The 113507-nt window shown below is 73.8% G+C and carries 102 protein-coding genes and 1 riboswitch (2 of these 103 running past the window's edge); of the genes, 61 read left to right on the top strand and 41 right to left on the bottom strand.

Annotation, left to right across the window (positions count from 1 at the left end):
- The 4 genes in view from ACYP53_RS00980 to ACYP53_RS00965 are tightly spaced (at most 54 nt apart) and all read right to left on the bottom strand, a layout consistent with a single transcriptional unit that may run on beyond the window.
- Positions 1-997, bottom strand: partial view of an ABC transporter ATP-binding protein gene (locus ACYP53_RS00980; protein WP_459646382.1) — the 5' portion only. Its footprint begins 89 nt before the window's first position; 997 of the gene's 1086 nt are visible here — the first part of the coding sequence; its start codon is at positions 995-997; the stop codon falls past the left edge of the window.
- A 54-nt stretch (positions 998-1051) separates the two neighbouring features.
- On the bottom strand, positions 1052-1861 hold the full coding sequence (locus ACYP53_RS00975; RefSeq protein WP_373313741.1) for an ABC transporter permease: 810 nt from the start codon (positions 1859-1861) through the stop codon (positions 1052-1054).
- Positions 1861-2841, bottom strand: coding sequence for an ABC transporter permease (locus ACYP53_RS00970; protein WP_459646381.1), 981 nt, complete (start codon positions 2839-2841; stop codon positions 1861-1863). The genes ACYP53_RS00975 and ACYP53_RS00970 overlap by 1 nt, the downstream gene beginning before the upstream one ends.
- Positions 2842-2849: 8 nt before the next feature.
- A complete protein-coding gene (locus tag ACYP53_RS00965) occupies positions 2850-4013 on the bottom strand; it encodes an ABC transporter substrate-binding protein (protein WP_459646380.1) in 1164 nt (387 codons plus the stop codon).
- Positions 4014-4427: 414 nt separating this feature from the next.
- Here ACYP53_RS00965 and ACYP53_RS00960 point away from each other — a divergent pair, with 414 nt between their 5' ends.
- Positions 4428-5216, top strand: coding sequence for a GntR family transcriptional regulator (locus tag ACYP53_RS00960; RefSeq protein WP_459646379.1), 789 nt, complete (start codon positions 4428-4430; stop codon positions 5214-5216).
- Positions 5217-5264: 48 nt separating this feature from the next.
- Here ACYP53_RS00960 and tmpA read toward each other — a convergent pair whose 3' ends face one another.
- Complete coding sequence (gene tmpA / locus ACYP53_RS00955; RefSeq protein WP_459646378.1) at positions 5265-6845, bottom strand: 2-trimethylaminoethylphosphonate dioxygenase; 1581 nt, start codon at positions 6843-6845, stop codon at positions 5265-5267.
- Positions 6846-7026: 181 nt separating this feature from the next.
- Here tmpA and ACYP53_RS00950 point away from each other — a divergent pair, with 181 nt between their 5' ends.
- Both ACYP53_RS00950 and ACYP53_RS00945 read left to right on the top strand, forming a co-directional pair.
- Complete coding sequence (locus ACYP53_RS00950; protein ID WP_459646377.1) at positions 7027-7656, top strand: hypothetical protein; 630 nt, start codon at positions 7027-7029, stop codon at positions 7654-7656.
- A 133-nt stretch (positions 7657-7789) separates the two neighbouring features.
- Entirely contained in the window at positions 7790-9433 is a 1644-nt protein-coding gene (locus ACYP53_RS00945; RefSeq protein WP_189916343.1) for an APC family permease, read from the top strand.
- 76 nt (positions 9434-9509) lie between these two features.
- Here the strand turns inward: ACYP53_RS00945 and ACYP53_RS00940 are convergent, their stop codons facing one another.
- Positions 9510-11591: a transglycosylase domain-containing protein gene (locus ACYP53_RS00940; protein ID WP_229928611.1), complete on the bottom strand. Its 2082-nt coding sequence runs from the start codon at positions 11589-11591 to the stop codon at positions 9510-9512.
- A gap of 251 nt (positions 11592-11842) precedes the next feature.
- Positions 11843-12928: a pyridoxal-phosphate-dependent aminotransferase family protein gene (locus ACYP53_RS00935; protein WP_189916341.1), complete on the bottom strand. Its 1086-nt coding sequence runs from the start codon at positions 12926-12928 to the stop codon at positions 11843-11845.
- 104 nt (positions 12929-13032) lie between these two features.
- Here ACYP53_RS00935 and ACYP53_RS00930 point away from each other — a divergent pair, with 104 nt between their 5' ends.
- The 8 genes from ACYP53_RS00930 to ACYP53_RS00895 all read left to right on the top strand — a co-directional run bounded on the left by ACYP53_RS00930 (position 13033) and on the right by ACYP53_RS00895 (position 20734).
- Positions 13033-14124: an amidohydrolase family protein gene (locus ACYP53_RS00930; RefSeq protein ID WP_189916340.1), complete on the top strand. Its 1092-nt coding sequence runs from the start codon at positions 13033-13035 to the stop codon at positions 14122-14124.
- A gap of 136 nt (positions 14125-14260) precedes the next feature.
- Entirely contained in the window at positions 14261-14938 is a 678-nt protein-coding gene (locus tag ACYP53_RS00925; protein WP_189916339.1) for a uracil-DNA glycosylase, read from the top strand.
- A 147-nt stretch (positions 14939-15085) separates the two neighbouring features.
- Entirely contained in the window at positions 15086-16093 is a 1008-nt protein-coding gene (locus tag ACYP53_RS00920; RefSeq protein WP_459646376.1) for an SCO1860 family LAETG-anchored protein, read from the top strand.
- Between the two features lie 167 nt (positions 16094-16260).
- Positions 16261-17283 carry a glutamine synthetase gene (gene glnII / locus ACYP53_RS00915; RefSeq protein WP_189916337.1) on the top strand — a complete coding sequence of 341 codons (1023 nt, stop codon included), beginning with the start codon at positions 16261-16263 and terminating at the stop codon, positions 17281-17283.
- 301 nt (positions 17284-17584) lie between these two features.
- Complete coding sequence (locus tag ACYP53_RS00910) at positions 17585-18682, top strand: LLM class flavin-dependent oxidoreductase (protein ID WP_189916336.1); 1098 nt, start codon at positions 17585-17587, stop codon at positions 18680-18682.
- Between the two features lie 128 nt (positions 18683-18810).
- Positions 18811-19389 carry a hypothetical protein gene (locus ACYP53_RS00905; protein WP_459646375.1) on the top strand — a complete coding sequence of 193 codons (579 nt, stop codon included), beginning with the start codon at positions 18811-18813 and terminating at the stop codon, positions 19387-19389.
- Entirely contained in the window at positions 19386-19922 is a 537-nt protein-coding gene (locus ACYP53_RS00900) for a hypothetical protein (RefSeq protein WP_459646374.1), read from the top strand. Before ACYP53_RS00905 ends, ACYP53_RS00900 begins: the two co-directional genes overlap by 4 nt.
- Positions 19919-20734 carry an MOSC domain-containing protein gene (locus ACYP53_RS00895; RefSeq protein WP_459646373.1) on the top strand — a complete coding sequence of 272 codons (816 nt, stop codon included), beginning with the start codon at positions 19919-19921 and terminating at the stop codon, positions 20732-20734. The genes ACYP53_RS00900 and ACYP53_RS00895 overlap by 4 nt, the downstream gene beginning before the upstream one ends.
- A gap of 26 nt (positions 20735-20760) precedes the next feature.
- Here ACYP53_RS00895 and cobC read toward each other — a convergent pair whose 3' ends face one another.
- Positions 20761-21831, bottom strand: a complete 1071-nt coding sequence (gene cobC, locus ACYP53_RS00890) for an Rv2231c family pyridoxal phosphate-dependent protein CobC (RefSeq protein WP_459646372.1) — start codon at positions 21829-21831, stop codon at positions 20761-20763.
- Positions 21828-23159, bottom strand: coding sequence for a cobalamin biosynthesis protein (locus ACYP53_RS00885; RefSeq protein WP_459646371.1), 1332 nt, complete (start codon positions 23157-23159; stop codon positions 21828-21830). The genes cobC and ACYP53_RS00885 overlap by 4 nt, the downstream gene beginning before the upstream one ends.
- Before the next feature lie 342 nt (positions 23160-23501).
- Here ACYP53_RS00885 and ACYP53_RS00880 point away from each other — a divergent pair, with 342 nt between their 5' ends.
- The 4 genes from ACYP53_RS00880 to ACYP53_RS00865 all read left to right on the top strand — a co-directional run bounded on the left by ACYP53_RS00880 (position 23502) and on the right by ACYP53_RS00865 (position 27704).
- Complete coding sequence (locus ACYP53_RS00880; RefSeq protein WP_459646370.1) at positions 23502-24470, top strand: alkaline phosphatase family protein; 969 nt, start codon at positions 23502-23504, stop codon at positions 24468-24470.
- A 5-nt stretch (positions 24471-24475) separates the two neighbouring features.
- Complete coding sequence (locus ACYP53_RS00875; protein ID WP_459646369.1) at positions 24476-25783, top strand: MFS transporter; 1308 nt, start codon at positions 24476-24478, stop codon at positions 25781-25783.
- A 20-nt stretch (positions 25784-25803) separates the two neighbouring features.
- Positions 25804-26811 carry a TolB family protein gene (locus tag ACYP53_RS00870; protein WP_373313740.1) on the top strand — a complete coding sequence of 336 codons (1008 nt, stop codon included), beginning with the start codon at positions 25804-25806 and terminating at the stop codon, positions 26809-26811.
- Between the two features lie 92 nt (positions 26812-26903).
- Positions 26904-27704: a hypothetical protein gene (locus ACYP53_RS00865; protein WP_459646368.1), complete on the top strand. Its 801-nt coding sequence runs from the start codon at positions 26904-26906 to the stop codon at positions 27702-27704.
- A 267-nt stretch (positions 27705-27971) separates the two neighbouring features.
- Here the strand turns inward: ACYP53_RS00865 and ACYP53_RS00860 are convergent, their stop codons facing one another.
- A complete protein-coding gene (locus ACYP53_RS00860; protein WP_459646367.1) occupies positions 27972-28907 on the bottom strand; it encodes an EamA family transporter in 936 nt (311 codons plus the stop codon).
- Positions 28908-29073: 166 nt separating this feature from the next.
- On the opposite strand from ACYP53_RS00860, the gene ACYP53_RS00855 reads away from it, so the two are divergent.
- Both ACYP53_RS00855 and ACYP53_RS00850 read left to right on the top strand, forming a co-directional pair.
- A complete protein-coding gene (locus tag ACYP53_RS00855; RefSeq protein WP_189916327.1) occupies positions 29074-29586 on the top strand; it encodes a MarR family winged helix-turn-helix transcriptional regulator in 513 nt (170 codons plus the stop codon).
- Positions 29587-29744: 158 nt separating this feature from the next.
- Positions 29745-30212, top strand: a complete 468-nt coding sequence (locus ACYP53_RS00850) for a hypothetical protein (protein WP_189916326.1) — start codon at positions 29745-29747, stop codon at positions 30210-30212.
- Between the two features lie 16 nt (positions 30213-30228).
- On the opposite strand, the gene ACYP53_RS00845 is transcribed toward ACYP53_RS00850, so the two are convergent.
- Positions 30229-31410 carry an FAD-dependent monooxygenase gene (locus tag ACYP53_RS00845; protein WP_459646366.1) on the bottom strand — a complete coding sequence of 394 codons (1182 nt, stop codon included), beginning with the start codon at positions 31408-31410 and terminating at the stop codon, positions 30229-30231.
- Positions 31411-31539: 129 nt separating this feature from the next.
- Between ACYP53_RS00845 and ACYP53_RS00840 the strand changes: the two genes are divergently transcribed.
- On the top strand, positions 31540-32127 hold the full coding sequence (locus tag ACYP53_RS00840) for a TetR/AcrR family transcriptional regulator (protein ID WP_459646365.1): 588 nt from the start codon (positions 31540-31542) through the stop codon (positions 32125-32127).
- 74 nt (positions 32128-32201) lie between these two features.
- Here ACYP53_RS00840 and ACYP53_RS00835 read toward each other — a convergent pair whose 3' ends face one another.
- From ACYP53_RS00835 to ACYP53_RS00805, 7 genes are all read right to left on the bottom strand, one after another.
- Complete coding sequence (locus tag ACYP53_RS00835; RefSeq protein WP_459646364.1) at positions 32202-32678, bottom strand: OsmC family protein; 477 nt, start codon at positions 32676-32678, stop codon at positions 32202-32204.
- Positions 32679-32754: 76 nt separating this feature from the next.
- A complete protein-coding gene (cpt, locus tag ACYP53_RS00830) occupies positions 32755-33291 on the bottom strand; it encodes a chloramphenicol phosphotransferase CPT (RefSeq protein ID WP_459647934.1) in 537 nt (178 codons plus the stop codon).
- 15 nt (positions 33292-33306) lie between these two features.
- Complete coding sequence (locus tag ACYP53_RS00825) at positions 33307-34722, bottom strand: cobyrinate a,c-diamide synthase (RefSeq protein ID WP_459646363.1); 1416 nt, start codon at positions 34720-34722, stop codon at positions 33307-33309.
- 16 nt (positions 34723-34738) lie between these two features.
- Positions 34739-35344, bottom strand: coding sequence for a cob(I)yrinic acid a,c-diamide adenosyltransferase (gene cobO / locus ACYP53_RS00820; RefSeq protein WP_189916322.1), 606 nt, complete (start codon positions 35342-35344; stop codon positions 34739-34741).
- 3 nt (positions 35345-35347) lie between these two features.
- The gene (locus ACYP53_RS00815; protein WP_459646362.1) at positions 35348-37468 is read right to left on the bottom strand and encodes a putative cobaltochelatase; all 2121 of its coding nucleotides are present in this window, start codon (positions 37466-37468) and stop codon (positions 35348-35350) included.
- A gap of 127 nt (positions 37469-37595) precedes the next feature.
- Complete coding sequence (locus ACYP53_RS00810) at positions 37596-39110, bottom strand: cobyric acid synthase (protein WP_189916320.1); 1515 nt, start codon at positions 39108-39110, stop codon at positions 37596-37598.
- A complete protein-coding gene (locus tag ACYP53_RS00805; RefSeq protein WP_189916319.1) occupies positions 39107-40075 on the bottom strand; it encodes a cobalamin biosynthesis protein in 969 nt (322 codons plus the stop codon). Before ACYP53_RS00805 ends, ACYP53_RS00810 begins: the two co-directional genes overlap by 4 nt.
- Positions 40076-40216: 141 nt before the next feature.
- Positions 40217-40349: riboswitch (cobalamin riboswitch) on the bottom strand.
- Positions 40350-40546: 197 nt separating this feature from the next.
- Between ACYP53_RS00805 and ACYP53_RS00800 the strand changes: the two genes are divergently transcribed.
- The 3 genes from ACYP53_RS00800 to ACYP53_RS00790 all read left to right on the top strand — a co-directional run bounded on the left by ACYP53_RS00800 (position 40547) and on the right by ACYP53_RS00790 (position 44569).
- Positions 40547-41230, top strand: coding sequence for a helix-turn-helix domain-containing protein (locus ACYP53_RS00800; RefSeq protein ID WP_459646361.1), 684 nt, complete (start codon positions 40547-40549; stop codon positions 41228-41230).
- A gap of 278 nt (positions 41231-41508) precedes the next feature.
- On the top strand, positions 41509-42645 hold the full coding sequence (locus ACYP53_RS00795) for an alpha/beta hydrolase family protein (RefSeq protein ID WP_459646360.1): 1137 nt from the start codon (positions 41509-41511) through the stop codon (positions 42643-42645).
- Between the two features lie 598 nt (positions 42646-43243).
- Entirely contained in the window at positions 43244-44569 is a 1326-nt protein-coding gene (locus ACYP53_RS00790) for a hypothetical protein (RefSeq protein ID WP_229928607.1), read from the top strand.
- A 74-nt stretch (positions 44570-44643) separates the two neighbouring features.
- On the opposite strand, the gene ACYP53_RS00785 is transcribed toward ACYP53_RS00790, so the two are convergent.
- From ACYP53_RS00785 to ACYP53_RS00745, 9 genes are all read right to left on the bottom strand, one after another.
- Complete coding sequence (locus ACYP53_RS00785; RefSeq protein ID WP_030242067.1) at positions 44644-45522, bottom strand: CDP-alcohol phosphatidyltransferase family protein; 879 nt, start codon at positions 45520-45522, stop codon at positions 44644-44646.
- Positions 45509-46201 (bottom strand): phosphatidylserine decarboxylase, encoded by a 693-nt coding sequence (locus tag ACYP53_RS00780; protein WP_229928606.1) that lies wholly within the window; start codon positions 46199-46201, stop codon positions 45509-45511. Before ACYP53_RS00780 ends, ACYP53_RS00785 begins: the two co-directional genes overlap by 14 nt.
- Positions 46202-46687: 486 nt before the next feature.
- A complete protein-coding gene (locus tag ACYP53_RS00775) occupies positions 46688-47890 on the bottom strand; it encodes an acyl-CoA dehydrogenase family protein (protein ID WP_189916315.1) in 1203 nt (400 codons plus the stop codon).
- Positions 47891-48035: 145 nt separating this feature from the next.
- A complete protein-coding gene (locus ACYP53_RS00770) occupies positions 48036-48539 on the bottom strand; it encodes a MaoC family dehydratase (protein ID WP_189916314.1) in 504 nt (167 codons plus the stop codon).
- 4 nt (positions 48540-48543) lie between these two features.
- Positions 48544-49506, bottom strand: coding sequence for an HpcH/HpaI aldolase/citrate lyase family protein (locus ACYP53_RS00765; RefSeq protein ID WP_189916313.1), 963 nt, complete (start codon positions 49504-49506; stop codon positions 48544-48546).
- A 43-nt stretch (positions 49507-49549) separates the two neighbouring features.
- The gene (locus ACYP53_RS00760; RefSeq protein WP_189916312.1) at positions 49550-51580 is read right to left on the bottom strand and encodes a protein meaA; all 2031 of its coding nucleotides are present in this window, start codon (positions 51578-51580) and stop codon (positions 49550-49552) included.
- A 10-nt stretch (positions 51581-51590) separates the two neighbouring features.
- Positions 51591-52928 carry a crotonyl-CoA carboxylase/reductase gene (gene ccrA, locus ACYP53_RS00755; protein WP_189916311.1) on the bottom strand — a complete coding sequence of 446 codons (1338 nt, stop codon included), beginning with the start codon at positions 52926-52928 and terminating at the stop codon, positions 51591-51593.
- A 380-nt stretch (positions 52929-53308) separates the two neighbouring features.
- The gene (locus ACYP53_RS00750; RefSeq protein WP_459646359.1) at positions 53309-54229 is read right to left on the bottom strand and encodes a TetR family transcriptional regulator; all 921 of its coding nucleotides are present in this window, start codon (positions 54227-54229) and stop codon (positions 53309-53311) included.
- A 245-nt stretch (positions 54230-54474) separates the two neighbouring features.
- Positions 54475-56250 (bottom strand): 3-hydroxyacyl-CoA dehydrogenase family protein, encoded by a 1776-nt coding sequence (locus tag ACYP53_RS00745; protein WP_189916309.1) that lies wholly within the window; start codon positions 56248-56250, stop codon positions 54475-54477.
- A 557-nt stretch (positions 56251-56807) separates the two neighbouring features.
- Between ACYP53_RS00745 and ACYP53_RS00740 the strand changes: the two genes are divergently transcribed.
- The 5 genes from ACYP53_RS00740 to ACYP53_RS00720 all read left to right on the top strand — a co-directional run bounded on the left by ACYP53_RS00740 (position 56808) and on the right by ACYP53_RS00720 (position 64462).
- Complete coding sequence (locus ACYP53_RS00740) at positions 56808-59498, top strand: MXAN_6230/SCO0854 family RING domain-containing protein (RefSeq protein ID WP_459646358.1); 2691 nt, start codon at positions 56808-56810, stop codon at positions 59496-59498.
- A 76-nt stretch (positions 59499-59574) separates the two neighbouring features.
- Positions 59575-61035, top strand: coding sequence for a type I glutamate--ammonia ligase (locus ACYP53_RS00735; RefSeq protein WP_459646357.1), 1461 nt, complete (start codon positions 59575-59577; stop codon positions 61033-61035).
- Between the two features lie 3 nt (positions 61036-61038).
- Positions 61039-62157 (top strand): amidohydrolase family protein, encoded by a 1119-nt coding sequence (locus ACYP53_RS00730; protein ID WP_189916306.1) that lies wholly within the window; start codon positions 61039-61041, stop codon positions 62155-62157.
- 322 nt (positions 62158-62479) lie between these two features.
- The gene (locus ACYP53_RS00725) at positions 62480-63922 is read left to right on the top strand and encodes a S8 family peptidase (RefSeq protein ID WP_229928605.1); all 1443 of its coding nucleotides are present in this window, start codon (positions 62480-62482) and stop codon (positions 63920-63922) included.
- 192 nt (positions 63923-64114) lie between these two features.
- The gene (locus tag ACYP53_RS00720; RefSeq protein WP_189916304.1) at positions 64115-64462 is read left to right on the top strand and encodes a hypothetical protein; all 348 of its coding nucleotides are present in this window, start codon (positions 64115-64117) and stop codon (positions 64460-64462) included.
- Positions 64463-64487: 25 nt separating this feature from the next.
- Here the strand turns inward: ACYP53_RS00720 and ACYP53_RS00715 are convergent, their stop codons facing one another.
- On the bottom strand, positions 64488-65396 hold the full coding sequence (locus ACYP53_RS00715) for a HipA family kinase (protein WP_459646356.1): 909 nt from the start codon (positions 65394-65396) through the stop codon (positions 64488-64490).
- 91 nt (positions 65397-65487) lie between these two features.
- Here ACYP53_RS00715 and ACYP53_RS00710 point away from each other — a divergent pair, with 91 nt between their 5' ends.
- From ACYP53_RS00710 to ACYP53_RS00670, 9 genes are all read left to right on the top strand, one after another.
- On the top strand, positions 65488-65928 hold the full coding sequence (locus tag ACYP53_RS00710) for an SRPBCC family protein (RefSeq protein WP_459646355.1): 441 nt from the start codon (positions 65488-65490) through the stop codon (positions 65926-65928).
- 204 nt (positions 65929-66132) lie between these two features.
- On the top strand, positions 66133-67287 hold the full coding sequence (locus tag ACYP53_RS00705) for a glycosyltransferase (RefSeq protein ID WP_189916301.1): 1155 nt from the start codon (positions 66133-66135) through the stop codon (positions 67285-67287).
- 394 nt (positions 67288-67681) lie between these two features.
- Positions 67682-69205, top strand: coding sequence for a sugar transferase (locus ACYP53_RS00700; protein ID WP_189916300.1), 1524 nt, complete (start codon positions 67682-67684; stop codon positions 69203-69205).
- Between the two features lie 5 nt (positions 69206-69210).
- Positions 69211-70653 (top strand): O-antigen ligase family protein, encoded by a 1443-nt coding sequence (locus ACYP53_RS00695; RefSeq protein ID WP_229928604.1) that lies wholly within the window; start codon positions 69211-69213, stop codon positions 70651-70653.
- Positions 70650-72425: a lipid II flippase MurJ gene (locus ACYP53_RS00690; protein WP_459646354.1), complete on the top strand. Its 1776-nt coding sequence runs from the start codon at positions 70650-70652 to the stop codon at positions 72423-72425. The genes ACYP53_RS00695 and ACYP53_RS00690 overlap by 4 nt, the downstream gene beginning before the upstream one ends.
- Positions 72415-73275 carry a polysaccharide deacetylase family protein gene (locus tag ACYP53_RS00685; protein WP_459646353.1) on the top strand — a complete coding sequence of 287 codons (861 nt, stop codon included), beginning with the start codon at positions 72415-72417 and terminating at the stop codon, positions 73273-73275. The genes ACYP53_RS00690 and ACYP53_RS00685 overlap by 11 nt, the downstream gene beginning before the upstream one ends.
- A complete protein-coding gene (locus tag ACYP53_RS00680) occupies positions 73272-74387 on the top strand; it encodes a glycosyltransferase (RefSeq protein ID WP_459646352.1) in 1116 nt (371 codons plus the stop codon). Before ACYP53_RS00685 ends, ACYP53_RS00680 begins: the two co-directional genes overlap by 4 nt.
- 49 nt (positions 74388-74436) lie before the next feature.
- Complete coding sequence (locus ACYP53_RS00675; protein WP_459646351.1) at positions 74437-75339, top strand: Wzz/FepE/Etk N-terminal domain-containing protein; 903 nt, start codon at positions 74437-74439, stop codon at positions 75337-75339.
- Positions 75336-76493: a GNAT family N-acetyltransferase gene (locus ACYP53_RS00670; protein ID WP_189916295.1), complete on the top strand. Its 1158-nt coding sequence runs from the start codon at positions 75336-75338 to the stop codon at positions 76491-76493. Before ACYP53_RS00675 ends, ACYP53_RS00670 begins: the two co-directional genes overlap by 4 nt.
- A gap of 6 nt (positions 76494-76499) precedes the next feature.
- Here ACYP53_RS00670 and ACYP53_RS00665 read toward each other — a convergent pair whose 3' ends face one another.
- Positions 76500-77702 carry a glycoside hydrolase family 26 protein gene (locus ACYP53_RS00665; protein ID WP_459646350.1) on the bottom strand — a complete coding sequence of 401 codons (1203 nt, stop codon included), beginning with the start codon at positions 77700-77702 and terminating at the stop codon, positions 76500-76502.
- 357 nt (positions 77703-78059) lie between these two features.
- Here ACYP53_RS00665 and ACYP53_RS00660 point away from each other — a divergent pair, with 357 nt between their 5' ends.
- From ACYP53_RS00660 to ACYP53_RS00620, 9 genes are all read left to right on the top strand, one after another.
- Positions 78060-79115 carry a PQQ-binding-like beta-propeller repeat protein gene (locus tag ACYP53_RS00660; protein WP_189916293.1) on the top strand — a complete coding sequence of 352 codons (1056 nt, stop codon included), beginning with the start codon at positions 78060-78062 and terminating at the stop codon, positions 79113-79115.
- A gap of 216 nt (positions 79116-79331) precedes the next feature.
- Positions 79332-80930: an ABC-F family ATP-binding cassette domain-containing protein gene (locus ACYP53_RS00655; RefSeq protein ID WP_189916292.1), complete on the top strand. Its 1599-nt coding sequence runs from the start codon at positions 79332-79334 to the stop codon at positions 80928-80930.
- A 327-nt stretch (positions 80931-81257) separates the two neighbouring features.
- On the top strand, positions 81258-81491 hold the full coding sequence (locus tag ACYP53_RS00650; protein WP_030059940.1) for a helix-turn-helix domain-containing protein: 234 nt from the start codon (positions 81258-81260) through the stop codon (positions 81489-81491).
- A gap of 251 nt (positions 81492-81742) precedes the next feature.
- Positions 81743-82549, top strand: coding sequence for an enoyl-CoA hydratase/isomerase family protein (locus ACYP53_RS00645; protein WP_459646349.1), 807 nt, complete (start codon positions 81743-81745; stop codon positions 82547-82549).
- A 192-nt stretch (positions 82550-82741) separates the two neighbouring features.
- Positions 82742-83254 carry an Asp23/Gls24 family envelope stress response protein gene (locus tag ACYP53_RS00640; protein WP_189916290.1) on the top strand — a complete coding sequence of 171 codons (513 nt, stop codon included), beginning with the start codon at positions 82742-82744 and terminating at the stop codon, positions 83252-83254.
- A 57-nt stretch (positions 83255-83311) separates the two neighbouring features.
- Positions 83312-83503, top strand: a complete 192-nt coding sequence (locus ACYP53_RS00635; RefSeq protein ID WP_189916289.1) for a hypothetical protein — start codon at positions 83312-83314, stop codon at positions 83501-83503.
- Positions 83503-83868 carry a hypothetical protein gene (locus ACYP53_RS00630; protein WP_459646348.1) on the top strand — a complete coding sequence of 122 codons (366 nt, stop codon included), beginning with the start codon at positions 83503-83505 and terminating at the stop codon, positions 83866-83868. The genes ACYP53_RS00635 and ACYP53_RS00630 overlap by 1 nt, the downstream gene beginning before the upstream one ends.
- Positions 83865-84530, top strand: a complete 666-nt coding sequence (locus ACYP53_RS00625; protein ID WP_459646347.1) for a DUF6286 domain-containing protein — start codon at positions 83865-83867, stop codon at positions 84528-84530. The genes ACYP53_RS00630 and ACYP53_RS00625 overlap by 4 nt, the downstream gene beginning before the upstream one ends.
- A 5-nt stretch (positions 84531-84535) precedes the next feature.
- Positions 84536-85174 carry an Asp23/Gls24 family envelope stress response protein gene (locus ACYP53_RS00620; protein ID WP_459646346.1) on the top strand — a complete coding sequence of 213 codons (639 nt, stop codon included), beginning with the start codon at positions 84536-84538 and terminating at the stop codon, positions 85172-85174.
- A 7-nt stretch (positions 85175-85181) separates the two neighbouring features.
- On the opposite strand, the gene ACYP53_RS00615 is transcribed toward ACYP53_RS00620, so the two are convergent.
- Positions 85182-85952, bottom strand: coding sequence for an SDR family oxidoreductase (locus ACYP53_RS00615; protein WP_189916285.1), 771 nt, complete (start codon positions 85950-85952; stop codon positions 85182-85184).
- Between the two features lie 134 nt (positions 85953-86086).
- On the opposite strand from ACYP53_RS00615, the gene ACYP53_RS00610 reads away from it, so the two are divergent.
- Both ACYP53_RS00610 and trxA read left to right on the top strand, forming a co-directional pair.
- On the top strand, positions 86087-86494 hold the full coding sequence (locus ACYP53_RS00610) for a MerR family transcriptional regulator (protein WP_189916284.1): 408 nt from the start codon (positions 86087-86089) through the stop codon (positions 86492-86494).
- A 3-nt stretch (positions 86495-86497) separates the two neighbouring features.
- Positions 86498-86830, top strand: a complete 333-nt coding sequence (gene trxA / locus ACYP53_RS00605) for a thioredoxin (protein ID WP_308437569.1) — start codon at positions 86498-86500, stop codon at positions 86828-86830.
- Between the two features lie 19 nt (positions 86831-86849).
- Here the strand turns inward: trxA and ACYP53_RS00600 are convergent, their stop codons facing one another.
- Positions 86850-87647, bottom strand: a complete 798-nt coding sequence (locus tag ACYP53_RS00600; protein ID WP_189916283.1) for an SURF1 family cytochrome oxidase biogenesis protein — start codon at positions 87645-87647, stop codon at positions 86850-86852.
- Positions 87648-87678: 31 nt separating this feature from the next.
- Entirely contained in the window at positions 87679-88662 is a 984-nt protein-coding gene (locus ACYP53_RS00595) for a DEDDh family exonuclease (protein WP_189916282.1), read from the bottom strand.
- 126 nt (positions 88663-88788) lie between these two features.
- Here ACYP53_RS00595 and ACYP53_RS00590 point away from each other — a divergent pair, with 126 nt between their 5' ends.
- The 4 genes from ACYP53_RS00590 (at position 88789) to moaA (ending at position 93153) form a co-directional block, all read left to right on the top strand.
- Entirely contained in the window at positions 88789-89832 is a 1044-nt protein-coding gene (locus tag ACYP53_RS00590; protein WP_459646345.1) for a zinc-dependent alcohol dehydrogenase family protein, read from the top strand.
- A gap of 259 nt (positions 89833-90091) precedes the next feature.
- On the top strand, positions 90092-90448 hold the full coding sequence (locus ACYP53_RS00585) for a DUF485 domain-containing protein (protein WP_189916280.1): 357 nt from the start codon (positions 90092-90094) through the stop codon (positions 90446-90448).
- Entirely contained in the window at positions 90445-92088 is a 1644-nt protein-coding gene (locus ACYP53_RS00580; protein ID WP_459646344.1) for a solute symporter family protein, read from the top strand. The genes ACYP53_RS00585 and ACYP53_RS00580 overlap by 4 nt, the downstream gene beginning before the upstream one ends.
- A 75-nt stretch (positions 92089-92163) precedes the next feature.
- Positions 92164-93153: a GTP 3',8-cyclase MoaA gene (gene moaA, locus ACYP53_RS00575; RefSeq protein WP_189916278.1), complete on the top strand. Its 990-nt coding sequence runs from the start codon at positions 92164-92166 to the stop codon at positions 93151-93153.
- Between the two features lie 33 nt (positions 93154-93186).
- On the opposite strand, the gene ACYP53_RS00570 is transcribed toward moaA, so the two are convergent.
- The 6 genes from ACYP53_RS00570 to ACYP53_RS00545 form a co-directional block, all read right to left on the bottom strand.
- Complete coding sequence (locus ACYP53_RS00570; RefSeq protein WP_189916277.1) at positions 93187-93417, bottom strand: hypothetical protein; 231 nt, start codon at positions 93415-93417, stop codon at positions 93187-93189.
- A gap of 263 nt (positions 93418-93680) precedes the next feature.
- Positions 93681-94064: a DUF3099 domain-containing protein gene (locus ACYP53_RS00565; protein WP_189916276.1), complete on the bottom strand. Its 384-nt coding sequence runs from the start codon at positions 94062-94064 to the stop codon at positions 93681-93683.
- A 162-nt stretch (positions 94065-94226) separates the two neighbouring features.
- The gene (locus ACYP53_RS00560; RefSeq protein WP_189916275.1) at positions 94227-94778 is read right to left on the bottom strand and encodes an RNA 2'-phosphotransferase; all 552 of its coding nucleotides are present in this window, start codon (positions 94776-94778) and stop codon (positions 94227-94229) included.
- A 29-nt stretch (positions 94779-94807) separates the two neighbouring features.
- Positions 94808-96214 (bottom strand): metallopeptidase TldD-related protein, encoded by a 1407-nt coding sequence (locus tag ACYP53_RS00555; RefSeq protein ID WP_459646343.1) that lies wholly within the window; start codon positions 96212-96214, stop codon positions 94808-94810.
- Complete coding sequence (locus ACYP53_RS00550; protein WP_459647933.1) at positions 96214-97806, bottom strand: TldD/PmbA family protein; 1593 nt, start codon at positions 97804-97806, stop codon at positions 96214-96216. The genes ACYP53_RS00555 and ACYP53_RS00550 overlap by 1 nt, the downstream gene beginning before the upstream one ends.
- A 175-nt stretch (positions 97807-97981) precedes the next feature.
- On the bottom strand, positions 97982-99127 hold the full coding sequence (locus ACYP53_RS00545) for an MBL fold metallo-hydrolase (protein WP_459646342.1): 1146 nt from the start codon (positions 99125-99127) through the stop codon (positions 97982-97984).
- Positions 99128-99453: 326 nt separating this feature from the next.
- Between ACYP53_RS00545 and fabG the strand changes: the two genes are divergently transcribed.
- Positions 99454-100173, top strand: coding sequence for a 3-oxoacyl-[acyl-carrier-protein] reductase (gene fabG / locus ACYP53_RS00540; protein ID WP_189916271.1), 720 nt, complete (start codon positions 99454-99456; stop codon positions 100171-100173).
- Between the two features lie 2 nt (positions 100174-100175).
- Entirely contained in the window at positions 100176-100943 is a 768-nt protein-coding gene (gene fabI, locus ACYP53_RS00535; protein WP_189916270.1) for an enoyl-ACP reductase FabI, read from the top strand.
- A 111-nt stretch (positions 100944-101054) separates the two neighbouring features.
- Here the strand turns inward: fabI and ACYP53_RS00530 are convergent, their stop codons facing one another.
- Positions 101055-101729 (bottom strand): FadR/GntR family transcriptional regulator, encoded by a 675-nt coding sequence (locus ACYP53_RS00530; protein WP_189916269.1) that lies wholly within the window; start codon positions 101727-101729, stop codon positions 101055-101057.
- Positions 101730-101854: 125 nt separating this feature from the next.
- On the opposite strand from ACYP53_RS00530, the gene ACYP53_RS00525 reads away from it, so the two are divergent.
- The 3 genes from ACYP53_RS00525 (at position 101855) to ACYP53_RS00515 (ending at position 104064) form a co-directional block, all read left to right on the top strand.
- Positions 101855-103165 (top strand): CynX/NimT family MFS transporter, encoded by a 1311-nt coding sequence (locus tag ACYP53_RS00525; protein ID WP_459646341.1) that lies wholly within the window; start codon positions 101855-101857, stop codon positions 103163-103165.
- A 151-nt stretch (positions 103166-103316) separates the two neighbouring features.
- Positions 103317-103439 carry an SGM_5486 family transporter-associated protein gene (locus tag ACYP53_RS00520; protein ID WP_391552796.1) on the top strand — a complete coding sequence of 41 codons (123 nt, stop codon included), beginning with the start codon at positions 103317-103319 and terminating at the stop codon, positions 103437-103439.
- A gap of 97 nt (positions 103440-103536) precedes the next feature.
- A complete protein-coding gene (locus ACYP53_RS00515) occupies positions 103537-104064 on the top strand; it encodes a SixA phosphatase family protein (RefSeq protein ID WP_189916267.1) in 528 nt (175 codons plus the stop codon).
- A gap of 112 nt (positions 104065-104176) precedes the next feature.
- Here the strand turns inward: ACYP53_RS00515 and serB are convergent, their stop codons facing one another.
- Positions 104177-105439: a phosphoserine phosphatase SerB gene (gene serB, locus ACYP53_RS00510; protein ID WP_189916266.1), complete on the bottom strand. Its 1263-nt coding sequence runs from the start codon at positions 105437-105439 to the stop codon at positions 104177-104179.
- Between the two features lie 224 nt (positions 105440-105663).
- Here serB and ACYP53_RS00505 point away from each other — a divergent pair, with 224 nt between their 5' ends.
- The 3 genes from ACYP53_RS00505 (at position 105664) to ACYP53_RS00495 (ending at position 110369) form a co-directional block, all read left to right on the top strand.
- Entirely contained in the window at positions 105664-108222 is a 2559-nt protein-coding gene (locus ACYP53_RS00505) for an FHA domain-containing protein (RefSeq protein ID WP_459646340.1), read from the top strand.
- 388 nt (positions 108223-108610) lie between these two features.
- A complete protein-coding gene (locus ACYP53_RS00500) occupies positions 108611-109708 on the top strand; it encodes a GAF domain-containing sensor histidine kinase (protein ID WP_459647932.1) in 1098 nt (365 codons plus the stop codon).
- Positions 109701-110369: a response regulator gene (locus tag ACYP53_RS00495; protein WP_189916263.1), complete on the top strand. Its 669-nt coding sequence runs from the start codon at positions 109701-109703 to the stop codon at positions 110367-110369. The genes ACYP53_RS00500 and ACYP53_RS00495 overlap by 8 nt, the downstream gene beginning before the upstream one ends.
- Positions 110370-110571: 202 nt before the next feature.
- Here the strand turns inward: ACYP53_RS00495 and ACYP53_RS00490 are convergent, their stop codons facing one another.
- On the bottom strand, positions 110572-111375 hold the full coding sequence (locus ACYP53_RS00490) for a hypothetical protein (RefSeq protein WP_189916262.1): 804 nt from the start codon (positions 111373-111375) through the stop codon (positions 110572-110574).
- A 151-nt stretch (positions 111376-111526) separates the two neighbouring features.
- Between ACYP53_RS00490 and ACYP53_RS00485 the strand changes: the two genes are divergently transcribed.
- From ACYP53_RS00485 to ACYP53_RS00475, 3 genes are all read left to right on the top strand, one after another.
- On the top strand, positions 111527-112318 hold the full coding sequence (locus ACYP53_RS00485) for an ABC transporter ATP-binding protein (protein WP_189916261.1): 792 nt from the start codon (positions 111527-111529) through the stop codon (positions 112316-112318).
- A gap of 185 nt (positions 112319-112503) precedes the next feature.
- A complete protein-coding gene (locus tag ACYP53_RS00480; RefSeq protein WP_229928602.1) occupies positions 112504-112926 on the top strand; it encodes an NfeD family protein in 423 nt (140 codons plus the stop codon).
- Between the two features lie 10 nt (positions 112927-112936).
- On the top strand, positions 112937-113507 hold the 5' portion of the coding sequence (locus ACYP53_RS00475) for an SPFH domain-containing protein (protein ID WP_459646339.1). The gene runs 479 nt beyond the window's last position; 571 of the gene's 1050 nt are visible here — the first part of the coding sequence; it begins with the start codon at positions 112937-112939; the stop codon falls past the right edge of the window.

Here is a 113507-nt window from a genome sequence, read left to right as displayed (position 1 = left end):
TCGGCAGGTCGGCCTTGACCTCGGTGCCGTCGTCGAGGCGGACGGTGAGCCGGGTGACGGCGCCCAGGAAGGACGCGGAGACCACCAGGGCCGGGCCGTTCTCGGCGGGCGTGAGGGAGACGTTCTCCGGGCGGACCAGCACGTGCAGTTCGCCGTCGGCCGGGATGTCGCCGTCCACCGCGTGGCGGCGGCCGAGCACCTCGACGCCGTCCGAGGCGCGGGTGCACGGGATGCGGCTCATGGTGCCGACGAACTCGGCGACGAAGGCGGTGGCCGGCCGGCCGTACAGCTCGGACGGCGTGGCGCACTGCTCCAGCCTGCCCGCGCGCAGCACCGCGACCCGGTCGGCCATGGACAGCGCCTCCTCCTGGTCGTGGGTGACGAACAGGGTGGTGATGCCCAGCTCCTGCTGCAGGCGCCGGATCTCCTCGCGCAGCTGCAGCCGGACCTTGGCGTCCAGCGCGGACAGCGGCTCGTCCAGCAGCAGCACCCGCGGCTGCAGGGCGAGCGCGCGGGCGAGCGCGATGCGCTGCTGCTGGCCGCCGGACATCTGGTGCGGGAAGTGCTCGGCCCGGTGCGGCAGGCCGACCAGCTCCAGCAGCTCCTGGGCGCGCTTGCGGCGGTCGGCCTTGCCGGAGCCGCGCATCCGCAGCCCGAAGGCGACGTTGTCCAGCGCGGTCAGGTGCGGGAAGAGGCTGTACGACTGGAACACCATGCCCGCGTCGCGCTTGTGCGCCGGGATCGCGGTGATGTCCCGGCCGTCGACCAGGACCTCGCCGGAGTCGTGCTGCTCGAAGCCGGCCAGGATGCGCAGCGCGGTGGTCTTGCCGCAGCCGGACGGGCCGAGCAGGGCGAGCAGTTCGCCCGGGTGGACGGTGAGGGCCAGGCCGTCGAGGGCGGTGGTGGCGCCGAACGAGCGGCGCAGCGAGCGGAACTCGACGGTGGCGCTGCCGGGGGCGAGCGCGACTCCGGTGACGGGGGCGGGGGCCGTGGTCATGGCAGGGGACTCCTGGAAAGCGGGGGGTGGTTCAGGACCGTACGGGCGGTGCGCTCAGGAGCGCGCGGCCTTGCGGCCGCGGCCGACGGCGGACATCAGCAACAGGACGAGCCAGACGATCAGCAGGCTGAGCATGGAGACCGCGACCGACATCTGGCCGTCGCTCTTGCCGTTGGAGCTGATCCACACCGAGAAGGGGGCGAAGCCGAGGATGGAGGCGGTGGTGAACTCGCCGAGCACCAGGGCGACGGTGAGCACGGCCGCGTTCAGCAGCGCGCTGCGCAGGTTCGGCAGGACGACGGTGAGCACCGCGCGCAGCCAGCCGGCGCCGCAGTTGCGGGCCGCCTCGACCAGGGTGACGACGTCCACGCCGCGCAGGCCGGCGTCGATCGCCCGGTAGGCGAACGGCAGCGCCATCAGCACGTACGCGATGATCAGGACGATCGGGAAGCCCGGGTCCTGGATCGCCACGATGGTCTGGAAGAACGGTGTGTCCTGGAGGTAGTCCGGGCCCCAGCGCAGCACGCCGATGATGCCGGTGGTCAGCGCGACCACCGGGACGACCAGCGGCAGCGAGCACAGCACCTCGATCACCGGGCGCAGCCGGGGCGCGCCGAGCCGGGCGGCGAGCATCGCGGGGACGAGCAGGAGCAGCAGCACCGCGACGGTGACGCCGGCCAGTTCCAGGCTGAGCACCAGGCTGTCGGTGAAGCCGGGGGCGTTCAGCAGCTCGGTGTAGGCGCGGAAGGTGGTGCCGCCCTTGTTGTCGTCGACGCTGAAGTACAGCGAGGCGGCCAGCGGTACGGCGAAGTAGACGCCGCAGAGCAGCAGGACCAGGCCGCGGCCGAAACGGATGCGATCGATCAGGCGAGCCACTTGGCACTCCGGCGCTGAAGGGGCAGGTACACGGCCATCACCAGGCAGGCGACGACGATCATGTCGAGGCCGAGGGCGAGGGCGAGGTTGCCCTGGCCGACCAGGACGTTGCCGGACAGCGCGTCGCCGATCTGCATCGAGATCAGCGGCACCGAACTGCCCACCATGGCCTCGGCGGTGGCGTACGCGGCGAAGGACGCGCCGAACAGCAGCACGAAGCCGCCGAGCAGCGAGGGCAGCAGGACCGGCAGCGCGACGTGCCGCCAGTACTGCAGCGAGGTGGCGCCGTTGTTGTAGGCGGCCTCGCGCCACTGGACCCGCAGACCCTCCAGGGCCGGGGTGATGGTGATGACCATCAGCGGGACCAGGAAGTAGAGGTAGACCACCGAGAGGCCGGAGAAGGTGTAGAGGCTCCAGCCGTGCGCGGTCAGGCCGAGCTTCTTGGTGACCTCACCGGAGTTGCCGAGGGTGGCGACGAACATGAAGGCGAGCGGCACGCCGCCGAAGTTGGCGAGCACGCCGGAGGCCGACATCACCGCCTCGCGGAACATCCGGAACCGGGAGGTGGCCACCGCCTGGGCCAGCGGCAGGCCGACCACGGTGGCGATCAGCGCGGTCAGCAGCGAGAGCTTCACGCTGCCCCACAGGGCCGTCCAGTAGGCGCCCTGGAGGGAGGCGGTGAGGTTGGCGGTGGTGAACGTGCCGCCGCCGTCGGGCGCGTCCGAGGACGTGGTGAACGCGCCGATGGCGATCGCGACGGCCGGCAGGCCGAAGCCGATCACGAAGAACAGCAGCAGGGGGAGGGCGGCGAGCCAGGCGCGGCCGCGGCCGGCCCGGCGCCTGCCGGGGCGGGGGGCCTTGGCCGTACGGGCCGAGGCCGTGGGGGCGGGGGTTGCGGGGCCGGGGGCGCCCCCGCCGCTCTGGGCGGCGGAGGCGCTGGCCGGCACCGGGGTGGGAGCCGTAGTCATGAGTCAGATCAGCCCGAGATCGCCTTGGCCCAGTTCTCGGTCACGACCTTCTTGGCCGCCGTGGTCTGGTCGTCGGTCGGGAAGGTGGTGAAGGGCTTCTCGACGACCGGCAGCTTGGCGGCGGCGGCCGTGTCCAGGGTGCCGGCGGTCTTCATGGCGTCGAACAGGGCCGGGGTGGCGTAGCCGCCCAGGAAGCCGTTCTGGCCCTCCGTGCTGTAGAGGTACTCCTCCCACAGGCGGGCGGCGGCCGGGTGCGGCGCGTCCTTGTTGATGGCCTGGTTGTAGAAGTTGGCGTAGACGCCGTCGGACGGGATGCTGACCTGCCAGTCGATGCCCTTGTCCTTGAACTTCTCGGCGTAGCCGGCGTTCAGGTACGACCAGTCGATGCTGATCGGGGTCTCGCCCTTCTCGATGGTCGCCGGGGTGACCTCGACCGGGTTGAAGTTGCCGGCCTGCTTCAGCTTGCCGAAGAAGTCGATGCCGGGCTGGATGTTGTCCAGCGAACCGGCGTTGGCCAGGGACGCGGCCATGACCGCGCTGTACGCGGCGTTCGCCTTGGTCGGGTTGCCGTTGAGGGCGACCATGCCCTTGTACTCGGGCTTCAGCAGGTCGGCGAAGGTCTTCGGGCAGGCCGAGACCTTCTTGGCGTCGCAGGCGATCGAGATGTAGCCGCCGTAGTCGTTGTAGCGCAGACCGTCGGCGTCCTTCATGGTGTCCGGGATCTTGGCGAAGTCGGCGACCTTGTACGGGGCGAACAGGCCCTGCTTGGCGCCGGAGGTGGCGAACGCGGCACCCAGGTCGACGACGTCGGGGGCGCGGTCCTGGCCCTTGCGGGAGGTGACCGCGTTGATCTCGTCCTGGCTGGAGCCGTCCGGGTTCTCGTCCTCGATCTCGATCCCGTACTTGGCCTTGAAGCCGTCCATCAGCTTGCCGTAGTTCGCCCAGTCGCGCGGCAGCGTGATGACGTGCAGCTTGCCTTCCTTCTTGGCGGCGGCGACCAGGGCGTCCATGCCGCCGAGGTCGGCGGCCGAGGTGGCGGTCTTGGCGTTCTTGCCGCCCGCGGCGTCACCGGACTTCGCGGAGGAGCCGGCGGAACCGCAGGCGGTGAGGGAGAGCGCGGCGGCGGTCAGGACGGCCGCGAAGGCGGCGGTACGGGCGCGGTGCACGGACACGGGTCAGTCTCCTGAGAAGGGGGAACTGCGAGTGGGCGTCTCGATCGGGGGATCTGGCGAGTGGCGGGTCCGGAGGCGTCCGGGCGTCGGAGCCGTTCGGGGGGCGTCCCGGCGTCGGAGCCGTTCGGAACCGTCCGAGTCGTTCGGAACCGTCCGAGTCGTTACCGTCCGAGTCGTTCGGAACCGTCCGAGTTGACTAGCCAACTTCGCTGACGGGGGTAAGTACGCCGGAGTCCGGTGACGGGAAGGTGAACGGACGGCTCAGAACCGGGGTCGGCTGCGGGAACGGTCGAATCCGGCCATCGGAGCGTGATCCGTTCGATGCGATGCTTCGAATGCGCCGCGGGATAGGGTCGGGCTGTCCGCGCCCGTACCGCTGCGCAGGACACCGCCCCAGGAGGGACATTGACTGACGTGGCAACTGAGCCTCAGCGGCCCGCCGCGACCGAGGAGCGAGGCTCCGGCGCGCTGTACCGGAAGGTGGCCGCCGACCTGCGCGAGGCCATCACCACCGGTGCGTACGGCGAGGCCGGCCGGCTGCCCGCCGAGGGTGCGCTGGCCGAGCAGTACGGCGTCTCCCGCGGCACCGTCCGCCAGGCGCTCGCGCTGCTGCGCTCCGACGGACTGGTCACCTCCCGCCGCGGCACCCGCCGGGTCGTCCTCGGCGGCGCCCGGGTGCAGAGCTTCTCCGAACTGCTCAGCTTCACGCACTGGGCGTACTCGATGGGCGAGGAGCCCGGCGGCATCCTGGACTCGCTGGTGCGCCGCCCGGCCGACGCCGTCGAGCGCGAGCAGCTGCGCCTGGCACCGGGCGCCGACGTGTACGTGACGGTCCGGCTGCGCACGCTCTCCGGCACGCCGGTGATGGTCGAGCGCACCGTCTACCCGCCGCGGGTCGGCGAGATCGTCGCCGAGCTGCCGGCGGACGTGGTCTCGCACACCGAAGTGCTGCGCGAGCACGGCATCCTGTTCACCGACGCCGACCACACCATCGACATCGTCGCCGCCAACGCCGAGGACGCCCGGCTGCTCGGCTGCCGCCGGGGCGGCCCGCTGCTGCGCGAGCGGCGGCGCACCACCGACCCGACCGGCACCCCGGTGGAGTGGTCCCAGGACCGCTACCTGCCGGGCACGGTGGCCTTCAGCGTGCACAACTCCCTCGCCACCTCGGCGCTTTCGCGGCACGCCCGGGAGCTGGACTGAAACACGCGGCGCGCCCCTTCGGCTCGGGGCGGGGGCCTTCGCCGTGGCTCAGCGCATGAGGGAGAGCAGCAGCGGGCGGTAGTGGTCGAAACCGGCGGTGGGGGCGCCGGCCGCCTTCGCCTGCTCGTCCCAGCGTCGGACGGCCAGCGCGTCGACCGCGCCCGGGAGTTCGACGAACTCCCGCGCCTCCCGCTCGCCCATCGGGCCGCCCTGGACGGTCAGCGTGTACTCCGAGGCCGCGGACAGCCGGGCACGGTAGTCGGGCTCGACCGCGCACAGGTAGCGCTTGGCGGCCACGTGCAGCCGGACCGGCTCGGTGACCTCCGGGCCGAACCAGCGGGCCAGCCAGTCGGCGCCGGTGTGGCTGTGCCGGTTGTCCTGACCCTGCATCAGATCCCTTCCGTGCAGCGCACCTTGGAAGTGTCCGACGTCGTGCAGCAGGGCGGCCGCGACCAGGTGGTCCGGTGCCCCGGCGGCCTCGGCGGCGGCCGCGGCCTGCAGCATGTGCTCCGCCATCGTCACCTCCTCGCCCAGGTACTCCCCGGCGCCCTCGCCCGCGAACAGCCCGGCGATCGCGTCCAGCGCGGCCGCGCGGCGGTGCAGCACCGCGAGGGTGGAGGACAGCGAGTCCAGGTCCGCGTAGCAGCCCTGGAGGTGCCGGTGGCCGTCCTGCCGGAACGCCGTACGGGCGTGCAGGAGGCGGGTGTTGTCGAAGACCAGGCAGTCGCCGGGGCCGAGGCGGAAGGTGAGCTGCAGCTCGGGACGCAGGGTGATCGCGGCGAACCGGCGGTAGGCGGCGTAGAACGCGCTCAGCCGGTCGCCGCTGCCGCGCAGGGTGCCGATCGAGCGGTTGTTGAACCGCACCTCGCGGATCCGGCCCAGCGGGTCCACCTCGATCAGCGGACGGTCGGCCCGCAGCTCGGTGCGGCGGTCGCGGAAGACGAAGGGGACGGGCGTGCGGGTGAGCGTCTCGAAGTCCGCCGGCGACTCCGCGCGGAGGACGGCCGCCGCCTTGAACCCGTCCACCAGCCCGGAGTCCCCGCCGGTCGCCGAGTTCTCCAGGCAGTGCAGCAGCTGCAGGGTCGGCACCGGGTCGCGGTACGGGTTGTCGGTGTGCGGGGCGATCGCGACGCTGGTGAAGGCGAGGTTGTTCGGGTCCGGCTCGACCCGGACGTCGAACAGCTCCCCGTAGTTGGTGACCCGCACGTAGCCGAAGCTCTCCGCCACCCGCAGCACCTGCCCCTCCACCGTCGGCACCCCGCGCAGCACCGCGAACCCGCTGCGGCGGACGGCGGCGAGCACGGCGGCCTGCTCGGCCGGGTCGGCGAGGTAGGCCTCCCACTCCGCCTCGGGGATGCCGCGGGCGAAGTCCCCGGCCGTCCAGAGCCGCTTGCCCTCCTCGGTGCGGCCGTCCTCCCCGGCTTCCTCCGCCAGCCAGGAGAGCGGGTAGCGGGAGCGGTGCCCGTCCGACCAGAGCACCTCCAGCCGTCCGTCGGCCTCGGTGCTCGCCGCGACCGCCAGGTCCTGGGGCAGGTCGTCGATCTGGAACAGCTTCTGCCCGTTCCGGGGGTCCCGGCACTCGGCGCACGGGCAGTTGTCGCGCAGCCAGTACGGCGGCAGCTCGGTCATGGGTGGTCTCCTCCTCGGTGGCCTTTCGGGCCAAAGTTGTATAGCCAACTTGCCCTCTCGTTGGAGCCTTCCTGCCCCCGGTGAGTTCCACGTGCCCGTCGGATGAACGCCCGGGGAACTATCCGTCGAGACCGTCGCCAAATCTCTTGCGCCCGCGGCCCTGACCTGCTCGGATATGCGGATGCCCGATCAAGATCAACCCCAGACCGGCGACGTCCTGGTGGACATGACCCCCGTCGTCCCGACCCCGCCCCCACCGCCGGGCTCGCGCCGTCGGCTCTGGCTCACCCTGACCGTGTCCGCGGTCGCCGCCGTCACGGCCCTCGCGACAGCCCTCGCCCACGACACGACCGACGTCGGCGCGTACCGCTACAGCCCGCCGGAGGACTTCCTCGGGCTGCCGAGCGTTCCGGCGGAGCGGATCCCCAGGGCACCGACGCTCCCCAGCGATGTGAAAGTCAGCGGTTACCAGACCTCGGACAAGTCGCGCACCGTCTCCGTCGCAGTCCGCGAGCTGCCCATCGTCTCGCCCTCGGCCGTGTTCGACCGTGTGGTCACCGAGGCGACCTCCGGCGCGCACGTCACGGGACTGAGCACCGCCGACCCGGGCGAACGCGGTGGCGTCATGAAGTGCGGCCACATGACGGCCACGAGGGCGACGGGGAAGACCCAGGACCTCGCTTTCTGTGTCTGGGTCGACGGCAGCATGTGGGGCCTCTATTTCGAACACAAGGAAGACGTCACGCTCGACGCGGACACCCCGGCCGACGACGCTCGCACGTTCCGGCACCTCGCCGAGGTGCGGTACTGAGCGCGTGGCCGGTAGGGGCGCTTCGCCCGTCTGGCTGACGGGGGCGGGGTGCCGGGTGTTTCGGGGTGGGGGAGGGGGCGGGGCTGCGGCACTGTCGGGGTGGATTTTCCCCTGATGTGAGAGGCGGCCGCGCATGGCTCATTCCGATACGAACACGGGTCCGGCGGCCTCGGGGCACACCGAGCTCAAGCGCGAGGTCGGTGTCATCGGGCTGTTGTGGGCCTCGGTCGGGGCGATCATCGGGTCCGGCTGGCTGTTCGGGGCGCAGAAGGCGGCGGTGGCGGCGGGGCCCGCCGCGCTGTTGTCGTGGGGGATCGGCGCGGTGGCGATCATCCTGCTGGCGCTGATCCACGCCGAGCTGGGCGGGCTGTTCCCGGTGGCGGGCGGGACGGCGCGGTACCCGCACTACGCGTTCGGCGGGTTCGCGGGGATGTCGTTCGGGTGGTTCACCTGGCTGCAGGCGGCGACCATCGCGCCGATCGAGGTGCAGGCGATGATCAACTACGCCCAGCACTGGTCCTGGGCGGACGGCCTGCTGAACAAGAACCTGACGCTCACCGGCGCCGGGTTCGTGGTCGCGGCCGTCCTGCTCGGGGTGTTCGTCGCGATCAACTTCCTCGGCGTCCGGCTGCTCGCGCACACCAACAGCGCGGCCACCGTGTGGAAGGTCGCCGTCCCGGTCCTGGCCATCTTCGCCCTCGGGATCACGGAGTTCCACGGCTCCAACTTCAGCGTGCACGGCTTCGCGCCGGACGGCGCCAAGGGCGTGCTCGCCGCGATCAGCACCAGCGGCGTGATCTTCGCCCTGCTCGGCTTCGAACAGGCCATCCAGTGGGCGGGCGAGAGCCGCAACCCGCGCCGGGACATCCCCCGGGCCGTCCTCGGCTCGGTCGTGATCGGCACGGTCGTCTACGTGATGCTCCAGGTGGTGTTCATCGGCGCCCTGCCGCCGGAGACCTTCGCCGACGGCTGGGGCTCGCTGACCTACCCCGGCATCAGCGGGCCGTTCGCGGGCCTCGCCACGCTGATCGGGCTCGGCTGGCTGGCCACCGTCCTGTTCATCGACGCGATCATCTCGCCCGCCGGCACCGGGCTGGTCTACATCACCTCCAGCTCGCGGGTCACCTACGGCCTGAGCCGCAACGGCTACGCCCCGCAGGCCCTGCAGTACACCGACCGCAACTCGGTGCCCTGGCTGGGCCTGGTCATCGCCTGGGTCGCCGGGGTGCTCTGCTTCCTGCCCTTCCCCAGCTGGCAGCGGCTGGTCGGCTTCATCACCTCGGCCGTGGTGCTGATGTACGCGGGCGCGCCGCTGGCCTTCGGCGTGCTGCGCAAGCGGCTGCCCGCGCTGGAGCGGTCGTACCACCTGACCGGCGGCACGATCATCTCGCCGCTGGCCTTCGCGGTGGCGAGCCTGATCATCTACTGGTCCGGCTGGGACACCCTGTGGCGCCTGGGCCTGGCGATCGTGATCGGGTACGTGCTGCTCGGCGGTTACTCCGCGTACGCCGCCTCGAAGGGGGTGCCGAACGCGCCGCGGATGGACTTCAAGGCCGGGCAGTGGCTGCCGGTCTACCTGGTCGGGATGGGGATCATCTCCTGGCAGGGCACCTTCGGCGAGGGCTCGCAGGGGAACCTGCCGCTGTGGTGGGACATCGGTGTGGTGGTGGTGTTCGCGCTGGTCGTCTACTACTGGGCGCTGGCGGTCGCGCTGCCGGCCGAGGAGATCGAGCGGAACATCCGGGGCGTCGAGGTGGTGGAGGCCGGCGGCCACTGAGGCTCGTGTACGCGCGCGAACGGCCCCGGTCGGTCGACCGGGGCCGTTCGATGTTCCGACCGGATCGGCGAAGCGGTCAGCGCTGGCGGCCGGCCGGAGTGGTGGGCGGCGCGCCCGTGCCGGAGCCGGTTCCGGTGGCGTTCTGGTCGGGCCTGGGGGCCGGGTCGGGGATGTCGGCCATCGGCAGGTTCTGCTTGGGCGCACCTCGCAGGGCCTGGTTCATGGCGTCGCGCCAGATCGGCCCGGGGCCGGTGGCGCCGAACACCTCGTCGTAGTGCTCCCCGTTGATGGTGATGTCGCGCATCTCGACCCCGCCGTCGGGCCCCCCGAGCCAGACGGCGGCGGCGAGTTGGGGGGTGTAGCCGCTGAACCAGGCGGCCTTCTTGTGGTCGGAGGTGCCGGTCTTTCCGGCGATCTGCCGGTTGCCGTCCAGCTTGAGCGCGGAGCCGGTGCCGTCCACGGTCACGCCGTTCAGGATGGTGTTGATCGCCTTCGAGGTCTCGTCGGAGATGACCTTCTCGCAGTGGCCGGCCGGGACGGGCACGTTCTTGCCGTCCATCGTGGTGATCCGGTCGATGGCGACGGGGTCGCAGTGGGTGCCCCCGGCGGCGAAGGTCGCGTAGACGTTCGCCATGGTCAGCGGGCTCATCTCCTCGACGCCCAGGGCCATCGCGGGCACCTCCTTGAGGGGCTTGCCGCTGGCCATGGAGGTGATGCCGAACTTGTTGACCATCTGCTTGACCGCGCAGAGGCCGATCTCCTGCTCCATCTGCACGAAGTAGGTGTTGATGGAGCGCGCCATGGCCTCCTTCAGCTGGTACGGGCCCTTCTCGTTCGGGGACTCGTTGGGCACCACCGTCTTGGGCCGGCCGTCGTTGCGCCAGGTGCCCTCGCAGGTCTTCATGGTCGGGTACTCGAGCTTGTTCGGGGACGAGTACTCCTGGGTCGTCGGCAGGCCCGCCTCCAGGGCCGCGGCCGCGACGATCGGCTTGAAGGTGGAGCCGGGCTGGAAGCCGGTGCCGCCGCCCATCGCCAGGTCGACGTTGAGGTTGACGGTGGTCTGGTTCTTCTCCTTCACCAGGCCGTACGGGCGGGTCTGGGCCATGGCGAGGATCTTGCCGGTGCCGGGCTCGATCATGGTGGTGGCGGCGGAGACGCTGTCGGTGACCTTCACGTCGCCGCTCACCGCGCCCTGGGCGGCAGCCTGCTTGTCCGGGTCCAGCGTGGTGTGGATGTTCAGGCCGCCGGTGTTCCAGAGCTTCGTGCGCTCCTCGGCGGTCTTTCCGAAGGCCGGGTCCTGCTTCACCACGTGCTTCACGTAGTCGCAGAAGAAGCCCATGCCGGCCTGGGCGGTGATGCAACCGTTGCGCGGCTCGTGGTAGTCGAGGCCGAGCGGGGAGGCCTTGGCCTCCTGCGCCTGCTCGGCGGTGATGTGCTTGTTCTCCAGCATCTTGTCGATGACGGTGTCCCGGCGCTTCTGCGCGGCCACCGGATGCAGCTTCGGGTCGTACTGGAACGGGTTCTGCACGATCCCGGCGAGGGTGGCGGCCTCGGCGACGGTCAGGTCCTTGTTGCTCTTGCCGAAGTAGCGCTCGGAGGCGGCCTGCACGCCGTAGGCGCCGTTCCCGTAGTAGGTGATGTTGAGGTAGTTGGTGAGGATCTGGTCCTTGGGCAGCTCCTTGTCCAGCTTGATCGCGATCTTGAGTTCCTGGATCTTGCGGCCCAGGGTCTTGCGCTGGGCCTCCAGGACGGCGTCCTTGTCGTCCCCGGCGATCTCGACGTTGACGTTCTTCACGTACTGCTGGGTCAGCGTCGAGGCGCCCTGCGAGGTGGTGCCGCTCTCGGCGTTCTTGCCGATCGCACGCGCGATGCCCTTGAGGTCGACGGCGCCGTGCTCGTAGAAGCGGGCGTCCTCGATGTCGACCTGGGCGTGCCGCATCAGGGGCGACATCTGCTCGGCCGTGAGGATGGTGCGGTCCCGCGCGTAGACCTTCGCGATCTGCCCGCCCTTGGCGTCGAAGATCAGCGTCGCCTGGGTCAGCGGCGGCGTCTTGAAGTCGTCGGGGATGTCGTCGAAGCCCTCGGCCGTGCCCTTGGCGGTCAGCCCCACGCCCCCGACGAGGGGTAGGGAGATGCCCGCCAGCAGTACCCCTGACACGACGCTCGCGCTCAGGAAGGCCATGCCGAAGCGGGCCAGCCGGAGCGGCCCGCTGCGGGACGGGCGGGGGGCGTCGGCAGTGCCGGTGTTCGTTATGGGTGGGTGTTGTGATGCCACATCACTTTGACGCCACGAACGGGAGAAGAGTTGCATGCGGACGGCCCGGCGGGCGGTATCGGGCGGGATGTCCGGTGCGCGGAACGTCGCCCCGGCGAGTGGTGGCTCGCCGGGGCGACGCGGTCGGGACCCGATCAGGCGACGGCGGTGGCGTTCCAGGCGGTGTCGGCGGCGGTGAGGGCGGGCTCGGCGTCGGCGTCCGTCGCCGCGGCGAGGGCGGTGAGGCAGGCGCGGACGGTGGCGAGGGTGGCCGCCGGGCCGTAGTGGTTGACCCGGAGCATCGTGGCGGCCAGCGCGCCGCCGCCCGGCTGGACGGGCAGGGCCGGGTCGAGACGGGCGGCGAGCTCCGCCGCGTTCAGGCCGTCCGGGGTGCGCAGGGTGGTGGCGACCGGCGCCGCGTGGGCGTCCTCGGCGACGAAGGGGGAGAGGGTGCCGAGGGCGCGGACGCCGGCCCGGGTGGCGGCCGCGGCGGCGCGGTGGCGGGCGATGACGGCGGGCAGGCCGTCGGCGGCGATCCGGTCCAGGCAGGCGCCGAGCGCGAGCATCTCCAACTGGGCCGGGGCGTGCGGGAGTACGGTGCGGCCGGCGTCCGTCCAGCGCTCCTTCCAGTCCAGCAGCGACAGGTAGGAGCGGCGCGGCGCGGCCGGGTTGGCGGCGATCCGCTCCCAGGCCCGCTCGGACACCGAGACGGCGGAGACCCCGGCCGGGCCGCCCATCGCCTTCTGCCCGCCGATGACGCACAGGTCGACGCCCCACGCGTCGGTGAGCAGCGGCTCGGCGGCGACGGAGGCGACCGCGTCGAGCATCAGCAGGGCGCCGTGCTCGCGGACCGCGGCGCCGATCCCGGCCACCGGGTTGGTGTTGCCGGTGGCGGCTTCGGCGTGCACGAGGGAGACGAAGTCGATCGTCGGGTCGGCGTCGAGCGCCTCGGCCACCTGGTCGGCGCTCACCGCGGTGTCGAAGGGCACGGCGAGGTCGACGACGGTCGCGCCGCAGGAGCGCAGCCAGTTGCCGAAGGTCTGCCCGTACGGGCCGGTGACGATGTTGAGCGCGGTGGAGCCCGGGTGCGCGGCGCCGCGGATCGCGGCCTCCAGGGGGAGGAGCGCCTCGCCCTGGGTGACGATCACGTCGGCCTCGGTGTGCAGCAGCGCGGCCACCTTGTCCTCGATCGCCGCGAACTCGGCGGCGCTGAGCGGGGGGAGGTCGAGGAAGGGACTCACGGCTGTTGGACCTTTCGCCTGCGGGACCGGGATGGTGGGTGCCGGAACGAGTCTGCCGCATCCGCGCCGCTTCCACGGAACCCGCCCGTCGGTAGAGTGCGGCCATGAGCGATGGCGCGGTGCTGCACGTGCGGGGTCGGGTGCTGGTCGGTCCCGAGGACGTCCGGGACGAACTCTGGGTGGTGGACGGCCGGGTGAGCTTCACCCGCCCGCCGACCGCCGGGGACGTGCGCACGGTGACCGGCTGGGTGCTGCCCGGCCTGGTGGACGCGCACTGCCACGTCGGCCTGGACGCGCACGGCGCGGTGGACGCCGAGACCAGCGAGAAGCAGGCGCTCACCGACCGCGACGCCGGCACCCTGCTGATCCGCGACGCCGGCTCGGCCGCCGACACCCGGTGGATCGACGAGCGCGAGGACCTGCCCCGGATCATCCGGGCCGGCCGGCACATCGCCCGCACCCGCCGCTACATCCGCAACTACGCGCACGAGATCGAGCCCGGCGACCTGGCCGCGTACGTCCGGGCCGAGGCCCGGCGCGGCGACGGCTGGGTGAAACTGGTCGGCGACTGGATCGACCGCGACCGCGGCGACCTCGCGGCCTGCTGGCCCGGCGACGCGCTGGCCGAGGCGATCGCGGCGGCGCACGAGGAGGGCGCGCGGGTCACCGCGCACTGCTTCTCCGCGGAGTCGCTGCCGGACCTGCTGGCGGCCGGCATCGACTGCGTCGAGCACGCCACCGGGCTGACCGAGGAGCTGATCCCGGTCTTCGCCGAGCGCGGGGTGGCGATCGTGCCGACCCTGGTCAACATCGCCACCTTCCCGGACCTCGCGGCCGGCGGCGAGGGCAAGTTCCCGGCCTGGGCGGCGCACATGCGGCGGCTGCACGAGCGCCGGTACGACACCGTGGGCGCGGCCCACGACGCCGGCATCCCGGTGTTCGTCGGCACCGACGCGGGCGGCTCGCTGGCGCACGGGCTGGTCGCGGACGAGGTGGCGGAGCTGGTGAAGGCGGGGCTGAGCCCGGCCGAGGCGCTGTCGGCGGCGAGCTGGGGCGCCCGGGAGTGGCTGGGGCGGCCGGGGCTGGAGGAGGGCGCGCCGGCGGACTTCGTGGTGTACGGGGAGGACCCGCGGGCGGACGTGCGGGTGCTCGCGGACCCGCGTCTGGTGGTGCTGCGGGGGAGGCCGGTCGGCTGACCGGGCTTCCGGTGGCCGGTCGGGCGGGGCTTCGGGTGGGTCGGTCGGGCAGGGCTTCCGGTGGCTGTCGGCCGCCCCTCGGTCACATGATCATCTGTTGAACGCCCTGTCGGCGTAGGCCGATAGGGTGGCGCCCATGGCACCGCGTCCACTGAACGAGATCGTCGAGCCCGGCTGGGCCACCGCCCTGGAACCCGTCGCCGGACGGGTCGCCGCGATGGGCGACTTCCTGCGCGCCGAACTGGCCGCAGGCCGCACCTACCTGCCCTCCGGCCCGAACGTGCTGCGGGCCTTCCAGCAGCCCCTCGCCGACGTGCGGGTGCTGATCGTCGGGCAGGACCCGTACCCGACCCCCGGCCACGCCGTGGGGCTCAGCTTCTCGGTGGGGCCGGAGGTGCGCCCGATCCCGGCGAGCCTGATCAACATCTTCCAGGAGTACGGCACCGACCTCGGCCTGCCGCAGCCGTCCAACGGGGACCTCACCCCGTGGACGCGGCAGGGCGTGCTGCTGCTCAACCGCGCGCTGACCACCGCGCCGCGCAAGCCCGCCGCCCACCGGGGCAAGGGCTGGGAGGAGGTCACCGAGCAGGCGATCCGGGCGCTGGCGGCGCGCGGCGGCCCGCTGGTGGCGATCCTGTGGGGGCGCGACGCCCGTAACCTGCGGCCGTTGCTCGGGGACATCCCGGCGATCGAGTCGGCGCACCCGAGCCCGTACTCGGCGAGCGGGGGCTTCTTCGGCTCGCGGCCGTTCAGCCGGGCGAACGAGCTGCTGGTGCGGCAGGGGGCGCAGCCGGTCGACTGGCGGCTGCCGTAGCCGGGCCTGGGACGCCCTAGCAGAGTCGAGTCAGCTCGGAACGTCAATCTCACTCCAACGGGTGAAATGACGTTCCGTGTTGCTCGTGTGACTGATTGTTCGAGAAGACTGGCGGCTCATCGTTTCATCCTGTGTGGGGGTACCGCCATGTCTTCTCGCCGAATCGTTTCCGCAGCAGCCGTCGTGGTCGTGAGCACGGCGCTCACGGCGCTCGCCGTCGGGCCCGTCCAGGCCGCCCCTTCGGCCGCGCCGGGTGCCGCTTCGGCCGCGCCCGCCCCGGCCGCGGTAGGCAAAGCCCGCGCCGTCACCGCCGAACTCGCGCTGGACGTCAAGCTGTTGAACAACGCGGTGGACGTCCCGGTGAACATCGCGCTGAACAAGGTCGAGTCGCCGGCGCAGCGCGACGGCTCGGTGCTCACCGCGAACGTGGACGGCATCGACCAGCAGGGGCCGGTCACCCTGGTCAAGGCCGACATCGGCAAATCCGTCACCCGCGTCGACGCCAAGGGCGCCACCGCCTCCGTCAAGCTGGTCAACGCCGACGTGCACGCCCCCGGCCTGCCGGCCACCGCGCTGCTCGGCCTGGAGGCGATGAGCGCCGAGGCGACCTGCCCGGTCGACGGGCAGCCGACCGCGGACGTGGTCGCGCCCGCCAAGCTGACCGTGCTCGGCAAGCCCGTCACCGTCGGCCTGTACGGGCCCACCACGGTGGACGTGCCGCTGATCGGCAGCGTCTCGGTCGAGTTCTCCAAGAAGACCACCACCTCGACCACCGCCGCCGCCTCGGCCCTGGAGGTACAGGTGGAGGTGAACCCGCTCAACCTGAACGTCGCCAAGGTCACCGGGAAGGTCACCGTCGCGTCGGTCGGCTGTGAGAAGCCCGCCGCGCCGTCGTCCGGCCCGTCCGCCACCGGCGGCCCGAGCACCCCGCCCCCCGCCCAGCCGGCCGCCGACACCACCACCTCGCGCGCCGCCGTCCCGCCGGCCGGGACGGGGCAGACGGCGCATGCGGAGAAGCAGCCGGAGAAGCTGGCCAGCACCGGCGGCAGCAGTGCCACCGGCCCGCTGGCGGCCGGGGCCGCCGCCCTGGTCGCGGGCGGAGCGGCCGCGCTGTGGGCCACCCGGCGCCGCCGGGCCGCGCACGCCCGTCGGTGACCGCGTCACCCCGCGGGGCGGGAGTGCCACCCCCGGCACTCCCGCATCGTGATCGTGCCAACGCGGACGGTTGGTTCACATGCGCGTTACATGAGAGGAACAACCGGGAAACGGCGACTTGCGACGCTACGCGGGCACCCACCACCCAGCAATGCGAGGGACACGTCGTGGCAATCAAGGCCGAGTACATCTGGATCGACGGCACCAAGCCGACCGCGAAGCTCCGTTCCAAGACTCGCGTCCTGCCGAACGCCGACAAGATCCCCACCTGGGGCTTCGACGGTTCCTCGACCAACCAGGCCGAGGGCCACGCCTCGGACCGCGTGCTGGAGCCGGTGAAGGTCACGCCGGACCCGATCCGCGGCGGCGACAACATCCTCGTCCTCTGCGAGGTCCTGGAGACGGACGGCACCCCGCACGAGTCCAACACCCGCTCCCTGCTGCGTGAGGTCGCCGAGAAGTACGCCTCCCAGGAGTCGATCTTCGGCATCGAGCAGGAGTACACCTTCTTCAAGGGCTCCCGCCCGCTCGGCTTCCCGGAGGGTGGCTTCCCGGCCCCGCAGGGCGGCTACTACTGCGGTGTCGGTGCCGAGGAGGTCTTCGGCCGCGAGATCGTCGAGCTGCACCTCGACCGCTGCCTCGACGCCGGCCTGGCCATCTGCGGCATCAACGCCGAGGTCATGCCCGGCCAGTGGGAGTTCCAGATCGGCCCGGTCGACGCGCTGACCGTCTCGGACGACATGTGGATCGCCCGCTACCTGCTCTACCGCACCGCCGAGGAGTTCGGCATCGACGCCACCCTGGACGCCAAGCCGGCCAGGGGCGACTGGAACGGCGCGGGTGCCCACACCAACTTCTCCACCAAGGCGATGCGCGAGGGCTACGAGGCCATCATCACCGCCTGCGAGTCGCTCGGCGCCTCCCAGGAGAAGGTCCTGGAGCACGTCAGCCAGTACGGTGACGACATCCAGTCCCGCCTCACCGGCAAGCACGAGACCGCCCCGTGGAACGTCTACAGCTACGGCGTCTCCAACCGCGGTGCCTCCGTGCGCATCCCGTGGCAGGTCGAGGTGGAGCAGAAGGGCTACATCGAGGACCGTCGCCCGAACGCCAACGTCGACCCCTACGTCGTCACCCGCCTCCTGATCAACACCTGCTGCGAGGCCCTGGAGAAGGCCGGCCAGGTCTGATCCGACGCCCCTGGTGTGTGCGAAGCCCGCAGGCCCCTCCCCCCGCCGGGGAAGGGGCCTGCGGGCTTTCCCGGCACCGGGCCGGCTGATCGTCCGAGGGGCGGGGGCACCCGTGGGCCGGGCGGGAGGTCTTGATCGCGGTGGAGGAGTCCCGGAGAATCGGTCCATGACCGCTCCGGGCCTCCTCCTCGTGCGTCGACTGCACGTCGACCTGGTGCGGGTGTGCGCGGCCGGGTGTCGCCGTCGGTGGATTCCGTAACACCGACCGCAGGCAGCACCGACCGCAGGAGCGTGTCCGTCCATGGCTCTCACCTTCCACTGGTTCCTCCCCACCAACGGCGACAGCCGGCAGATCGTCGGCGGCGGGCACGGCTCCACGCCCGGCACGGCCGGCACGGACCGGCCGCCGAGCGTCGCGTACCTCGGGCAGATCGCCCGCAGCGCCGAGCAGTTGGGCTTCGAAGGTGTGCTGACGCCGACCGGGGCCTGGTGCGAGGACGCCTGGCTGACCACGGCGATGCTGAGCCAGGTGACCGAGCGGCTGAAGTACCTGGTGGCGTTCCGCCCCGGCCAGATCAGCCCGACGCTGGCGGCCCAGATGGCCGCGACCTACCAACGGCAGTCCGGCGGGCGGCTGTTGCTCAACGTGGTGACCGGCGGGGAGTCCGCCGAACAGCGCGCCTACGGGGACTTCCTGGACAAGGACGCCCGGTACGCGCGGACCGGGGAGTTCCTCGACATCACCCGGCGGCTCTGGGCGGGCGAGACGGTCGACCACCACGGGCCCCATCTGCGGGTCGAGCGGGCGGTGTTGAACCGGCTGCCGGACCCGGTGCCGACGGTGTACTTCGGCGGCTCCTCCCCGGCGGCCGGCGACGTCGCGGCGCGGCACGCGGACGTCTACCTGACCTGGGGCGAACCGCCCGCCCAGGTACGGGAGAAGATCGACTGGATCCGCGGACTCGCGGCCGAGCGGGGCAGGACCGTACGGTTCGGGATCCGGCTGCACGTGATCACCCGGGACACCGCCGCGCAGGCCTGGGCGGAGACCGAGCGGCTGCTCGCCGGGATGGACCCGCGCCGGGTGCGGGAGACCCAACGGGCGCTCGCCGAGAGCGAGTCGGAGGGGCAGCGGCGGATGCTCGCGCTGCACGGCGGCTCGGCGCAGCGGCTGGAGGTGTACCCCGGACTGTGGGCCGGCATCGGCCTGCTGCGCGGCGGCGCCGGGACGGCGCTGGTGGGCAGCCACCGGGAGGTCGCGGACCTGATCTGCGAGTACCACGGGCTGGGCGTCGACGAGTTCGTGCTGAGCGGGATGCCGCACCTGGAGGAGGCGTACTGGTTCGGTGAAGGGGTGCTCCCGCTGCTGGCCGCCCGCAACCTGTGGACGCGGCCGTGAGCGGCGAGGCCGGGTGGGGTCGGGTGGCCGGGCGGGGCCGGGTGGCCGGGCGGGACCGGGCGGCGGACCCCCGATCGTGACCCGCAAATCGCTGGTCAACCTCCCCCGCCGGACCGAGAATTCATGGCATGACCCAGCAGCCCCTGCTCCTCCTCGACGTGGACGGACCACTCAACCCCTTCGCCGCGCCGAAGCGGCGGCCGGACGGCTACACCACCCACCGCCTGCTGCCCACCTGGTGGGTCGCGAAGCAGGAGCGGCAGGCGGCGGCGCAGGCCAGGCTGGCGCCGCGCGCGAAGCACGCGAAGCGCCCGGTCGGCCGGGTGAAGCCGCTGCGGGTGTGGCTGAACCCGGCGCACGGGCCGGAACTGCTGGCGCTGCCGTACGAGTTGGTGTGGGCCACCGGGTGGATGAGCGAGGCGAACACCCACATCGGGCCGAACATCGGCCTGCCCGAACTGCCGTACATCCGCTGGACGGAGATGTTCGCCGAGGACCCGGACGGGCTGCACTGGAAGACCCGCGACGTGGTCGCCTGGGCGGACGGCCGGCCGTTCGTCTGGGTGGACGACGAGCTCGGCCCGCGGGACGCCGAGTGGATCGAGGCGAACCATCCGGGGCCGGCGCTCACCCTGCACGTCAACCCCCGGACAGGCCTGCTGGCCGACGACTTCGCGACCCTGCGGGACTGGGCGGCCGCCGCGTGACCGGGCGGCCGCTGCTCCTGCTGGACGTGGACGGGCCGCTGAACCCCTACGCCGCGTCCGACACCCGCTGCCCCGAGGGCTACCGGACGCACCGGATGCTCCCCGAGTCGTGGGTGGCCCGCCATGCGCCGCGGCCGCGCGAGCAGGTGGAGCCGCTGCGGGTGTGGCTGAACCCGGCACACGGGCCGGAACTGCTGGCGCTGCCGTACGAGTTGGTGTGGGCGACCACCTGGATGGACGAGGCGAATACCTTCATCGCCCCGCCCCTCGGCCTGCCCGAACTCCCGTACATCCGCTGGACGGAGGTCTTCGGCGTGGACCCGGACGGGCTGCACTGGAAGACCCGGGACCTGGTCGCCTGGGCGGACGGCCGGCCGTTCGTCTGGGTGGACGACGAGCTCGGCCCGCAGGACATCGAGTGGATCGAGGCGAACCATCCGGGGCCGGCCGTGGCGCTCTGGGTCGATCCCCGGTTCGGGCTGCGGGAGGTGCACTTCCAGGCCCTGCGGGAGTGGGCGGAGGAGGGGGAGTGAGAGCCGGGGGTGCGGGTACGGGCGTCGGCAGGGTCGAGCGGCTGCGGCGCTACCCGGTGAAGTCCCTGCTGGGGGAGGAGCTGGACGGGGCCGAGGTGACCGGGCGCGGCCTGGCCGGGGACCGGGAGCGGGCGCTGCTCGACCTGGCGACCGGGCGGGTGGCCAGCGCCAAGCACCCCCGGCTCTGGTCCGGCCTGCTGGGGTACACGGCGTCCACCGGGGCGGACGGCGGGGTGGCGATCACCGGCCCGGACGGGCGTGCCGCCGACGAGGCGGAGCTGTCCGAGGCGCTCGGCCGCAAGGTCGCGCTGGTGGCCGAGCGCCCGCCCGGAGCGACGGTCGAGCGGGCCGTGCCGGAGGAGGTGCTGGCACGCGGCATCGCGGCGGAAGTGTCGTTCACGGTCAGTGAGTTGGGCCGCGCGGCGCCCGACGGCGGGTTCTTCGACTTCGCCCCGCTGCACCTGATCACCACGTCCACCCTGGAGGCCACCGGCTCCGCCGCCGAGCGCTACCGGCCGAACCTGGTGATCCGCACCGAGGGCGATGGCTTCGTCGAGAACGCCTGGGTGGGGCGGGAGTTGGCCATCGGGCCGACGCTGCGCCTGCGCGTCCTGGCGCCCACGCCGCGCTGCGCCGTCCCCACCCTGCGGCACGGCCCGCTGCCCCGCCGTACGGAGGCCCTGCGCATCCCGGCCGAGCGGAACCGACTGGTCCCGCTGGACGGCATGCCCGAGCTGCCCTGCGCGGGGGTGTACGCGCGGGTGCTGGCGCCCGGGCCGATCCGGACGGGCGACGGGCTCAGGCTGGACTGAGCGCGCTCCGAAGGGTTGGTACGGCCTCAGGCGCCCGGCGCGGGCTCCGGCGCGTCCGGGCCGAGTACGGCCGCCAGGGCCTTGAGGAAGCGGTCGGTGGTCTCCTCGTCCCGGACGGCGATCCGCAGCCACTCCTCGCCCAGCCCCGGGAAGGTGTCCCCGCGCCGGACGGCGAAGCCGTGCTCGCGCAGCCGGGTCCGGACGGCGGCCGCCTCCGGCAGTCGGATCAGGAGGAAGGAGGCGGCCGGCTCGCCGTACAGCCGGACCGACCGGAAGGCGGCCAGCCCCTGCACCAAGTACCGTCGCCAACGGGTGAGTTCGGCGGCGGCCTGCTCCGCCTCGGCGAGGGCCGCCGGGGTGCTGCAGGCCTCGGCGGCGGCCAGCGCCGGGGTGGAGACCGGCCAGAGCGGCTGGGCGGCGGCGAGTTCGGCGATCAGCGGCGCGGGCCCGAGCACGTAGCCGATGCGCAGCCCGGCCAGCCCCCAGGTCTTGGTGAGGCTGCGCAGGACGACGACCCGGCCGGGCAGGTCCCGTACCGAGGCGAGGGACTCCCGCTCGCCCGGCACGGTGTCCATGAACGCCTCGTCCACCACCAGGGTCCGGCCCGGCCGGGCGAGCGCGGAGACGGCCGCGGCGGGGTGCAGGACGGAGGTCGGGTTGGTCGGGTTGCCGAGGACGACCAGGTCCGCCTCCTCGGGGACGGCGCCGAGCCGGAACCCGTCCTCGGGGGAGAGCAGCACCCGGTGCACCCGGTGCCCGGCGTCCCGGAGCGCCGCCTCCGGTTCGGTGAACTGCGGGTGGACCACGGCGATGTGACGGGCCGTCGCCACGCGGGCCAGCAGGACGAAGGCCTCCGCCGCGCCCGAGGTGAGCAGCACCTCGTCGACCGGGCGGGCGTGCCGGGCGGCCACGGCGGCGCGGGCGGTGGTCTGGTCGGGGTAGGCGGCCAGGTCGGCGAGGGTGGCCGCGAGGCGCTCGCGCAGCCAGGCCGGGGGCGTGCCGGTGCGGACGTTGACGGCGAGGTCGACCAGGCCGAGCCCGTCGGCGCGGACCTCGGCGTCGCCGTGGTGGCGCAGGTCGGGTTCGGGGGCGGTCACGCGGGGTCTCCTGGGTGGTGCGCGGGGGCGGGTGCGGCGGGCTGTCCGGGTGGGGTGCGCGGTCCGGGCGGTCCGAGTGGTCCGGCCGGGGCTGGCACGCGGTGGACCTCGTACGGGCCGGGCGGCACGGCGAGTCCGGCGCCGTCGTCGCCGAGGGTGACCAGCGCGACGCCGTGCCCGTGGGTGGCCAGCCGTACGGCGGCGCCGACCGGGTCGACCGGTGTCCCGGAGCCGTCCGTCGCCGTTGCGGCGGCCGCGTCCACGGCGATCCGCCTGGTGGCCGGCCGGAGCGCTCCGGTCGCCGCCTCGACGGCTTCGACCGCCGCCAGCGCCTCGGGCGTCCCCACCACGGCCGAGGCGCGCCGCAGCTCGGCCAGCGCGCCCTTGGGCAGCCGGTCGGGCCCGTGGATCCCGTTGGGCCCGCCGGTCCGGTCGGTCCCGTCGTCCCCGAGGTCGACCAGCGCGAGCCGCCCGGGGACGGCGGCCCGGGCGACCGCCACCGTCACCGTCGCGGACTTCCGCTTGGCGACCACGAGCCGCCCGCCCGGCGCACTCGCCAGCGCGGCCGCCTCGGCGACGCTCGCGGTGCCGACGGCCGCCCCGACCCGGGCGGACGGGTTCGGCACCGGCAGGTCCGCCAGGTCCTGCGCCGGGTGCTCGTCCACCGGCACCCCGCCGAGGCAGTACGCGGCCCAGCGCACCGCCGGGTGGTCCGCCTTGCCCGCCACCGTGGCCAGCCGGGCCACCGCGTCGAGGGCCAGTCCGGTCTCCGCGAGGGTGGCGGTCAGCAGCCGCATCGCCTCGGTCCGGTCGGCACCGGCGGTGGCGCCGATCCCGACGACGAGGGTGCGGGGGAGCACCAGCAGGTCTCCGTCGCCCGGGTCGTCCTGGTCGGTGATCCGCAGGACCGGGGCGTCCGCGGGCGGCACGGACGGCACCGGCGGCACCGGCGGCACGTTCGACGAGTGCGGCCCGGCCCCGGTGGGCACCGGGGTGACGCCGAGGGCGGCCGCCACCTCCAGGGACAGTTCCTCGGCGGCCTCCCCGCCGGCCACCGGGATCACCCAGCGCCGCCGCGGGTCCACGCAGAGCAGGGCCGTGCCGCGCGGGAGGTCGACCAGGCCGCCGGTCAGCAGGGAGACGAGGTCCGGGAGGGAGGCGAAGGCGACCACGGCCGGGTAGCGGTGGAGCGCGAAGTGCAGGACGTCGGGCGGCTGGGAGCAGTTGCCGCGGGAGGCCCAGTGGACATGGCTGCTCTCCGGCCAGCGGGCGTGCAGGTCGTCGGCGAGCGGACGGCCCGGCCCGTCGATGGCGACCAGTCCGATCACGTACCGCACTCCTTGCCGTTCCCGGCCCCCGGCAGCGGGCCTCCGCGATCCCACCACGGGCGGCCGGAGGGGGTCAATCGCGGTCTCTATGACGTCCGCCGCCGGGACGCCGCCGGGACGCCGCCGGGACGCCGCCGGGACGCCGCCGGGTCGCCGCCGGGGCCGGCCCGGCCGGAACGCCGCATGTCCACGATCCGGAACGGCGCTCGTCCACGAACCGGATGGTCCGCGCGCGGCAGCTGTTCGCCTGTTCTTCACTTGCCTTGTGCGGTACACGACACCGCTCCGCTCCTACTGTTTGCGGCGCTCCTGCCCCGGCAGCCCCGACACCCGGAGGACCCCATGGCCATCACGCGACCGCGTACCCCCGGCGCCCCCGCATCCTCGTCCGTCCCGACCGGCACCGCGGGCCCCGGGCACCGCCCCGCCCGCCGTCGCGTCCGGCGCCCGCTGACCGCCCTCGCCGCCGGCCTCGGCCTGGTCGCCGGCTCGCTCGGCCTGTGGGCCGCGGGCGGCAGCGCCGCCGCCGCCGGCACGGCCGCCGGTCTGCCCTCGCCGGACCATGTGGTGGTCGTCGTGCTGGAGAACCACGCCTACAAGCAGATCATCGGCAGCGGCAGTGCCCCGTACATCAACGGCACCCTGGCGGCCGGCGGCGCGCGGCTGACCCAGTCCTACGGGCTGACCCATCCCAGCCAGCCCAACTACTACATGCTGTTCTCCGGCAGCGCGCAGGGCATCGTCGACGACGGCTGCGTGGACGTCGGCGCCCTCCAGGAGCCCAACCTGGCCTCCGAACTGCTCGCCTCCGGCCAGACCTGGGCCAGCTACAACGAGGGCCTGCCCGCCCAGGGCGCCACCGACTGCCGCGTCGACTCCTACGCGCAGAAGCACAACCCGTGGTTCGGCTTCGGAAACGTGCCCACCGACAGCGCCTTCGGCATGGACGCCTTCCCGGCCGACTTCAGCACCCTGCCCAAGGTCTCCTTCGTCATCCCGGACCTCTGCGACGACATGCACGACTGCTCCGTCGGCACCGGGGACTCCTGGCTGCGGAACAACCTGGACGCGTACGCGCAGTGGGCCAAGAGCAACAACAGCCTGCTCGTCGTCACCTTCGACGAGGACAACCGGCTGGCCGGCAACCGCATCCCGACCCTGGTCTACGGCGCCCACGTCGCCCCGGGCAGCTCCACCGCCACCACCTACAACCACTACGACGTGCTGCACACCCTGGAGGACCTGGCCGGGGTCAACGCCCACGCGGGCAACTCGGCCGGCGCCACCGACATCACCGGCATCTGGAACTGACGCCCGTGTACGTCGCGGACTCCCGGGGCTCGAAGGCGCCCGTCGCATCCTCGGCCGGCCCGCTCCGGCGGGGCGCCGTCCCCGGGACGGTGCTCGCCCTCGGCACCGTCAGCATGGTCACCGACATCTCCTCCGAGATGGTCACCGCCGTCCTCCCCCTCTACCTGCTCACCGGGCTCGGCCTCTCCCCGCTCGGCTTCGGCCTGCTCGACGGCATCCAGAACGGCTTCAGCGCCCTCGTCCGCCTGGCCGGCGGCCACCTCGCCGACCGGCGCGGCCGCGACGGCGCCGCCCGCCACAAGGCCGTCGCGGCCCTCGGGTACGGGCTCTCCGCGCTCTGCCGGCCGCTGCTGCTGCTCGTCCACACCGTGCCGCTGATCGGCGCGGTGATCGCCGTCGACCGCACCGGCAAGGGCCTGCGCACCGCGCCCCGGGACGCGATGATCTCGCTCGCCACCGAACCCGCCAACCGGGGAAGGGCGTTCGGCGTCCACCGGGCGATGGACACGGCCGGCGCCCTGATCGGCCCGCTCACCGCCTTCCTGGTGCTGCGGCTGGCCGGCGGCCCGATGCTCGCCGACGGCGGCGAACGGCACGGCTACGACGCGGTGTTCACGGTCAGCTCGTGCGTCGCCGTGCTGGGCGTGCTGATCCTGCTGCTCTTCGTGCCGAACCGGCAGCAGGCTGACGATCCGTCAACTCCAGCCCCATCGCTGCGTGACAGCCTCACCCTGCTGCGCCTGCCCGGACTGCGCCGGCTGACGTCGTGCGCCGTACTGCTCGGACTCACCACCGTCAGCGACTCCTTCCTCTACCTGCTCGTCCAGCGCCGGCTGGGCCTGTCCGTCAGCCTCTTCCCGCTGCTGCCGCTGGGCACCGCGGCCGCCTTCCTGCTGCTCGCCGTCCCGCTCGGCGCGCTCGCCGACCGGATCGGCCGCCACCGGCTCTTCCTGGCCGGCCACGGGGTGCTGCTGCTCGCCTACGGGGTGCTGCTCTCGCCGCTGCGCGGGGTGCCGGCGGCGGTCTGCGTCCTGGTGCTGCACGGCGCGTTCTACGCGGCCACCGACGGCGTGCTCGCGGCCGCGACCGCCGACGCCGTACCGGCCGAGCAGCGCGGCGCCGGCCTCGCCCTGGTCGGCACCGGGCAGGCGCTGGCCCGGTTCGCCTGCTCGCTGGCGTTCGGGGCGCTGTGGGGCGCGGTCGGCGGCCCGTCGGCGCTCGGCTGGTCGGCGGGGGCGCTGGCGCTGTGCGTGGCCGGGGCGGCGGCGGTGCTGCGCCCGTCCGAACCCGTCGTCGTCGAGGAGAACCCGTGAACCTGCCGAACCGGACCAGGATGATCATCCTGCTGGTCGCCGTCCTCCTGCTCGGCGCCGTCGGCACCGGAGCCGTCCTCTACGCGGCCGACCGCACCTCCCGCCGGGACCAGGCCCAGCCCGGCGGGCCGTCCGTCGCATCCGGCGCCGTCTCGCTCGACGCGCCGAGCGGCGGCCGGCAACTGCTCTTCCGCAACATGGCCTGGGGCCCGCACCGGGACGAGATCACCACCGTCCCCGCCGACCACCCCGACGGCCCGCGCACCGCCTCCGGCGTCCAGTGCCTGCGCTTCCACGCCGCCGCCGGCACCGGCATCTGCCTCCAGGCCCAGCACGGCGCGCTCGAGGACACCTACCGGGCCGTCATCCTCGACGACCACCTCCGCGAGCGGCGCTCCTTCCCCGCCGCCGGCATCCCCACCCGCTCCCGGGTCTCGCCGTCCGGACACCTCGCCGCCTGGACGGTCTTCGTCAGCGGCGACTCGTACGCGGGCAGCAACTTCTCCACCCGCACCTCCGTCGTCGACGTCCGCGACTGGAACCTCCGGGAGAACCTCGAGGACTTCGCGGTCATCCTCGACGGCCACCCCTACCAGGCCCACGACATCAACGTCTGGGGTGTCACCTTCGCCGACGACAACACCTTCTACGCCACCGTCGCCAGCGCCGGACAGACCCACCTCGTCCGCGGCGACCTCACCGCCCGCACCCTCACCGCCCTGCACGACAACGTCGAATGCCCCTCGCTCTCCCCGGACGGCACCCGCGTCGCCTACAAGAAGCGCGTCCCCGGCCTGCCCGCCGACTCGCCCTGGCGGCTGTACGTCCTCGACCTCGCCACCATGACCGAGACCGCCACCGCCGAACAGCGCGAGATCGACGACCAGGCGCTCTGGTCCGGCGACGCCACCCTCGTCTACGCCCTGCCCGGCGACTACGGCGCCGACCTGTGGACCGTCCCCGCCGACGGCTCGGGCAGCCCGCAGGCGCTCACCAAGGCCGCCGTGGCCCCCGCCTACCTGGGCTGAGGAACTCTCGGCTACCGTCCCACGTCGAGCACAGTGCGACGTCCTGATCGAAGGTCCTGATCGACGTCCGGATCGAGGGGGAGCGAGCAACCGTGGACGGCATCCCACCCGAGCGCGTGGTGACCGACTCCTGGCCCGCCCTGCACGGCCGCCCGGTCCTGCGGCGCACCGTCGCCGTCGGACTGGTGCTGTGCGTGTCCGTCGCCGCCGCCCTCGTGGTGCGCGGCGTCAACGCGCTCACCGTCGGCGGCACCGGCCACGAGACCGACCGCGACCGCGCCGAACGCCTGGCCGGACTCCACCCCTCCCAGCACCCCGGCGTCGGCCGGTACTACGTCCCGGTCGGCGCCGTCTACACCCACACCTCCGACGGCGCTCCCGTCGCCTACCTCCACTACCGCCTCGGCGGCGGCAAGGCCCCGGGCGTCGGCGACTTCCTCAGCGCCTACGACCTGCCCTCCCCGGGCCCCGCCGCGCCCCTCCCGCCCGACCTCGTCGCCGCCCTCGGCGGCGACGAGCCGGCCGAGGCCCCGGAACTCCCCGAGGGGCCGCCCGCCACCCCGACGGTCCTCCCCACCGACTCCGCGTCCGTCCCGGAAGCTCCGTCGCCGCCGTCACCGACGCCGTCACCCACGCCCACGCTCACCGAGGACACGCCCGTCCCCGCCGAGGACGCGGACCCCGACGCGGACCCCGACGACGAACCCACACCCACCCCCACCCCCGACGACGACCCCTCCGTCACCACCCCGACTCCCCTCCCCACCCTCACGCCCACCTGGACCCCCACCCCCACGCCCACCCACGCCCCCACCGCCCGCCGCATCTACATCGCCACCATCCCCGGCGGCCTCCCCGGCGCCGCGGACATCTACATCCGCGCCACCGGCTGACGGCCCCGGGGTCCGGCGTCCGTGCCGGTTGTGTGGTGCGGGCCCGGCGGGCATGGCTGTGCCCCGCCGACGGGGTCGGCGGGGCACAGGCCGGGGGATCGCGGGGTGGTCAGTGGGTGGTGGCCGGGGCTCGGGGGCTGCTCGCGGTCGGGGCCCGGTGTCCGTCGCTTCGTCCTGAGCTCGTGGCCGCTGCGCCGTGCCCCCGCGGGCATGGCGGTGCCCCGCCGAGGGGGTCGGCGGGGCACGGGCCGGGGGATCGCGGGGTGGTCAGTGGGTGGCGGCCGGGACGCGGGGCTCGGCGGCGGTGGTGGGGGTGGGGAGCGGAGTGGGGGCGGGGGCCGGGGTGCGGCGGGCGGGGGCCTGGCCGGCGACGAGGGCGCCGAGGGCGAGGAGGAGGCCGAGGACCTGCCAGGGGGTGAGGGTCTGGCCGAGGACGATCAGGCCGCCGAGGGTGGCGATGACCGGGTTGACCAGGCCGAGGAAGGAGGCCGGGCCGGCGCCGAGGTGCTCGATGCCGCGGAACCAGAGGACGTAGCCGAGGGCGGTGCTGAGGAGGCCGAGGTAGGCGAAGCCGGTCAGGTTGGCGGCGCTCAGCGCGGGCGGCGCGCCCTCGACGACGGCTGCGAGCGGGACCAGGAAGACCGAGCCGGCGAGCAGCTGCCAGGCGGTGAGGTCGGCCAGGGTGGCTCCCTCGGGGCGGCCCCAGCGGCGGGTGAGGACGGTGCCCATGGCCATCAGTGCGATGCCGACGACCATCGCGGCGAGCCCGATGCCGTCCAGTCGCGCACCGGACTTGAGGACCAGGAGGGCGACTCCGCCGACTCCGACCAGTCCGGCGACCAGGGTGCGCCGGCCGGGCCGGACGCCGAGCACGCCGATCGAGAACCCGGCGACGAGCAGCGGCTGGATCGCGCCGATGGTGGCCGCGACCCCGCCGGGCAGGCGGTAGGCGCCGACGAACATCAGCGGGAAGAACAGCCCGATGTTGAGCATCCCGAGGACCGCTGATCGGCCCCACCAGCGTCCCTTGGGCAGCTTGCGGCCGATCGCCAGCAGGAGCAGGCCGGCGGGCAGGGCGCGGAGTGCGGCGAGCAGCAGCGGGCGGCCCTCGGGCAGCAGCTGGGTGGTGACCAGGTAGGTCGTCCCCCACATGGCCGGGGCCAGTGCTGCGGTGGCGGCGATTCCTGCGCGCTTGCGGTCCATGACGGCGATCCCCTCAACGTTGATTATCTGAACGTTGAGATAAGTTCTACGCCCCCAAGTAGGTGAGCGTCAAGTATGTGAAGGTTAAGATATTCAGGCGGGGGTCCACCGAGACGGACCCCCGTGGAACGGACCCCGTGAAACGGATCCAGGAAGGCGGCAGACCATGCAGCAGCGCGACACCGTCGACGACATCGTCGAGCAGTGGGCCAACGCCCGTCCCGACCTGAACCCCGAGCCGATGGCCCTGATCGGCCGGCTGCGGCGGCTCAACGTCCGGGTCGACAACGCCCTGCGCGAGTACTTCGGCACCTGCGGCCTGGACTCCTCCGAGTTCGACGTCCTGGCCACCCTGCGCCGCTCCGGCGAGCCCTACGAGCTGAACGCCCGCGCCCTCCTCAAGTCGGCCATGGTCACCTCCGGGGCCATCACCAACCGGGTCGACCGCCTCTCCGCCAAGGGCCTGGTCGAGCGCAACCCCTGCCCGGACGACCGCCGCGCCGTCCTGATCCGCCTCACCCCGGCGGGCAAGGACCTGATCGACGGCGCCCTGGAGGGCCACGTCAGCAACGAGGCGCGCATCCTCTCCGTGCTCGACGAGGACGAGCGCGCCCAGCTCGACGGCCTGCTGCGCAAGCTGCTCATCGCGCAGGGCGACACCGAGTCGCTCCTCGGCTGAGCGGCGGGCCGTCGACCCCGGCGGGCCTCCGGTCGGTCGTATGGGCACCGCGGTGCGGGCCGCCGGGCGGGCGGGCGTGTCCGCCGGCGGCCCGCCCGCGTTGACCCCGGCGGAACCGCATCCGCGGACCTGCGGAACCGCACCGGAGGAGAGGCCCGATGAAGGACAGGACCCCCAGGGACATCGCCGTCGACGACCAGCTGCGGGCGGCCGGCGCGGAGGGCGCCCAGTGGCTCACCGCCGCCGGCTGGGGCCCGCCGGTGACCGTCCCGCTGCACCGGGCCGCCCGCTGGCAGCGGGAGACCCGGGCCAGGATGCTGGCCGCCGAGGCCGACGAGTCCTGGACGTGGTGCGACCACCTGCTCGACGGCGGCCCCCAGCCCGTGGTGGTCCACGCCGAGCACCCCACCGACCTGCTCTGCCGCGCCTGCTCCGTCGCCGCCCGCCCGTACCGCAGGTGCCTGGACTGCGGCGGGCCCGCCGCCTCCGAGTCCCCGGCCGACGGGCGGGAGGACGTCTTCATGGGCCCGGTGGCCATCTACACCCGGGTGCGCTGCGCCACCTGCCACCGCGCCGACCCCCGGCACGGCACCTTCGGCAACGGAACGTTCGGCAACGGCGGGTAGGCCGTCCCTGGCCGCGTCAGGCCGGGCCGGGCAGGGCCGGGGGCTGCCAGTCGTAGGTGTCGGCCGAGAGGCCGAGCAGGGTGCGGGCGGGGAGGAGGCCGGCGAGGGTCAGGGCGGTGGTGCGGAGGAGGGTGGCGGCGGGGGAGCGGAGGGCGATGAGGCTGCCGATGCGGCGGGAGCCGGTGACGACGGCGGTGGTGCGGGGGAGCCGGGCGGCGGTGTAGGCGGGGAGCGGGGCGGCGAGGTCCGCGGTGGGGGTGAGCAGGGAGGCGAGGACGACGGCGTCCTCGATCGCCTGGCAGGCGCCCTGGCCCTGGAAGGGGCACATCGCGTGGGCGGCGTCGCCGAGGAGGGCGACCCGGCCGTGGTGGTGGGCGGGCAGGGGGTCGGCGAGGTCCCAGACGTCGTGGCGCAGGACGCGTTCGGGCTCGGCGAGGGCGAGCAGCTGGGGGAGGGGCGCGCACCAGGTGCCGTACTGGCGCAGGAGTTCGGCCTTCTCGTCGCCGTCGGCGGCCCGGGCGCCGGCGGGGGCGAGGGCGGCGCCGTAGAGGTAGACCCGGCGGTCGGCGAGCGGGATGATCCCGGCGATCCGTCCGGGGCCCCAGATCTCCCCGGCGGCGGCCGGCAGCCGGTCGGGGGTGACGATGGTGCGCCAGGTGGTGAAGCCGCTGTAGCGGGGGCCGGGGTGCCGGGGGAAGAGCAGCTCGCGGGTGGCGGAGCGGATGCCGTCGGCGGCGACGACCAGGTCGGCGGGCTGCTCCCCGGCCGCGGTCCGGACGACGGCGGGCTCGGTGGCGTTCCCCGGGGTGACGAGTGCGGCGGGCGAGTCGGTGCGGACGGTGCCGTCCGGGAGGGCGTCGACCAGGGCGGCGATGACGTCGGCGCGGGCGACGGCGGCGATGGTGTCGCCGAAGTGGGCCTCGAAGGCGGCGGTGTCGGTACGGACGAGCCAGCGGCCGGAGGGGTGGCGCAGGCCGACCGCGGGGTGCGGGGTGGCGAGGGCGCGCAGGCGTCCGCCGATGCCGAGCCGGTCGAGGGCGCGCAGGGCGTTGGGGGCGAGGGCGAGTCCGGCGCCGACGGGTTCGAGTGAGGTGGCGCGCTCGTGGACGGTGACGGGGACGCCCCGCCGGTGGAGGGCGAGGGCTGCGGTGAGTCCGCCGATGCCGCCGCCGATGACGATCGCCTGCTGCCGGTTCATGGGAGCTCCTCTCGTCGCACTACGGCTGTAGTGGCGACTGCCCCAGCACCGTACTACATGTGTAGTGGGGCGTAAACTACGGCTGTAGTGAGCTGGGGCGGTCCCAGCGGAAAGGCGATGATCGGATCCATGACACCCCCGCGCCCGACCCTGATCGCCGACGCCGCCATCGACCTGATCGCCGACACCGGCCTGCGCGGGCTGACCCACCGCGCCGTGGACGAGGCCTCCGGCCTGCCCGCCGGCTCCACCTCCAACCTCGCCCGGACCAGGGCAGCCCTGCTCGAACTCGTGCTCACCCGGATCGTCGAGCGGGAGACCGCCGACCACCCCGTCTTCACCGAGGGGCCCCCGCCCGCCGTCCCGGCCCGCGACCTGCTGGCCGAGGTCGGCGCCGAGGCGCTCTTCCAAGCCCTCACCACCGGCCGCAGGCTCACCCTGGCCCGCCTGGAACTCGCCCTGGAAGCCACCCGCCGGCCCGAACTGCGCGCCGTCTACGACCGCTTGGGCGCGCGCTTCGCCGAACTCGCCGCCGCCCTGCTCGCCCGGGCCGGCTCCACCGACCCGACGGCCGACGCCCGCCGACTGATCCGCTGGTGCGACGGCCTGCTGTTCAACGCGACCGCCGGCAGCGGCCATCGGTACGTCCCGATGCCGGAGGAACTGCGCGCGGAGGTGGCGCGCTACCTGGCCGCGCTGCTGGACGAGAAGTTCTAGGGCCCGTCTTCGAGCCCCCGCCTGCGGGGCGACGCCGGGGGTTCGAAGACGGGCCCGCGGCCTCGCCGCGCCCGTCAGCTCGCGACTCCCACCGTCACCTCGGCCTCGTGGCGCACCGGGAAGTTCACCGAGTTGGCGATGAAGCAGCCCCGGTTCGCCGCCGCGTGCAGGGCGAGCGCCTGCTCCACCATCCCCGGCTCGGCGACCTCGACCCGCGGGTGCAGCACCACCGAGGTGAAGCGCACGCCCTCCGGGGTCACCGGCATGGTGCCGGCCGGGCGGTCGACGTACGAGGTCACCACGACGCCGTTGACGGCGCACTGGTGCAGGTACGACAGCAGGTGGCACTGGGAGAGCGAGACCAGCAGCAGCTGTTCCGGGTTCCAACGGGCCGGGTCGCCGCGGAAGGCGGGGTCGGCGGAGCCGGGGATGCCCGGCAGGCCCTCGGCGGACACCTCGACGTCGCGGGCGTAGGCGCGGTAGTCGCTGGTGCCGGTGCCCCGGTTGCCGGTCCAGACGATCTCGGCGGTGTACTCGTACTGCCTGGCCATGGGCGTGCCTCCGTCGCAAGGGGTCGGAAGGGGATGTCCCCGGACAGTCAACCGCAACCGGCCGCCCGCGCGGGGCTCATCGGGTCGCGGCCAGGCGCGCGAGGACCGCGTCGGCGCAGTCGTCCACCGAGGCCCGCGAGGTGTCGACGACCAGGTCGTACGCGACCCCCTGGTGCACCGCCTCCGCCTGCGCGGCGGCCATCCCGGCGACCCGGTCGCCGCGCGCGGCCTCCCGGGCGGCGGCCACCGCCGGGTCGCAGCGCACGCCGACCCAGAGCACGTCCAGGCCGTCCAGTGCCGCGCGCCAGCGGGCCTGCGAGGCGGTGGTGCCGAGGAAGACCTCGTCCACCACGATCCGGGCTCCGGCCCGGGCCATCGCGGCCACCCCGGCCGTCCAGGCGGCGTCCAGTTCGGCGAAGGCCGGTCCGACCTCGACCGTGCCGTCCCCGTCGGTCAGGCCGCCGATGCCCTCGGCGCCGCCGAGCAGCCACGGTGGCAGCGCGTCGACCATGGTGTCCGCGCCGAGGTGCAGCCACGGCTGCGGCAGCCGTTCCTGCAAGCGCCGGGCGATGCTCGACTTGCCGGAGCTGGAGCCTCCGTTGAGGACGATCACATGCATGCGGGCATCCTACGAAGCGCCGCCGTCGTACGCCGCCGCCGCGGCCGTGAAGGTGGCGGCCAGGCCCGGCGCCCCCGCCCAGTGCAGGTGCAGGTACGAGGCGTGGACGTTGCCCGCGGCGAAGCCCTCGGTGTGCGCGCCGGTCGGCAGGCGCCAGCCCCAGGCCGGGTGTTCGCCGGCGCCCGGTTCGCAGACCGTGCGGTGGAACTCGTGTCCGCGCAGCCGGGTGCCGGCCGGGGCGAGCGGCGAGTCGTGCAGGGCGACGGCCTCCCGGTAGCCGAGGGTGAGGCGTTCGGTCATCCGGGCGTCGGTGTCCAGTACCCCGCACATCGGCAGGCCGTCCAACTCCCGCCCCAGGTACAGCAGTCCGGCGCATTCGGCGGCGACCGGCCCGCCGGTGGCGGCGAACGCGGCGATGGCCGAGCGCAGTTCGGCGTTCCCGCTCAACTCCCGGACGTACAGCTCGGGGAAGCCGCCGCCGATGACCAGCCCGGCCGTTCCCTCCGGCAGCTCCGAGGCGTGCAGCGGGTCGAAGGGGACGACCTCCGCCCCTGCCGCGCCGAGCAGTTCGGCGTTCTCCGCGTACGAGAAGGAGAACGCGGCGCCGCCCGCCACCGCGATCCGCGGCCGTCCGGCGACCGGGGTGACCTCGGCCGACGGGTCCCATGGCTCGGCGTTCAACTCGGGTGCCGTGCGGGCGAGTTCCAGCAGGGCGTCCAGGTCGACGGAGGAGGCGACCAGGTCGCCCATGTCGGCGACCGCCTTCAGCGCCTCCGCCGAGCGCTCCACCGCCGGGATCAGCCCGAGGTGGCGGGACGGCGTGGCGACCGCGGCCGAGCGGCGCAGCGCCCCCAGCACCGGCACGCCGGACCCCTCCTCCAGGGCCTCGCGCAGCAGCTGCTCGTGCCGGTCGGAGGCGACCCGGTTGAGGATCACCCCGGCGAGCCGCACCTCCGGGTCCCAGGAGGCGAAGCCGTGCACCAGCGCGGCCACCGAGCGGGACTGCGAGGAGCCGTCGACCACCAGGACCACCGGCGCCCGCAGCAGCTTGGCGACGTGCGCCGTGGACGCCAGTTCCCCGCGCCCGGAGGCCCCGTCGAACAGGCCCATGACGCCCTCGACCACCGCGACGTCCGCCCCGGCCGCGCCGTGCAGGAACAGCGGGGCGATCCGCTCGGGGCCGCACATGAAGGCGTCCAGGTTGCGGCCCGGGCGCCCGGCGGCGAGCGCGTGGTAGCCCGGGTCGATGTAGTCCGGGCCGACCTTGTGCGGTGACACCGCCAGCCCGCGCGCGGCGAGCGCCGCGATCAGGCCGGTGGCGACGGTGGTCTTGCCGGCGCCGGAGGAGGGCGCGGCGATGACGAGCCGGGGGACGGCGGTGCGGGCGGCCGCGGTGCGCGCCGCGGTGCTGGGGATGGTGCTCAACGGTCTGCCGCTCGCTCTACCACTCGATACCGCGCTGGCCCTTGCGGCCGGCGTCCATGGGGTGCTTGACCTTGGTCATCTCGGTGACCAGGTCGGCGAAGCCGGTCAGCGCCTCGGGCGCGTACCGGCCGGTGATCACGACGTGCTGGCTGCCCGGGCGGTCCTTGAGCACGGCCACCACCTCGTCCGCGTCGATCCACCCCCAGTGCATCGGGTAGGTGAACTCGTCGAGCACGTAGAAGCGGTAGGTCTCGGCGGCGAGGTCGCGCTTGACCTGCTCCCAGCCCTCCTTGGCGGCTTCCTCGCTGGTCATCTCCTGCTCGGCGGTGCGCTGGATCCAGGACCAGCCGGAGCCCATCTTGTGCCAGTCGACGGTGCCGCCCTCGCCGGAGGCGCCGAGCACGCGCAGCGCGTTCTCCTCGCCGACCTTCCACTTGGCGGACTTCACGAACTGGAACACCCCGACCGGCCAGCCCTGGTTCCAGGCCCGCAGCGCCATGCCGAACGCGGCCGTGGACTTGCCCTTGCCGGGGCCGGTGTGCACGGCGGTGATCGGCTGCGTACGGCGCTGCCGGGTGGTCAGGCCGTCGTCGGGAACGCTCTCGGGGACGCCCTTGGGCATGGGTCAGGCCGCCTTTCGGATAGTGGTCGCACGGACGTCGCCGCGGCCGGCCGCGGGACGGTTCTCGCGGACGAGCGAGGCGACGCCCTCGGCGCGCAGCTCGTCCAGGCTGACGGAGGTGCCGCCGAGCAGCCCGGCCAGGGTGTGGGCCAGGCCGAGCCGGACCGGGCCGGACTCGCAGTCCAGCACCACGCTCGCGGTGCCCTGCGCCGCGAACAGCGCGGCCGCGCGCTGGGAGCGGGCGAGCGCGTCCCGGCCGCCGGTGGCCCGGCCGTCGGTCACCACGACCAGCAGCGGGCGCCGGTTCGGGTCGCGCAGCCGCTCGACCCGCAGCACCTCGTGGGCGCGCAGCAGCCCCTCGGCCAGCGGGGTCCGCCCGCCGGTGGGCAGCGACTCCAGCCGGGCCGCGCCGACCTCGACCGAGGAGGTGGGCGGCAGCGCCAGCTCGGCGCCGGCGCCGCGGAAGGTGATCATGCCGATCTTGTCGCGCCGCTGGTAGGCGTCCATCAGCAGGGACAGCACTGCGCCCTTGACGGCGGTCATCCGCTGCCGGGCGGCCATCGAGCCGGAGGCGTCGACCACGAACAGCACCAGGTTGGACTCCCGTCCCTGGCGGACCTGTTCGCGGAAGTCGTCCTTCTGCAGCACCAGCGCCCGGCCGCCGCGCCCGCGCGCCACCTGGTGCGGCGCGGCGGCCTGCAGGGTCGCGGTCAGGTGCAGCCGGCCGAGCGCGCCCTGCGGGCGGCGGGAGCGGATGGTGTGTCCGCCGGTGGTCTCGGCGGGGGAGCGGCGGCCCTGGGCGCCGTGGCCGGTGCCGCGGACGGTGAACAGCCTGGTCCGGTACGGGTCCCCGGCCGCGACCGGCGCCGACTCCCGCGCGGGGGCTGGGTGTTGGGCCGGGACGGGCTGCTGCGGCTGGTCGCCGGTGGCGTCGGTGTCCGCGGTGGTCGCCTCCGGGGCGCCGCCGTCGGACGGCTCGGGAGCGCCGCCGCCGTTCGGGCCGCCGCCGTCGCCGGGGCCGTCGCCGTCCCCGTCCCCGTCGGGTCCCTGGTCGCCGCCGTCGCCGCCTCCGTCACCCTCGGGCTCCGGGTCGGGCTCGGGGTCGTCCTGCTGGGCGTGCTCCTCCAGCGTGCGCTCCAGCTGCTCCTCGTCCAGCCCCGGCGCGTCGAAGGGGTTGCGGCGGCGCCGGTGCGGCAGGGCCAGCCTGGCGGCCTGGCGGACGTCCTCCTCTGCCACCTCGGTGCGGCCGTCCCAGGCGGCGAGCGCGACGGCGGTGCGGGCCATCACGATGTCCGCGCGCAGGCCGTCCACCTCGAACGCGGCGCAGACGGCGGTGATCTGACGCAGCGCCACCTCGGTCAGCTCGACCTTGGGAAGCAACTCCCGTGCGGCCGTGATGCGTTCGGCGAGCGCCCGCTCGTCCTCGGCGAACCGCGCGGCGAAGCCGGCTGGGTCCGCGTCGTACGCGAGCCGCCGCCGCACCACCTCGGCGCGCTCGGCCGGGTCCCGGGTGGCGGCGATCTCGACGGTCAGGCCGAACCGGTCGAGCAGCTGCGGCCGCAGCTCGCCCTCCTCCGGGTTCATCGTGCCGACCAGCAGGAACCGGGCCGCGTGCCGCACCGACACGCCCTCGCGCTCGACGTACGAGCGACCCATCGCGGCGGCGTCCAGCAGCAGGTCCACCACGTGGTCCTGGAGCAGGTTGACCTCGTCGATGTAGAGCACGCCGCGGTGCGCCTTGGCGAGCAGACCGGGCTCGTACGCCTTGACGCCCTCGGCCAGCGCGCGCTCCAGGTCGAGCGAGCCGACGATCCGGTCCTCGGCCACGCCGACCGGCAACTCGACCAGCTGGGAGGGGTGTTCACTGCTCGTGGCGGAGGCGTGCGGCCCGTCCGGGCACTGCGGGTCGGGCGTGGCCGGGTCGCAGGCGAAGCGGCAGCCGTCCACGGTGGCGATGGACGGCAGCAGGCCGGCCAGCGCGCGCACCATGGTGGACTTCGCGGTGCCCTTCTCGCCCCGCACCAGCACGCCGCCCACGGCCGGGGAGACCGCGTTCAGCAGCAGCCCGAGCCGCAGGTCGGCCATGCCGACGATCGCGGTGAACGGATAGCGGACGTCACTCATGCCGTACCCCACTCCTGTCGTGCCCGGTCCTGCGGTCGTCCTGGGCTCGTGCGAACCCGGCTCATGCCTTCTCGGCCCTGCGGTCGTCCCGGGCTCGTGCGAACCCGGCCCTGTGGTCCTACCAGGCTCATGCGTCACTCCCAGGTGCCCCGGGCGGCAGGAACGGCAGCGATCCGGCCGCCGGCACCCCGCCCTCGATCAGCTTCCACAGCGCGTCGGTGTCCGCGTGCTCCTCGATCAGGTCGCCCAGCCGGTCCAGCCGGGCCTCGCGGGCCGCGGCGAAGCAGGTGTCCGGCGCCGGGACGAACGCCCGGCCCGCCAACGCGGCGACCTCGCGCAGGAGTTCGCGGCGGAAGCCGTCGTTCTCCAGCGCGCCGTGCCAGGTCGTGCCCCAGACCGAGCCCACCCGGCAGCCGTCCAGGAAGGGTTCACCCCCCTCCACCGCCACCACCCCGTGGTGGATCTCGTAGCCCTCGACCCGCTGCCCGTACGCCTCGCCGACCGGCCGCGCCAGCACCTTCTCGACGCCGAACCGCACATGCGTCGGCAGCAGGCCGAGCCCGTCGACGGTGCCCGCCTTGGACTCCACCTCGTCGACGATCCCGCGCGCCAGCATCTGGTAGCCGCCGCACACCCCGAGGACCGGCAGCCCGGCCGCCGCCCGCGCCTTCAGCGCCGGCTCCAGGCCGCGCTCGCGCAGCCAGGCGAGGTCGGCGACGGTGGCCCGGGTGCCGGGCAGCACCACCAGGTCGGCGTCGGCCAGCTCCTCCGGCCGGGTCGCCCAGCGCACCAGGACGCCCGGCTCCTGGGCCAGCGCGTCCAGGTCGGTGAAGTTGGACAGCCGGGGGAAGCGCACCACGGCCACCCGCAGCACGTCCGCGCCGAGCGGCCCGCGCCCGTCCACCCGGTCCACCACGGTGGACAGGTCCAGCGAGTCCTCGGCGTCCAGCCACAGCCCCGGCAGCATCGGCAGGGTACCCAGCACCGGACGGCCGGTCAGCTCGTGCAGCATGTCCAGTCCGGGCGCCAGCAGTCGCGCGTCGCCGCGGAACTTGTTGACGAACCAGCCCGCCACGTGCCGCTGGTCCTCCGCCGACAGCAGCGCCAGCGTCCCGTACATCGCCGCGAACACGCCACCCCGGTCGATGTCCCCGACCACCACCACCGGCAGCCCGGCGGCCGTGGCCAGACCCATGTTGGCGATGTCCCGGTCGCGCAGGTTGATCTCGGCGGGTGAGCCCGCGCCCTCGCAGACCACCACCTCGTAGCGGTCGCGCAGATCGGCCAGGCACTCCAGCGCGCGCTCCAGCAGGACGGGCTTGCGCTCGCGGTAGTCCAGCGCGCCCACCTCGGCGACCGGCCGGCCCAGCAGCACCACCTGACTGCGGCCGTCCGCGCCGGGCTTCAGCAGCACCGGGTTCATCGCCGCCTCCGGCTCCACCCGGGCGGCCTGGGCCTGCATCGCCTGGGCGCGGCCGATCTCGGCACCGTCGGCGGTGACGAAGGAGTTCAGCGACATGTTCTGTGCCTTGAACGGCGCGACCCGCACGCCCTGGCGGGCCAGCCAGCGGCAGATGCCGGCCGTCACCACGCTCTTGCCCGCGTCCGAGGTCGTTCCCGCGACCAGCAGAGCGTTCGTCATGCCCTTCCCCTCTTTCCCAGGAGCGCGCGCAGCAGGACGTGCCCCGCGACCGTCGTACCCAGCGCCAGCGCGCCCACCCGCCGGGAGAGCGCGCAAGCCCGCTCGATGTCGTCCACCGTCACCGGCCGCAGCTCCTCGCCCAGCACCGGACGGTGCTCCACCCGTTCCCCGTACCGCAGCGTCCCGCCCAGCCGGACGCCCACCGCGCCGGCGAACGCCGACTCCGCCTGGCCCGCGTTCGGGCTCGGGTGCGCGGAGCCGTCGCGCCGCCAGACCCGCCAGGCCGTCCGGGGGTGCGGGGCGGCGGCCACCGTCAGCAGCGCGGTCAGCCGGGCACCGGGCCAGCCCGCTACGTCGTCCAGCCGGGCCGAGGCCCAGCCGAACCGGGCGTAGCGCGGCGAGCGGTGGCCCACCATGGCGTCCAGGGTGTTCACCGCGCGGAACGCCAGCAGGCCGGGCGTGCCCGCGAGGGCGCCCCAGGCCAGCGCGTTCACCACGGCGTCGGCGGTGTTCTCGGCCACCGACTCGACCACCGCGCGGGCGATCTGCTGCCCGTCCAGCGCGCTCGGGTCCCGCCCGCACAGGTGCGGCAGCCGCTCCCGGGCGGCCGGCAGGTCGCCGTCCGCCAGCGAGCGGCCGATCGTCCGGGCCTCCCGGGTCAGCGAGGTGCCGCCGAGCACCGTCCAGGTCGCGGCCGCCGCCAGGGCCGCCCGGCCCAGCGGACGCCGGCCCACCGTACGGTCCAGGGCGAGCGCGCCCGCCGCGACCGCGCCCACGCACAGCGCCGTGTACCCGGCCCCGGCCGCCCGGTCGTCCCGCCACAGCCGCCGCTCCAGCCGGGTCGCGGCGCTGCCGAAGAGCGCCACCGGATGGCCCCGGCGCGGATCGGCGAACCGGGCGTCGGCGGCGTAGCCCGCGACGGCGCCCAGCGCGAACACGGCGGCGCGGGCCAGCGGAGAGGTCATCGGCCGCACGACGGAGAGCAGAACAAGAACAAGGAGGAACACGGCGGAAGGCCGCTCGGAGTCCGACAGGGCGGGGCAGCCTGCATTGCGTGCGTGTCCTCACTCAGGGTCCGCGCCCTGGATCGACGTAGCGGGGGCGAGAGTCTCCTGGCTTCCGGGTCGGACGCACCCCCGGGGCCTTCCAGCGGCTTCTGACGGCCCGCCGTGGCGATTGTTTCCGAGCGTGCTCCCCGGTGACAGTGGCGGGACCGCGCCGGACTCGCACCGGCTTCCTCTCCATGCCTCCGATTGGCCCCAGGATCCCATCACGCGCCCGAACCGGGAGTCAACCGAGGTCACGGAGGGGTTGGTCACACGGGAGACCGGCCGACGGGCTGTGGGATCGCCCAGCGGCGCACCGCTCCGGTACCGGCCATTCCGTGCGTTCGGTCGGTGGGGCCGCGCCGTGGTCCGCGCCTAGCGTTCGGTGCCATGCGCCGCAGAAAGCCCCCCACCGCCCCGCCCCCGGTGCCGTTCTCGCCCGCGGCCGCCCGCGCCCACCGGGCGGACCTCGGCCTGACCCCCGACCAGGTCGCCGAGGGCATGGCCGCGCACGGCGTCCGGCTGCTGCCCGCCCACGTCCTCGCCTGGGAGAACGGCGAGCTGCGCCCCAGCGAACCGGAGTTCATCGCCCTCGCCCGCACCCTCTGGTGCCCCGCCGCCCAGCTGATGGACGGCCGCCCGGTCCGGCTGCGCGACCACCGGGTCGCCCGCGAACTCGGCCAGGCCGCCGTCGCCGACCGCACCGGCACCACCCTGGCCGCCTACCGGCAGGCCGAACTGACCGACCGGTGGGACGGCGACGAGGACCAGACCCGCGCCCTCGCCGACACCCTCGACCTGACCCTGCCCGAACTCGTCGCGGCCACCGGCCGCCTCGCGGAACTCGACCACCTCCTCCGCCAGTGCGTCGCCGGCCGCTGGCAGCCCCACCTCCGCGCCCTCACCCGGATCGTCCCGGCCCCCGCCGACACCCTCGCCGCCGTCCTCGCCACCCTCCACCAGGAGCACCACGTCCCCACCCACTGGGGCGCCACCACCCGCGCCACCCCGCCTCCCGCCACCGACACCCTCGTCCCCCGCTTCTGGCACCTCCTCACCACCGAGTCCCCCTAGGGCGTGTCTTGTGGATCTTTGCCGGGTCCGCGACGCCAGGGCACGCACCTCGCCGCGTTGTCGTCAGTCGCCGATGGCCCCCAGCCTTCGGCCGGGAGGTGCCCCCACCGCATGGACTCCCTCCTCCGCCTTGCGATGCACGCACCCTGACGCCGCGGCCTGATCCGACAAGATCCACAAGACACGCCCCGGGGCCCCGCCGAGTGACCCGGACGGCCCAGTCCGGTGGCCGGGCGGGCGGGGCGCCGGTGGACTGGTGCACGAACACCGTCCGGTCCGTGAGCAACAGAGCGGGGAACGATATGCGCTGGGGAACCGCTGCCGCCGTGGCGGCCGCCGCCGTCGGGGCCGGGGCCGTGGTCCTGGTGGTCGGCCGCCGGGCCTCCGAGCGGATGCTCCGCCCGGTGACCGCCGTCCAGGAGTCCGGGCCGGTCGTCGTCCGGAGCCTCGGCACCGGCCGGATCACCTTCAGCCCCGGGCCGGAGAGCCGGCACCCGGGCCGCTGGGCGGTCGAGTGGGCGGACGGCGGGCACGCGGTCGTCGAGGAGGTCCTGCGCAGCGACGAGCAGGGCGTCACCCGCCGGCTGGTCCGCGCCGACCAGGGCACCCTCGCCCCCGGCACCGAGGTCCGCTTCACCCCGCGCGTCCACCTCGGCGACCCCACCCGGGCGTTCGGCCTCGCCTACACCGAGATCGCCGCCGACGGCGAACTCGGCGACCTCCCCGCCTGGTACCTCCACGGCAAGCGCGGCACCTGGGTGGTCCTCGTCCACGGCCCAGGGGCCGACCGCCAGCAGACCCTCCCCGTCCTGCCCGTGCTGGACCGCCTCGGCCTGCCCGTCCTCTCCGTCACCTACCGCGGCGACGAGGGCGCCCCCGCCTCCCCGGACGGGTACAGCCACTTCGGCGAGACCGAGTGGCGCGACGTCGAGGCCGCGGTACGGCTGGCGCTGGAGAACGGCGCGGGCCGGGTCGTCCTGTACGGCTGGTCGGTCGGCGCCACCATGGTCCTGCAGACGGCCGCCCGCTCGGCCTGGGCGCACGCGATCAGCGGCCTGATCCTCGACTCGCCGGTCCTCGACCTGCCCGGCACCGCCCGCCGCGACGCCGAACGGCTCGGCCTGCGCGGTGCGGTCGCCGAACTCGGCGCCCTCGCCGCGCAGGGCCGCACCGGCGTCGACCTCGCCGACTTCTCCCGCATCGCCGAGGGCGCCGACCTGCGGGTGCCCACTCTGCTCCTGCACAGCCCCACCGACCAGGTCTCCCCGTTCAGCAGCGCCGAACGCCTCGCCGCGGCCCGCCCGGACGTGGTCAGCCTCAGCTCCTTCCCCGGCGGCGACCACGCGACCCTCTGGAACACCGCCCCCGACCACTACACCGAACTCCTCCGCCGCTGGCTCACCCCGCTGCTCTGACCGCCGACGGGAGCGGCCGGAGCGCGAGAAGTCGACGGAGCCGACTTCTCGCGCTCCACGATCGGCACGCTCCGGCCCCCCATCCGGCCGCCATCCGTCCGGGTTCGGGCTGGATTCGGGCTGGACAGCCCCAGCGGGAGTCGAGGGTTCCGTCGGCGGGTGCGGCGAACATCGGCCAGTCGGAGGCACAACTTTGGTCCCGCCCTCCGGCCCCGCCGACACGCTGCGTGACCACTCGAACGGGCCCAGCGACCGTTCCGGCGCACCTGGCATGAGCAGGCCACACGTTTCCGGCCAGGCGGTTTGCCTCTGTTGCCCGATCTTGCGGAGGTGCGGCCACCGGTCGTCCGGTCGTACGGACAACCGGATGTGACAGAAGGCCCGTACAAGGGGAAGACTGCTCGACGTGACGTCTCGGAATCCGCGCGACCGTGATGCCCCGCTCCCGCCGACGATCGGTACCGGTGCGACGGTGACCCGTCTCCCCGGTACGGCCCACCGGCCCGACGGTGGCAGGCCGACCGGGGCGGGTGTACCCCGTAACGCCGTACCCCGGCGACGGGGTCCCGTGCCGGCTCCCGGGCGGGGCCGGGTTCCCGTGCCCGAGGGCTTCCCCGCGCCGGCCGAGCTGGCCCCGCTGGCCCGTCGGATGCTGGTGGACGCCGTCCGGATCGCCCGCTGGGCCGGGGAGCTGGAGGAAGTCGACAAGCGTGGCGAGCTGCTCCCGGACGACGCCCGTGCGGCGGGCCGGGCCCTGGCCATGACCGTCGGCGCCGCCACCAAGGCCTGGGGGCAGGCGCTCCTGGTCGGCCTGGTGGAGGCCCGGGACAACGGGGCCGGCCCGGGCTGGCGCCTGCACGCCTGGGAGCACGACGACGAGGCCGTGGTGCGCGGCTGGTCCGCGCTGTTCGACGCCTGGACCCTGCTCGCCCCGGTGCCGCCCGCCGCGCTGCGCGGGGTGTTCGCCGTGCTGGCCGGGCAGGCCGTGGACCAGGCCCCGCAGCTGCTCTCCTTCCTGCACCTGGTGGACGGCCCGGTGCCGGAGAGCGAGCTGCTGGAGCTGCTGCGCCGGGGCCTGGACGAGCGCCGGGTCGGCGGCGGGCCCGGTGGCCCGGGGCTGTCGCCGGTGCCGCACGCGGCCTCCGCGGTGTCCGCGGTCCGCGGCACCTGCCGGGAGCCGCAGATCGACACCCCGGCCTCGCCCTCGGACGTGGCCGCCGTCCTGGACTGGATGCTGGACGGCCTGGCGGCGGTCGGCGCCCTGACGCGCAGGGACGATGCCGCCGACCTGTCGCCGCTCGGCCACTGGGCGGTGCGGGCGAAGCTGGAGGAGATCTGCACGGTCGCGCAGACCGCGGCCGGGCACATCGAGCAGAGCGCCTTCGAGCTGCTGAACGCGTGCGCCGACTACTCGCCGGGCCCGGCCCGGGCCGAGTACCGGGCCTGGGTCGCGGCCCGTCCGGCGGACCGCGCGGTGGCGGAGCTGCTGGACGCGGCGCAGGGCGACGACGCGCTGGTGCGCGGGCTCGCCTTCGAGGCGCTGCGGGTGGCCGGCGGTCCGGCGGAGCAGGCGGTGCGGGCGTCGGTGGACGAGCCGGTGCTGCGCCCGTACGCGCTGCTGTGGCTGGCCGAGCGCGCGGACGAGGGGGTCTCCCCGGCGGATGTGCTGGGCGCGGCGGACGCGGCCTGGCTCTGGGTGGACACGGCGGCGGCGGTGCTGGACCACGGCGAGGTGGAGCTGCTGGTGGGCCACGTCGAGGGCGCCGCGGCGGGCGATCCGGTGCGGCTGTTCGCCCGGGCCCGGCAGTCCGGGCACCCGCGGGCGGCCTCGGTGCTGACGGCGGTCTCCAGCGTGCACCCGGACCCGGGGGTGGCCAGGGCGGCCCGCCGCTCGGCGTTCAGCGTGCACACCGGCGGCGCGTAGCCACCGCAGGCAGGTGAGAACGACGAAGGGCCCGGAACCGATGCGGTTCCGGGCCCTTCGTCATAAGGCGGGGATCAGCCGAGGCGCGACTCGGCCCGTCGGGCGCGGACGTCGCCGACCTTCTGGCCCACCTTGCGGCGGATGACCAGCAGCGGCGCCATGGCCGCGAGCGTGATCTGGGCGAACGCGCCGACGTGCATGAGCGCGTCGCCGCCGGGCAGCCCGGTGGCCCAGGCGGCCAGGCAGCCGATGGAGACCACGATCCAGCAGAGCGTGGCGGTGGCCAGCAGCCCCTGCGGCTTGGGGTACTCGATCCGGCTGACCATCAGGTAAGCGGCGCCGAAGATGGCGAGCAGACCGGGCAGGAACGGCGGGTCGAGCAGCACGATCGCGATGACCGTCATGGCGCCCATCGGGCAGGGCATGCCCTGGAACACCCCGGGCCGCATCTTGACGGCCGAGAAGCGGGCCAGCCGCAGGACGACGGCGAGCAGCACGGTGATCGCGATGAGCGCCGAGAGCTTGCTGTTGGAGCCCTGGGAGACCATGCCCCAGACCGCGACGAAGTAGGCCGGCGCGATGCCGAAGCTGATCAGGTCCGCGAGGTTGTCCAGTTCCGCTCCGAGGGCGGAGGAGCGCAGCTTGCGCGCCACCAGGCCGTCGAAGAGGTCGCACATCGAGCCGATGAGCAGCAGCGTGACCGCGGTGGCGGCGCTGTGCCGGTCCGGAGCGGCGTCCGGGTTGGTGATGTGCGGGACGAGGACCCCGGTGGTGATCGAGTAGATCGCCAGGAAGCCGCAGACGGCGTTCCCCAGGGTCAGGAAGTCGGCGGTGGACAGGTGCTGGGGAGAGCGCGGGGCGCGCAGCTCGCGGTCGCGCGCCCAGCGGCGGCGGCGCAGGGACGTCTCCTCGTCGTCCAGGCCGACGATTGTCTCAGGATCAGTCACGGTCAAGGCGCGTCACCCCGGCTGTGGTCTTCTGGCCGACCTCGACGCCGACCTCGACGCCGGCCGGCAGGTAGGTGTCGACCCGGGACCCGAACCGGATCAGGCCGATCCGGTCGCCCTGGTCGACCTTGGTACCGGCGGCGACGTACGGCACGATGCGGCGGGCCACGGCCCCCGCGATCTGGACCATCTCGATGTCGCCGAGCTCGGTGTCGAAGTGCCAGACGACCCGCTCGTTCTGGTCGCTGTCCTTGTTGAACGCGGGGACGAAGCCGCCCGCGACGTGCTCGACCGACGTCACCGTGCCCGGCAGGGGCGCGCGGTTGACGTGGACGTTGAGCGGGCTCATGAAGATCGCGACCCGGGTGCGGCCGTCCGGCCAGGCGTCGATGCTCTGCACCACGCCGTCGGCGGGCGAGATCACTCTGCCCGTGCCGATCTCACGCTCGGGGTCGCGGAAGAACCACAGCATGCCAGCGCTGAGCGCACAGGCCGGTACCGCGGCCAGGGCCCACTTGCCGCTGCGCCGGGTGAGGGCGGTGGTCACGGCTGCCGTGGCGAGGGTGGGGACGAACCAGGGGGTGGCTCCGCGCGCGATGGTCACGCGGGGTCGCCGACCGGCCGCCGGGGCTGCGAGGGCATCGCGGTCCGAGACGGAGTGGTGAGGGGACGGGCTGATGGGCATCGAAGACCTTTGTCGCGGGGGATCATGGCCGCTGGACGGGGGCCACCGCGGAATCGGTAATAGAGGGACGGCTTGCTGTCCCGGTGGATGCTATCGGGAGCACACGGTGGGTGGGCAACCCGCCTGCTCGTTCATGTGTCCGGTGGGAGTGCGTGTGCGCGTCCCACCTCTACGACCGTAGCTCGACCCGGTCCGGTTCCCAAGGGACCGGACACGGCTGGTGAGACTTGTCTCAACAGGTCCCCCGACGGAACCCGCCGGGGGAAACGGCCGTAGTGGCCGGAAGAAGGTGTGCGGAAGCGGCCGCAGGGCGCGCTGTCGCAGCTGTACGCCCTACGGCCGCTTCCGGAGGCCGTGCCGGACCCTGGCGGACCAGGCCGGGCCCGTGACGGGGCACGGCGCTCCGCCGGTCCGGGCCCGCACGCCCGTCCACCGGCGGTTCGAGGGGGCCGCCCGGGACGCGGTGCGTCGGCGGGCGGCCCGGGATCACTCGGCGATCCGGTACTCCTCCAGGAGCCGGCGTCCGACGATCATCTTCTGGATCTCCGCAGTACCTTCACCGATGAGCAGCATCGGGGCCTCGCGGTAGAGGCGCTCGATCTCGTACTCCTTGGAGAAGCCGTAGCCGCCGTGGATGCGGAAGGCGTCCTCGACGACCTCCTTGCAGTACTCGGAGGCGAGGTACTTGGCCATGCCGGCTTCCAGGTCGTTGCGCTCGCCGCTGTCCTTCTTGCGGGCGGCCATGACCATCATCTGGTGGGCGGCCTCGACCTTGGTGGCCATCTCGGCGAGCTTGAACTGGATGGCCTGGTGCTCGGCGATCTTCTTGCCGAAGGTGGAGCGCTGCTGGGCGTAGGAGATGCCCAGCTCGAAGGCGCGGCGGGCGACGCCGCAGCCGCGGGCGGCGACGTTGACGCGGCCGACCTCGACGCCGTCCATCATCTGGTAGAAGCCCTTGCCCGGGACGCCGCCGAGGACGCGGTCGGCCGGGATCCGGACGTCCTGCAGCACCAGCTCGGTGGTGTCGACGCCCTTGTAGCCCATCTTCTCGATCTTGCCGGGCACGGTCAGGCCGGGAACCTTGGGGTTCGGGCCGAAACCGGCCTCCTTCTCGATCAGGAAGGTGGTCATGTTCTTGTACGGGGTGTTGCCGCCCTCGTCGGTCTTGCAGAGGACCGCGACGAGGGTGGAGGTGCCGCCGTTGGTGAGCCACATCTTCTGGCCGTTGAGGACGTAGGAATCGCCGTCCTTGACGCCCTTGGTGGAGATGGCCGAAACGTCGGAGCCGAGGCCGGGCTCGGACATCGAGAAGGCGCCGCGGATTTCGCCGGCGGCCATCCTCGGCAGGAAGTGGTCCTTCTGCTCCTGGGTGCCGTGGGCGTTGATCATGTGCGCCACGATGAAGTGGGTGTTGACGATGCCGGAGACCGACATCCAGCCGCGGGCGATCTCCTCGACCACCAGGGCGTAGGTGAGCAGCGACTCGCCGAGGCCGCCGTACTCCTCGGGGATGGTGAGACCGAAGAGGCCGAGCTGCTTCATGCCCTCGACGATGGCGGTCGGGTACTCGTCCTTGTGCTCCAGCTCGGTCGCGACCGGAATGATCTCCTTGTCGACGAAATCCCGCACGGTGGCGAGGATGTCCCGCTGGATCTCGGTGAGGCCGTCGGTCTGTGCGAGGCGTCCCATCGTGCGGCTCCGGAAAGGTCTAAGAGGGCGGGGGGGGGATTGCGGGGGCCCTGCCGGCGTGGCTGCGGCAGCAGGGCCCCCGATACCGGGTGGGGGTCGGCCGATGACGGCGGCCTGCCCCTCCGGGGTCTCCGGGTGGGAGGGATTACGGGAGCGGGGTGGGGCGGCCGGGCTGCTCGCCGCCGCGCTCCTTGGTGTACGTCGCGGTCGGCACCATCACCTTGCGGCGGAAGACGCAGACGACCGTGCCGTCCTGCTTGTACCCCTTGGTCTCGACGTACACGATGCCGCGGTCGTCCTTGGACTTGGACGGCCACTTGTCGAGCACGGTGGTCTCGCCGTAGAGGGTGTCGCCGTGGAAGGTCGGCGCGATGTGGCGCAGCGACTCGATCTCCAGGTTGGCGATCGCCTTGCCGGAGACGTCCGGGACGGACATGCCGAGCAGCAGCGAGTAGATGTAGTTGCCCACCACGACGTTCTTGCCGAAGTCCGTCGTCTTCTCCGCATAGTTGGTGTCCATGTGGAGCGGGTGGTGGTTCATGGTGAGGAGGCAGAAGAGGTGGTCGTCGTACTCGGTGACCGTCTTGCCGGGCCAGTGCTTGTAGACCGCGCCGACCTCGAACTCCTCGTAGGTGCGTCCGAACTGCATGGCGTCAGGCCTCCGGGATCTCGAACTTGGTGGTGCGCTCCATGCCGGCGGCCCGGCCCTTGCCGGCGATGACCAGGGCCATCTTGCGGCTGGCCTCGTCGATCATCTCGTCGCCGAGCATCGCGGAGCCCTTGGCGCCGCCCGCCTCGGAGGTGCACCAGTCGTAGGCGTCGAGGATCAGCTCGGCGTGGTCGTAGTCCTCCTGCGAGGGCGAGAAGATCTCGTTCGCGGCGGCGACCTGGTCCGGGTGCAGCACCCACTTGCCGTCGAAGCCGAGGGCGGCGGAGCGGCCGGCGACCTCGCGGTAGCCCTCGGCGTTGCGGATCTGCAGGTAGGGGCCGTCGATCGCCTGCAGGTCGTTGGCGCGGGCGGCCATCAGGATGCGCATCAGGATGTAGTGGTAGGCGTCGGCGCCGTAGCCGGGCGGCTGCTCGCCGACGACCAGGGACTTCATGTTGATCGAGGCCATGAAGTCGGCGGGGCCGAAGATGATGGTCTCCAGCCGGGGCGAGGCCTCGGCGATGGCGTCGACGTTGATCAGGCCCTTGGCGTTCTCGATCTGCGCCTCGATGCCGATCTTGCCGACCTCGAAGCCCATGGTCTTCTCGATCTGGGTGAGCAGGAGGTCGAGCGCCTTGACCTGCTCGGCGTCCTGGACCTTGGGGAGCATGATGCAGTCGAGGTTGGGGCCGGCGCCCTCGACCACGGTGATCACGTCGCGGTAGGTCCAGTGGGTGGTCCAGTCGTTGACCCGGACGACCTTGGTCTTGTTGCCCCAGTCGCCGTTGTTCAGGGCGTCGACGATGTTGTGCCGGGCGCTCTCCTTGACCAGCGGGGCGCAGGCGTCCTCCAGGTCGAGGAAGACCTGGTCGGCCGGGAGGCCCTGGGCCTTCTCCAGGAAGCGCGGGTTGCTGCCCGGCACGGCGAGGCAGGAGCGGCGGGGGCGGAGACGGTTCACGTTCGTCATGAGGGTGGTTCTGTTCCTTCCCAGTGGTCAGCTGGTCAGCTGGTCAGTTCGAGGCCGGGGTCGGTGCGGGCGTCCACGGCTGGAGCTTGTTGGCGAGCCGGATCTCGTCCACGATCCGGCCGATGATGGTCGTGATGCCGAAGTCCTTCGGGGTGAACACGGCGGCGACGCCGGCGGCCTTGAGGGCCTCGCCGTCCGCTGCCGGGATGATGCCACCCACGATCACCGGGACATCCTGCACCCCGGCGCGGTCCAGGCGCTTGAGGACGTCGGGCACCAGCTCGCAGTGCGCGCCGGAGAGGATCGACAGGCCCACGCAGTGGACGTCCTCCGCGACGGCGGCGGAGACGATCTGCTCCGGGGTCAGCCGGATGCCCTGGTAGACCACCTCGAAGCCGGCGTCGCGGGCCCGGACGGCGATCTGCTCGGCGCCGTTGGAGTGCCCGTCCAGGCCGGGCTTGCCGACCAGCAGGCGCAGCTTGCCGGCGCCCAGCTCCGCGGCGGTCGCGGCGACCGCGGCGCGGACCTGCTCCAGCTCCCCGCCGGGTTCGGCGGCGACCGCGACGGGCGCGCCGCCGACGCCGGTGGGGGCGCGGTACTCGCCGAAGACCTCGCGCAGGGCGAAGGACCACTCGCCGGTGGTGACGCCGGCCCGGGCGCAGGCGAGCGTGGCCGGCATCAGGTTGGCCTCGGTGGCGGCGACGGCCTTGAGCCCTTCCAGCGCCTCCTGGGCGGCGGCCTCGTCGCGCTGTCCGCGCCAGGCCTCCAGGGCGGCGAGCACGGACCGCTCGGAGGCCGGGTCGACGACCATGATCGCGGTGTCGAGGTCGGCGGTGAGCGGGCTCGGCTCGGTGGTGTCGAAGCAGTTGACCCCGACGATCTTGTCCTCGCCGGACTCGATCCGGGCCCGGCGGGCGGCGTGCGAGGAGACCAGGTTGGACTTCAGGTAGCCGGACTCGACGGCGGGGATCACCCCACCCATCTCCAGCACCTTGGCGATCTCGGCCTCCGCGCCGGCCAGCAGCGCGGCGGTCTTGGTCTCGATCACCTCGGAGCCGTTGAAGATGTCGCCGTACTCCAGCAGGTCCGACTCGTACGCCAGGACCTGCTGGATCCGCAGCGACCACTGCTGGTCCCAGGGCCGGGGAAGGCCGAGCGCCTCGTTCCAGGCGGGCAGCTGGACGGCCCGGGCGCGGGCGTCCTTGGAGAGGGTGACGGCCAGCATCTCCAGGACGATCCGCTGGACGTTGTTCTCCGGCTGGGCCTCGGTCAGGCCGAGGGAGTTGACCTGGACGCCGTAGCGGAAGCGGCGCTGCTTGGGGTCCGTCACGCCGTAGCGCTCCAGGGTGACCTTCTCCCAGAGGCGGGCGAAGGCGCGCATCTTGCACATCTCCTCGACGAAGCGCACGCCGGCGTTCACGAAGAAGGAGATCCGGGCGACCACCTCGCCCATCCGCTCGGCCGGCACCTGGCCGGAGTCGCGGACCGCGTCGAGCACCGAGATGGCGGTGCACATCGCGTACGCGATCTCCTGGACGGGCGTCGCCCCGGCCTCCTGCAGGTGGTAGCTGCAGATGTTGATCGGGTTCCACTTGGGGATGTTGCCGACCGTGTAGGCGATCATGTCGGTGATCAGCCGCACCGACGGGCCGGGCGGGAAGACGTGCGTCCCGCGCGACAGGTACTCCTTGACGATGTCGTTCTGGGTGGTGCCGGTGAGCTTGGCGATGTCGGCGCCCTGCTCCTCGGCGACCACCTGGTAGAGCGCCAGCAGCCACATCGCGGTGGCGTTGATCGTCATGGAGGTGTTGGTCTGTTCGAGCGGGATGCCGTCGAACAGGGCGCGCATGTCGCCGACGTGGCCGACCGGCACGCCGACCCGCCCCACCTCGCCGCGGGCGAGGACGTGGTCGGAGTCGTAGCCGGTCTGGGTCGGCAGGTCGAAGGCGACGGACAGGCCGGTCTGGCCCTTCGCCAGGTTCCGCCGGTAGAGCGCGTTGGAGTCGCTCGCGGTGGAGTGGCCGGCGTAGGTGCGCATCAGCCAGGGCCGGTCGCGCTTCTGGGGCTCGGTCATCGGAGGCGTCTCACACGTTCCGGAAGCGGTTGATGGCGGGCAGGTGCTTCTCGCGCAGCTCGGCGTCGCGCACGCCCAGGCCCTCCTCGGGGGAGAGGCAGAGCACGCCGACCTTGCCCTGGTGCTTGTTGCGGTGCACGTCGAGGGCGGCCTGGCCGGTCTCCTCCAGGGAGTAGACCTTGGACAGGGTCGGGTGGATCTTGCCCTTGGCGACCAGGCGGTTGGCCTCGAAGGCCTCGCGGTAGTTGGCGAAGTGCGAGCCGACGATGCGCTTGAGCGACATCCACAGGTAGCGGTTGTCGTACTGGTGCATGAAGCCGGAGGTGGAGGCGCAGGTGACGATGGTGCCGCCCTTGCGGGTGACGTACACCGAGGCGCCGAAGGTCTCGCGGCCCGGGTGCTCGAAGACGATGTCCACGTCCTCGCCGCCGGTGAACTCGCGGATCTTGGAGCCCAGGCGCTTCCACTCGCGCGGGTCCTGGTTGTTCTCGTCCTTCCAGAACTTGTAGCCCTCGGCGGAGCGGTCGATGATCGCCTCGGCGCCCATGGCGCGGCAGATGTCCGCCTTGGCCTCGCTGGAGACCACGCAGATCGGGGTGGCGCCGCCGGCCAGCGCGTACTGGGTGGCGTACGAGCCGAGGCCGCCGCTGGCGCCCCAGATCAGCACGTTGTCCCCTTGCTTCATGCCGGCGCCGTTCTGCGAGACCAGCTGGCGGTAGGCGGTGGAGTTGACCAGGCCGGGGGAGGCGGCCTCCTCCCAGGTGAGGTGCTTCGGCTTGGGCAGCAGCTGGTTGGTCTTCACCAGCGCGATCTGGGCCAGGCCGCCGAAGTTGGTCTCGAAGCCCCAGATGCGCTGCTCCGGGTCCATCATCGTGTCGTTGTGGCCGTCCGGGGACTCCAGCTCGACCGAGAGGCAGTGCGCGACGACCTCGTCGCCCGGCTTCCAGGCGTTGACGCCCGCGCCGGTGCGCAGCACGACGCCCGCGAGGTCGGAACCGAGGACGTGGTACGGCAGGTCGTGGCGCTTGGTGAGCGGGGACAGCCGGCCGTAGCGCTCCAGGAAGCCGAAGGTGGAGACCGGCTCGAAGATCGAGCTCCACACGGTGTTGTAGTTCACCGAGCTGGCCATGACGGCCACCAGGGCCTCGCCGGGGCCGAGCTCGGGCAGGGCCACCTCGTCGAGGTGGAGGGACTTCCGGGGGTCCTTGTCGCGGCTGTCGAGGCCCGCGAACATCTGCTCCTCGTCCTTGTGGAGCGTCACCGCTCGGTAGGACTCGGGGAGCTTGATCGCGGCGTAGTCCTCCGACGTGGCGTCGTTGCTGAGGATCGCGTCGAGGATTTCCTGCATGGCTGCCTCCGAAGGCGTACCTGTGTGAGGGTCACAGGGCGTCTGGGGGAGCCGGGAGCGGACACCGGCTTCGCTGAGGTGGGTGGTGGGCGGGTCAGGCTGGGCGCCCGGTGTGGACCGGGCCTGTGCTGGCTCTGCTCCCGGGGTGTGGGAACGCCGGACGACGGCGCGCCGAGGTGGGGAGCCGCGGCGCCGCGACTGGTGAGTAACAAGGTAGTGGCACCCTGTGCCACTCGTAAAGACACCGGGTGTCAGCAATTCCGGGGCTCCGGAACGGGCCGGAACGGCGCGTGACGCGCGTTGCGCGGGCATGGCGAAGGCCCGCGTCGAGAAGTCGACGCGGGCCTTCGATACCGCTCTGACCTGCGAAAATGCTGGGGCTATGACTCCCGGGCGCTGCTCAGTGCGGCCCGGATGCTGTCCACCACGACGTCCAGCGGAGCGTCCGTCCGGGCGACTGTGATGAGCACCTCACCTCCGGGGCTGGCACTCAGTGCGCTCTCCGCCACGATGTCACCGGGCACCCCGTTGGCACCGGGTGCCACCACGGATCCCCGACGTCTCGCCCCCGGGGCGCTGGAGGCCCAGAAGGTCCGCCGGATCACCTCGAAGGAGTGGTCCAGCTGCTCCTCCACGTTTCCCCGGCCGCCGGCCCGCAGCCAGCGCCGCAGCACGTGGTTGTGCGCCGCGACGACCGCCGCCGCCGACACCTCGGCCAGCATCGAGTCGTCCTCGCCGCCGCGCTGCCAGCCGGACGGGATGGGCTCGCCGGTGTCGAAGCGGCCCAGCAGGTACCGGGTGAACAGCCGCTCGTAGCGGGCCACCACGGCGATCTCCCGCTCGCGCAGCGCCGGGACCTGACGGATCAACTGGTACCGCGCGACCGACACCCCCGGGGTGGAGGCGTACATCCGCAGCACCTCCTTGATGCCGCGGCAGACCACGTCCAGCGGGTGCTCCTCCGGCTCGGCGCTGGCCAGCAGGTCGGCCACCCGGACGAGGGTGTCGTCGTGGTCGGGGAAGATCGCCTCCTCCTTCGACCGGAAGTACCGGAAGAAGGTGCGCCGGGCCACCCCTGCGGCGGCCGCGATCTGGTCGACCGTGGTCTCCTCGTAGCCCTGCGAGGCGAACAGCTCCATCGCGGCCGTGGCCAGGTCCTGACGCATCTGCTGGCGCTGCGCCGCCGCCCGGCGGCTGCCCGGCCCGCCCTCCGGCCCGGTGCCGCCGGTCGAGGGGGTCGTCCGGTCGGCGCCGTGCGAACCGGCGGGGTGCTGCGGGGAGGCTGACTGAACCCGATCCATGTCCGGAACGCTACACGGCCCCGGGGGCGCGGCCGCGGGCCTTCCCCGGCGCACCGGGGCGACCGGACCGGTGACGGCCGGCCGCGGCCAGCGGGAGGACACCGTCCCGGGGCTCCAGCCGGGGCGCCCGACGGACGCGGCCCCGAGCGGCGGCGCGCCGTTGCCGTGGGCCGCGGCGCCGTACGGAGCTTGCCCGGCGGGCGTGCCGGGCCCCTGCGGGCCGCCGCCCCCGGTCTGCGGCGTGGTCACCGGCGCGCGTGGTCGCGGAAGCCGCGGCCGGTCTTGCGGCCCAGGCAGCCCGCCGCGACCAGGTGCTCCAGCAGCGGCGCGGCGGCCAGGCCGGGCTCGCGGAACTCCTGGTGCAGCACCTGCTCGATGGTCAGCGAGACGTCCAGGCCGACCACGTCCAGCAGTTCGAACGGGCCCATCGGGTAGCCGCAGCCGAGCTTCATCGCGGTGTCGATGTCGTCCACCGTCGCGTAGTGCTCCTGCAGCATCCGCACCGCGTCGTTCAGGTAGGGGAAGAGCAGCGCGTTCACGATGAAGCCGGCCCGGTCGCCGCACTCCACCGGGTGCTTGCGGACCTTGGCGGTCAGCTCCAGCACGGTGGCGGTGACGTCCGGCGCGGTCAGCACGGTGGAGACCACCTCGACCAGCTTCATGGCCGGCGCCGGGTTGAAGAAGTGCATGCCGATCACGTCCTGCGGCCGCGAGGTGGCGGTCGCGCAGCTGATCACCGGCAGCGAGGAGGTGGTGGTGGCGAGCACCGCGCCCGGCTTGACGATCTTGTCCAGGGTGGCGAACAGCTCCCGCTTGACCTCCAGGTCCTCCGCCACCGCCTCGACCACCAGGTCCACCTCGGCCAGCTCGGCGTACCGGCCGACCGGGGTGACCAGCGCCAGCGCGGCGTCCCGCTGCTCGGCGGACATCCGGCCCTTGGCGACCGAGCGCTCCAGCGACCTGGCCAGCTGCGCCTTGGCCCGCTCGGCCTTCTCCTCGCTGCGGGCCGCCAGCAGCACCGGGTGCCCGGCCTTGGCGAAGACCTCGGCGATGCCGGTGGCCATCGTGCCCGAGCCGCAGACGCCGACGGTGCGGACCTCGCGGCCCGGCACCTTCGGCAGGGCCGGCCCGGTGGCCGCGTCCACGGCCTTGGACGAGCCCGGCGCCTCGTAGGTGTAGAAGCCCCGGCCGGACTTGCGGCCCAGCAGCCCGGCCGCGACCAGCTGGCCGAGGATCGGGGCGGGGGCGTGCAGCCGGTCCCGGGACTGCTCGTACATCGCCTCCAGGACGGTGCGCGCGGTGTCGACGCCGATCAGGTCGAGCAGCGCCAGCGGGCCCATCGGCAGGCCGCAGCCGAGCCGCATCGCGGCGTCGATGTCCTCCCGCGAGGCGTACTTGGACTCGTACATCGCGGCGGCCTGGTTCAGGTACGCGAACAGCAGGCCGTTCACCACGAAGCCGGCCCGGTCGCCGGCTGCCACCGGCTCCTTGCCGAGGTCGCGGGCGAACGCGGCGGCGTCCTCCGCGGTCCGCGGGGAGGTCAGCACGGTGCGGACCACCTCGACCAGCTTCATGGTGTGCACCGGGTTGAAGAAGTGCAGGCCCAGCACCCGCTCCGGACGGGCGGTCGCGGCGGCGATCCGGGTCACCGAGAGCGCGGTGGTGCCGGTGGCCAGCACGGTGCTCTCCGGGCAGATCCGGTCCAGCTCGGCGAAGATCTCCCGCTTCAGCTCCAGCTGCTCGGGCACCTCCTCGATCACCAGGTCGGCGTCGGCGGCGGCCGCCAGCTCGTGCCCGACCGAGATCCGGGCCAGCAGTCCGGCGCGCTCCTCGGCGGTGAGCCGCTCCCGGTCGACCGCGTGCGCGGTCGCCTCCTCGATCCGGGCCAGGGCCCGGGCGGCCGAGTCCTCGGAGGCTTCGATGCCGATCACCCGGCGGCCGCTCTTGGCGACCGCCACCGCGACGCCGGCACCCATCGTGCCGAGGCCGACGACGGCGACGGCGGGGAAGGGACGCTCCATGTCCTGACTCCTAGTCATGAAGGGCCCGCGCGTGCTCCGGCGGGCACGCCGCCGCGCCCGGAACGCCGGGGGCGGCCGCCGCCGGAGGAGGGTTCACGCGCGGGGGCTTGGGGAGATGACGGGTGCGGCATGCCCGGGCAGCGGCCGGTCCGCTCCGGCCGAACTGCGGGTGTGCCGTGGTACTCAGGCGCTCGAGGTGAAGGAAGCGACGCTGATACGAGGAGGAACCCGGCCCGCCGCGGTTCGCGGCACCGGCCGGTGAAGACGCACGGCGCGGACGCCGCAGACACGGCGACCGCAGGCCCCCGCCGGTGCGGCTCCCGAAGCCCGGCGGTGGTGCGTGCGGCCACTGTAGCGAAGCTACTCACGGGTAGGAAGAGGGTGTGAGCGGAAAACCGTTCGGGCGCCGGGCCGCGCTTCGCTAGGGTGATCGACGCGGGGGCGGCTCCGCGGCGTGCTTCCTTCTCACTCATCTCCAAAATGACCCGAGTGCGCCCACTCTCCGCCCCCGCTTTGTCATACCTACCGGGGGAAGAGCAGTGAAGAAGCCGAGCGCCATGACGCCCGAGACCGGCCTGGACGCCTACCTGCTGCGCCGCCACGGCAGGATCATGGTCGCCGCCGGGGCCCCGCCCGAGGAACCGCGGCCGTGGACGGCGACGGCGATCACCCTGCTGGAAGCCGACCTGGCCGAGCGCGGGTACGTCCTCACCCGCGAGCTGCGCGCCGCCCTCGCCCGGCTGCGCCAGGCCGACCTCACCGCCGCCGGCACCCGGCTGCTGGCGGGCATCGACGCCATGCTCGGCGCCGACCGCCGCCACACCCCCCTGTTCCGCCGTTTCCCCGACGGGGTGCCCGCGCACGCGCGCGCCGACTACTCCGCGACCGTCCGCGGCTACCTGCTCAGCCAGAGCAGCCAGATCTGCCTGGTCTGCGACCGCAGCAGCCTGGAAGCCGGGATCGGCGCCCTCGCCCCCTGCGCCCACCTGCTGTGCGGCGACTGCTACGAGGACCTGGTCGTGTGCTTCGACGACCGCCGGTGCCCGGTCTGCCTCACCCCGCTGGAGCGCGAGCGCCACCTGAAGCCCGACACCAAGGGCGCCCGCGCCGTCGCCGAGCGCCTGCGGGCCGATCAGCCGCTCAAGCCGCTGCGCCTGGCCGGGACCGTGCTGATCGGCACCGAACTGGCCGCCCTGCTCGCCCGGCGGACCCCGCTCAGCCCGCAGGACCGCGAGGACCTCGCGCTGCTGCTCGACCACGCCCCCGCCGACCCGGCCGACTGGCTGCCCGCCGAGATCCCGGTCCGGGAGAGCCGCGCCACCGTGCTGGCCGCCCTGCTGCGCCGCGACCCGGAGCGCACCCGCCCGCTGCTCGCCGGCCACCTCACCACCGCCACCGACGTGCTGCGGCTGATCTGGGCGTGGTCCGGCGCCGAGCCCGACCTGCTGCGGGAGACCGCCCGCACCCTGCGGCTGCGCAACCTGCCCCGCCCGCTGCGCCGCGAACTGCTCGCCGTACTGGACGCGTTCCCGGTCGGCACCCTCGCCGAGGACCTGCGCCGCCACCGGCAGCCCTGGCTGCGGGCCGGCGAACTGCTGCACCCGTACGAGCACCGCGACCGCTTCCCGTACGCGGCGGCCGCCTTCGCCGTACTCCGGCAGACAGATCTCGATCTGCACGGCCTCGGCCCGCAGCTGCGCGAGGCGCCCGCCCCGCTGCGGGTGCGCGAGACGCCCGGCGGGCACACCCGGCTGACCGTCGAGACCTTCGCCGCCGCCGTCGAGCACGCCCTCCAGCAGGGCGACCTGCCCGCCGCCGTCGGGCTGCTGACCCGCCGCCCGGGCGAGCTGGTGCGCCGACTGCACCACCTGCTGCGGGTGCACGAGACCTGGTTCCCCGGCGAGCCGCTGCCCGCCGAGCTCACCGAGGCGCTGCCCGGAGCGCTGCGCGCGGTCGCCCCCGGCCCGCTGCTGGGCGCGTACGGGCGGCTGCGCGCGCCGCGCGGGGCCGGCGAGCGGCGGCTGTACTTCCCGCGCGGCCGGGTCGCCTCGGCGCACTCCCGCTTCGACTGGGGCACGCCCGTCCCGGCCGGGCTCAGTGCGCCGGTCTGCGCGCTGATCGAGGCCGAACTGCTGCGCCGGGCCGAGCGGTCGGCGCGGGAGGCGGGGCGCTACGAGGTGGCCGTGCTGGACGCCGGGCTGGCCGACCTGGTGGTGCCCTTCGCCGAGCGCGCCAGCGCCAAGACCCTGGTCGCCGTACCGCGCGGCAGCGTGCAGCGGCTCCCGGACGGGCAGCGGCTGCGGCTGTTCGTGCACTGGATGCAGCGCCCGAACCAGCGGGTGGACCTCGACCTGTCGGTCGCCTTCTACGACGAGCAGTGGCGGTTCACCGGCCTGTGCGACTACACCCGGCTGGTCCTCGGCGCCCGCGCCGCCGTGCACTCCGGCGACTTCACCACCGCCCCGCCGCCGCACGGCGCCACCGAGTTCGTCGACCTCGACCTGCCCGCGCTGGCGGGCACCGGCGCCCGGTACGCCGTGGTGGTGGTGTTCAGCTACAACGACATCCCCTTCGAGGACCTCACCGACGCCTTCGCCGGGTTCATGACGCTGGACCCGGCCGACGCGGCCGACGCGGCCAAGCACCGCAAGGGCGCCTTCCGGCCGAAGGACGTCCGCCAGCGGCTCGACCTCGCCGGGGACGCGAAGATCTGCGTGCCGATGATCGTCGACCTCGGGCAGCGCAGCCACACCTGGACCGACCTCAACCCCGGCTCCGGCACCGGGTTCCACAGCCTCGACCGGCACCACGCCAGGATCGGCTCGCTGGCCCAGGACGTCCTGGCGCACTTCGCCGCGGGCTCCCGGGCCACCCTCTGGGACCTCGCCTGCGCGGCCGCCGCGGCCGGCAGCGACGAGGTGCTGGTCCGCGACCGGACGGGCCGCGGGCTGGGCGCCTACCACCGCGGCGCGGACGAGCCGGTGGCCGACTTCGCCGCGCGGGTGCGCGGGCGCCACGCGAGCGACCGGCGCACCGAGCAGCCGGCCGACGACACCGCCCGGCTGATCGCCGAACGCCTCGCCGGCACCAGGGCGTTCGCGGCGCTGGTGCACGCCGACGTGCCGGCCCCGGCCGGGGCGCACGGGACGCTCTACCGGCTCTACCCGGGCCCGACGGACGCCGCCCCGGACGCCCTGGAGCGGATCACCGCGGGGGAGCTGGTGGCCCGGTTCGCCCCGAACGGGTGAACGGGTGGACGGGCATCCGTTTGAATCACTCGATAGGGGAGTTACGGAAGCCCAACCGGCGGGGCAGCATGGGGACATGACCATCGGAACCGTCACCGCCGACGCCACCGCGCCCGGGCCCGGGTCCGCCCAGCCGTCCGGTGCCGCCGGCCCGCTCGGCCCCGCCGCCGTCGCGCTGCCCCCGCGCGCCGAGCGGGCCGAGCGCGCCGAGGAGGCCGCCGACCGGCTGCGCACCGCCGCCGTCGAGGCGGTGGCCGTCACCTGGGTGGACAACGCGGGCATCACCCGGGTCAAGGCCGTGCCGCTCGGCGGTCTGGCGCACGCCGCGCAGTGGGGCGTCGGCACCGCGCCCTGCTTCGACGTCTTCCTCGCCGACGACGCGATCACCACCAGCCCGATCATCGGCGGCCCCACCGGGGACCTCCGGCTCTACCCCGACCTCGACCGGGTCGTCCCGCTGGCCGCCCAGCCCGGCTGGGCCTGGGCCCCGGGGGACAGGTACACCCAGGGCGGCGCCCCGCACCCGGGCTGCCAGCGGCTGTTCGCCCGCCGGGCGCAGGCCGCGGCCGCCGAGCGCGGGCTGAGCCTCAAGGCCGGCATCGAGGTCGAGTGGGTGGTCGCCCTGGCCGGCTCCCCGCAGGAGGAGCCGCGGTACCCGACGCACGGCCCCGCGTACGGGATGCACCGGCTCACCGACCTCTCCGACTACCTGCGGGACGTCCTGCGCGCCCTCCGCGAGCAGGGGCTGGAGGTCCTGCAGATCCACCCCGAGTACTCCCCGGGCCAGTTCGAGGTCTCGGTCGCCCCCGAGGGCCCGGTCGGCGCCGCGGACACCTCCGTCCTGGTCCGGCACACCGTCCGGGCCGTCTCCGCCGCGCACGGCCTGCGGGTCTCCTTCGCACCGGTGGTCGAGGCGGGCGCGGTCGGCAACGGCGGGCACCTGCACCTCAGCCTCTGGCGGGAGGGGCGCAACCTCGGCCACGGCGGCCCCGGGCCGCACGGCCTGACGGCCGAGGCCGAGGGCTTCCTCGCCGGTGTGCTCGACGCCCTGCCCGAACTCCTGGTGCTGGGCTGCTCCAGCCCGGCCGCGTACCTGCGGCTGGTGCCCTCGCACTGGGCCGGCGCCTACCAGTGCTGGGGCCTGGAGAACCGCGAGGCCGCGCTGCGCCTGGTGACGGGCTCCACCGGGGAGCGGGCCGCCGCCGCCAACGCCGAGGTCAAGTGCTTCGACGCGAGCGCCAACCCGTACCTGGCGGTCGGCGGGGTGATCGCGGCCGGCCTCGCCGGGCTGGACCAACGCCTGGCGCTGCCGCCGGAGTTCACCGGTGACCCGGCCGCCGCAGAGCCCGGCACGGTGCCCCGGCTGCCGACCGGCCCGGCCGAGTCGCTGGCCGCGTACGAGCGCTCGGCGGTGCTCCGCGAGGCGCTCGGCGAGCCGCTGTACCAGGCGGTGCTGGCGGTGCGCCGGGCGGAGAGCGAGCAGTACGCGGCGGCCGGCCCCGAGGAGGTGGCCGCGGCCACCCGCTGGCGGTACTGACCGGTGGTCCGGCCGGAGGCGCCCGAGCTGGTCGACCACCACTGCCACAGCGTGGTGGCGGCCGAGCTCACCGACGACGCCCTGGCCGGGCTGCTCACCGAGTCCGACCGGCCGCCCGCGCCCGGCTGCTCGCCCTTCGACAGCGCGCTCGGCCTGGCCGTGCGCCGCTGGTGCCCGCCCGTGCTCGGCCTGCCGGCGCACGCCCCGGCCGCCGACTACCTGGCCCGGCGGCGGGAGCTGGGCGCCGCCGAGGCGACGGCCCGGCTGCTCGCCGCGGCCGGTCTGACCACCTGCCTGGTGGACACCGGGCTGACCACCGCCGCGGGCCGGCCGCTGCTGCCGCTCGGCGAACTGGCCGAGGCCACCGGGGCGTCGGTGCGCGAGGTGGTCCGGCTGGAGACGGTCGCCGAGGCGGTCACGGCCGGCGCCGGGGACTGGCCGCGGGCCGTCGCCGAGGCGCTGGCGGCCGCCGCCGAGGGGGCCGTCGCGGTCAAGTCGGTGCTCGCCTACCGGCACGGCCTGGCCGCCCCGGCCGAACGGCCCTCCCGGGCGGCCGTGGTGGCCGCGGCCGGCGCCCGGCTGCGCGGCGGGCCGGGCCGGCTGACCGACCCGGTCCTGCTGCACCACCTGCTCTGGACGGCCGTGGACGTCTGCGCCGGGCTCGGCCTGCCGATCCAGCTCCACACCGGCTTCGGCGATCCGGACCTCACCCTGCACCGGGCCGACCCGTCCCTGCTGACGGACTTCGTGCGCGCCGCCGAGCCCAGCGGAGTCCCCCTGGTGCTGCTGCACTGCTACCCGTACCACCGCCAGGCCGCCTGGCTGGCTCAGGCCTTCCCGACGGTCTTCACCGACCTCGGGCTGACGGCCTCCTACACCGGCCCCCGGGCGGCGGCGGTGCTGGGCGAGATGCTGGAGCTGGCACCGTTCGGAAAATTGCTCTTCTCCACGGATGCTTTCGGGCTACCCGAACTATTTTTGGTGGGCACCTGTCAGTTCCGGCACGGACTGGCTCTGTTGTTGGACGGTTGGCAGGCGGACGGAGCGTGTTCCGAGGCCGACGCGGGCCGGCTGACGCGGTCGATCGCCGCCGACAACGCGCGGCGGCTGTACGGCTTGTAGCGGCATCGTGGCCGCCCAGCGGGGGCGTGGGCGGGTCGGCCCGGCCGCCGTTCGGAAGTGCGCGGTCGCACGTCGGCGAAGCATCACTTTTTAACACTCTTGAATCTGTTGTTCTTGTTGACCTGCGGACTTCTGCCCTCTGCTGTTGTTCTTGATGTGACGATTAGATGACTACCTCTTGCGCATCTCATCGAATATTCATTAACGTCCGGGTCATTCTCAGTGCACCTGCCAACCGCAGCTGCCGCATGACGACTCGGGAGGGCCAACCCCAATGAGAGTTCCTCGGATCAGCCGGACTCGGTACGCGGCAGTGGGCCTCGTGCTCGCCACCGCCGGCGCCCTCGCGCTCCCGACCGGCACCGCGGTCGCGGCTCCCTCGGCCGACCCGACCCCCGGCCCGCTGCTCAGCTACGTCGTCAACACCAAGGCCAACCACGGTCAGGTGCAGAAGGTCGAGCAGGCCGTCAAGAGCCTCGGCGGCACGGTGGTCTACTCGTACGACCAGATCGGCGTCGTCATCGCCCGCTCGACGGACACCAAGTTCGCCGAGAAGCTGCGCCTCGCCAAGGGCGTCGACTCCGTCGGTTCCAGCCGCACCAAGGGCATCACCGCCGCCGACACCCAGAAGGCCGAGGTCGCCGCCGAGCCCACCGCCGCCCCGGCCCCCGGCCAGGAGCCGCTCGAGGCCAACCAGTGGGACATGCGCCAGATCGGTGTCGACAAGGCGCACAAGATCTCGCTCGGCAGCCGCAACGTCACCGTCGGCGTGCTGGACTCCGGCATCGACGCGACCCACGAGGACCTGGCCGCCAACGTGGACGCCTCGCAGTCGGTCTCCTGCGTCGAGGGCGGCAAGCCGAACACCGACTGGAAGGCCTGGCAGCCGGGCGTCGACGGTGACCACGGCACCCACGTGGCCGGCACCATCGCCGCCGCCAAGAACGGCAAGGGCATCGTCGGCATCGCCCCGAACGTCAAGCTGGCCGCGGTCAAGGTCGTGGACGACGGCGGCTTCATCTACCCGGAGTACGCGATCTGCGGCTTCGTGTGGGCCGGTGAGCACCAGTTCAAGGTGACCAACAACAGCTACTACATCGACCCGTGGATGTTCAACTGCCCGAACGACAAGGACCAGGCGGCCGTCACCGCCGCCGTCAAGAAGGCCGTCGCGTTCTCGCAGCGCAAGGGCGTCCTCAACGTCGCCGCGGCGGGCAACGAGAACATCGACCTGGCGCACAAGACCACTGACGTCTCCAGCCCGGACGACACCACCCCCGGCACCCGTCCGATCACCAACGACTGCCTGTCGCTCCCGACCGAGCTGCCCGGCGTCGTGGTCGTCTCCTCGGTCGGCGTCACCGGCGACAAGGCGTACTACTCCAGCTACGGCAAGGGCGTCGTGACCGTCACCGCGCCCGGTGGCGACCGCCGCTACCAGATCCCGGACACCCCGGACAAGAACGGCCGCATCCTGTCCACCATCCCCGGTGGCAAGTACGGCTACATGCAGGGCACTTCGATGGCCTCCCCGCACGCCACCGGCGTGCTCGCCCTGCTCGCCAGCACCTTCCCGTGGGCCAGCCCGGACGAGCTGACCGAGATGCTGACCAGCCAGGCCGAGTCCCACCCGTGCCCGACCGGCGACTTCAACCCGGGCGGTGCCGGTGAGTGGAAGGCCACCTGTGAGGGCGGCGCGGACGACAACGGCTTCTACGGCGCCGGCCTGATCAACGCCGAGAAGGCGGTCCAGTGGTGGCGCTGAGGCGCTGACCGCGACGACCGCTGACCGCCGAGTCGGTGGACTCGGTCGAGTCATCTGATCGCTGAGCCGGGGAGCGGGCCCACACGGGTCCCGCTCCCCGGTTGCGTTTGAGTACCCGTACTCAGGCCGCCGCGCTCGCCGCCGCCCAGGATGGATCCGTAACCGACGGAGTCACCACAGGAGTTGAGCGGCATGGCACAGACCCTCCCGGGACGGCCGACCCTGCCCGGCAAGCGGAACCTGCTCGCGGCGGCCCTGGGCGTGGGCCAACTGCTGCTCGCCGCCCCGATGCTGGCCACCCTGGTGACCGGCGGCCTGGTGGTCGCGGTGATGGGCCTGGCCGCCGGGGCCTCGGCGCTGGCGCTGCTGCCCCTCGTGCTGCTGCTCGCCGCGGGCCCGCTGCTCGGCCTGGGCATCACCGCGCTGATCGTCCGGGGGCAGCGCTTCCCCCGGGGGGTCGGGTTCCCGGTGGTCAGCTTCGGCCTGCTGCTGGGCACGGCGGTGGAGTACTTCGGCTGGATCCGCCCGGCGCTCGGCTGAGCCCGGCCCGCCCGGCCCCGCCCGGTCAGTCCTCGTCGGACGCGTCGACGTGGTGCTCCCAGACCGTCTCCACCGAGGGCTTGCCGTGCAGGTCCGGCACCTCCCGCAGCCAGGCCGGCCGCCCGGCCCGGGTCCGGGCCGCCCGCCGCCGCTCGGCCTCGCGCAGCTGCTCCGGTGTGGCGAAGCCCTCCGGCAGCCACTCCTCGGAGAGCACCACCCGGGCCGCCAGGTGGGTGACGTACGCGTGCCGGACGGCGTCCACCGAGTCGAAGCCGGGCTCGTCGGCCAGCCACTCGTCCGGGACGAGCGCCACGACCTCCTCCAGCAGCGGCACGGTGACCAGCGGGCCGAGCTCCTCGTCGGCCAGCCGGACGTCCGGGGCCGCGCCGCCGAGGGCGTGCGCGCTGAGGTCGTAGCGCTTGCCGACCGCCGCCTCGGCACCCGCCCAGCGGTGGTGGAAGATCAGCGCGGCGCCGTTGTCGATCAGCCAGAGCCGGCCGTGCCAGACCACCAGGTTGGGGTTGTGCACGGAGCGGTCGACGTTGCCGGTGAGCGCGTCCAGCCAGACCACCCGGCCGGCCTCGGCGGAGTCCACCGCGATCATCCCGGGCCGGAAGTCCCGCGCGCCCGGCAGCAGGTCCATCCCGAGGTTGAGGCCCGCGCTGGCCTTGAGCATGGACTGGATCTCGGCGTCCGGCTCCTCCGCGGCGACGGCCGGGTCGAAGTCCACCAGCCGCAGCTCCGGCACCCGCAGACCCAGCCGCCGGGCCAGCTCACCGACGATCGCCTCGGCGATCAGCGCCTTGCGCCCCTGCGCGGCCCCGGTGAACTTGACCACGTACGTCCCCAGGTCGTCGGTCTCCACCACACCGGGTACGGAGCCGCCGGCCCGCAGGGGATCGACGTAGCGCACTGCAGTCACCAGATCGAGCACATCGGCCACCCTATCCCGCCGCGTCCCGGGCGTGACCCTGTGATTGGCTTGCCGCTGAGAGCGCGACCCACCACACGAGGAGAGCAAGGTCATGGGACAGGTGCAGGCCACCACCGAGCGGGACTACGACGCCGCGCCCGAGCGGGTGTACGAGGCGCTGGCCGACTACCAGGTGACCCGCCCGAAGCTGCTGCCCGCGCAGTACAGCGAGTACGAGGTCAGGGTCGGCGGCACCGGCGCCGGCACCCAGGTGCACTGGAAGCTGCAGGCCACCGAGAAGCGGGTGCGCGACTGCCTGTTCACCGTCTCGGCGCCGCAGCCCGACCAGCTGGTGGAGAAGGACGCCAACTCCAGCATGGTGATCACCTGGACCGTCGCGGCCGCGGGCGAGGGCCGCACCAAGGTCACCGTGACCGCCACCTGGCAGGGCGCGACCGGCATCGGCGGCTTCTTCGAGCGCGCCTTCGCGCCGAAGGGCCTGAACCGGATCCACGACGAGGTGCTGGCCAACCTGGCCGCCGAGGTGCGCTGACCCTTCGCCCCGCCATCGGCCCGACCGCGCGGCCGGCAGCGCGATTCGGGCGCGTAGGTCCATCGACGCGCCCGAATCGCTCGGCGTTTCGAGCGGCTCGGCCACCCGTACGACCGGCAAGCCGTACGGGTGGCCGAACCGCCACCTCCGGGTGACGAGGGCCACCCGGCACGGGGGAGCGACCCTAGGCTCGCCGCCGTGCATATGACGATCCTTCACATTTCGCAACCGGTGGACGGCGGGGTCGCCCGCGTCGTGACCGACCTGGTCCGGGGGCAGCGCGAGGCCGGCCACCGGGTGCTGGTGGCGTGTCCGCGCGGCGGGCGGCTGGCCGAGGAGTCCGCCGCGGTGGGCGCGCTGGTCCAGGACTGGCCCGCCGGCCGCTCGCCGGGCCCGGGCACCGCCGGAGAGGCCTGGCGGCTGCGCCGGATCGTCCGGGCCGCCGCGCCCGACGTGGTCCACCTGCACAGCGCCAAGGCCGGGTTGGCCGGCCGGCTGGCGGTGCGCGGCGCCGTCCCGACGGTCTTCCAGCCGCACGCCTGGTCCTTCGCCGCCGTCGACGGCGCGCTGGCCGCCGCCACCCTGCGCTGGGAGCGCTTCGCCACCCGCTGGGCGCACCGGCTGCTCTGCGTCAGCGTCCAGGAGCGGGCCGACGGCGTGGCCGCCGGGGTGCACGCCGACTGGGCGGTGGTGCCCAACGGCGTCGACGTCCGGCACTACGCGCCCGCCGACCGCCGGGCCGCCCGGATCGCGCTCGGCCTGGACCTGGACGCCCCGCTCGCGGTCTGCGTCGGCCGGCTGTGCCGGCAGAAGGGCCAGGACGTGCTGCTGGAGGCCTGGCCGGAGGTGCTGCGCCGGGTGCCGCAGGCCCGGCTGGCGCTGGTCGGCGGCGGGCCGGAGGAGCAGCGGGTGGCGGAGCTGGTCCGGGAGACCGCCGAGCCGTCCCGGGTACGGCTGGTGGGCGACGTGGCGGACCCGCGCCCGTGGCTGGCGGCGGCCGACCTGGTGGTGCTGCCCTCGCGCTGGGAGGGCATGGCGCTGGCCCCGCTGGAGGCGATGGCGGCCGCCCGTCCGGTGCTGCTGACCGACGTGCCGGGGGCGCGGGAGTGCCTGCCGCCGGCCGAGCGGGCGCAGTCGGTGGTCCCGCCGGAGGACGCGTCGGCCCTCGCCACCCGAATGGCGGAAGCGCTGTCCGATCCGATCGAGTGCGAGCGACGCGGTTCCCGGCTGCGCGAGCACGTGGTCGCCCGGCACGACGTGCGCACCGTGGTCGAACAGGTGGACGTCCTCTACCGCCATCTGCTGGGTGCCGGACCCTCGGCGGGACGGCGCCGGGCCCGTGTCCCACAGCGGATCTGATCGTTTCACATGCCGTGAATGCCCGCCGCTCCGGCGCTGTCGTATTCGCACCCTCAACCGGATATGGGGCGAGGCGTCAAATCAGAAATACCTATTAATGGGCGGCTGGAATGAAACGGCAAGTCAACTTCCAGCCCTTGGCGCCCGGTTCGGTATTGTCAGATTTTGCCTGCTTCGTTCAGATTTCATACCGGAAATTCACGGCTGAGCCCCTCGCGACCGAGTCCTTCCCGACCGGCCCCTCAGCGATCGGCCCCGCCACGGGAGATCCGAATGCCGCCAGCGGCAGCAGGTGCTGTCAGGACCGCGCCCACCGGGCCGGGACGGCCGCCCCGCGCCAACCGGTGCCGGGGCACCGTCACCCCGGGCACACAGCAGGGGAGATCGTGCGCTGATGACCATTGACCACGACAGTGTGCCGCGATCGGGCGTGCCCCTGTCCGGCATCCGACGGCAGGGCACCGGACTGCTCGACCGCCCGGCGGGAGCGGCGCAGAGCCGGACGGTCCCGGCCGCCCGCCGGCACCGCGGGGCGGTCCGCAACCGGCTGGCCCTGCCGCTCGCCCTGGTCCAGGCCGACGCCATCGCGCTGTGCTCCGCCACCGGCATCGCCAACCGGGCCGTCGACCCGTCCACCCCGCTCGACCCACTGCTCGGCGTCCCCGCCGTCCTGCCCCTGCTGATCCTGCTCAACCTGGCCGGCGGCCTCTACCGGGCCCGGCTCACCCTGTCCGTCCTGGACGAACTGCCCGCGCTGGCCGCCCGGGCGGTGGTCGCCGCCGCCTTCGCCGTCACCCTGTCCGGCTGCCTGGGCCGCCGCTGGCCCGACTGCGGCCCGGCCACCCTCGCCCGCCTCACCGTCCTGCTCGGCGCCCAGCTGCTGATCGCCACCGCCGGCCGCGCCGTCCTCTACCACCTGGTCCGGCGGATCCGCCGCAGCCGCCCCAGCCCCGTCCTGGTGCTCGGCGCCGGAGCGCTCGGCCGCCGGATCGCCGCCGCCCTCGGCGAGCACGGCGAGTACGGGATGCGCCCGGTCGGCTTCCTCGACGCCGACCCGCCGCTGCTGGCCGGCGACACCGGCCTGCCCGTCCTCGGCGGCCGCGAGGTCCTGGAGCGCGAGGTGCGCCGGCACCGGATCCAGCACGTGATCGCCACCGCCGGCGCCGCCGACGAGGCCGAGACCGCCGCCGCCCTGCGCGAGGCCGCCGGGCTCGGCTGCCAGGTCTGGCTGGTGCCCGCGCTGCGCGAGTTCGGCTCGCTGCCCACCGCCCCGATCGCCGGCGGCGACCACCTGTGGGGCTTCCCCTGCCTGCGGGTCGACCGCCCGGCCATGCGCCGCCCCGGCTGGGCCGCCAAGCGCGCCCTGGACATCGCCGCCGCCGCGACCGGCCTGCTGCTGCTCGCCCCCGTCCTGGTGCTCTGCGCCCTCGCCGTCCGCTTCGACACCGGCCCCGGCGTGCTCTTCCGCCAGCAGCGCACCGGGCTGGACGGCAAGGTCTTCACCGTCCTCAAGTTCCGCACCCTGCGCCCGAGCAACGAGCACGAGTCGGCGACCCGCTGGAACATCTCCCAGGACCACCGGATGGGCGCCGTCGGCCGGCTGCTGCGCAAGAGCTCGCTGGACGAGCTGCCGCAGCTGTGGAACATCCTGCGCGGCGACATGAGCCTGGTCGGCCCGCGCCCCGAACGGCCCTACTTCGTCATGCGGTTCGGCCAGGCCTACCCCGAGTACGCCGACCGCCACCGCGTCCCGGTCGGCCTCACCGGCCTGGCCCAGGTCAACGGCCTGCGCGGGGACACCTCGATCGAGGACCGGGCCCGGTTCGACAACCGCTACATCGAGAGCTGGAGCCTCTGGCAGGACGTCAAGATCCTGTGCCGCACCGCGGTCCTGATGCTCCACCCGGACGGGAGCTGACCCGCGTGGCCCTGACCCCCACGGCCCTTCCCGCCCCGAGCCGACGGGGCACGCCGCCGCCGCGAGCGACGGGCGACGAGCGAACGCCGGGGGCACCCCCCGCCGGAGGCCGGGGGAGAACGTCGGAGGCGAGCGGGCGGGCCGCCGGGTCGCGGCGGGCACTGCCCGCGCTCGCCGAGCGGCCCAGCCTGCTCGCCGCCGCCACCGTCCTGCTGGTCTGCGTACCGACCGGCGAGAAGGACGTCACCGCCGCCGTCCACATCACCGCCGCCGACCTCGCCTCACTGGCCCTGGTCGCCCTCACCGCGCTGAACCTGCTGCGTGGCCGCCTGCCCGTCCTCGACCGCACCACCTGCGCGCTGTTCGGCGGGATCGTGGCCGCCGCCGCCGTCGCCACCCTCGGCTCGATCGACCCGGCCGCCAGCGTCACCGGCTTCGTCCGGCTGGTCCAGGTGTTCGTGCTGGTGCCCGCCGCGGTGCTCTGCGCCCTGCGCGACCGCACCGACCAGCGCCTGGTCCTCGGCTCCTTCGTCCTCGCCGCCCTGATCCAGGGCGTGGTCGGCGCCAAGCAGTACCTCACCCACACCGGCGCCTCCTACACCGGCCAGCCGATCCGGGCCGTCGGCACCTTCGGCGCGCTGGACATCATGGCGATGTCCACGGTGGTCAGCTTCGGCCTGCTCGCCGCCCTGGCGCTCGCGCTGGGCGAGCGCGGGCCCGGCGGCGACGCCCGGCTGCGGCGGGCGATGTTCGCCGCCGCCGCCTTCCTCGCCTTCCCGCTCGCCGTCTCGTTCAGCCGCGGCAGCTGGATCGCCACCGGCGTCGCCGCCACCGTGCTGCTGCTGCGCGCCGACGCCCGGCTCGCCGTCCGCTCCGCCGTCCTCGGCCTGGCCGCCGCGGTCGTCCTGGTCGGCGGCCTCGGCCTCGGCGGCTCCGGCGTCACCAAGCGGATCAGCTCGATCGGCTCCGTCTCCGCCGCCCCCGACCAGTCCGTCTCCGACCGCTACGACCTGTGGGCCACCGCCGGGCGGATCTGGCAGGACCACCCCGTCCACGGCGCCGGGCCCAAGGCCTTCCAGCAGCTGCGCGACAGCCACGCCCCGCTGCGGCTGTCCTCCGGCAGCGACGCCGCCGACGCCACCATCGGCTTCCAGCGCGAACCGCTGCTCTCCCCGCACAACATGTACTTCCTGGTCCTCAGCGAACAGGGACTGATCGGCATCACCGCCTACGCCGCGCTCTTCCTCGCCCTCCTGCTCGGCTGCCTGCGCCGCTCCCGGGGCCCCGGCCTCGCGGCGCTCGCCCTGCTCACCTGGGTGCTGGTCGACTTCCTGTACGCCGACATCGGCGGCACCACCACCGTGCTGACCTCCGTCGTCCTCGGCCTCGCCGCCCTCGCCGCCGCCGAGGACCGCCCCTCCGGCGGCGAGTGGGCGATGACACCGTGACCACCGACCAGCCGACCGCCCTCACCTCCGCCCTCCCGGCCCCGCGCAGCGCGCCCGGCGAGCAGCCGGCCCCCGCGCCGGGCCCGGCGCCCCGCGGCGGCTTCCTCGCCAGGGCCTTCGGCATCACCGCGCTGCTCAGCGCCGCCGGCTCCGGGCTCGGCCTGCTGCGCGACCTCCTGCTGGCCCGCTACTTCGGCGCCAACCAGGGCACCGACGCCTTCCTGGTCGCCTGGACCGTCCCCGAGACGGCCGCACCGCTGCTGATCGAGGACGCCATGTCCTTCCTCATGGTGCCCGCCTTCGCCCTCGCCCTGGTGCTGCGCGAGGAGGACCCGGACGCCCCCGACCCGGTCCGCCAGCTGGTCCGCGCCACCCTGCCCTGGCTGCTGCTCGCGCTCAGCGGGCTCGCCCTGGCCGCCGCCCTGGGCGCCCCGCAGCTGGTCGAGCTGCTCGCACCCGGCCTGCCCGACCCCGGACTGGCCGTCACCTGCACCCGGATCACCGCGGTCACCGTGCTGCCCTTCGGCGTGGCCGGCTACCTGGCCGCCGCGCTGCGCGCCCACCACCGCTTCACCGCCCCGGCCGGCATCTACGTCGTCTACAACCTCGGCATCCTCGCAGTCCTGCTGGCCCTGCACGCCGCCCTCGGGGTGCGCTCCGCCGCCCTCGGCGTCGCGGTCGGCAGCCTGCTGATGGCCGGTCTGCTGGTCGGCCCGTTCCTGCGGCGGCTGCGCGGGGGCCCGCCCGGCGCCGGCCGCGGCCGCCGCTCGCGCAAGGCGCTGGTGCTGATGCCGCTCGCCCTGCTGCCGGTCGGCGCCTTCACCCTGACCCGGCAGTCCCAGGTCTTCGTCGAGCGCTACCTCGGGTCGGCGCTCCCGCCCGGCACCATCTCGCACCTCAACTACGCCGCCAAGGTCTCCCAACTCGCCATGACGGCGGGCATCCTGATCTGCACCGTCACCTTCCCGCTGGTCGCCAGGGCGCTCGCCGCCGGGGACCTCGCCACCGCCCGCGACCGGGTGGAGAAGGACCTCGGCCAGGCCGCGGCGGTCGTGCTGCTCGGCACCGCCTTCCTGATGGCCTGCGCCCCCTCCGTCGTCTCACTGCTGTTCGAGCGCGGAGCCTTCGGCCCCCGGGACACCGCCGCCACCGCCGACGTCATCCGGGTGTACAGCTTCGGCCTGCCCGCCCAGGCACTGATCGGCGTGATGATCCGCCCGTACTTCTCGCTGCGCCCGGTGGTCCGCCGGGCCGACGACCCCCGCACCGACGACGGCCGGCGCCGGCTGCTGGACTGGTACCCGGCCGTCGTGATGGTGCTCGGCCTGGCCGTCACCGTCGTCACCGGCCTGCTCGCGACGCCCGCCTTCGGCGCGCTGGGACTCGCCGCCGGGAACGCGGCCGGCATCACCACCACCGCCGCGCTGCTGCTGCGCGGCCTGGTGCTGCGCGGCATCCCGCTGCGGCTGCGCCGGGTGCTCGGCGGCCACGGCCGGCTGGTGGCCGCCGCCGCCGGGGCCACCGTGCTCGGCACCGCCGCCGCCGGCCTCGCCGCCGACCCCCTGCTCTCGACCCTCCTCGGGGGCCTCACCGTGGCGCTGGCCTTCGCCGCCCTCGGCACCGGGTTCGGTGCCCGCGAGGTGCGCGGCCCGGTCCTCGCCGCCGCCCGGGCCGCGGGGCCCGCCCGGTGGATCCTGCCGGGCCCGTCCGCCGGACAGGCCCCGAACCCGCCAACCCTCGCCGAAGAAGGGAAGCGTCCCCATGGACAATGAACGGGGCACCGTCCGTTCGGCCCAGGCGGGCGTCAGCAACGCCCAGCCGCACCGGGCGCGACTCCCGAGGAGCCGCCACCCGGTCGGCGAACCGCCGATCCCCGGCCCCGCCTCGCCGTGGATCCTGATGTACCACTCGGTGGCGGTCGAGAAGGAGGACCCGTACCGGCTCACCGTCAGTCCCGAGCGGTTCGCCGAGCAGATCGCCTGGCTGCACCGGCGCGGCCGGCGGGGCGTCTCGGTCCGGGAGCTGATGCGGGCCCGGGCGCTCGGCCGGGACGAGAAGCTGGTCGGCCTCACCTTCGACGACGGCTACGCGGACTTCGCCCGGTACGCCGTCCCGATCCTCCAGGCCTACGGCTTCACCGCCACCGCGTACGTGGTCGCCGACCTGCTCGGCCGCGACAACGACTGGGACGTCGAGGGCCCCCGGAAGAAGCTGCTCACCGTCCAGGAGGTCACCGAACTCGCCGCCGCCGGCTGGGAGATCGGCTCGCACGGCCTCGGCCACCAGTCGCTGCCCGGCCTGTCGGCCGAGGCCCTCACGGTGCAGGCCCGGGAGAGCAGGCGGCTGCTGGAGGACTTGGTCGGCGGCCCGGTGACCGGCTTCTGCTACCCGTACGGCGCCGTCGACCTGCCCGCCGCCCTGGCCGTCCGGGACGCCGGGTACGACTACGCCTGCGCCATCGCGCACTCCCCGCTGACCGGCCGCTTCGCCCTGCCCCGCTGCTACGTCGGCGACCGCGACGGCGCCTGGCGGCTGCGCGCCAAGAAGGGCCGGCACCGGCTGCGCGACGCCGTCACCGAGCTGCGCCGTACGCGCAGGGAGCGCTGGGAGCGCCGGCGATGAGGGTGCTGCACATCGTCACCGGGCTCGCCTCCGGCGGTGCCGAGCGTCAACTCCACCTGCTGCTGCGGCACTTGCCGCCGCACCAGCAGTGCGAGGTGCTGGCCCTGACCAACCCCGGCACGGTCGCCGCCGCCCTGCGTGCCGACGGCGTGACCGTCCACCACCTCGACATGCGCGGCAACCGGGACCTCGGCGCGCTGCCCCGGCTGGTCCGGCTGGTCCGGGCCGGCCGCTACGACCTGGTGCACACCCACCTCTACCGGGCACAGCTGTACGGCCGGCTGGCCGCGCGGCTGGCCGGGGTCCGGGCGGTGGTCTCCACCGAGCACTCGCTGCACGCCGGGGTGATCGAGGGCCGCCCGGTCACCCGGGGCGTCAAGGGCCTCTACCTGGCGGCCGAGCGGCTCGGCTGCACCACCGTCGCGGTCTCCCGGCAGGTCGCCCAGACGCTGGGGTCCTGGGGGGTGCCGCCGGCCCGGATCGAGCTGATCCCCAACGGCATCGACACCGGCCGCTACCGCCTCCCGCCCGCCGAGCGGGCCGCCGCGCGCCGTCGGCTGCGGGCCGAACTCGGCCTGCCGGAGGGGAGTTGGGTGGTCGGCGGGGTGGGGCGGCTGGTCCCGGGCAAGCGCTTCGAGGTGCTGGTCGAGGCGCTCGCCGGACTGGACCCGGCCACCCGCCTGGTGCTGGTCGGCGAGGGTCCCGAGCGGGCCGCGCTGGAGCGCCGGGCCGTCGAACTCGGCGTCCGGGAGCGGCTGGCGCTCACCGGGGAGCGCGACGACGTGCCCGAGCTGCTGGCCGCCCTGGACGTCCTGGCCGCGCCCTCGACCGCGGAGACCTTCGGCCTCGGCGTCCTGGAGGGCCTGGCCGCCGGGCTGCCGGTGCGGCACAGCGCCTGCCCTGCCCTCGACGAACTGCCGCCCCGGGCCGCCCCGCAGGCCCGGCGGATCGCGTCCGAGCCGGCCGCCTACGTCGCCGAGCTGCGCGACCTGCGGCACCTGAGCGAGCACACCGCCGACCCGCTGCCGCACCCGCCGGCCGTCGGCCACTACGACATCGCCCGGGTCGCCGCCGACCTGAGCGCCCTCTACGACCGGCTGGCCCGCGCTTGACCGCCCGCCGTCGCCGGTACCGCCGTCCCATACCCAAGGAGCCACACCCATGACCACACCGCGCCGAAGCGCCCGCCGCCTGGTCCGCCGCTGGTGGCCGGTGGCGCTCGCGGTTCCGCTGGGCGCCGCGGCCGGCGCCGGGTACGCCGTCGTCTCGCAGCCCTCGTACGCCGCCAACGCCTACGTCCTGGTGGTCCCGCAGAACCCGGGGGAGGCCGCGACCGCGACCAACTTCGCGCAGGCGTACGGGCGGCTGGCGGGCCAGCCGCAGGTGCTGGCGGTGGCGGCCGCCGAGACCGGCCACACCCGGGCCGAGCTGGAGTCCCTGGTGCACGGGACGACCTCCCCGGACGCCCCGATGATCGAGATCACCGGCACCGGGACGGGCGCCCAGGAGGCCGCCCGGACCGCCGACGCGGTGGCCCGCTCGCTGGTCGCCTTCGCCAACACCAGCAGCAAGGACACCAACGTCCGGCTGGTCACGCTGGCCCCGGCCGCCGCGCCGGACGAGCCGACCACGCCCTCCGGCAAGCTGGACGTCGCCGTCGGCGGCGCGGCCGGGCTGCTGCTGGGCGCGCTGGTGATGATGACCCGCCGCCGGGGCGGGGCGGGGGAGCCCGAGGCCGCGGAGACCGCCGGGGTGCCGGACGGCCCCGCCGCCACCGGGCCGGCCGAGGTGCCGGCGCCGCCGCGCCCGCGTGCCGAGGAGCCGCCGGTCGAGGCGGAGCCGAAGGCGGCTGCCGCGAAGGATGCCGCGGTGAAGGGCGCTGCCGCGAAGACCGGCGCCGCGGCGAGCGCCGAGGCCATGGACGCCGACACCGCGGACACCGAGGCCGTGGCCGCCGACGCCCCCGCCGGGAAGGCCGCCCCGAAGGCCGGCGCGAAGACCGGGACCGGCCCGGCGGACCGCTCCCCGGCCAAGGAGAAGGCCGCCTCCGGGAGCGCCCGATGAGCACCGAGACACGCAGAGCCGGTCTGCCGGCCCAGACGTCGGCGCCGTCCTGGACCACCGAGGTGCGGTGCGAGGACGACGCCCTGGACACCCTCGCCGAGGAGTGGGACGACCTGGCCGGCCGCTGCCGGACCGCCACCTTCTTCCAGGCCGCCGACTGGCAGCGCTCCTGGTGGCGCCAGTACGGCAGCCCGGGCGCGCTGGTCGTGGTGCTGGTCCGCCGGAACGGCCGGCTGGTCGGCGCGGGTGCCTTCCGGCGCCGCGGCCCGTTCGGCGGTCTGACCGGCCTGGGCGCCGGGCTGATCGACTACACCGACGTCCTCCTCGACGACGGCTGCGCCGACCGGGCCGCCGCCGAGTTCGCCGCCGCCCTCCCGCTCACCCGCCCCTGGCACTGGCTGGAGCTGCGCGAGGTGCACCCCGAGGCCGCGGTGCAGCGGGTGTACGAGCAGTGGCGCGGCAACCGCCGCCGCTTCGAGGACTCGCTCTGCCAGTACCTGCCGGCCGTCCCGATGGAGCGGCTGCTCAAACGGGTGCCCGGCAAGACCGCCCAGCGCAGCCGGGTGAAGCTGCGCAAGATCGCCGAAGCCGGGGTGCAGGTCCGCTCGACGCCGCCGGCCGAGGTGCCGGAGGCGCTGGAGGGGCTGCTGCGGCTGCACTTCCTCCAGTGGAACGAGCGCGGCGTCACCCCGGAGCACCGCACCGAGCGGTTCGCCCGGCACCTGACCGAGTCCACCACCGGCCTGGTCGCCTCCGGCCGGGCCGCCGTCCACCAGTTCCACCTGGACGGCCAGCTGGTCGCCGTCAACCTGCTGCTGCTCTGCCCGTCCTTCGGGGGGCTGTACATGTACGGCGCGCACCCGGTGCTGCGGGAGCGGCTGGACATCGCCGGGCTGCTGTTCAGCGCGGCGCTGGACGAGACGGTCGGCGCGGGCATCCCGGTGCTCGGCCTGCTGCGCGGCCAGGAACCGTACAAGCAGCGCTGGCGCCCGGACCGACTGCCCAACCAGCGGCTGCTGCTGGGCCCCGCGGGGGCGGCGCCGGCCGCGGCCGCCCGGGCCGGGGTGGTCCGCGCCCGGCAGGCGGCGGTGCACCAGCTGCGCACCCGCTTCCCCCGGCTCAAGGAAGCGCTGCTGGCCCGCCGCCGCAGCTGACCGCGCTCAGCGCCGGGCGGGCGTCGGGCTCGCCGACGGGCCGGCGGACGGGCCGGCCGACGGCTTCGGGGGCGCGCTCGGGGTCGCGCTCGCACTCACGCCGGCGCTCGCGCTCGCGCTCGGCAGGGCGGGGACAGCGGGCGCCGGGGGCGCCGTCGGGACCACCGCCGGCGCCCCCTTCGAGCCGGCCATCAGCTGCTTGAACCGCGCCGCCGAGCGCGGATTGCTGCCGCACTGGAAGAAGCCGTGCGGGCAGTAGTCGGTGATGGTCTGGTAGGCCGTGTCGTGGGTGCGCATCCACTCGACCATCCTCTGGACGAACTCGGGGTTGTCGCCGTTGCGGAACAGTCCCCACTCCGGGTACGAGACCGGCTTGCCGCGCTTGGCGGCGAACTCGACCTGGTCCTGCAGGCCGTACGGCTCGCGCACGTAGTCGTCGAAGGTGTTCCCGGCGGGCTGGTCGTAGCTGTCCATGCCGATGATGTCGACCACGTCGTCGCCGGGGTAGCACTTGGTCCACGGGATGGCGTCCAGACCCCGGTTGGGGGCGAAGTCGAAGCGGAACCGCTGCCCGGGCACCGAGCGCATCACCCCGACGATCCGCCGCCAGTACGCCTTCCAGGCGGCGGGGTCGGGCTTGCAGCGGTGGGTGTAGGTGGTGCCGTTCATCTCCCAGCCGAGGGTGAGCACGGTGTCCGCGCCTCCCAGCGCGACCAGCCGCCGGGCGAGCTTGAGGAAGTGCCCGTCGAAGTCCCCGCGGACGCCCCGGCCGAGCAGCTTGGCCACCTCACTGTCCGGCACGCCCGCCTCGTTGGGCACCAGCATCGGCACGCCGAGCACCAGCTGCCGGGAGGGGTCGGCCAGCCGCCACTGCGACCACATGCCGAGCACCACCGGCTCGCCCTCGATGTCGGCCCAGCCGTTGCCGGCCAGGTAGGTGTGGCCGACCTGCAGGTTGGCGTCGCCCAGCCAGTGGGCGTACCGGCCGATCTGCGGGATGTAGTTGTCCCAGGAGCCGACGAAGGCGCCGAACGGCGGCTCGTGCTTCGGCCGCTGGACCGGCGGGCGAGGGGCGGCGCCGCGCGGCTCGAAGGCGTCCGAGGACAGGACGTGCCGTTCGGTCTGGCTGAGCGGCGTCCCGGCCGGGACGCTGGCCGTGGCCAGCAGCAGCAGGGCGGCGGCGGCCAGCGTCAGGCGGCCGATTCGCATGGTCTCTCCTCCTGGCGTCGCGGGGGCGGGGCGCCCGGTCTCGGCGTGGACGGACCGTGGCGCCCCGCTCGCCGACAGTAGGCCCGCCGGAGGACGGAAAAGCCGAATGTCACCCTAAAGTGGGCGATATTCGAACGCCGTCTGCCGCAACGGCCGTCGACCGGCCGCCGTGTATCAGATCTGTAACGGTCCGGCCGGGCCCGCGCGGCCCGGCCCGGGAGGCCCCGCGGAGCGGTCCGGGCGCCGACGGCGCAGGTGGGCGGGCGGGCGCACGGGCGGCCGGCGGCGCCGTTCGCGGCGCGGGCCGGGCCCGGAACCGGGCTGACTCGCGCGCCCGCCGAAAGGTACGCTCCGGCCGTGTCCCGGAAGCCGCTGCGTGTACTGACCCCCCGCTCGATCCTGCCTGCCCTGGCGGTGATGCTGGTCCTTGCGGCCGGCGCGGCGGCCCACGCGAACAAGCCGGTCCCGTTCGGCGACCGGGTGGCCGGGCCGGGCGCGGAGGCGACGCCGGTGAACTCGGAGTCGCTCAGCGCGGCCGACCTGGACCTCCGGGTGGGCCCGGGCCTGGAGGCCTTCCACAAGCAGACCGGCGAGCAGGCCTGGTCCTACCGCCGCGAGGGCGCCGAGGCGCTCTACCTGGCGATGGCCGGGGACAACGCGATCGTGGTCTGGGACGACGGCCTGGTCACCTCGGTGCGCCCGGGCGACCACGAGGTGCGCTGGCACCGCGCCGTACCGGGCCTGGCGGACTGGCTGCGCGGCGACGGCGAGCCCGGCGCCGACAAGCGGACCGACGCCCAGCGCAAGCAGCTCGCCAAGCAGCGGGCCGCGGCCGCGCTGCACACCGTCCAGCGGGACGGCTCGCCCTGGCTGGCCCTGGTGACGCCGAACCTGACCATGGGCCTGCGCGACGCCGACGGCGACCTGCGCTACAACGACAAGCCGGCCAACGGCTGCGCCTACGACCCGCTGCGCGCCGTGCACACCGACTACGCCGTGCTCATCCCGCGCACCTGCACCAACAGCGGCGGGCAGGCCGTCTCCGGCGGCCTCACCGGCTACCGGCTGGACAGCAACGGCTGGGCGATGAGCACCGGCCCGGCCGCGACCCTCAAGGTGCTGGACCGCAGCCGGGTGGAGATCACCGACGGTCCGATCGTCCCGGCCAAGGTCTTCGACACCAAGGCGGCCGCCCCCGAGACGGCCTGCGGCACCCTGGACGCGCCGTTCGCCGCCGTCCGGCCGCAGGGCGGCTGCGCCGACCCGGCGGGGGCTCCGGCGACCACCGACGCCCCGGTCCCGGCTCCGGCTCCTGCGACCGACGCTCCGGCTCCGGCCCCGGCGACCGATGCTCCGGCTCCGGTGGCGACCGACGCCCCGGCGGACGACCAGCCGGCCGCGGCGCAGCCGTAACCGACGGGCCGTCCGGGCGGCGGGCACCCGGGGCGACGGCCTCCGGGGTGTTTCGCGCGGCCCGGTAGACTTGCCGTCATGGCTATCTTCTCCGGGCAATAGCGGGCGGCGGCGCCCCAGCGTGGCGCGCCGACCACCGACGAAGCCCCCTTCCGCTCGCCCGGCCCCGGGCCCCGCCCGGTCCGCCCGCCCACGTCCCAGGAGTAGTTCCCAGCCATGATTTCCGCCAACGCCCTCGAGCTGCGCGCCGGTGCCCGGATCCTGATCGAGTCCGCCAACTTCAAGGTCGCCGCCGGCGACCGGATCGGTCTGGTCGGGCGCAACGGCGCCGGCAAGACCACGCTCACCAAGGTGCTGGCCGGCGAGGGCCTGCCCGCCGCCGGGACGGTCACCCGCTCCGGCGAGGTCGGCTACCTCCCGCAGGACCCGCGCACCGGTGACCTGGACGTCCTCGCCAAGGACCGCATCCTCTCCGCCCGCGGCCTCGACACCGTGCTGAAGAAGATGCGCGAGAACGAGGACCGGATGGCGAACGGCAAGGGCGCCACCCGCGAGACCGCGATGAAGAAGTACGCCCGGCTGGAGACCGAGTTCCTCACCAAGGGCGGGTACGCCGCCGAGGCCGAGGCCGCCACCATCGCCGCCGCGCTGGGCCTGCCGGACCGCATCCTCAACCAGCCGCTGCACACCCTCTCCGGTGGTCAGCGCCGCCGCGTCGAGCTGGCCCGGATCCTCTTCTCGGACTCCGACGTGCTGCTGCTCGACGAGCCCACCAACCACCTGGACGCGGACTCGATCGTCTGGCTGCGGGACTTCCTGAAGACGTACAAGGGCGGCTTCATCGTCATCTCGCACGATGTCGACCTGGTCGAGACGGTCGTCAACAAGGTTTTCTACCTGGACGCCAACCGCTCCTGCATCGACGTCTACAACATGGGCTGGAAGCAGTACCAGCAGCAGCGCGAGGACGACGAGAAGCGCCGCAAGCGCGAGCGGGCCAACGCCGAGAAGAAGGCCGCGACCCTGAACGCGCAGGCCGACAAGATGCGCGCCAAGGCGACCAAGACGGTGGCCGCGCAGAACATGGCCCGCCGCGCCGACAAGCTGCTCTCCGGTCTGGAGCAGGTCCGGGTGAACGACAAGGTCGCCAAGCTGCGCTTCCCGGAGCCGGCCCCCTGCGGCAAGACCCCGCTGACCGCCAGCGGCCTGTCGAAGTCCTACGGCTCGCTGGAGATCTTCACCGACGTCGACCTGGCGATCGACCGGGGCTCCCGGGTCGTCGTGCTGGGCTTCAACGGCGCCGGCAAGACCACCCTGCTGCGGATGCTGGCCGGGGTCGAGGCGCCGGACACCGGCGAGGTCATCCCGGGCCACGGCCTGAAGATCGGCTACTACGCCCAGGAGCACGAGACGCTCGACCCCGAGCGCAGCGTCCTGGAGAACATGCGCTCGGCCGCGCCGGACACCGACCTGGTGCAGATCCGCAAGATCCTCGGGTCCTTCCTGTTCTCCGGCGACGACGTGGACAAGCCCGCCGGGGTGCTCTCCGGCGGTGAGAAGACCCGTCTGGCGCTGGCCACCCTGGTGGTCTCCTCCGCCAACGTGCTGCTGCTCGACGAGCCCACCAACAACCTCGACCCGGCCAGCCGCGAGGAGATCCTGGGCGCGCTGCGCGAGTTCTCCGGGGCAGTCGTGCTGGTCACCCACGACGAGGGCGCGGTCGAGGCGCTCGACCCGGAGCGGATCATCCTGCTGCCGGACGGTGTGGAGGACCTGTGGAACCCGGGCTACGCCGATCTGGTCTCGCTGGCCTGACCGGAAGTAGACGCGCCATCCGCTTTTCGGACCAGAAAAACTAGTCCTTACGGCGTGTCCGGGAATGAAGAAGACCCGGATTCCGTTTAAGGACTTCCCGTCGGCCCGCCACTCGATCGTGGTCGGGCCGACGTTGCTGATCAGCCCTTTTCCGGCGAACGGCGGAATCCGGCCGGGGGCGTGCACTCTGCGTGAGCGCCCTGATGCGCTCGGATCACCACCGGAGGACCACGCAATTCCGACATCGACCTTGCCGAATGGGTGGCCAGGACGCGGTGGATGGGTGATCATGGGAATCTGACCGAGCAACGCTACGAGGAGGCACGGGTGGCCGAGACTCTGAAAAAGGGCAGCCGGGTGACCGGTGCCGCGCGTGAGAAGCTCGCGGCCGATCTCAAGAAGAAGTACGACTCCGGGGCGAGCATTCGCGCTCTCGCGGAGGAGACCGGTCGTTCGTACGGCTTCGTGCACCGGATGCTGAGCGAGTCCGGAGTGATCCTCCGGGGCCGCGGTGGTGCCACGCGTGGCAAGAACAAGGCGACTGCCGGGGCCGGTTCCTGACGGTTCGTCAATCATTGGCTGGATGACGCGGCGGCAGGCTGCCGGCCGAGGAGACGAGGGCTGAACCATCAGCCGGGCGTCCGCCCTCGGGTCGTGTGGACCGGCCGCCGATCGTCATGTCCGGGGTGCCGTCCACCCCCGGCGGCCGTTCCGCGAGGCTCCGTCGATCTTTCGGGCCGGGGCCCCTGCCCTGCCGCGCCCAGGTTTGTTACTCTCCGGTAGCCACATCCCTCGCCACCGGAGGTCCCCGCATGACCGCTCCCGCCACCGACCCGCAGGCCCCGAGCTGGGAGCGGGACGGCGTCCGCCTGGAGATCGAAGGCGAACTCGCCGTCGTCACCCTCTGTCAGCCCAAGCGGCGCAACGCGCAGTCGCCCGCGCTCTGGCGCGCCCTCGCCGCCGCCGGCCGCGCTCTGCCCGGCACCGTCCGGGTGGTCCTGCTGCGCGCGGAGGGCGTCTCCTTCTCGGCCGGGCTGGACCGGGCCATGTTCACCGCCGAGGGCATCCCGGGCGAGCCCACCTTCCTGCAGCTCGCCGGCGCGGGCGACAAGGAGCTGGACGACACCATCGCCACCTACCAGGAGGCCTTCACCTGGTGGCGCCGCCCGGACCTGATCTCCATCGCGGTCGTCCAGGGCCACGCCGTCGGCGCGGGCTTCCAGCTGGCGCTCGGCTGTGACCTGCGGGTGGTCGCGGAGGACGTCCAGTTCGCGATGAAGGAGACCTCGCTCGGCCTCGTCCCCGACCTGGCCGGCACCAAGCCGCTCACCGAACTCGTCGGCTACGCCCGGGCGCTGGAGATCTGCGCGACCGGCCGCTGGGTCGGCGCCGAGGAGTCCGCCACGATCGGGCTGGCCAACCTCGCCGTACCGGGCGCCGAGCTGGACGGCGCGGCCCGCGACCTCGCGGCGGCCCTGCTGGCCGCTCCGCGCGGCGCGGTGATCGAGACCAAGGCCCTGCTGCAGGGCGCCGCCGGGCGCTCCTTCGAGGAGCAGCGTTCGGCCGAACGGGTCGCGCAGGCGCGCCGGCTGCGGGAGCTCGCCGGTATCGGCGACTGACCGCCCGGTCTCGATCGGAGGCCCGGCCCCGGGGGATGACCCGGGGCCGGGCCTCCGGCGTTCCCGGGGTGCGGCGGCGGGTGCTCCGCGCGGAGCCGGGCGGGTGCCGCTCGGCGGGCGCGGACCGTGGCGAAATGCCAGAGTTGGGGAGGTTTGCGATATAGCTGGAGCCGTACGACGGGAGATGCGCCCATGCCTGACACTCCGACGCCCGCGACCCTGCACAAGAACGCCGGCGGCACGCCCACCCCCGGCCCGCCGCCCGGTGCCACCGGCGGTGCGAAGACGGCCGGGGAGCGCGGACGCACGGCGCTGGCCGTCGGCGTGGTCGAGAAGATCGCCGGAATGGCCGCCCGGGAGGTCTCCGGGATCCACGCGCTGGGCTCCGGGCTCTCCCGGACCTTCGGCGCGATGCGGGACCGGGTGCCCGGCGGCAAGTCCAGCATCGGGCGGGGCATCAAGGCCGAGGTCGGCGAGAAGCAGACCGCCATCGACATCGCCCTGGTGGTCGAGTACGGCGTGGTGATCCCCGAACTCGCCCGTCAGGTGCGGGAGAACATCATCAACGCGGTGGAGCGGATGACCGGCCTGGAGGTCGTCGAGGTCAACATCGCGGTCAACGACGTCCACCTCCCGGACGAACCGGAGTTCGAGGAGGAAGAGGAGACGGTGCCGTCGTCGGGGCAGCGGCCCAAGCTCAAGTAGCGGGCGGCGCTTGCGGAGTGGGCGGAGCACGGGCAGCGAGGAACGAGGGAGTAGCGGATGAACCTGGCCATCGTCGGCCTGGTGGTGGGCATGGCCCTCGGCTTCGCCGGGTACTTCGGGGGGTTCGCGGCGTTCCTGCTGGTGGCCGCGCTCGGACTGGTCGGCTTCGTGGTCGGCCGCCTCCTGGAGGGCGACATCGAGCTGGGCGAACTCGGGGACCTGCTCCGCGGCCGCGACCGGCGCCGCTGATGGCGGCCGCCGCCCCCGGCCCGGCCCCCGGCCCGGCCCCCGGCCTCGCCCCGGCGCGGCGCGGACGGCTGCGGGTCGCCGACCGGGTCTACGCCCGGATCGCCGCCCGGGCGGCGCGGGAGGTGCTGGCCGCGGCCTGGCCCGCCGGGCGGGTGAAGGGGGCGCCGCCGCGCGTCACGGTGGCGGTGCCGGGCAGCACGGTGACGGTCCGGGTGGAGCTCGAACTGCCCTTCCCGGCGGACGTCGCGGGGCTGGCGCGCGCCGTGCGGGAGGCGATCGCCGCCCGGGTGGCGGGCCTGACCGGGACCCGGGTGTCGGACGTGGTCATCGTGGTCGAGAAGCTGGTGACCGGGGGAACGTCGTGAGCGCGGAGGCCGGGACGGTGCCCGACGGCGGGGCGGCGGCCCCCGGCACCGAGGAGCTGGGGAAGGTGCGGCGGCCACGGGCGCCGCGGACCGCGGCCGCGGCCCTGGTGGCGACGGTGGTGCTGGTCGTGGCCGGAGCGCTGCTGTACGACGTGATCGAGGTCCGGGCCGGACGGCCGGCCCGGAGGTGGCGGGCGCAGATCGCGGACGAGCTGGCCACCCGGCACCTCGACGACCTGTGGGTGCTGGTCGGCGCCGGGGCGGCGACGCTGCTCGGCGGGTGGCTGCTCTGGCTGGCGATCGCGCCCGGGCTGCGGAGGTGGCTGGTGCTGCGCCCGTACGGGGGCACGACCGCGGCCGTCGACCGGGCCGGGATCGGACACCTGCTGAGGGACCGGGCGGCGGGGCTGGCCGGGATCGACCACCTGCGGATCCGGGTCGGCCGGCGGCGGGTGCGGGTGGCGCTGGTCGGGCCCGCCGACCCGGCGTCGGTGCAGCGGCAGCTGCGGGAGGAGCTGGACCGGGTCGGGGCGGCGCGGCCGTTGCGGCTGGACGTCCGGACGGCGGGCGGGCGCCGGGCCGGGCGGGGCGCGCGGCCGGAGCCGGCGGACGGAACTGAGTCGGAGCCGGAGTCGGGGACGGGGACGGGGGTGGCGGAGTGAGGCGGGTGGTCGTCAACCGGGTGCTGCTGGGAGCGGTGGGGGTGCTGCTGCTCGCCGCCGGGGTGCTGGTGCTGGCGGGCGGGCTCGACCTCTACCGGCGGCTGGGCGCGCACCCGCCGCACTGGTGGCCGCTGACCTCGCCGGACCAGCCGGTGGTGAGCGCCCGGTCGCGGGGCCGGTGGGTGGACTCGGCGTGGTGGTGGCCGACGGTGATCGGCGGGCTGGCCGTGCTGGTGGTGGGGATGGCCTGGTGGCTGGTGGCCCAGCTGCGGCGGACCGGGCTGTCCAGCATCGCGGTCCCGACGCCGGGCGCGAGCGGGCTCCGACTGCGGGTCAGCGCACGGGCGTTGGAGGAGGCGATGGAGACCGGGACGGCGGTGCTGCCGGAGGTCGAGCGGGCCGGGGTCCGGCTGGTGCGGGCGCCGGGGCACCCGCGGCTGCGCGGTGCGGTGCGGCTGACACCGGGCGGGGATCCGGCCGCGCTGGTGGAGCACTTCGAGGACGGGCCCCGGACGGACGCCTGCCGCAGCCTGGGGCTGCCGGAGCTGCCCGCGGACCTGCGGATCCGGGTGCTGCAGGCCGCCCCCGCCGAACCGCGGCGCCGGTGGCGCCGACGGCGGCGGAGGCAGTCGAGGGTGCTCTGACCAGAAATCAGAGGGTGCGCAGGGCGCCGCCGTCGACCGGGACCATCAGGCCGGTCAGGTAGGAGGCGGCGGGGGAGAGCAGGAAGGCGGCGACCTTGCCGAACTCCTCGGGGGTGCCGTAGCGGCCGAGCGGGATGCCGGCGCCGGCCCGTGCCCGGGCGCCCTCGGGGTCGCCGCCGAGCGCGTCCAGCTCGCGTACCCGGTCGGTGTCGATCCGGGCCGGGAGCAGGCCGACCACGCGGATGCCGCGGGGGCCGAGCTCGTCCGCGAGCGCCTTGGCGGCCATCGCGAGGCCGGGGCGCAGGCCGTTGGAGATGCCCAGGCCGGGGATCGGCTGGCGGACGGAGCTGGAGAGCACGAAGCCGATCACCCCGCCCTCGCCGAGGGCCGCGGCGGCGGCGCGGGCGATCCGCAGGGCGCCCAGGAACACCGATTCGAAGGCGTCGCGCCAGGCGTCCTCGGGGGTGGTTTCGACCGGGCCGGCCTGGGGGCCGCCGACGCTGATCAGGACGCCGTCGAGCCGGCCGAACCGCTCGGTCGCCTCCGCGACCAGCCGCTCGGCGGTGCCCGGGTCGGAGTTGTCCGCGACCAGGCCGTGGGCGGTGCCGGGGCCGGCCAGGGCGTTCAGTTCGGCGACGGCCGCGTCCACGGCCTTCTCGTTCCGGCCGCTCACCAGCACCCGGGCGCCGTCGGCGGCGAGTTCACGGGCGGCGGCGAAGCCGAGGCCGCGGGTGGCGCCGGTGACGACGTATGCCTTGTCCTTCAGTCCGAGATCCATGGGGACATACTGCCGGGTGGGGCGGGGGCCCGGGGGCGGGGGTGCGGTTCCGGGAGTGGTCGCGCCGGGGCTGGCGTTGACGTCCGGGGCAAGGTTTACGGTCGTTGCCGGAAGCGCGGGAGGAGCGGGTTCGGATGCGGATCGGGGAGCTGGCGGAGCGGGCGGGGACGACCACGCGGGCGTTGCGGTACTACGAGCAGCTGGGGCTGTTGCCGGCCCGTCGGGCGGTCAACGGGTACCGGGCGTACGACGAGGGCGACCTGCGGCTGCTGCGGGAGATCCGGACGCTGCGGGACGCCGGGTTCGGGCTGGAGGAGACCCGGCCGTTCGTGGAGTGCCTGCGGGCGGGGCACCCGGAGGGGGACTCGTGTCCGGCGTCGCTGGAGGTGTACGAGCGCAAGCTCGCCGAGCTGGACGACTGCATCGAGCGGCTGCGGGAGGCGCGGGCGCGGGTGGCCGGCCAGTTCGAGCGGGCGGTGCGGGCGCGGGACGACCTCGCGGCTTCCGAAGGATCACCCCAGTGCGAACTGACGGAGGAGTAGACGATGACGCGGATCGAGGGTGTGCCGGCGGTGACGGACGAGACGTTCGCCACCGAGGTGCTGGCGGCCGAGGGGCCGGTGCTGGTGGACTTCACGGCGGACTGGTGCCCGCCGTGCCGGATGATGGCGCCGGTGCTGGCGGACATCGCGCGGGAGGAGTCGCACCGGCTGCGGGTGGTGAGCCTCGACGTGGACCACAACCCGCGGACGCAGGCGGCGTACGGCGTGCTGTCGATGCCGACGCTGATGGTGTTCCGGGGCGGGGAGCCGGTGCGGTCGGTGGTGGGGGCGCGGGCCAAGGCGCGGCTGCTCCGGGAGCTGGACGACGTGCTGTAGAACAGCCCGGGCCCGGGCGCTACGCCGGGACGGGTTCGGTGACGGTCTCCGGCTCGGCGGCCTGCTTGGCGCGGTCCTTGGCCTCGCGGCGGGCGAGGATCCAGACGCCGACCGGGATCATCGCGGTGAACAGCCACCACTGGACGGCGTAGGCCATGTGCGGGCCGATGTCCGAGTGGTTGGGCTCGGGGATCAGCTGGGGCTGGTCGGCCGGGGCCGGGGTGGTGGCGGCGAGTTCGAGGTAGCCGCCGAGGAGGGTGGTGCCGCTCTCCTTGGCCTGCTCCTCGGTGTTGATCAGGTTGAACTGGCGGTCCGGCAGGCCGGCGCGGTCCTTGATGCCGCTGGCGCCGTACGTCTCGTCGGCGCGCAGCCGGCCGGTGAGGGCGACCTCGCCGGCCGGGGCGGCCGGGACGGGCGGGTACTGGGTGGCGCCGTCGCCGGAGGGGACCCAGCCGCGGTTGACCAGGACGGTGCCCTTGCCGTCGGAGAGCTTCAGCGGGGTCACGACGAAGTAGCCGATGGTCCCGCTGGAGTCGGTCCGCTTGCGGACCACGAACTCGTGTGCCGGGTCGTACTGGCCGGTGGCGGTCACCGCGCGCCAGGTGAGGTCCTTGGGGACCGTGGCGCCGGGGGCCGTCGACAGGGTGTCGAAGGGGACCGGGGCGGCCGTCAGGGCCTGGCCGATCAGCTCGTTCCGGGCCACCCGCGCCTCGTGGCGGTGCAGCTGCCAGAAGCCCAGCTCGATCGTCGCGGGGATCAGCAGCAGCGCGATCAGCATGGTGATCAGCCACTGGCGGGTCAGCAGAAAACGGTACACATGGGAACGGTACGCCGACCTCACAACCGGCTCACGCACCGGGGTGCGGGGCGACCTCGCGCAGCAGTTGCAGGAACGCGTCCTCGGTGACCACCGGGGTGCCGACCTCCCGGGCCTTGCGGGCCTTGCCGCTCCAGCTGTCCGGCTCGTTGGTGACCAGCAGGCTGGTGAGGCGGCTCACCGAGGAGGCGATGTGCAGGCCGGCCTCGACGGCGCGGTCCTCCAGGAGCTCGCGGTCGGTGGCGGTGTCGCCGGTGAAGGCCACCCGCATGCCCTGGACCAGCGGCTTGCCGTCCTGCCAGCGCCCGGGGTTCGGGTACGGGCAGGCCGGGCGCTTCTTGGCCTGGCGGTAGTTCGCGCCGGTCCAGGAGGCGCGGCCGGGGGCGGCGGACTCCTCCTCGCCGAGGTCGGTGACCGCGACGCAGTTCTGCAGCGGCAGCGGGACGCCGCCGAGGCGGGCGAGGTGCAGGCTGGGGCGGAAGGCCTCGGCGAGCACCCGGGCGTCGTCCAGGGCGTTGTGGGCGTGCCGCTGCTGGACGCCGAAGTGGGCGGCGAGCGTGGCCAGCTTGCCGTTGGGCAGCGGCAGGCGGAGGTCCCGGGAGAGGACCATGGTGCAGATCCGCTGCTCGACCGGGGCGCGCAGGCCGGCCCGGGAGAACTCGCGGGAGATCATGTTCCAGTCGAAGAGCGCGTTGTGCGCGACCAGGACCCGGCCGCGCAGCCGGTCGGCGAGCTCGTCGGCGATCTGCGGGAAGGTCGGGGCGGTGGTGAGCAGCTCGGCGGTCAGGCCGTGGATCCAGACCGGGCCCGGGTCCCGCTCGGGGTTGACCAGGGTGTACCAGTGGTCGGTGACCTCGCCGTCCGGGTCCAGCTGGTAGACGCCCGCCGAGATGACGCGGTCGGAGCGGCCGAGACCGGTGGTCTCGACGTCGACGACCGCGAAGCCCTCGGTGAGGGCGGCTGAGCGCTGTGCGGGGACCGGGGCGGTCCTCGGCGCGGGCTGGATCGGTTGCATGGTCCAACAGGATAAGGGGCGGCGAGGACGGGTCCGGTCGGAATGTTCCGACCGACCGGCCGGAATAGAGTGGTCGACGGGGGTGTCGTACACCTGGTCGATACGTTCTGAGCGAAGGAACAGCGCATGCGTGCCACCGTGATCCACGGCCCCAATGACATCCGGATCGAGGAAGTACCGGACCCGGTGATCCGGCATCCCACGGACGTGGTCCTCCGGGTGCTGAACGCCTGTATCTGCGGCAGCGACCTGTGGGCCTACCGGGGCGTGGCCCAGCGGGTGGCCGGGCAGCGGATCGGGCACGAGTTCCTGGGCGTGGTCGAGGAGGCCGGCGCCGAGGTCCGGGGCTTCGCCAAGGGCGACCTGGTGGTGGCCCCGTTCGTCTGGTCGGACGGGACGTGTGATTTCTGTCGCGAGGGCCTGCACACCTCCTGCCCGCACGGCGGGTTCTGGGGCCAGGTCGGCTCGGACGGCGGCCAGGGCGAGGCGGTGCGGGTGCCGTTCGCGGACGGGACGCTGGTGAAGCTGCCGAAGGAGGCGGCGGGCGACGAGAAGCTGCTGCCGGGGCTGCTGGCGCTGTCGGACGTGATGGCGACCGGGCACCACGCGGCGGTCTCGGCGCGGGTGCGGCCCGGGTCGACGGTCGCGGTGGTCGGCGACGGCGCGGTGGGCCTGTGCGGCGTCCTGGCGGCGCACCGGCTGGGCGCGGGCCGGATCATCGCGCTGGGCCGGCACACGGCCCGGACCGAGCTGGCCCGGCGCTTCGGCGCGACGGACGTGGTGGCCGAGCGCGGGGACGCGGCCGTCGAGGCGGTCAAGGAGCTGACCGGCGGCGTGGGCGCGCACGCGGTGCTGGAGGCGGTCGGCACCGAGGAGTCGATGCGGACGGCCGTGTCGATCACCCGGGACGGCGGCGCGGTCGGGTACGTCGGGGTGCCCCACGGCGGCAGCGCGGGCGTGGACATCGGACAGATGTTCGGCCGAAACGTTTCGCTGAACGGTGGCGTCGCGCCGGCCCGCGCGTACATCCCCGAGCTGCTGCCGGACGTGCTCTCCGGGGCCATCGAGCCGGGCCTGGTCTTCGACCGCACGGTCGGCCTGGACGGCGTGCCGGACGGCTACCGGGCGATGGACGACCGCTCGGCGCTGAAGGTCCGGATCGCCTTCTGACGTCTTGTCACGAGGGGCGGCACCGCTGGTCGGTGCCGCCCCTTTCGCATGGGACGGGAGGGGTGCGAAGCGGCACGGGTGGTGGTTTTCGGCCATTCGGATGGTGCGAGGGGGTGAACGGCTGGCTGATCGCGGTCAACCCCTTTCGGGCTGGGCACGACGCTCCTAGCATTGCGCGGCGCGCCCGCGAAATGTGACGGCCCTCACGTTCGATCGTTCCCCCTGTGTGACAGCTACGCCGAAGGAGTGAGGAGAGAGAGTGGATTCGCCGCCGATCGCCACTTCCCCCACGGAAGTCCAACTCATCGACGAGAGTGAGGAGTTCCGTACCCTGCGGCGCTCGTTCCGGAGCTTCGCCTTCCCGGTCACCATCGGCTTCGTGCTCTGGTACCTGCTCTACGTCCTGCTCTCGTGCTACGCCCCCGGCCTGATGGGCACCAAGGTCATCGGGCACGTCAACCTGGCCCTGGTGCTGGGGCTGCTGCAGTTCGCCACCACCTTCGCGATCGCCGCCTGGTACGCCCGCTACGCCGACCGGCGGATCGACCCGGTCGCCACCGCGATCCGTGAGGCGCACGGCGCCGTCGTCCACGCCCCCCGGGAGTCCGCCGAATGACCTTGCTCGCCAGCTCCGCCACCGAGCACCGCGGCCTGACCATGACCCTGTTCGGGGTCTTCGTGCTGGCCACCCTGGTCATCACCGTCTGGGCAGGGCGGCAGAACCGGAGCGCCGCCGACTTCTACGCCGGCGGCCGGGGCTTCACCGGCTTCCAGAACGGCCTGGCCATCTCCGGCGACTACATGTCCGCGGCCTCCTTCCTCGGCATCGCCGGGCTGATCGCGCTCAACGGCTACGACGGCTTCCTCTACTCGATCGGCTTCCTGGTCGCCTGGCTGGTCGCGCTGCTGCTGATCGCCGAGCCGCTGCGCAACTCCGGCCGGTTCACCATGGCGGACGTGCTCGCGTTCCGGATGCGCCAGCGGCCGGTGCGCACTGCGGCCGGGGTGTCCACCATCGTGGTGTCGATCTTCTATCTGCTCGCCCAGATGGTCGGCGCCGGGGCGCTGGTGGCCCTGCTGCTGGGGGTCACCGGGGACGGCGCCAAGCGCTGGACCATCCTCGCGGTGGGCGCACTGATGATCATCTACGTGGTGATAGGGGGCATGAAGGGCACCACCTGGGTGCAGATCGTCAAGGCGGTGCTGCTGATCGTCGGTGCCGCGCTGATGACCGTCCTGGTGCTCGCCAAGTACCACTTCAACCCCTCGGAGCTGCTCGGCGCCGCCGCCTCCGCGAGCGGCAAGGGGGCGGCCTTCCTCGAACCCGGGCTGAAGTACGGGGCCAGCAACACCTCCAAGCTCGACTTCATCAGCCTGGGGATCGCCCTGGTGCTCGGCACCGCGGGCCTGCCGCACATCCTGGTCCGCTTCTACACCGTGCCCACCGCCAAGGCGGCCCGGAAGTCGGTGCTCTGGGCGATCGGCATCATCGGCGTCTTCTACCTGATGACGCTGGCGCTCGGCTTCGGCGCGGCGGCACTGGTCGGCCGCAGCGGCATGGTGGCCGTCGAGGGCAAGACGCCGTCGGGGAACACCGCGGCGCCGCTGCTCGCCGAGCAGCTCGGCAAGCAGCTCGGCGAGCAGCTCGGCGGCGGGGACGGCGCCACCGGCGGGGCGATCATGCTCGCGGTGATCTCCGCGGTCGCCTTCGCCACCATCCTCGCCGTGGTCGCCGGCCTCACCCTGGCCTCCTCGGCTTCCTTCGCGCACGACCTGTACGCCAACGTGATCCGGCGCGGCAAGGCGAGCGAGAAGGAGGAGGTGCTGTCGGCGAAGTGGGCCGCTGTCGCGATCGGCGCCGTCTCCATCGTCCTCAGCCTCTACGCGGGCAAGCTCAGCACCGCCGCCCTGGTCGCGCTGGCCTTCGCGGTGGCCGCCTCGGCGAACCTGCCGACCCTGCTGTACTCACTGTTCTGGAAGCGCTTCACCACCGCGGGCGCGGTCAGCTCGGTCTACGCCGGCCTGATCTCCTCGGTGGTGCTGGTGATCTTCTCCCCGGTGCTGTCCGGAACCCCGAAGTCACTCTTTCCGGACGTCGACTTCCACTGGTTCCCCCTGGAGAACCCCGGCCTGGTCTCCATCCCGATCGGCTTCCTGGCCGGCTGGCTCGGCACCCTGCTCTCCCCCGAGCGTCCCGACCCGGCGAAGTACGCTGAACTGGAGGTCCGCTCGCTGACCGGACTGGGTGCCCATTGATCATCCCGCGATGACTATGCTGGCCCGGCCCGCCTCACGGTGGCCGGGCCGGCCGCATTTCGGGGAAGGACGCACGTGCTGCTCGACACCTTCGGACGCCAGGCCGTCGACCTGCGGGTCTCCCTCACGGACCGGTGCAACCTGCGCTGCACCTACTGCATGCCGGAGGAAGGCCTCCAGTGGCTGGCCAAGCCGGACCTGCTGACCGACGAGGAGATCGTCCGGCTGGTCACCGTCGCCGTGCGGGACCTGGGCGTCCGCGAGGTCCGCTTCACCGGCGGCGAGCCGCTGCTGCGCCCCGGGCTGGTCGCGATCGTGGCCGCCTGCTCGGAGCTGGAGCCGCGCCCCGAGCTGTCGCTGACCACCAACGGCATCGGACTGGCCCGCACCGCGACGGCGCTGCGCGAGGCCGGGCTCGACCGGGTCAACGTCTCGCTGGACACCCTCGACCCCGAGGTGTTCCACACCCTCACCCGCCGCCACCGCCACCAGGACGTGCTGGACGGGCTGGCCGCCGCCGAGGCCGCCGGGCTCACGCCGGTGAAGCTGAACGCGGTGCTGATGCGCGGGGTCAACGACCACGAGGCCGCCGACCTGCTGGCCTGGTGCCTGGAGCGGGGCTACGAGCTGCGCTTCATCGAGCAGATGCCGCTGGACGCCCAGCACGGCTGGGACCGCAGCTCGATGGTCACCGCCGGGGAGATCCTCGACCTGCTGCGGGCCCGCTTCGCGCTCACCCCGGAGCCGTCCGCGTCCCGGGGCGCGGCGCCCGCCGAGCGCTGGCTGGTGGACGGCGGCCCGGGCCGGGTCGGCGTGATCGCCTCCGTCACCAGGCCGTTCTGCCGCGCCTGCGACCGGACCCGGCTGACCGCCGACGGCCAGGTGCGCAACTGCCTGTTCGCGACCGGGGAGACCGACCTGCGCGCCGCGTTGCGCTCGGGCGCCGCCGACGCCGAGCTGGCCACGCTGTGGCGGGCGGCGATGTGGGGCAAGAAGGCCGGGGCCGGGATCGACGACCCGGAGTTCCTGCAGCCGGACCGGCCGATGTCCGCGATCGGCGGCTGAGCGCGGGGGCGGAGAAGCGGTTCGGGCTCGGGGTCAGGCGGAGGCGCCGGGGTCCTCGGGGGTCCAGTCGGCGAAGGCGACGACCTCCTTGAGGAAGCCGCGCACGCCGAGGAACTGGGACAGGTGCTCGCGGTGCTCGTCGCAGGCGAGCCAGGTCTTGCGGCGGTCCGGGGTGTGCAGCTTGGGGTTGTTCCACACCAGCACCCAGCCGGCGTCCGCCCGGCAGCCCTTGGCGGAGCAGATCGGCGTCTGCGGGGTGTCCATCGGGCCGTCCTCAGCGGTAGCGGGTGAATCTGCACCGCCAGTCTGTCACGCCCCGGCCGGACGACCGGATCCGGGCATGGCGACGCCGGGCAGCCACGGGGGGAGCCGCCCGGCGTCGGTCCGTCGCTCCGACGGGGGATGCGGAGCGCGTACGCAGTATGTCACGCCAAGACCCTCGGATGGGGAGGTCTTGCATGATTAATCTGAGGTTTTATTGAGCTTTCGTCGAGCCGGATCAGGACGGAACGGGACGGAACGGTCGGTCAGTTCACGTCCTGTGAAGGATCGGTGGCAGCGGTCTTCGCACCACCCGCACCGGCCGTCGCACCCGCCCCACCCGTACCACCGGGGCCGAGCATCAGCGGGGTGTCGAGCGGGATGTCGAAGGTGCTCGGCAGCCCCGGGGCCCGTTCCCGGCCCGCGTTGGCGATCAGCACCGCGAAGTACGGCATCAGGACGGCGCACGCCAGCGCCGCGAACGCCAGCCAGCGCTGGACGTCCCACAGCACCACCGCGAGCAGCACGCAGACCGTACGGAACAGCATCGAGATCACGTAGCGGCGCTGGCGCCCCCGGACGTCCTCGGTGAGGCTGCTGCGAGCCCCCGTGATCCGGAAGACCTGCCCGCCGCCGGCACTCTTGTCCATGTGTCCTACCGCCCTCGTCGCGCCCCCGCGCGTCTGGCCGCGCGGCCACTTCACGGTACGCCCGGGCGGTCGTGGCGACGAGACCGGGTGGGGCGGACGCACCCGGCCGGGTGCGCGAAGGGCCTGTCCGGCGGAGCGGACAGGCCCTTCGCGGAACGGGCTTCAGGAGCGCCGGGAGAGGTACTGCGGGGGCACGGCGTCGGTGAGCCAGACGCCGTTGTCGCTGATCCGGAACTCGTGGCCGGCCGCCGCCATCGCGGCGGCGTTCACCGTCAGCACCACCGGACGGCCGTGCCGGGCGCCGACCCTGGTCGCCGTCTCGGTGTCGGCCGAGAGGTGGACGTCCTGGCGGGCCATCGGGCGCAGGCCCTCGCGGAAGATCGCCGCCAGGTGCCGGTCGGCGGTGCCGTGGTAGAGCACGTGGGGCGGCACGGCGGCGGCCAGACCGAGGTCGACCGCCACCGTGTGGCCCTGGTTCGCGCGGATCGAGAGACCGTCCGGCGAGTAGCCGAAGCGGCGCTTGTTGTTGGTGGCCACCACGTGGTCCAGCTCGGCCCTGGTCAGCCGGTTGCCCTTCGCCGCGAGCGCGGCGAGCAGCACGTCGATCCGGACCCAGCCGGCCCCGTCGAGCGTGACGCCCACCCGCTCGGGCTCGTGCCGCAGGATGCGCGACAGCATCTTGCTCGTCTTGACCAGCCGCTTCTCGTCCGTCATGTCTCTCGTATCCCCCCGTAGGCCAGCGGCTAAGAGGCCTGGCTGACCGAACTCATGTTGAAGTCCGCGACACGCACGGGTGGCATCGCGGTGCGGGTGAACCAGTCGCTCCACTCGCGGGGCAGGCAGCGTTCGGTGCGGCCCACCTCGGTGATCCGGCCGAGCAGGTCCACCGGGGACTCGTTGAACCGGAAGTTGTTGACCGCGCCGACGACCTCGCCGTTCTCCACCAGGTAGACGCCGTCCCGGGTGAGGCCGGTGAGCAGCAGCGTCGCCGGGTCCACCTCGCGGATGTACCAGAGGCAGGTGAGCAGCAGGCCGCGCTCGGTGCGGGCGATCATCTCGTCCAGGGTCGGCGCCGACTCCTGCGCCGACCCCTGCACCGCCTCCAGGACGAGGTTGTCGATCGCCGGGCGCACCGGCAGGCCGGTGAGGCCGGCCGAGTGGCGGCTGGTCACCAGGTCGTTGAGCACGCCCTCGCGGATCCACTCGGTGGCGGCGGTCGGCTCGCCGTTGTCGAAGACCGAGACGTCCCCGCCGGTGGAGTGCGCGAGCACGAACGGCGCCGTCTCCAGGCCGGGCTCGGCCGGGTCCGCGCGCAGGGTCAGCGGCAGGCCGCTCAGCTTGTCGCCGATCCGGGTGCCCCCGCCGGGCTTGGAGAAGACCGTCCGGCCCTCGTGGGCGTCCCGGCCGCCGGCCGACCAGCTGAGGTAGACCATCAGGTCGGCGACGGCCGAGGGCGGCAGCAGGGTCTCGTAGCGGCCGGCCGGCAGGTCCACCTTGCGGGCGCCCCAGCCGAGGCGCCTGGTCAGCTCGGTGTGCAGGGCCGACACGTCGACGTCGGTGAAGTCCCGGGTGGCGGCGCCGACCCAGGCCGAGTCGGACAGGTCGGCGGTCTTGGCGTTGATCTCGACCATGCCGGTGGGCTGGTCGTGGCGCAGCCGCAGACCGGTGGAGGTGCCCAGGTAGCTGGTGACCACCTCGTGCCGGGCGAAGCCGTACAGCAGCTCGCCCCGGGCGGCGGCGCGGGCGAAGGCCTCGCCGAGGGCCGGGCCGAAGGCCTCGAACACCGCGATCGAGGTCTCCGCGGGCGGCTCGGTGAAGTCCGGGGAGGCGGGCCGGTCGGCGACCAGCGGCTGGGCGTCCTCGGCCGGGCCGGCCGCGCGGGCGGCCGCCTCGGCGGCCCGGACCAGGTCCTCGACCTCGGCCGCGGTCACGGCCTCGCGGGAGACCACGCCGGAGGCGGTGCCCTCGGCGCCGGCCACGGTGGCGATCACGGTCAGCCGGCGGCCGCGGGTGACGCCGTTGGTGGTCAGGGCGTTGCCGGCCCAGCGCAGGTTGGCGGTGGACTCCTCGTCGGCGATCACCACGCAGCCGTCGGCGCGGGAGAGGCCGAGCGCCAGCTCGACGAGTTCGTGGGGCTGCGTCGCGGTCATCAGTGACCCGCCTCCTGCTGGGTGTTGAGCACGTTGACGTTCCGGAACAGGGCCGACGGGCAGCCGTGGCTGACGGCCGCGGTCTGGCCGGGCTGCGCCTTGCCGCAGTTGAAGGCGCCGCCGAGGACGTAGGTCTGCGGGCCGCCGACCGCCGCCATCGAGCCCCAGAAGTCGGTGGTGGTGGCCTGGTAGGCGAAGTCCTTGACCTGGCCCGCGAGTTCGCCGTTCTTGATGGCGTAGGCGCGTTGCCCCGTGAATTGGAAGTTATACCTTTGCATATCAATCGACCACGAACGATCACCGACGATGTACAGGCCGTTCTCCACCCCGGCGAACAGGCCCTCGGTGTCCGGGCCGTCGGCGGCGGGCCGGAGCGAGACGTTGGCCATCCGCTGCACCGGGACGTGCGCCGGGGAGTCTGCGAAGGAGCAGCCGTTGGAGCGCTCGAAGCCCTTCAACCGGGCCATGCCGCGGTCCAGTTGGTAGCCGACCAGGACGCCGTCCCGGACCAGGTCCCAGGACTGGGTGGCGACGCCCTCGTCGTCGTAGCCGATGGTGGACAGGCCGTGCTCGGCGGTGCGGTCGCCGGTGACGTGCATCAGCTCGGAGCCGTACTTCAGCGAGCCGAGCTTGTCGAAGGTGGCGAAGGAGGTGCCGGCGTAGGCGGCCTCGTAGCCGAGCGCGCGGTCCAGTTCGGTGGCGTGGCCGATCGACTCGTGGATGGTCAGCCAGAGGTTGGACGGGTCGATGACCAGGTCGTAGCGGCCCGCCTGGACGCTCGGGGCCTTCATCTTCTCGGCGAGCAGGGTCGGCAGCTCGGCGAGTTCGGCGTCCCAGTCCCAGCCGGTGCCCGTCAGGCCCTGTCCATCGGGGGACGACCCCCGGACCCCCGTGAGGTACTCGAAGCCGCGGCCGACCGGCGGGGCCAGGGTGCGCATCGAGTCGAAGGCGCCGGTGCGCTCGTCGACCGAGGTGGCCTCCAGCTCCGGGTGCAGCCGGATCCGCTGCTGGGTGGTCACGGTGCCCGCGGTGTCCGCGTAGAACTTGTTCTCCTGGACGGTCAGCAAGGACGCCTGGACGTGCGAGACGCCGTCGGCGGCCAGCAGCCGGGAACTCCAGTCGGCGAGCAGCGCGGTCTTCTCCGCGTCCGGCACCTCGAAGGGGTTGACCTCGTACGCGGAGACCCAGGTGACGTCCCGGTGGACCGGCTCGTCGGCCAGCTCGACCCGCTCGGCGGAGCCGGCCGCCCGGCTGATCCCGCCGGAGAGGCGGGCCACCGCGACGGCCTGCTCGGCGAACCGCACGGCCGCAGCGGCGGTGAGGTCGACGCCGGCGGCGAAGCCCCAGGCGCCGTCCAGCAGCACCCGGACGGCGAAGCCCAGCTGCACGCTGTCCGAGGTGCCGGCCGGACGGGCGTCGCGCAGCCGCCAGGAGGCGCTGCGGATCCGCTCCAGGCGGAAGTCGGCGTGGCTCGCGCCGAGTTCACGGGCCCGGGTGAGGGCGGCGTCGGCGAGGGCGCGCAGCGGCAGGGCGAGGAAGAGCGGGTCGACGGCGCGGGCGGGCGCGGCGCCGGCGCGGTCGGCCGGAGGGATCGGAGGCAATCGGGCTCCCAGGTCGCGGAGGGTGGCGGTGCGGGGCCACAGGGGCGCCCGCACCGCATCATTTCCCGTCCACCGGGTTTCCGGCCAGCGCATTTCGCCCGGTGCGCTGCGGTGTCGGCCCGTACGGTGCGCAGGTCAGGGCCGTTCGGAGCCGTTCGGGGGGCCGTCAGCCGACGGACTCCCACCAGCCGTCGAGCTCCGGCGGGTTGTCGACGTCCACCCGCTCGCCCGGGCGCGGCACGGCCAGCGGGACGCCGTGCTCCTTGGCCTCCGCGACCAGCCGCTCGATCGGCTCGGACCACCGGTGCAGGCCCAGGTTGAAGGTGCACCAGTGGACGGGCACCAGCAGGCCGGCCGTCAGGTCCCGGTGGGCGAGGACGGCGTCCTCCGGGGTCATGTGGATGTCTGCCCAGGCCGCGTCGTAGGCGCCGATCTGGACCAGCGCGGCGTCGAACGGGCCGTGCTGCTCGCCGATCCGGGCGTAGCCCTCGAAGTAGCCGGAGTCGCCGGTGTAGAAGACCTTGCGGTTCGGGCCGGCGATCACCCAGGAGCCCCAGAGGGTGGTGTTGCGGGTCAGGCCGCGGCCGGAGAAGTGGTGCGCGGCGGTGAGGGTGAGCACCAGCTCGCCCAGGTTGCAGGTCTCGTCCCAGTCCAGCTCGATGATCCGGTGCTCCGGGACGCCCCAGCGGCGCAGGTGGGAGCCGATGCCCAGCGGCACCGCGAAGGGCGCGGACTGGCTGCGCACCAGGCGCTTGACCGTCGCCATGTCCAGGTGGTCGTAGTGGTCGTGGGAGATCAGCACCGCGTCGACCGGCGGCAGCTCCTCCAGCTCGACCGGCACCGGGTGCAGCCGCTTGGGGCCGATGTGGGCGGAGGGGGAGCAGCGGTCGCTCCAGACCGGGTCGAGCAGCACCCGGAAGCCCTCGATCTCCACCAGCGCGGAGGCGTGCCCGTACCAGGTGATCTCCACGCCCTCGGCCGCCGGGCCGGGCGGGGTGGCGGGACGGACGGTGGGCACCGGGTGGGCGGGGACGCGGCCCTCGCGCTCGAAGAGCATCCGGCGGGCGGTGGCGCCGTCGAAGCCGGGGGCCCCGGAGGTGCGGGCGAGCGTGGAGGGGGCGTTGTGGAAGACGCCGTCGCGGTACTGGGGGGAGTTGCGCACCCGCTCCTCGCGCTCGCCGTCGGGGCGCCGCCCGAAGGCCGCCGGCAGGTCGCGCAGCGACCAGGCGGCCGCGCCGAAGCCGGCCGCGAGGGCGGTGAGGGCCAGCAGTCGTCCGGGTCGGTGGGTGCTCCCACGCCGTGCCTTGGTCATCCGCTCTGCCTTCGTCGCTCGCCGGGATGGTCGGGTGAACGGTACGGCAGGCCCGGGCCGACCCGTACCACGGGGGCAACGGGTGCGGCCGCCCGTGTTGTTCCCGCACAGTGGCGCCGATCCGGGCGGTGCCCGGGCCCGGGGCGGCGACCTGGGGCGGTGCCGCCGGGCCGGGCCCGGGCGGCGGGTGCGGGTTGTCGGATTGCGACAGTTCATTCGGTGCGGCGCTGTGGGAGCCCGATGCGCCGCCGTCGCCGGGCGCCCGATAGCGTCACACTGCGTACGCATTCCGACGTACGCGCTCACACACGGAGAGAGGTGGATCGTTGAGCCGCTCGGTTCTCGTCACCGGAGGAAACCGGGGCATCGGCCTCGCGATCGCCCAGGCCTTCGCCGAAGCGGGCGACAAGGTGGCCATCACCAGTCGCTCGGGTGAGGTGCCCGAGGCGCTGGCCAAGTACGACGTCCTCGCGGTCCGCTGCGACATCACGGACGCCGCGCAGGTCGACGCCGCCTTCACCGAGATCGAGGAGAAGCACGGCGCCGTCCAGGTGCTGGTCGCGAACGCGGGCATCACCAACGACACCCTGCTGCTGCGCATGTCGGAGGAGGACTTCACCTCCGTCGTCGACACCAACCTGACCGGCACCTTCCGGGTGGTCAAGCGCGCCTCCAAGCTGATGATGCGCGCCAAGAAGGGCCGTGTCGTCCTGATCTCGTCCGTGGTGGGCCTCTCCGGCTCGCCGGGCCAGGCCAACTACGCCGCCTCCAAGGCCGGCCTGGTCGGCTTCGCCCGCTCGCTGGCGCGCGAGCTCGGCCCGCGCAACATCACCGTCAACGTGGTCGCCCCCGGCTTCGTCGACACCGACATGACCGCCGTGCTCAGCGACGAGCGCCGCGCGGAGATCGTCTCGGGCGTGCCGCTGGGCCGCTACGCGGCGCCCGCCGAGGTCGCCTCCACCGTGCGGTTCCTCTCGTCGGACGAGGCCGCGTACATCACCGGAGCCGTCATTCCCGTCGACGGCGGATTGGGCATGGGTCACTGAGCATGAGCGGAATCCTCGAGGGCAAGCGGATCCTCATCACGGGTGTGCTGATGGAGTCCTCCATCGCCTTCCACACCGCCAGGCTCGCGCAGGAGCAGGGTGCGGAGATCATCCTCACCGCCTTCCCGCGCCCGAGCCTGACCGAGCGGATCGCCAGGAAGCTGCCGCGCCCGGCCAAGGTGCTGGAGCTGGACGTCTCCAACCCGGAGCAGCTGGCCGGCATCGCCGACCAGGTCCGCGAGCACCTGCCGACCCTGGACGGCGTCGTCCACTCGATCGGCTTCGCCCCGCAGGACGCGCTGGGCGGCAACTTCCTGGACACCCCGTGGGAGTCCGTGGCCACCGCGATGCACGTCTCGGCGTACTCGCTGAAGTCGCTGACCACGGCGCTGCTGCCGCTGATGCAGGATGGCGGCTCGGTCGTCGGCCTGACCTTCGACGCCCAGTACGCCTGGCCGCAGTACGACTGGATGGGCCCGGCCAAGGCCGCCCTGGAGTCGACCAACCGCTACCTGGCCCGCTACCTGGGTTCGCGGGACATCCGCTGCAACCTGATCTCGGCCGGCCCGATCGGTTCGATGGCCGCCAAGTCCATCCCGGGCTTCGGCGACCTGGCCGACACCTGGAACCACCGCTCCCCGCTGAAGTGGGACCTGAGCGACCCGGAGCCGGCGGGCCGCGGCGTCGTCGCGCTGCTGTCGGACTGGTTCCCGAAGACCACCGGCGAGATCATCCACGTCGACGGCGGTCTGCACGCCATCGGCGCCTGACGCTCCGGCGCCCCGCCCGTACGCCGCTGCCCGGCACCCCCTCCCACGGGGGGTGCCGGGCAGCGGCGTTTCGCGTCTCCGGGGGCTCGGGGCCCGTCGGGCGGGGCCCGCTCAGCCCTCGGTCGTGCCGCAGGCGCCGATGGCCCGGCCGGCCTCGGTCGAGGCGCGCTGGGCGTCGCCCGCCCGGATGGCGTCCAGGATGGTGTCGTGGCCGATGTAGCGCTCGGCGATCAGCTCCGGACCGACGTCGTGCCGCAGGTGCTCGCGGGTGACCTCGCCGAGGTCGGAGTAGACGGCGAGCAGCACGTCGTTGTGGGAGGCGGCCACCACGGCCTGGTGGAAGGCGGCGTCGGCCTGGACGAAGTCCTCCGCGTCGCCGGAGTGCCAGGCGGCCTCCCGGCGGGCCAGGGCGCCGTCCAGCAGCTCCAGGTCGCGCTCGGTGCGCCGCCGGGCGGCCAAGCCGGCCGCCGAGGTCTCCAGGGCCGCCCGCAGCTCGGCCACCTGCGCCTGCTCGGCGTCGGCGAAGCGGCGGTGCATCACCCCGGCCAGCTCGCTGGTGGCCAGCACGTACGTTCCGGAGCCCTGGCGGATGTCGAGCAGGCCGTTGTGGGCCAGCGCGCGGACGGCCTCGCGGACGGTGTTGCGGGCGACGCCCAGCTGCTCGACCAGGGCGGCCTCGGTCGGGATGCGCGAGCCGACCGGCCACTCCCCGGAGGTGATCTGGGCGCGCAGCTGGGCGATCACCTGGTCGGACAGCGGGGTGCGCCTCGGCGAGGACAGCGCCACGGGGTACTCCTTGCGACTACGGCTCGGGTGCGGCCTGGGTGGGAGGTGGCCGGTGGATGAACGGTCGGCACATCATGCCAATTCCGAGGTGCATCAATTCATCCCATCATTCTATGATGGCGCACATGCCCGCAGCAGAGACCACCGCTTCCCCGCGGAACGGGGCCAGGCCGCAGACCGAGCGGCCCGCCGACTCCGTTCCCTCCGCCGCCCCTTCCGCCGCACCCTCCAAGCACCTCGGCTGGCTGTTCGCCGTCGCGATCGCCGCCGCCGCCTTCAACCTGCGCCCGGTCGTCACCAGCCTCGGGCCGCTGCTCGACCAGGTCCGCGCCGGCCTCGGGATGAACCCGACCCTCGCCGGGCTGCTCACCGCCGTCCCGTCGCTCTGCTTCGGCCTGTTCGGCTTCGCCGCGCCCTCGATGGCCCGGCGGATCGGACCGATCGCGGTGATCACGGCCGGCCTGGCCGCCATCACCGCGGGCGTGCTGGCCCGGTCCTTCGCCGGCGGCACCGCGGTGTTCCTGCTGCTGACCGCGCTCGCCCTGGCCGGCGTGGCGGTCTCCAACGTGCTGATCCCGGTGGTCATCAAGCGCTACTTCCCGGAGAAGGTCGGTCCGATGATCGGCCTGTACTCGATGGCGCTGTCCGCCGGCACCGCGCTGGCCGCCGCCGTCACCGTGCCACTGACCAGCTCCCTCGGCGGCGACTGGCGCTACGGCCTGGGCGTCTGGGCCGGGCTCGGCGCGCTCGCCCTGCTGCTCTGGCTGCCGGTGCTGATCACCAGGCGCGAGCGCGGCGAGCGGGCGGGCGGCGCCGCCGCCCCCGCCAGGCTGCCGATCACCCGCAGCCGTACGGCCTGGGCGCTGGCCTGCTTCTTCGGCCTCCAGGCCACCGGCGCGTACGTGGTGATGGGCTGGCTGCCGAAGATCTTCCAGGACGCCGGCGTCGACAAGGGCACCTCCGGGGTGCTGCTCGCGGTCACCATGGTGATCGGCGTGCCGGTCTCCTACGTCCTGCCCAACCTGGCCGCCCGCCGCGGCGACCAGCGGCTGTTCGTCGTGGTGCTGGCCCTGTGCGGCATCGCCGGGTACGCCGGGCTGGCCCTGGCCCCGGCCGGCGCGCCCTGGCTCTGGGTGGTCCTGGTGGGCCTGTCCAACTGCGCCTTCCCGCTGGTGCTGACGATGATCGGGCTGCGCGCCCGGACGGCGGGCGGGGTGGCGCAGCTGTCCGCCTTCGCCCAGGGCGTCGGCTACCTGATCTCCATCCCCGGCCCGATCCTGATCGGCCGGATCTACCAGGTCACCGGCGAGTGGTACTGGCCGCTGGGCTTCCTGGCGCTGCTGCTGGTGCCGCAGATGCTGTTCGGCCTGCGGGCCGCGCTGGCCCGGCACATCGAGGACGAGGCGGTCCGCCCGGCGGAGCGGGTCACGGCCTGACGTCCGGGCGGCGGAGGCCGGGCCCGGCCGGGAGGCGCAGGTCACGGCCTGACGTCCGGGCGGCAAAGGCCGAGGCGGCGCAGGTCAAGGCCTCGCCAAGGACGTGGGGCCACCGGAGGGCGGGCGTGTCCGGGATGGAAGAATCCCGGACATGCCCGTTCTCGATCCCAACCCGACCGACGGCCGCAAGCAGCTCGGCCGTATCGCCCTGGCCTTCGCCGGCATCGCGGTGCTGGTGGTGGTGATCGCCACCATCGCCAGTTCGATGGGCTGACGGCGCCCGGCCCCCCGACGGCACCCGCCACCCCTGGGGGTGGCGACGACCGGGAGCACCGCGCCCCCGGGCCGCTTTTCTGCCAAGCTTGCTGGGTATGAGCGCCGACACGCCCCGCAGGATCATCGTTCTCCGCCACGCCAAGGCCGACTGGCCGAACGGCGTGGACGACCACGAGCGGCCGCTGGCCGACCGGGGCCGCCACCAGGCCCCGGACGCCGGCCGCTGGCTGGTCGACTCCGGCATCAACCCCGACTACGTGCTCTGCTCCACGGCCCTGCGCACCCGCGAGACCTGGAAGCTGGCGGTGCACGAGTTGCCCAGGCGGCCGCTCAAGACCGTGTACGAGGACCGGATCTACGAGGCCAGCCCGGGCGAGATCATCGCCGTCCTCCAGGAGACCCCGGAGGAGTACGCGGACGTGGTGCTGGTGGGGCACAACCCCGGCGTGCTGGGCCTGACCCAGGTGCTGGCCGGGGACGCGGGCGACCGGGACGCGCTGGAGCGGCTGCGGCTCGGCGGCTTCCCGACGGCGGCGATCGCGGTGCTCTCCTTCAGCGGTTCGTGGAAGGGCGTCGAGCCGGGCGTGGCCCAGCTGGTCTCGTACCACACGCCGCAGGACTGACCCCGGGACGCGGGTGTCCGAACGTGGGTGAGGGGCGCGCGGATTCGGTCCGCGCGCCCCTCACCCGTGTCCGCAGGACGCGCACTCGGCGTCCTCGGTGAGTCGTCCTCGGTCAGTCGTCCTCGGTCGGGGTGCCGTGCAGCACGTCGGCCGCCTCGACCTCCTCGCGGGTGATGCCCAGCAGGTACAGCACGGTGTCCAGGAAGGGCACGTTCACCGCGGTGTCGGCCGCCTCCCGCACCACCGGCTTGGCGTTGAACGCCACCCCGAGCCCGGCCGCGTTCAGCATGTCCAGGTCGTTGGCGCCGTCGCCGATCGCCACCGTCTGCTCCAGCGGCACCTTCGCCTGCTCGGCGAAGCGGGCCAGCCAACGGGCCTTGCCGGCCCGGTCCACGATCTCGCCGACCACCCGGCCGGTGAACTTGCCGTCCACCACCTCCAGGGTGTTGGCCGCCGCGAAGTCCAGCCCCAGCTGCTCCACCAGGTGGTCGGTGACCTGGGTGAACCCGCCGGACACCACCGCGACCTGGAAGCCGAGCCGGCGCAGCGTACGGACCAGGGTGCGCGCGCCCGGCGTGAAGCGGACCTCCGCGCGGACCTTCTCCGTCACCGAGGCGTCCAGCCCGGCGAGCAGCGCCACCCGGGCGTGCAGCGACTCGGCGAAGTCCAGCTCGCCGCGCATCGCCGCCGCCGTCACCTCGGCGACCTGCTCCTCGCAGCCCGCGTGGGCGGCGAACAGCTCGATCACCTCGTCCTGGATGAGCGTGGAGTCGACGTCCATGACCACCAGGCGCTTGGCCCGGCGCTCCAGCCCGGCCGCCACCACCGCGACGTCCACCCGCTGGGCGGCCGCCTCCTGGGCCAGCTCGGCCCGCAGCTCCTCGGTGGCCACGCCGGAGACGGCCAGTTCCACCGCCGTCACCGGGTACTTGGCGAGCCGGAAGACACGGTCGATGTTGCCGCCGGCCGCGGTGATCCGGGAGGTCAGCGCGGAGACGGCGGCGGCGGTCAGCGGGTGGCCGAGCACCGTGACGTGCGAACGGCCCTCGCGGCGCGGCCGGTTGTCGCCGATGCCGGAGAGGATCTCGGCCTGGAGCTTCTGTTCGTCCGCCCAGCGGTGGACGGTCGCCCGCAGCCCGCCCTCGGCGCCGGGTGCGGTGGGCGGGGTGACCAGGGCGCACAGCGTGATGCGGCCACGGGTCACGACCTGCTCGATGTCGATGACGACGACGCCGAATCCGGCCAGCGTCGCGAAGAGGCCGGCGGTGATGCCGGGGCGGTCCTTGCCGAACACCTTGACGAGCAGGGTGCGCTCGTCCGCGGTCCGGGGCTGGGCAGCGGGGAGGGGCTCAGCGGCCAGGGGCGATGCGTTCATGGTGACTCCCACGCTACCCGTCGCGGGGTGGCCCGAGGGCACCCGTCCCACCTCGCGGGACGCCGGGTACCGGCGCTCCGGTAGCAGCCTGGTCACAGTCACCCGGGGTGACTTTCACGGACGGTCGGCGGGCTGGAATGATTCCCCCCGTCAGTCACAGGAACAGCGCACCCCCGGCCGGGGGCCACAATTCGGGGGAACCGAGAGAGCGGGGCAGGCGAGCAGTGCCGCAACTCGTCATTGATATCAACGGACAGCAGCGGACCCTGGAGCCCGGGCGGTCCTACACCATCGGGCGCAACCCGCAGTCGGACTTCCCGTTCGACGACGCCAGGGTCTCCTGGCACCACGCGACCATCAGCTTCAACGGAAGCGGTTGGCAGCTGGACGACCACGGCAGCACCAACGGCACGTACGTGGCCGGCGCCCGCACCATGCAGGCCCAGGTGTTCCCCGGAGCCGTCGTCAACCTGGGCAACCCGGAGAACGGCCCCCGGCTCGGTTTCTCCGCCCCGGCGCACGCCGCGCCCCCGCAGGCCACCCCGATCCACGAGGCCGCCACCAGCCGCGGCCCGGTGCCGCAGCCCCAGCAGCCGGGCTGGCAGCAGCAGGACCCGTACCAGCAGCCGCAGCAGGCCTGGGCGGGCCAGCCGCAGGGCCAGCAGGGCGGGTTCCCGCAGCAGCAGGGGTTCCCGCAGGCCCAGCAGGGCTTCCCCCAGCAGCAGGGCTTCCCGCAGGCGCCGCAGCACGGCGGCGGCCCCCAGCCGACCATGATCCGCAACCTGACGTCGGCCATGCGCACCGTCCGGATCGGCCGCGCGCTCGACAACGACATCGTGGTCTCCGACCTCCAGGTCTCCCGCCACCACGCCGAGCTGCACCAGCTGCCGGACGGCCGCTACGAGATCGTCGACCTCGGCAGCCACAACGGCATCTTCCTCAACGGCCAGCGGGTCCAGCGTCAGCTGATGGGCCCGCAGGACCGGCTGACCGTCGGCCACTCCAGCTTCGTGCTGGTCGGCGACCAGCTGCAGGAGTTCGTCGACACCGGCGCGGTCTCCTTCTCCGCCCGCCACCTGACCGTCGAGGTCGACCACAAGGGCGCCAAGAAGGTCCTGCTCAACGACGTCAGCTTCGGTGTCCCGGAGAAGTCCCTGGTCGCGGTCATCGGCCCGTCCGGCTCCGGCAAGTCCACCCTGCTGCGCGCCCTCACCGGCTACCGACCCGCCGACCGCGGCGAGGTGCTGTACGACGGGCGCAACCTCTACAAGCAGTTCGCCGAACTCCGCTCGCGCATCGGCCTGGTGCCGCAGTCCGAGATCCTGCACCGCGAACTCACCGTCCGCAGCGGCCTCAAGTACGCGGCCCGGCTGCGCTTCCCCGGCGACACCGAGGCCAGCGAGCGTGCGGCCCGGATCGACGAGGTGCTGTACGAGCTGCGCCTCGACAAGCGCGCCGACAACAAGATCACCGCGCTCTCCGGCGGCCAGCAGAAGCGCGTCTCGGTCGCCCTGGAGCTGCTCACCAAGCCGTCGCTGATCTTCCTGGACGAGCCCACCTCGGGCCTCGACCCGGGCATGGACCGCGAGGTCATGCAGATGCTGCGCGGCCTCGCCGACGACGGCCGCACCATCCTGGTCGTCACCCACTCGGTGGCCGAACTCGCGCTCTGCGACCGGCTGCTGGTGATGGCGCCGGGCGGCTCGGTGGCCTACTTCGGCCCGCCGGACGAGGCGCTGCACTTCTTCGGGTACGAGACCTGGGCGGACGTCTTCCAGGCCTTCGAGAACTACCCGGACCACGACTGGGCCGGCCGCTACCGCGGCTCGGTGCACTACCAGCAGTACTCCGCCCCCACCGTCGAGGGCGCCGAGGTGCAGCACGTGCAGGTGGCCCAGGAGGCCGTCCGGCCGCCGAAGCCGCAGAGCTGGGGCTCCCAGCTGTGGACGCTGATGCGGCGCTACATGTCCGTACTCGCGTCGGACCGCGGCTTCCTCGCCCTGTCGGTGCTGCTGCCCGCGGTCATCGGCGCGGTCAGCGTGCTGATCCCCAACGAACCCGGGCTCGCGCCCAACCCGAAGACGCAGCTCCACCTCAACAGCGGGGCCGCGACGATCATGCTGATCCTGGCGATCGGCGCCTGCTTCTCCGGGGCGGCCAACTCGGTCCGAGAACTGATCAAGGAGCGGGCGATCTACGAGCGAGAGCGAGCCACCGGGCTCTCCCGCTCGGCGTACATGATGTCCAAGATCATCGTGCTGGGCTTCTTCAGCGTGATCCAGGGCGCCATCATCTCCGCCGTCGGCTTCCTGCCGCGCAAGCTGCCCGAGCACGGCCTGCTCGTCAGAAACCTGCCGATCATCGAGATGACCATCGGCATGATCCTGCTGAGCTTCGCCGCGATGATGTTCGGCCTGATGATCTCCGCGCTGGTGAAGACCGCCGAGAAGACCATGCCGCTGCTCGTCATGTTCGCCATCGTCCAGGTCGTCTTCACCGGCTGCCTGTTCCAGATCTTCAGCAAGCCCGGCCTGGAGCAGGTCGCCTGGCTGATGCCCGCCCGCTGGGGCACCGGCATCGTCTCCACCACGCTCGACCTGTCCAAGCTCATGGGGCCCTGGAACAAGGACTTCCAGAACCCCGAGTACGACCCGCTCTGGACGCACTCGGTGGCCCAGTGGGCGATCGACGCGGGCGTGCTGATCGTGATCTCGGTCGCGATCGGCATCCTCGTCACCCGGCTCCAGCGCCGGCACGAGCCCGAGGTCATGCAGAAGGGCTGAGCCCTTCCCGGCCTTCGAGGGGCGGTCCTCCCGATCGGGAGGACCGCCCTTCTGTTACTCGCCCGCTCGCCTCCGGGGCGCTTCGAGCCGGTGCCGACGGTCGGCGCTCCAAGGCCCTCGTCCCTCGGGCCTCCTCGCTTCTCCCTTTCGGTACCGGCGCGCCCCTTCGGCTCGGGGCGGGGGCTCGCCCGCTCGCGGTGGGCCCAGCGGCCTAGGTCTCCGGGCCCGCGCCCGGGGCGGCCGCGGGCGGACGCGACCGCCCCCGGCGCGGCGGTAGTTTGGCGGTATGTCCAGCACCACCGGAGACCACCGGACCCACGCGGGCCCGCTGCCCGCCTGCGAACCCTGCCTGGCCGGGATCGAGGCGGTCAGCCAGGCGCTGCTCGCCATGAGCCGGCACCTGGAGGTCCGGGAGGTGCTGCGCCGCATCACCGCCTCCGCCCGGGAGCTGCTCGGCGCCGAGTACGCGGCCCTGGGCGTGCCCGACGACCACGGCGGCTTCGCCCAGTTCGTCGTCGACGGCGTCACCGACGAGCAGTGGCGGGCGATCGGCCCGCTGCCCCGCCAGCACGGCGTGCTCGCCGCGATGCTGCACGAGACCGGCCCCACCCGCCTCGCCGACGTCCGCCGGGCGCCCGCCTTCGAGGGCTGGCCCTCCGCGCACCCCGAGATGGACGCCTTCCTCGGCATGCCGATCCTGGACACCGACGCGGCCGAGGACGAGCCGCAGGTGATGGGCGTCGTCTTCCTCGCCAACAAGAGCGGCGGCGGCCTGTTCACCGACCACGACGAGGAACTGCTGCGGATCCTCGCCGCGCACGCCGCCCTCGCCCTCTCCAACGCCCGGCTGTACGAGCGCGGCCGCGAACTCACCCTCGCCGGTGAGCGCGCCCGGATCGCCCACGACCTGCACGACGCCGTCGCGCAGAAGCTCTTCTCGCTGCGCCTGACCGCCAAGGCCGCCGCCAAGCTCGTCGACCGCGACCCGGCCCGGGCCCGCGCCGAGCTCGCCGAGGTCGCCCGGCTGGCCGCCGAGGCCGCCGACGAACTGCGCGCCGTCGTGGTGGAACTGCGCCCCGCCGCGTTGGAGGAGGACGGGCTGAGCGCCACCCTCGCCTCCCAGGTGCAGGTCCTCGACCGGGCGCACACCGCCGACCTCGCCTTCGCCGCCGACGGCGTCCGCGCCCTGCCGCCCGCCCAGGAGGCCGCGCTCCTGCGGGTCGCCCAGGAGGCGCTGCACAACGCGCTGCGGCACGCCGACGCCCGCCGGGTCACCGTCACCCTGACGGGGACGCCCGCGCGCGGCGCCGTGCTGCGGGTGCGCGACGACGGGCGCGGCTTCGACCCCGAATCCGTGCGCCGGGCCGGCCGCCACCTCGGCCTGGCCTCGATGCGCGACCGCGCGGCCGCCGTCGGCGGCACGCTCACCCTGGAGTCGGCCCCCGGCCGGGGGACGCTCGTCGAGATGGAGGTCCCCGGTGCCTGACAGCACTCCGTCGATCCGTGTGCTGCTGGTCGACGACCACCAGGTGGTCCGCCGCGGACTGCGCACCTTCCTGGAGGTCCAGGACGACATCGAGGTGGTCGGGGAGGCCGCCGACGGGGCCGAGGGCGTCGAGCGGGCCCGCGAACTCGACCCCGACGTCGTCCTGATGGACCTCAAGATGCCCGGCGTCGACGGGATCGAGGCGCTGCGCACGCTCAAGGGCGAGGGCAGCCGGGCCCGGATCCTGATCGTCACCAGCTTCACCGAGCACCGCACGATGGTCCCCGCGCTGCGGGCCGGTGCCGCCGGGTACGTCTACAAGGACGTGGACCCGGAGGCGCTGGCCGGGGCGATCCGCTCGGTGCACGCCGGCCACGTGCTGCTGCAGCCCGAGCTGGCCGAGGCCCTGCTCTCCGACGAGGGCCCGCGCGCGCCGCAGGGCCGCGGCGGCACCCTCACCGAGCGGGAGCGCGAGGTGCTGGGCCACATCGCCGACGGCCGCTCCAACCGGGAGATCGCGCGCAGCCTGCACCTGTCGGAGAAGACGGTGAAGACCCACGTCTCCAACATCCTGATGAAGCTCGACCTCGCGGACCGCACCCAGGCCGCCCTGTGGGCCGTCCGCAACGGCGAGGCCCGGGAGGGCGCCGGCGGCGCCTGACGGTGCGCCGGCGGGCCGGGCGGGGGCGCGCGCTGACACCGCACCGGGCCGAGACACGGTGGAGGAGCGGTCCGGAAGCCGGGAGCGGCACTGGACGTCGGGAACGGCACCGGAAGTCGGACGGGCCGACTTCCGGTGCCCGCAGGGGGCGGTTTCCGGCCAGGTGGACGGTGCGGCCCCCCGCGGGGTCCTCAGCGGGTCCTCAGCGGGCCTCGCGCTCGTCCGCGAGGGCGTTGTAGGCGGCCACCTGGGCCCGGCGGGCGGTGCGCCGCAGCGGGTCCAGGACGGACTGCCGCGCGGCCATCTCGGAGGCGCTGACGGCCGCGCCGTGCCCGCCGGAGGCGATCGACAGCAGGGCGGACACCTGGCGGGCGGACTCCAGCACCCGGACGGCGCGCGGCGGGTAGCCGGGCGCGAGCAGCTCGGCGTGGCCGCGCCGGCGGTACGCCTCCAGGGCGCGCACCGCCTCCGGCCCGGCGCCGGCCACGTCGAGCCGGGCGAGCAGCACGGTGGCCTCGCGCAGCCCGTCCGCGAGCTCGCGTTCGGCCTCGTGCAGCGAGGGCACGTCCGCCGGCGGCGCGTCGTTGACCTCGGCGCAGCGCCACAGCACGGTCGCCGAGCGGTCCCCGGCCGGTCCGAACACCTCGACCTCCGGCACCAGCCCGAGCGGGACGCCCACCGCCAGGACGGCCTCGCCCGAGGCCATCGCGAGCTCGTTGAACGCCGGCGGGCCGGTCAGCCCCAGTGGGTGGCCGGCCGAGGGCAGCGCGAGGCGCAGGCCCCGTACGCCCAGCACCCGCAGCCGGCCCAGCGCCCAGGTCAGTCCGTGCTGCTCGCCCGGCCGGTCCCCGGGCAGTCCGGTCACCCGGTGGCTCTCGTCGGTGCCCAGCACCGCCTCGGCGGCGTTGTCGGGCGGCACCAGGCCCGCCAGCAAGGCGTTGCCCCAGGCGGCCAGCCGCCCCGAACGGGGCTCTTCGTACGGATTGTCGGCAGGAGTCGCGAGCATCCGGCCAGCCTACGGAATCGGCGGTCATCCGCGTGGCGTAGGTTTGCCCATGCGTGTGCGGCGCACCCACCCCGTGCCCACCGGCTGCCGGGGTAGGCGTGCCGCCCGCGCCGACGGCCGAGAATCTGGTTTTTTTGGGGAAGGCATAGGCATGAGCGACGTGCTGGAGCTGGTGGACGTATCCGTGGTCCGGGAGGGGCGCGCGCTGGTCGACCAGGTCTCGTGGTCCATCTCCGAGGGTGAGCGCTGGGTCATCCTGGGCCCGAACGGCGCCGGCAAGACCACCCTGCTGCAGATCGCCTCCTCGTACCTGTTCCCGACCGCGGGCAAGGTCAGCGTGCTGGGCGAGAAGCTGGGCGAGATCGACGTCTTCGAGCTGCGCTCCCGGATCGGCCTGGCCGGTGCCGCGATGTTCGACAAGCTGCCGGCCGAGCAGACGGTGCTGCAGACCGTGCTCACCGCCGCCTACGGCATGACGGTCAGCTGGCAGGAGACCTACGAGCAGTCCGACGAGGGCCGCGCGCTCGCGCTGCTCGACCGCCTCGGCATGTCCGGCCTCACCGACCGCAAGTTCGGCACCCTCTCCGAGGGCGAGCGCAAGCGCACCCTGATCGCCCGCGCCCTGATGACCGACCCCGAGCTGCTGCTGCTCGACGAGCCCGCGGCCGGCCTGGACCTCGGCGGCCGGGAGGACCTGGTCCGCCGGCTCGGCGCGCTCGCCCAGGACGAGTTCGCCCCGGCCATGGCGATGGTCACCCACCACGTCGAGGAGATCGCCCCCGGCTTCACCCACGTCCTGATGATCCGCCAGGGCAAGGTGCTCACGGCCGGTCCGATCGACACCGAGCTGACCGCCCGCAACCTCTCCAAGTGCTTCGGCCTGCCGCTGACCCTGGAGCGCCACGGCGACCGCTGGTCGGCCCAGGGCCTGCCGCTGGGCTGAGGCCCCGTCGGTCCCGCCCCGCCCAGACCCGGGTCCGGGTCCGGGTCCGGTCCGGGGCCGTCCCGACCCGGTCCCGGCGCGCTGTTCGGGAGGCCGCCGGAACCGGTCGCACGTGCGACCGGTTTCCGCCCCTCGACCTGCGGGAACTGTCCGCCTCGAAGGCCTTCGCTCCCTAGGATGGACGTGTGGACAGCTGGATCTGGTGGCTCCTGGCCGCCGCAGGGCTCGGCATACCGCTGGTACTGACCGCGATGCCGGAGTTCGCCATGTTCGCGGTCGGAGCACTGGCCGCCGCGGGCGTGGCCGGGCTGGGCGGGGGCGTGGTCCTGGAGACCGTGACGTTCCTCGTGGTCTCGGTCGCGCTGGTGGTCTTCGTGCGTCCCATCGCCTACCGGCAACTGCGCAAGGGCCCGCAGGTCAAGATGGGCATCGAGGCGCTGCACGGCGCCACCGCGGTCGTCGCGGAAACCGTCGACGGGGAGGGCGGCCGGATCAAGCTGAACGGCGAGATCTGGTCGGCCCGAGCGCTCCACCCGGAGCAGGTGTACCAGCCCGGGCAGCAGGTCGACGTCGTCGAAATCCAGGGCGCCACCGCCCTGGTCGTCTAGGGGAGAGTCCGTGGAACCCGTCCTTATCGTCCTGGTCGTCCTGGTCGTGGTGGCCTTCATCGCGCTGATCAAGACGATCCAGGTCATCCCACAGGCCAGCGCGGCGATCGTGGAGCGCTTCGGCCGCTACACCCGGACGCTCAACGCGGGACTGAACATCGTCGTGCCGTTCATCGACCGCGTCCGCAACCGCATCGACCTGCGCGAGCAGGTCGTGCCGTTCCCGCCGCAGCCGGTGATCACCCAGGACAACCTGGTCGTCAACATCGACACCGTCATCTACTACCAGGTCACCGACCCCCGGGCGGCCACCTACGAGGTCGCCAGCTACATCCAGGCCATCGAGCAGCTGACCGTCACCACGCTGCGCAACATCATCGGCTCGATGGACCTCGAGTCCACCCTGACCTCCCGCGAGGTCATCAACGCCGGCCTGCGCGGCGTCCTGGACGAGGCCACCGGCAAGTGGGGCATCCGGGTCAACCGCGTCGAGCTGAAGGCGATCGAGCCGCCGACCTCCATCCAGGACTCGATGGAGAAGCAGATGCGCGCCGACCGGGACAAGCGCGCCGCGATCCTCA

It is taken from the genome of Kitasatospora sp. Ki12 (genome assembly GCF_054601375.1).
This window is presented reverse-complemented; position numbering and strand designations above follow the sequence as displayed.

Bases quoted from the DNA above. Each gene is read 5' to 3' on its own strand.
- ACYP53_RS00970 (WP_459646381.1), bottom strand. From the start codon at position 2,841: ATGACTACGGCTCCCACCCCGGTGCCGGCCAGCGCCTCCGCCGCCCAG.
- tmpA (WP_459646378.1), bottom strand. From the start codon at position 6,845: ATGACCGAGCTGCCGCCGTACTGGCTGCGCGACAACTGCCCGTGCGCC.
- ACYP53_RS00950 (WP_459646377.1), top strand. From the start codon at position 7,027: ATGCCCGATCAAGATCAACCCCAGACCGGCGACGTCCTGGTGGACATG.
- ACYP53_RS00945 (WP_189916343.1), top strand. From the start codon at position 7,790: ATGGCTCATTCCGATACGAACACGGGTCCGGCGGCCTCGGGGCACACC.
- ACYP53_RS00930 (WP_189916340.1), top strand. From the start codon at position 13,033: ATGAGCGATGGCGCGGTGCTGCACGTGCGGGGTCGGGTGCTGGTCGGT.
- ACYP53_RS00925 (WP_189916339.1), top strand. From the start codon at position 14,261: ATGGCACCGCGTCCACTGAACGAGATCGTCGAGCCCGGCTGGGCCACC.
- ACYP53_RS00920 (WP_459646376.1), top strand. From the start codon at position 15,086: ATGTCTTCTCGCCGAATCGTTTCCGCAGCAGCCGTCGTGGTCGTGAGC.
- ACYP53_RS00910 (WP_189916336.1), top strand. From the start codon at position 17,585: ATGGCTCTCACCTTCCACTGGTTCCTCCCCACCAACGGCGACAGCCGG.
- ACYP53_RS00905 (WP_459646375.1), top strand. From the start codon at position 18,811: ATGACCCAGCAGCCCCTGCTCCTCCTCGACGTGGACGGACCACTCAAC.
- ACYP53_RS00880 (WP_459646370.1), top strand. From the start codon at position 23,502: ATGGCCATCACGCGACCGCGTACCCCCGGCGCCCCCGCATCCTCGTCC.
- ACYP53_RS00870 (WP_373313740.1), top strand. From the start codon at position 25,804: ATGATCATCCTGCTGGTCGCCGTCCTCCTGCTCGGCGCCGTCGGCACC.
- ACYP53_RS00860 (WP_459646367.1), bottom strand. From the start codon at position 28,907: ATGGACCGCAAGCGCGCAGGAATCGCCGCCACCGCAGCACTGGCCCCG.
- ACYP53_RS00855 (WP_189916327.1), top strand. From the start codon at position 29,074: ATGCAGCAGCGCGACACCGTCGACGACATCGTCGAGCAGTGGGCCAAC.
- ACYP53_RS00850 (WP_189916326.1), top strand. From the start codon at position 29,745: ATGAAGGACAGGACCCCCAGGGACATCGCCGTCGACGACCAGCTGCGG.
- ACYP53_RS00845 (WP_459646366.1), bottom strand. From the start codon at position 31,410: ATGAACCGGCAGCAGGCGATCGTCATCGGCGGCGGCATCGGCGGACTC.
- ACYP53_RS00840 (WP_459646365.1), top strand. From the start codon at position 31,540: ATGACACCCCCGCGCCCGACCCTGATCGCCGACGCCGCCATCGACCTG.
- ACYP53_RS00835 (WP_459646364.1), bottom strand. From the start codon at position 32,678: ATGGCCAGGCAGTACGAGTACACCGCCGAGATCGTCTGGACCGGCAAC.
- cobO (WP_189916322.1), bottom strand. From the start codon at position 35,344: ATGCCCAAGGGCGTCCCCGAGAGCGTTCCCGACGACGGCCTGACCACC.
- ACYP53_RS00815 (WP_459646362.1), bottom strand. From the start codon at position 37,468: ATGAGTGACGTCCGCTATCCGTTCACCGCGATCGTCGGCATGGCCGAC.
- ACYP53_RS00810 (WP_189916320.1), bottom strand. From the start codon at position 39,110: ATGACGAACGCTCTGCTGGTCGCGGGAACGACCTCGGACGCGGGCAAG.
- ACYP53_RS00805 (WP_189916319.1), bottom strand. From the start codon at position 40,075: ATGACCTCTCCGCTGGCCCGCGCCGCCGTGTTCGCGCTGGGCGCCGTC.
- ACYP53_RS00800 (WP_459646361.1), top strand. From the start codon at position 40,547: ATGCGCCGCAGAAAGCCCCCCACCGCCCCGCCCCCGGTGCCGTTCTCG.
- ACYP53_RS00780 (WP_229928606.1), bottom strand. From the start codon at position 46,201: ATGCCCATCAGCCCGTCCCCTCACCACTCCGTCTCGGACCGCGATGCC.
- ACYP53_RS00775 (WP_189916315.1), bottom strand. From the start codon at position 47,890: ATGGGACGCCTCGCACAGACCGACGGCCTCACCGAGATCCAGCGGGAC.
- ACYP53_RS00770 (WP_189916314.1), bottom strand. From the start codon at position 48,539: ATGCAGTTCGGACGCACCTACGAGGAGTTCGAGGTCGGCGCGGTCTAC.
- ACYP53_RS00765 (WP_189916313.1), bottom strand. From the start codon at position 49,506: ATGACGAACGTGAACCGTCTCCGCCCCCGCCGCTCCTGCCTCGCCGTG.
- ACYP53_RS00760 (WP_189916312.1), bottom strand. From the start codon at position 51,580: ATGACCGAGCCCCAGAAGCGCGACCGGCCCTGGCTGATGCGCACCTAC.
- ccrA (WP_189916311.1), bottom strand. From the start codon at position 52,928: ATGCAGGAAATCCTCGACGCGATCCTCAGCAACGACGCCACGTCGGAG.
- ACYP53_RS00750 (WP_459646359.1), bottom strand. From the start codon at position 54,229: ATGGATCGGGTTCAGTCAGCCTCCCCGCAGCACCCCGCCGGTTCGCAC.
- ACYP53_RS00745 (WP_189916309.1), bottom strand. From the start codon at position 56,250: ATGGAGCGTCCCTTCCCCGCCGTCGCCGTCGTCGGCCTCGGCACGATG.
- ACYP53_RS00740 (WP_459646358.1), top strand. From the start codon at position 56,808: ATGACGCCCGAGACCGGCCTGGACGCCTACCTGCTGCGCCGCCACGGC.
- ACYP53_RS00735 (WP_459646357.1), top strand. From the start codon at position 59,575: ATGACCATCGGAACCGTCACCGCCGACGCCACCGCGCCCGGGCCCGGG.
- ACYP53_RS00720 (WP_189916304.1), top strand. From the start codon at position 64,115: ATGGCACAGACCCTCCCGGGACGGCCGACCCTGCCCGGCAAGCGGAAC.
- ACYP53_RS00710 (WP_459646355.1), top strand. From the start codon at position 65,488: ATGGGACAGGTGCAGGCCACCACCGAGCGGGACTACGACGCCGCGCCC.
- ACYP53_RS00705 (WP_189916301.1), top strand. From the start codon at position 66,133: ATGACGATCCTTCACATTTCGCAACCGGTGGACGGCGGGGTCGCCCGC.
- ACYP53_RS00700 (WP_189916300.1), top strand. From the start codon at position 67,682: ATGACCATTGACCACGACAGTGTGCCGCGATCGGGCGTGCCCCTGTCC.
- ACYP53_RS00685 (WP_459646353.1), top strand. From the start codon at position 72,415: ATGGACAATGAACGGGGCACCGTCCGTTCGGCCCAGGCGGGCGTCAGC.
- ACYP53_RS00680 (WP_459646352.1), top strand. From the start codon at position 73,272: ATGAGGGTGCTGCACATCGTCACCGGGCTCGCCTCCGGCGGTGCCGAG.
- ACYP53_RS00675 (WP_459646351.1), top strand. From the start codon at position 74,437: ATGACCACACCGCGCCGAAGCGCCCGCCGCCTGGTCCGCCGCTGGTGG.
- ACYP53_RS00670 (WP_189916295.1), top strand. From the start codon at position 75,336: ATGAGCACCGAGACACGCAGAGCCGGTCTGCCGGCCCAGACGTCGGCG.
- ACYP53_RS00665 (WP_459646350.1), bottom strand. From the start codon at position 77,702: ATGCGAATCGGCCGCCTGACGCTGGCCGCCGCCGCCCTGCTGCTGCTG.
- ACYP53_RS00655 (WP_189916292.1), top strand. From the start codon at position 79,332: ATGATTTCCGCCAACGCCCTCGAGCTGCGCGCCGGTGCCCGGATCCTG.
- ACYP53_RS00645 (WP_459646349.1), top strand. From the start codon at position 81,743: ATGACCGCTCCCGCCACCGACCCGCAGGCCCCGAGCTGGGAGCGGGAC.
- ACYP53_RS00640 (WP_189916290.1), top strand. From the start codon at position 82,742: ATGCCTGACACTCCGACGCCCGCGACCCTGCACAAGAACGCCGGCGGC.
- ACYP53_RS00635 (WP_189916289.1), top strand. From the start codon at position 83,312: ATGAACCTGGCCATCGTCGGCCTGGTGGTGGGCATGGCCCTCGGCTTC.
- ACYP53_RS00630 (WP_459646348.1), top strand. From the start codon at position 83,503: ATGGCGGCCGCCGCCCCCGGCCCGGCCCCCGGCCCGGCCCCCGGCCTC.
- ACYP53_RS00615 (WP_189916285.1), bottom strand. From the start codon at position 85,952: ATGGATCTCGGACTGAAGGACAAGGCATACGTCGTCACCGGCGCCACC.
- ACYP53_RS00610 (WP_189916284.1), top strand. From the start codon at position 86,087: ATGCGGATCGGGGAGCTGGCGGAGCGGGCGGGGACGACCACGCGGGCG.
- trxA (WP_308437569.1), top strand. From the start codon at position 86,498: ATGACGCGGATCGAGGGTGTGCCGGCGGTGACGGACGAGACGTTCGCC.
- ACYP53_RS00595 (WP_189916282.1), bottom strand. From the start codon at position 88,662: ATGCAACCGATCCAGCCCGCGCCGAGGACCGCCCCGGTCCCCGCACAG.
- ACYP53_RS00590 (WP_459646345.1), top strand. From the start codon at position 88,789: ATGCGTGCCACCGTGATCCACGGCCCCAATGACATCCGGATCGAGGAA.
- ACYP53_RS00580 (WP_459646344.1), top strand. From the start codon at position 90,445: ATGACCTTGCTCGCCAGCTCCGCCACCGAGCACCGCGGCCTGACCATG.
- ACYP53_RS00570 (WP_189916277.1), bottom strand. From the start codon at position 93,417: ATGGACACCCCGCAGACGCCGATCTGCTCCGCCAAGGGCTGCCGGGCG.
- ACYP53_RS00565 (WP_189916276.1), bottom strand. From the start codon at position 94,064: ATGGACAAGAGTGCCGGCGGCGGGCAGGTCTTCCGGATCACGGGGGCT.
- ACYP53_RS00560 (WP_189916275.1), bottom strand. From the start codon at position 94,778: ATGACGGACGAGAAGCGGCTGGTCAAGACGAGCAAGATGCTGTCGCGC.
- ACYP53_RS00555 (WP_459646343.1), bottom strand. From the start codon at position 96,214: ATGACCGCGACGCAGCCCCACGAACTCGTCGAGCTGGCGCTCGGCCTC.
- ACYP53_RS00545 (WP_459646342.1), bottom strand. From the start codon at position 99,127: ATGACCAAGGCACGGCGTGGGAGCACCCACCGACCCGGACGACTGCTG.
- fabI (WP_189916270.1), top strand. From the start codon at position 100,176: ATGAGCGGAATCCTCGAGGGCAAGCGGATCCTCATCACGGGTGTGCTG.
- ACYP53_RS00525 (WP_459646341.1), top strand. From the start codon at position 101,855: ATGCCCGCAGCAGAGACCACCGCTTCCCCGCGGAACGGGGCCAGGCCG.
- ACYP53_RS00520 (WP_391552796.1), top strand. From the start codon at position 103,317: ATGCCCGTTCTCGATCCCAACCCGACCGACGGCCGCAAGCAGCTCGGC.
- ACYP53_RS00515 (WP_189916267.1), top strand. From the start codon at position 103,537: ATGAGCGCCGACACGCCCCGCAGGATCATCGTTCTCCGCCACGCCAAG.
- serB (WP_189916266.1), bottom strand. From the start codon at position 105,439: ATGAACGCATCGCCCCTGGCCGCTGAGCCCCTCCCCGCTGCCCAGCCC.
- ACYP53_RS00500 (WP_459647932.1), top strand. From the start codon at position 108,611: ATGAGCCGGCACCTGGAGGTCCGGGAGGTGCTGCGCCGCATCACCGCC.
- ACYP53_RS00490 (WP_189916262.1), bottom strand. From the start codon at position 111,375: ATGCTCGCGACTCCTGCCGACAATCCGTACGAAGAGCCCCGTTCGGGG.
- ACYP53_RS00485 (WP_189916261.1), top strand. From the start codon at position 111,527: ATGAGCGACGTGCTGGAGCTGGTGGACGTATCCGTGGTCCGGGAGGGG.